Raw genomic sequence first — 111,478 nt, 5'->3', positions numbered from 1 at the left:
GCTTGGCGCCGCGGCGAGCTGCTCCAGCGCGTGATGGACCACTTGCGCCGTCGTCGCGTGATCGTCCGAGAGCGCTCCGGGGCGCATGAAGGGGATCTCGGCCCCGACCGAACGCGCCTGCGCGGCGATCTCCTCGTCGTCGGTGGAAACGATAATGCGCTCGAAACAGCCGGCTGCCCTCGCGGCGCGGATGGCCCAATGGATCATCGGACGACCCATGAAGGGCCTGACATTCTTGCGCGGGATGCGTTTCGAGCCGCCACGCGCCGGGATCAGGCAGACCGCCCTCACAGGATCGCCCGCAAGGCCGAGACCACCTCGTCCTGCTGCGCCTCGGTCATCGTGGCGAAGAGCGGGATCGAGATGGCGCCCGCGTAATAGGCTTCGGCTTTCGGGAAGTCGCCGGGCGCGAAACCATGCCGGCGCCAATAGGGCTGTGTGTGCACGGGAATATAGTGGACGTTGACCCCGATGCCGGCCCCGCGCAAGTGATCGAAGATCGCACGGCGCCGCGACGGGTCGACCTGGATGACATAAAGATGAAATGCCGAGAGCATGTCCGCACCCCGCTCGGGCCGGGAGAGCGGAAGATCGGCGAGAAGCCGGTCGTAGCGCTCGGCCAGGGCGTTGCGCCGGGCGACATAGGCCTCGAGCCGCTGCATCTGGCTGATGCCCAGGGCCGCCTGAAGCTCGGTCATGCGATAGTTCAGGCCAAGCTCGATCTGCTCATAGACCCAGGGGCCCGTATCGGGATGCGCCATCAATGCAGGATCACGCGTCACCCCATGGCTGCGCAGACGCTCCATCGCCGCGGCGAGGGTCGGGTCGTTGGTGACGGCCATGCCGCCCTCGGCGGTGGTGACGATCTTCACCGGATGGAAGCTGAAGACCGTGATGTCCGACCAGCGGCAGGCGCCGGTGGCGCCGGTGCCGTCGCGCGCGCCGATCGCATGGCTCGCATCCTCGACGACGCGCACCCCGTAGCGCCGTGCCAGCGCGCCGATCCGCTCCATCCGCGCGGGCTGGCCGCACATGTGGACCGGGATCAGCACCTTGGGCAAGCGCCCGGCCGCCCCAGCGCGCTCGAGCTTTGCCTCGAGGGCCTCGGGACACATGTTGAAACTGCCGGGCTCGATATCGACGAAATCAACCTCGGCGCCGCAAAGATGGCCGACATTGGCGCTCGCCACGAAGGTGATGGGCGAGGTCCACATCAGGTCCCCTCGCCCCAGCCCCAATGCAAGACAGGCGATGTGCAGCGCCGAGGTCGCCGAATTGACCGCCACGCCATGCGCCGCGCCGGTGGCCGCGCAAACCGCCGCCTCGAATGCCGGCACCTTCGGTCCCTGCGTCAGGAAATCGGAGGTCAGGACGTCGTGCACGGCGTCCAGGTCGCCCTGGGTGATGTCCTGCCGGCCATAGGGGATCATCTGCCGTCGTCCCCGATCATGGCGAGGAAATCCTCCCGGCCGAGCCAATCGTCGTTGTTGCCGGAATTGTATTCGAACCCCTGCGGCACGGGCTGGCCGGTCTCGCCGAGGCGGTTGCGCGTATAATCGTTCTCGAAGGCGAAGGTGATGGTCGGCTTGATCACGAAATGATCGTCGAATTCGAGCGTCAGGTGGCTGTCATCGGCGGGGCACATCACCTCGTGCAGCTTCTCGCCCGGCCGGATGCCGATATCCTTGATCGGCAGGTCGGGCGCGATCGCATGGGCGAGGTCGGTCATCCGCATCGAGGGGATCTTGGGCACGAAGATCTCGCCGCCCTGCATCCGCTCGAAATTCTTCAGTACGAATTGCACCCCCTGGTCGAGGGTGATCATGAAGCGGGTCATGTCGGGATGGGTGATGGGAAGCTCGCTCGCGCCCTGGTCGATCAGCTTGCGGAAGAAGGGCACAACCGAGCCGCGCGAGCCGACCACGTTGCCGTAGCGCACGGCGGCGAAGCGCGTGCGGCGTGCGCCTACCATGTTGTTGGCCGCCACGAAGAGCTTGTCGGAGGCGAGCTTGGTCGCGCCGTAGAGGTTCACCGGGTTGGCGGCCTTGTCGGTGGAGAGAGCGATCACCCTGTCGACCTCGGCGGCGAGCGCGGCCTGGATGACGTTCTGGGCACCGTGGATGTTGGTCTTGATGCATTCGAAGGGATTGTATTCGGCGGCCGGCACCTGCTTGAGGGCAGCGGCGTGGATGACGAAATCCACCCCTTCCATCGCCTCCATCAGGCGCGCGCCGTCGCGCACGTCGCCGATGAAATAGCGCATCTGCGGCGCGTTGTAGACCTGCTGCATCTCGAACTGCTTGAGCTCGTCGCGGCTGTAGATGATCACCTTGTTGGGCGTGTAGTCGCGCAGGATGTGCTCGACATATTTCTTGCCGAAACTGCCGGTCCCGCCGGTGATCAGGATATTCTTGCCGTTGAACATGGTCTCTCCGCGAGTGGATTTGCGCCGAAGGAATACGCGGTTGCGCGGCATGATGCCATGGCTAAGCGTATCGCGGCGCCGGCGGGATTGCCGCCCGATGTTGCCAAGCGATCACGCGGTGTTATCATGGATAGCCAATAATAAAGCCCGCGCGAAGCCGGTGAGAGGCGAATGGACATGACGATATCCCAGCTCAAGACGAGGCCCATGCGGCTGGCCTCGGCGCGCAAGCGTGACGTGCGGACCCAGTTCGGTGCGCTGTGCTGGCGCATTCGCAAGGACAAGGTGCAGGTGCTGCTGGTGACATCGCGCGGCACCGGGCGCTGGGTGGTGCCGAAGGGCTGGCCGATGGATGGCGAGACGCCGGCCGACACCGCCGCGATCGAGGCCTGGGAGGAAGCCGGGGTCGAGGGCGCGGTGCGCGACAGCTGCCTTGGCATTTTCACCTATCTCAAGGTGATGGACGGCGACGATCTGCCCTGCGTCGTCGCGGTCTTCCCGATCAAGGTGACGAAATCCCACGACACGTGGCCCGAATCCAAGCAGCGCCGCCGCCGGTGGACCTCGCCCAAGAAGGCCGCCCGCCTCGTGGCCGAGCCCGAGCTGGCTCGGCTCCTGCTCGATTTCGATCCCAGACGCCTGCGCCGCTGATCCCTTCGGCAAGGCGCTTGCCGGGCGGGCTGCCCGACCCCATCTTGGGCGCATCACCGCCGGCGCGATCCGGCCCCACATGGCCAGAAGCCGAACGAAGATGATCCGTTACACACTCAGATGCGAGCGCGACCACCGCTTCGAGAGCTGGTTCCAGTCCGCGCAGGCCTATGACGCGCTCGTGGAGGCGGGAAAGATCAGCTGTCCCGAATGTGCCAGCATCCGCATCGGCAAGGCACTGATGGCGCCCCCCGTCACGTCCGGCAAACCGCGCGGCGCGCTCCCGCCCGCGGTGGATCACGGCGCTGCGCAGGCGCCGGCGAAGGGTGCGACCCCGGAGGATCGCGGCGCGTCGGGCGAGCGAAGGGCGGCGGCCATCGCCGAGCTGCGCCGCCTGGTCGAGGCCAATTCGACCGATGTCGGAAAGGGCTTCGCCAAGGAGGCCCGCGCCATTCACGAGGGCCGCGCGGAGGCGCGTGCCATCCATGGCGAGGCCGCCCCTTCGGAGGCGCGCGCGTTGATCGAGGAGGGCGTCCCGCTCCTGCCCCTGCCCTTCAAGCCGCGGCGCAAGATGAACTGAAGCGCCCGGCCCGCGCGCCTGCGCTCTTGCCAGCACCGCATCGCGCTCGTAAAGACGGGCCCGACGCAACCGGGTCGGTATACGCATGTCTTTGCTCGTTATGAAATTCGGTGGCACTTCCGTGGCCACGCTCGACCGCATCCGCCGCGCCGCCAAGCGCGTCGGGCGCGAGGTGGCCAATGGCCATGACGTCATCGTCATCGTCAGCGCGATGGCCGGCAAGACCAACGAGCTTGTTGGCTGGGTCAACGAGACCTCGCCTTTCTACGATGCGCGCGAATACGATGCCGTCACCTCCTCGGGCGAGAACGTGACCGCCGGACTGATGGCGTTGACCTTGCAGGAAATGGACATCCCCGCCCGCAGCTGGCAGGGCTGGCAGGTGCCGCTGAAGACCAACGGCGCCCATGGCGCGGCGCGGATCGAGGAGATCCCGACCGGGAACATGCGCGCCAAGTTCGACGAGGGCATGCGCGTCGGCGTCGTCGCTGGTTTCCAGGGGATCAGCCCCGAGGGCCGCATCACCACGCTGGGACGCGGTGGATCGGACACAACCGCCGTCGCCTTCGCCGCCGCCTTCGACGCGGTGCGCTGCGACATCTATACCGATGTGGACGGGGTCTATACCACCGATCCGCGCATCACGTCCAAGGCGCGCAAGCTCGACCGAATCGCCTATGAGGAGATGCTGGAGCTGGCATCGCTGGGTGCCAAGGTCCTGCAGACCCGCTCGGTCGAGCTGGCCATGCGCTACGGTGTCAAGCTGCGCGTCCTGTCGAGCTTCGACGAATACGACGAAACCGCGGGCACGCTGGTCTGCGCCGAGGAGGAAATCATGGAAAGCAACGTTGTGGCCGGTGTCGCCTATTCGCGCGACGAGGCCAAGATGACCCTCCTGCGGGTCGCCGACCGTCCGGGCATCGCCGCCGCGATCTTCGGCCCGCTCTCGCAGGCCGGTGTGAATGTCGACATGATCGTGCAGAACATCTCCGAGGAGGGTCATACCGACATGACCTTCTCCTGCCCCGTGGCCGAGGTGCCGCGCGCGCGCAAGGCGCTCGATGCCGCGCGCGAGGCGAAGGAGATCGATTTCGCCGATCTCGTGGCCGATACCGAGGTGGCCAAGATCTCGGTCGTCGGCATCGGGATGCGCAGCCATGCGGGCGTGGCGGCCAAGATGTTCGAGGCGCTTAGCGACGACAACGTGAACATCAAGGTCATCACCACTTCCGAGATCAAGATCTCCGTCCTCGTCGATCGCAAGTACATGGAACTGGCCGTGCAGGCGCTGCACGACGCTTTCGAACTCGAGAAGGCCGGCTGAGGCCGCGCCGTGCCCCGTCTGCGGCCCGACCCTGTCCCGTGCAGGACGCCGGTACGGGGCGAATGGCACGCCGCCGGGCGCCTTGATGGGGCCTCCGCCATGGGTGCCATGTTTCCTTCGAGTTGTGGATGGCCGTTTCGTTCGCGTGCCGGGTATGGTCTAAGCTGACCTGATCAGGAGCGGAGCGACGGAGCCGATGCCGCAGAACAGCGAAAGTGAAAGCCGCAAGCTGCTGGGCCGCCTGCGCGATGCGCTGGCCGAGGAGAGCGCGGGCCAGCAAAGGCTCGACCGCATCACGCAGCTGATCGCGAGCTCGATGGAGACGGAAGTCTGCTCGATCTACCTCTTCCGCGATGCCGAGACGCTCGAGCTCTGCGCCACCGAGGGGTTGAAGGTGGAAGCCGTGCACCAGACGCGGCTGCGGCTCGGCGAAGGGCTCGTCGGCCGCGTCGCGCGTCTCGGCAGACCGGTGAACGCCGCCGACGCGCCGGCCGCGCCGGGCTTTCGCTACATGCCCGAAACCGGCGAGGAGGCCTACAGCTCCTTTCTCGGCATTCCCGTGCAGCGGCTGGGCGAGAAGCTCGGCGTCCTGGTGGTGCAGTCCAAGGATGCGCGCGCCTATACCGACGACGAGGTCTACGCGCTCGAGGTGGTCGCGATGGTCCTCGCCGAGATGACCGAACTCGGGGCCTTCACCGGCGAGGGCGCGGCGCTCGCGGTGCGCCACCAGCAGCAGGTCCTCTTCAAGGGCACGGTCGCGCAGGAGGGGATCGCTGTCGGGCAGGTCTACCTGCATGAGCCACGCGTCGTCGTCACCAACCCGATCGCCGATGATCCCGCCGCCGAACAGGACCGCCTCGATGCCGCCGTCGAGCAGCTGCGCCGCTCCGTGGACGGGCTGCTGGCGGGCACCGCAATGGCCGACAAGGATCAGCGCGAGGTTCTCGAGACCTACAGGATGTTCGCCAATTCGCGCAGCTGGCTGCGCCGCATGACAGAGGATATCGCCGCCGGCCTCTCTGCCGAGGCCGCCGTCGAGAAGGAGCAGTCCGCCGCGCGCACGCGCCTGCAATCGGTGCCCGACGCCTACATGCGCGACCGGATGCACGATCTGGACGATCTGTCGAACCGGCTCTTGCGCATCCTGACCGGACAGGGGCGCGAGACGGGCTGCGAGATGCCGCCGAACCCGATCCTCGTGGCGCGCAATATCGGCCCGGCCGAGCTGCTCGATTACGGTCGCGACCTGCGCGGCATCGTGCTCGAGCAGGGATCGGTCGGCAGCCATGCCGCGATCGTGGCCCGCGCCCTCGCGATCCCGCTGGTGATCCATGCCGACGGCATCGCCACGGAGGCGCTGAACGGCGATCCGATCCTGGTCGACGGCGAGCAGGGCTTCGTCCACCTGCGCCCCGAGGAGCGGATCATCGGATCGTTTCGCGACAAGCTGGCGATGCAGGCCAAGGCGCAGGAGCGGTATGCCGACCTGCGCGACAAGCCCGCCACGACGCGCTGCGGCACCACGGTCTCCTTGATGATGAATGCCGGGCTGATGGCGGATCTGCCCTCGCTGAAGGGCTCCGGCGCCGAAGGCGTTGGCCTCTTTCGCACCGAGCTGCAATTTCTCACTCGCAACAAGGTGCCGCGCCGGGGTGAACTCGCGGCGCTCTATGCGCGGGTTCTCGACGCCGCGACCGGCCGGCGCGTGATCTTCCGCACCCTCGACATCGGATCGGACAAGGTACTTCCCTACATGCGCCGGGTCGATGAGCCGAACCCCGCCCTTGGATGGCGGGCGATCCGGGTCGGCCTCGACAAGAAGGGTGTGATGCGGATGCAGCTGCAGGCGCTGATCCGCGCCGCAGCCGGTCGTCCCCTCTGGGTGATGTTTCCCTTCGTCGCCCAGTTCGAGGAGTTCCGCGAGGGACGCGCGCTTCTCCTGCGCGAGATCGAGGGAGAGCGGCGGCTCGGCCATGAACTCCCCAGCTCGGTGCGCATCGGCGCCATGCTCGAGACGCCGAGCCTTGCCTTCGCGCCCCGCCAATTCTTCGAGATGGCCGATTTCATTTCCATCGGGGGCAACGATCTCAAGCAGTTCTTCTTCGCCGCCGACCGTGAGAACGAGAAGGTGCGGCGCCGCTACGACACGCTCAATGTCAGCTTCCTGACCTTCATCGCGCAGATCGTCGCGCGGTGCGAGGAGACGGGAACGCCGCTGAGCTTCTGCGGCGAGGATGCCGGCCGCCCGATCGAGGCGGTCTGTCTGGCCGCGATGGGACTGCGCAGCCTGTCGATGCGGCCTGCCTCGATCGGTCCGGTCAAGCATTTGCTGTGCCGCGTCGATCTCGGCGCCGTTCGCGCCCGGATCGAGCGGGCGGGTGCGGAGGGCGAGCAATCGGTCCGCCCGGCGGTGATCGAACTTCTGCAAAACGACGGCTGGGCGATCTGAAGGCACGCGGCGGGCGATCCGCACGGGCTTGCTGGCGGGGCGGCGGGGGGCTATTGCATGGCCCCTTCCCCATCCCCGACTCCGACCCCGAGGCCGTGCCATGACCTGCGAAACCCTTGCCGTCGATTTCGGCACATCCAATTCCGCCGCCGCCTGGCATGACGGAACACGGACACGGCGCCTGCCGCTGGAGGCGGCCGGTGACACGCTGCCCACGGCGGTCTTCTTTCCCGCCGGCGGGGGCGCGATGCTGATCGGGGAGGCCGCCGGACGGGCACTCGTCACGGGGGCCGAGGGGCGCTACATGCGCGCGCTGAAATCGGTGCTGGGCGCGCCGCTCTTTCACGAGCCGCGGCTGCTGGGCGGACGCCGGCGCGATCTGGCCGAGGTCGTCACCGCCTTCCTGCGCGAGGTGAAGCTGCGTGCCGAGGCCGTGGCGGGTCGGCGTTTCGATCATGCCGTCTCGGGCCGTCCTGTGCGCTTTCATTCCGATCCCGCCCGCGATGCGCGCGCCGAGGAGGACCTGCGCGCCTGCTACCTCGGCGCGGGTTTCCAGACGGTGCGCTTCGTACACGAGCCCGAGGCCGCGGCGCGCGCCTATACGGCCGAGATGGACACCATCAAGGACGGCGCGCCGAAAGCGGCGGATGTTCTGGGGCTGGTCGTCGACATTGGCGGTGGCACGTCCGACTTCACCCTCTTTCGCGCAAGCGGCGGCGGCGCGGATGAAATCGAGATCCGGACGAGCCATGGCATTCGCCTGGGCGGCACGGATTTCGATCAATCGCTGTCGCTCGCCGAGGTGATGCCCCTTCTGGGACTGGGCGGAGAGTTGCGGCGCGGCATGGGCGACGGCACGCTGCCGGTGCCGAGGGCCGTTTATGCCGACCTGTCGAACTGGTCGCGCATCCCCTTTCTCTATACGCCCGAGACGCGCCGCGCGGTGCGTGACATGCGCCGCCATGCCGTCGATGCGGAGGCGTTGCAGCGGCTCGAGACGGCTCTGACCGACGAGCTCGGGCATGATCTCGCCTTCGCGGTCGAGGCCGGCAAGATCGCCGCGAATGCCGGCGATCCCGCGGCGGCCGTCGAATTGGGAGTGATCTCGCCGGGACTGCGCGCCGGATTGTCGGGCGCGGCCCTCGATGCGGCCCTGCTGCCGGCCCGCGAGGCGCTGCGCGGCGCGATGGAGCGGACCCTTCTGGACGCCGAGGTCGCGCCAACTGCACTCGATGCGGTGATCCTCGTGGGCGGCTCCAGCCTGATGTCGCTCACCCTCGAGGAGACGCGGCGCCTGGCACCCGGGGCGGCGGTGCACCGCGCCGACGCGTTCACCGCCGTGATCGACGGTCTGGCCCTGTGCTGCGCCGCGCGGCCTCCGGCCGCCTAGCCGATACGGCGCGGCGGCACCGCATGCAGGCGGAACTCGCGCATCAACGCCTCGAGATCGGCGCCGCTGTCGCGTGCAAGGCGCCGCAGGCCGAAATAGACCCGCGCCATCTCCTGGTAGTAGTTGGTGAAGGCGTAGTTCGTGGCCGCCCCCGCGACCGCGCCCAGGACCGGGACCGTCTGCGCCGCGAGCTTCTGACCAAGCACGGTCGCGAGGCGCGGGGCGATCCGGGCTATCAGCCCGTGAACCGCGGCCCCCGTCAGCGTGACGCGCGCCGAGAGGAAGGCCAGGTCGCTGCCGTCATCCCTGGCAAGTGGGCCGGCGGCGGCGAAGACCTGCAGGCACTGCATCCGCACTGCCGGCTGCGCAGGGTCGAACCCCTCATCCTGGGCGATGCCCTGGATCGCGCGCAGGAGTACGGTGGTCGTGACCGGCAACTCGGCCAGCGCGGTCGGCAGTCCGCCAAAACCCCCCGCTGCCCCCATCGCGGTCGTGACGGCGGTGTTCAGCCAGTCCGACTGGTCCGCGACACGCCCGCGCGAGGCGCTTGCCGCGTCGAAGGCGGTCTGCAGCGCCCGCCGGGTCGCCCCGTCGAGCTGTCCCCTGACCGCGCCGGGAAGGCGCTCGATCAGCGTCTCGGCCTGCCCGCCGACAAGGGCGAGCACCTGCATCCCGATCCCGTCCGCCGCGCGGAACCGCTTGGCCAGCGCCACGACCGCGCGCCGCGTCTCGGGATCGAGCGGGATGTCCGCCCTGCCGGGACGGCCCTCGTCACCGTCATGCCCGCCGGTGCGCAGCCCGGCATCCCCGCCAGTGCCGTTTCCGCCGGCATCTGCTTGCCCGTCCTGCTGACCGGCGCCGGCATCGCCAGCGCGGTCCGAAGATGATCTTTCCTGTGTCATGCCGTCATATCTGGGGCGCGGGGCGCCGATTGCCAAGATCGCGGTGGCCCGGAAACGCCGCGCCGGGCAAGGTTTTGCCACACGGCGGCCTTGCGCTCATGCCTGCCCCGGCCCCTGCCCGCACGCCCCCGCCGCGATCGAGGTGACGGCGCCGCCGACCGCGCGCCATGCCCCGTCCCCGAGATCGAGCCCCAGCACCCGTTCGGGATTGGTCGGGGGCGGCATGTGCACATGATCGAGGCGGGTGAAGCCGAAACGGCCGTAATAGGGCGCATCCCCCACGAGCAGGATGCGCGCATGGCCCAGCTCGCCGGCGCGCGCCAGGCTGGTCTGCATCAGGAAGGCACCGAGTCCCTCGCCCTGGCGCGTGGGATGCACGGCGACCGGGCCCAGCAGCAGCGCGGGGAAACTGCCCACGCAGACGGGCCAGTACCGGATCGCGGCGGCCAGCGTCCCGCCCTCGCCGCGCGCCGTCAGGCAGAGCGGCGCGATCGGCGCGACCCCTTCGCGCAGACGGTAGGAGGAGAGCGCCTCCCGCCCCGGAGCGAAGCACAGGTCGAACAGCTGCTCGACCTCCCACCAGTCCCCGGCGCCTTCCACGGCGATATCGATCAAGGCCTGTCCTCCAGGTTTCGTGAGGCGATGTGTGTGGTGGGCCTGTCCATTGCGCTGGATGTGCGCCTAGCATGAGCGTAAATGGATGATCAAACACGGATGCACAGGAGCCGACATGTTCTATCGCCCCGAGGATGGCCACGGCCTGCCCCACAATCCGTTCAACGCGATCGTCACGCCCCGCCCGATCGGGTGGATCTCGAGCCGCGGCGATGACGGCACCGACAATCTCGCCCCCTACTCCTTCTTCAACGCCGTCGCCTATGTCCCGCCGCAGGTGATGTTCGCCTCGACCGGGGCGAAGGCGGATCGCGACGGGACCAAGGACAGCGTGTCGAACATCCGCCAGAGCGGGGTCTTCTGCGTCAATATCGTGGAATACGCGATGCGCGACGCGATGAACCTCACGTCAGGGCCTTGGGAGCGTGGAGAGGACGAGTTCACCAAGGCCGGCCTCGCCCGCGCCGAATGCGAGACCATCGCCTGTAGCAGGGTCGCCGAGGCGCCGGCCAACCTGGAATGCCGGCTGACGCAAATCGTCGAGCTCGAGGGCGCGTCGAACTTTCTCGTGCTTGGCGAGGTGACGGGGGTGCACATGCGCGAGGACTGCATCAGGGACGGACAGTTCGACGTGAGCACGTTCAATCCCCTGAGCCGCCTGGGCTACAGGGACTATGCCTATGTCAGCGACGTTTTTTCACTCAAGCGGCCTGGTGAATGAACCCGCGCGGACGCTTTGGCGTTGTGATGCCACGAATACGTGACATCGGTCTGCATGCTCGTGTCCGACCGCAGGTGCCGGCCACAGGACTAGTCTTGACGGAATTTGAATTTGGCTGACCGATCTTCTCCGGACCTGCGCCATGGCGCCCGCGCCCATCTCGATCTCGCTCTCGCCTCATCCGAGATCGGCGTCTGGGAACTCGACCCGCATAACGACATCGCAATCTGTGACCTGCGCCACGATCAGATTTTCGGCTATCCCGAGGGGACCGAAAACTGGACCTTCGAGCGCTTCATCACCCATGTCGATCCGGAGGACCGGGACCGCGTCACCGAGCTGCAACGCGAGGCCGTCACGAATGCGCGGAGTTGGAAATTCACCACGCGGATCAACCGCGCGGACGGATCGGCCGGCTGGATCAACGCGAACGGAATGCCGCTGTGCGACGAGTTCGGCACCGTCGTCAAGCTGATCGGCCACATCATAGACGTGACCGAGATCAAGCGCGACGAGGAGCGTCTGCGTCTTTATACCGCCGAGCTCGGCCATCGCGTGGGCAACATGCTGGCGTTGATCTCGGCGATGATGCGGCTCTCCTCGCGCGGGGCGACATCGGTCGAGCAGTTTGCCGCCGCGAGCGAATCCCGGATCGCGTCCCTGTCGCGGATCAACCGCCTTCTCGTCGGACCCGACGCGGTGGCCGCGGCGCCGGCGCAGCTGCTGACCGCCGAGCTCGCACCGCTCGGCCCGCTGGCCGAGCGCGTCACGGCGCGCGGGCTCGAGACCATGCGCCTGCCCGGCAAACCCGCCGAGTCCCTCTCGCTGGTCTTCCATGAGCTGCTCGACAACGCGGTGCGTCACGGTGCGCTCTCGGTGCCGCAGGGGCGCGTCGAGATCATCGGCGCGACATCCGAGGATGGCGACGTCACGATCGACTGGCACGAGACCGGCGGCCCGCCACCAGCGCCCCGGGACGCATTGCGCCAGGGCTTCGGCACGATGGTCCTGTCGAGCGCCTTCCATCCTGGCGGCGACGTCACCTGGGATCTCGGCCCCGGCGGACTGCATGCCACCATCACGTTGCGCATGCAGCAAACGCGCATCACCGAGCCGTCCCGGACGGGCGGGACCGAAGCGTTTGAAACTGCATTGGGGTCCGCGTCCCGCGGCGACGCGATGGCTTCATCCGAAGGTCCCGCCGCACCCGAAGGGGCCAGGCCGCAAGCGCCGGACATCCCCACAATCTTGCTCGTCGAGGACGAGCCGCTGATCTCGATGGATATGAGCGAGATGATCGCCGATCACGGATGCCGCACCCTGGGGCCGGCCGCACGCGTCGGCGATGCGTTGGCATTGGCCGAAGAGCCGATCGATGCCGCCCTGCTCGATATCAACCTGATCGACGGCAATTCCTCGGAAGTGGCAAGGAGACTGCACGCGCGCGGTGTGCCCTTCGCGGTGATCAGCGGACGCGCCGCCGGTGCATCCCTGACCGGGCCCGGCACGCGTTACGGCGATGTCCCGCTCCTGATCAAGCCGGTCGCCGCGCATGAGGTGCATGCCATTCTCGACCAGCTTCTCGCCAAGGACTGATCCGGTACGCGGCCGCCTTGTCGCCTTGGCATACCCGTATCCGCATGCCATGGGCCGGATTTCGCCCCCGCACCCGATGCGTCGGGGGCGGGAGCGGTGCGCTCAATGGCCGGCGCCGAGCTGCCCGGTGCGCACGCCGTAATCCACGGCGACCTCGTAATCGGGATCGTCGTCGCTGTCGGTCACGAGCTGCCCGGCCTTCTTGAGCAAATGGTGGCAATCGCGGCTCAGGTGGCGCAGTTCGAGCTTCTTGCCGACCGCCTGGTATTTCGCGGCGATCGCTTCGATCGCGGTAAGCGCGGACTGGTCCGCCACGCGGCTGTCGGCGAAATCGACCACGACCGTGTCGGGGTCCCCGGCCACGTCGAATAGCTCCGAGAAGCCTTCCGCCGAGCCGAAGAAGAGCGGCCCCTGCACTTGGTACACCTTGGCCCCCGTTTCGGTCACGTAGGTCTTGGCATGGATGCGGCGCGCGTTCTGCCAGGCATAGGCGAGCGCGCTGACGATCACCCCGACAACCACGGCCGTCGCAAGGTCATAGGCCACTGTGACGCCGGTCACGAGCACGATGACGAAGGCATCGACGAGCGGCACCTTGGTCAGGATCTTCAGGCTCGACCAGGCGAAGGTGCCGATCACGACCATGAACATGACGCCCACGAGCGCGGCCAGGGGGATGAGCTCGATCACCGGGGCGGCCACGAGGATGAAGAGCAGCAGGAAAAGCGCCGCCGAGACCCCTGAAAGGCGCGTGCGCCCGCCCGATTTCACGTTGATCATCGACTGGCCGATCATCGCGCAGCCGCCCATGCCGCCGAAGAAGCCGGTGGCCACGTTCGCCGCGCCCTGCGCCAGGCATTCGCGCGAGGCACCGCCGCGCTCACCGGTGATCTCGCCCACGAGGTTCAGCGTCAGCAGCGATTCGATCAGCCCGATCGCCGCGAGGATCAGCGCGTAGGGCAGGATGATCCAGAAGGTCTCGAGGGTAAGCGGAACGGTGGGAATATGAAAGCTCGGCAGACCGCCCTGGATCGAGGCCAGATCGCCCACCCGCGGCACGTCGATGCCGAAGACGATGACGAGCAGCGCGACGATCCCGATCCCGGCCAGCGGCGCGGGGATCACGCTGGTCCATTTCGGCAGGGCCCAGATGATCGTCATCGTCAAGCCGACAAGCGCCAGCATCGCGTAGAGCACCGGACCGGACAGCCATTCACCACCGGACATGCCATGCGCCGAGACCTCCGCCGTGCCGGGCACCTGGAATTGCGACAGCTGCGCGAGGAAGATGACGATGGCCAGGCCGTTGACGAAGCCCAGCATCACCGGGTGGGGCACCAACCTGATGAACTTGCCCCAGCGCAGCGCCCCCGCGATCAGTTGCAAGATGCCCATCAGCACGACGGTCGCGAAGAGATATTCCACACCGTGCTGCGCGACGAGGCTGACCATCACCACCGCCAGCGCGCCGGTCGCCCCCGAGATCATCCCGGGGCGCCCCCCGAAGAGCGCCGTGATCAGCCCGACCATGAAGGCCGCGTAGAGGCCGACGAGCGGATGCACCCCTGCCACGAAGGCGAAGGCGACCGCCTCGGGGACGAGCGCGAGGGCGACCGTCAGGCCGGAGAGCAGTTCGGTCTTGGTCTGCCCGGCATTGAAGCCGGCCGTTGGGGTCTTCTTTTCGATGGCATCGGCGAAAGCCGCCAAAAGTGCTCGGGCCACGCGCGCACCTCTCTACGTTGCTGCAGGATTGATGACGCGCCTGTAGCGCAGGCGGCGGCGGAAGGCACGGTCTTTCTGGCCCGGTGCGGGGGCACGCATGGCCGACCGGTCCCTGCACGTGCCCGGGGCGCAGGGGCTGTCCGGCATGGGACGCCGCCTGAAAGCCAAGGGCAAGGAGGCGCAGGGGAAGCCGCGCGGGGCGCACCGCCCGGACGTTGCAAATGCGCGCTTCGGCACCGTAAGACGGCAGGCAGGATCCTTACACCAGGCACAACCGGGAGAGACGGCAATGGCGGATACGATGATCGGGATAATCGGCGGCTCCGGGCTCTATCAGGTCGACGGGCTCGAGAATGCGCGCTGGCAGGCGGTGGAGACCCCCTGGGGGGCGCCGTCGGACGAGATCCTGACCGGGCAGCTCGGCGGCCTGCCGATCGCCTTCCTGCCGCGCCACGGGCGCGGCCATGTCCACTCCCCCTCCTCCGTGCCCTACAGGGCCAATATCGACGCGCTCAAGCGTCTCGGGGTCACCGATCTGGTGAGCATCAGCGCCTGCGGCTCCTTCCGCGAGGAGATGGCGCCGGGTCATTTCGTGATCGTCGACCAGTTCATCGACCGCACCTTCGCGCGCGAGAAATCCTTCTTCGGCCCCGGCTGCGTGGCGCATGTGAGCGTCGCGCACCCGACCTGCGCGCGCCTGTCGGCGGCCTGCGCGGAGGCGGCGCGCGCGGCCGGTGTCACCGTGCATGACGGCGGCACCTATCTCGCGATGGAAGGACCGCAATTCTCCACGCTGGCCGAGTCGAAGATGTATCGCGAGGCGTGGGGCGCCGACGTGATCGGAATGACGGGCATGCCGGAGGCCAAGCTCGCGCGCGAGGCGGAGCTTTGCTACGCCTCGGTCGCCATGATCACCGATTACGACAGCTGGCATCCGGATCACGGAGAGGTCGATGTCACCGACATCATCCGCACCCTGACCGGCAATGCCGACAAGGGGCGCGCCCTGGTGCGCGGCCTGCCTGCCCGTCTGGGCGCGCCCCGCGCGCCTTGCGATCACGGTTGCGACCGGGCGCTCGAATACGCCGTTCTCACCGGCCCCGAGCATCGCGACCCCGAGGCCGTGGCCCGGCTCGGGACGGTTGCCGGCAGGGTGCTCTGAGCCCCGCCGCTCAACAGGGGGGCGGCAGCGCCGCCTCCGCCTCCACCAGCTTTCGCAGCAAGGGCGCGCCGATCTCGCCATTGACCGCCGTCCGGCCGACCACGAGGCCGGGCGTGCCGACGAAGCCGAACGCGCCGAAGAGCGCGGCGCTGCGCCCCAGCGCCGCGTCCACCTCGGGGGCGTCGCGATCGGCCAGCAAACGCTCCGCATCGAGGTCGAGCTCGGCGGCAAGCTCCCGCAGATAGGCCGCCGTGGGGATGAAGGGCGTCACCCGCAGACGCTCATGCGCCGCCCGCTGCGCGCCCTGCAGTCCCGCCGCGAGCGCCGCGCGGGCCGCCGCCTCGGATCCCGGCCCCAGGATCGGTGTCTCGTGCAGCGTCAGGCGGATGCGGGGATCCTCGCGCGCCATCGTCAGCAGCAGCTCTCCCAGAACCCGGCAGTAGGGGCAGAAATAGTCCGTGAAATATGCGATCGGCACCATGCCTGCCGCGACCGGCGCATCGCCGAAAAGCGCCGCGCAGATATCCTGCGGCGCGATGGCGGGCCGCGCCGGGCTCTGTGCATCCGTCAGTCCCCCGGTCAGCAGGTCGAAGCCGGCGGCGCTGGTCCCGCCCGCGCCGAGGCGCCTGAAATCCGGCAAGGTGGGATGCGGCGTGAATTCCAGATCCCCGACCGGCGCCAGCCGCGGCGCGAGCTGGAAGCCCGCCACCAGCGCCGCCGCACCGCCGAGGAAAACGACATGTCTGCGTCCGAAAGCCATTTGCTGCCCGCCCTGCCTGTGCTACCGGCTGCGCCGGCATTGTTCGGCCCCCTTACCAGCAGGAGAGCGCAGGGAAAATGAAGAAGACCGTCCAGGATTACATTCGCACGATCGTCGATTTCCCGCATGAGGGGATCCTGTTTCGCGACGTGACCACGCTCTTTGCCGACCCGCGCGGGTTCCGCATGTGCATCGACCAGCTCCTGCACCCTTATGCCGGGCTCGAGATCGACAAGGTCGTGGGGCTCGAGGCGCGCGGCTTCATCCTCGGCGGCGCGATCGCCCACCAGCTCTCGACCGGCTTCGTGCCGATCCGCAAGAAGGGCAAGCTTCCGGGCGCGGTGATCAGCCAGGATTACACGCTCGAATACGGCACCGCCGTGGTCGAGGTCCATGACGACGCGCTCGCGTCCGGCGAGAAGGTGCTCGTCGTGGATGACCTGCTGGCCACGGGCGGCACCGCCGAGGCAGGGATCAGGCTTGTCGAGAAGCTCGGGGCCGAGGTGGTCGGCTGCGCGTTTATCGTCGATCTGCCGGACCTCGGCGGCCGCCGCCGGATCGAGGCCCTCGGGCACGAGGTCCACGCCCTCTGCGCCTTCCACGGCGCCTGAGAGCCGGGGACGTTCCCGGGGGGCCCATGCCGCGCGCATCCCCCCTTGACCCCCGCACGCGCCGGGGCGCACTCTTCGGTACGGGCGCTGCGGCGCGAGATGGAGGCGGCATGCTGATCGGAATCCTGCAGACCGGGCACGCGCCCCGAAGCGTCACCGAAAAGAGCGGGGACTACCCGGCGATGTTCGAGCGGCTGCTGGAGGGGCATGGCTTCTCCTTTTGCACCTTCCCCGTCTGCGACGGCGTCTTTCCCGACGGGCCCGAGGCGGCCGATGCCTGGCTGATCACCGGGTCGCGCCATGGCGTCTACGAGGCGCATTCCTGGATACCCCCGCTCGAGGCATTGATCAGGCGTATCCATGCCAGCGACATGCCCCTCGTGGGGATCTGCTTCGGCCATCAGATCATCGCCCAGGCGCTGGGCGGCAAGGTCGAGAAATTCGCCGGAGGCTGGTCGGTCGGCCGCCGCGCCTATGACTGGCAAGGCCAGAGCGTGTTCCTCAACGCCTGGCACCAGGACCAGGTCGTGCGCCCGCCGGACGGGGCGCGCACCCTGGCAAGCGGCGCGATCTGCGCCCATGCCGCGCTTGCCTGTGGGCCGCATACCCTCACCATCCAGCCGCATCCCGAGTTCGACGACACGGTCACCGGCACGCTGATCGAGACGCGCGGCCCCGGCGTCGTTCCCGCCCCGTTGCTCGATGCCGCCAGCGCCGATCTCGGCCATGCCCTCGACCGCGCCCTGCTTGCCGAGCGGATCGCGGATGTCCTCAAGGGGCATCCCGCCGATGCCCCCCTGCCCCGCGCGTCCAGCCTCCAGCACGGCCCCGGCCCCGCGATGCGGCCAGTCGATGCCTGAGGCGCGGGAAAACCGGCCGTGATGGAATGGACCGCCGCGATCCCGCAGGCCGCGCGGTCCTACCTTCAGGGCGGCCGCCTCGACGAGGTCGAATGCATCGTGAGCGATCTGCCGGGGATCGCGCGCGGCAAGGCGATGCCGGGGACGAAATTCGCGGCTCAGACGCGGTTCTACCTGCCGAACTCGATCTTCTACCAGACCATCACCGGCGGCTGGGCCGAGGCCGCGGGCGCCGAGGGCTTCACCGAGCCCGACATGATCCTGACCCCCGATTACGCAACCGCAACCGCCGCGCCCTGGGCCAAGGACCGCACCTTGCAGGTGATCCATGACCTTTCGGCGCGCGACGGACGCCCGGTTCCGGTGGCGCCGCGCAACGTGCTCAAACGCGTCGTCGAGGCCTATGCCGCGCGCGGCCTGACCCCCATCGTGGCGCCCGAGATGGAGTTCTACCTCGTGGCGCCGAACACCGATCCGGCCAGCGCCATCCAACCCATGATCGGCCGGTCGGGCCGCCCGGCCGCCGCAAGGCAGGCCTATTCGCTGAGTGCGGTGGACGAATACGGGCCGGTGATCGACGACATCTATGACTTCGCCGAGACCATGGGGTTCGAGATCGACGCCATTACCCAGGAAGGGGGCGCGGGGCAGGTCGAGATCAACCTGCGCCGCGGCGATCCGGTCAAGCTCGCCGACGAGGTCTTCCATTTCAAGCGGCTGATCCGCGAGGCGGCGTTGCGGCACGATTGCTACGCCACCTTCATGGCCAAGCCGATCGAGGGGGAGCCGGGAAGCGCGATGCATATCCATCACTCGGTGCTCGATGAGGCCGGAGCCAACATCTTCTCGGCACGCGACGGCACCGAAACGGCCGAGTTCATGCATTTCATCGGCGGGCTGCAGGCGCATCTTCCCTCCGCGATCGCGGTGCTGGCCCCTTACGTCAACAGCTACAGGCGGTATGTCCGCGACCATGCCGCGCCGGTCAATCTCGAATGGGGTCGCGACAATCGCACCACCGGGCTGCGCATCCCGCTCTCCGATCCCGCCGCGCGGCGGGTCGAGAACCGTTTGGCGGGCATGGACTGCAATCCCTATCTCGGCATCGCCGCCTCGCTCGCCTGCGGGCTTCTCGGCCTGACCGAGCGGCGCGGCCCCGCGGCGGAATGCATCGGCGACGCCTATGCCGCCCCGGCGGCGACGCCCACCGGCCTGTCGGACGCGATCGGGCAATTCTCGCGCGCCACGGCGCTCCACGCGCTGCTCGGACCTGAATTCGCGCGGGTCTATGCCATCGTCAAGACGACCGAGTACGACGAGTTCCTGCATGTCATTTCCCCCTGGGAGCGGCAGCATCTCCTGTTGACGGTGTGAGGGAATGGACCTTCTGAGCCTGAACGAGGATGAGGGCGACGGGGCGCCGAGCCTCTATGCCGCGAGCGCGCCCCGCCCGGCGCCCCGCCCTGCCCTCGGCGGTGATGCGCAGGCCGATCTTTGCATCATCGGCGCGGGTTTCACGGGGCTTTCGGCCGCGCTTCATGCCGCGCGGCGCGGCGCGAAGGTGATCGTGCTCGAAGCCCGACATGCGGGGTTCGGCGCCTCGGGGCGCAATGGCGGACAGATCGGCAGCGGGCTTCGCGCAGGCCAGGAGCAGCTCGAGGCGACCTACGGCCCCGAGGTCGCGATGCGCCTGTGGCGGATGTCATGCGATGCGATCCACCTGACACGAGAGCTGGCGGCGCGCCACGCCCCCGATGCCGAGCAGGGCGGCGGCGTGGCGATGATGGCCACCAGCGCCAGGAGCCGGGACGCGGCCTGCCGGGCGGCGGAGCACCTCGCCCGGCATTACGGCCATGAGCAAATCGAGTGCCTCTCCAGGGACGCGGCGCGTGAACTGCTTGGCACCGATGCGGCCCATGGCGCGGTTCTCGATCACATGGCGGGGCATCTGCATCCCCTGCGCTTCGCGCGAGGGCTGGCGGCGGGGGCCGAGGCGGCCGGCGCGGTGCTGCATGAGGGCACCCGCGCGCTGAAGGTGCGTCCCGGCCCCCGTCCCGCCGTCGAAACCGCGCAAGGCACGGTGCAGGCGCGCATGGTGATCGTCGCGGCGAACGGCTATCTCGGCGATCTGGTGCCGGAGGCGGCGCGCCGCGTCATGCCGATCGTCAGCTACATGGGCGCCACGCCCCCGCTTGGCGCACGGTTGCCGCTCGCGCGGCCCATCGCGGTTCACGATGACCGCTTCGTGGTGAATTACTGGCGCGCGAATCCGCAAGGGCGCCTGATCTTCGGGGGTGGCGAGAGCTATGGCTACCGCCATGTTCGCGACATCGGGGCCAAGCTGCGCGCGCCGCTCGCAAGGCTTTATCCCGAACTGCGCGATGTGCCTTTCACCCATGTCTGGGGCGGCACCTTGGCGATCACCCGCAGCCGCCTGCCGCTGATCCTGCGCCCGGCGCAAGGGGTTCTGCACGCGGGCGGCTATTCGGGTCACGGGGTCGCGCTCTCGGTGCTTGCCGGGCGCATCCTCGCCAGAGAGGCGGACGCGCCCGATCCCGATTTCGAGCTGCTGTCCCGCCTCGGCGCGAAACCCTTTCCGGGTGGTCCAACCCTGCGCCAGCCGCTGCTCGCGCTGGCAATGGGCTGGCACGCGCTGCGCGACAGGGTCGGGGTCTGATCCGCAGGCGCCGCTCCATGGCGCCGGGGAGGCGCGGTGTCAGCCGTTCATCTTGGCAAGCTGTGCCTGCAACTCGGCAAGCTGCTTGCGAATATCCTCAAGATCGCGGTCCTTGGCGGCGTCACTGGCCGGCTCTTCCTGCGCGGGGTTCGTCCATTTGCCGGTCATCGCGCTGAGGAAGGCCTTTTGCTGCGCCTGCATCGCCTCGAAGCCGGGCATCCCGACCATCGGCGTCAGGGCCTTCTCCATCATCTTTGTCTGCCCGTTGCGCAGCATGTCGAAGCTCATGGCGAGGAATTGCGGAACGACCGACTGCGCCTGGGTGGTATAGCTGCGCACGAGATCGGTCAGCACGCCGAGCGGAAGCACCGACTCGCCCTTGCTCTCATGCTCGGCGACGATCTGGAGCAGGTATTGGCGGGTCAGGTCGTCGCCCGATTTCAGATCGACGATCTGGACCTCGCGGCCCTCCCGGATGAAACGAGCGATATCCTCGAGCGTCACGTAATCGCTGGTTTCGGTATTGTAGAGGCGCCGGCTGGCATAACGCTTGATCAGCAAAGGCTTGCTCGTGTCGGCCATCTTGCCCTCCGGGATATTTGGCGTTGCAGCGCCGATGCTATGGCAGTGCAGCACAAAAAGAAAGAGCGGGCCACAATGGGCCCGCTCCGGGTCGTCATGCCAGCGGGGAGGAAGCCGGCAATCGGGACAGGATCACTTCGCGGTCGCGGCGGTCTTGCGCACGTTCGCGGTCATCTCGTTGCCGGCCTTCTTGGCAGCGGCGGTCATGTCCTCGGACACGTCCTTGCCGGCGGCCAGCATCAGCTCGACGGTTTCCATCTGGACCTTCTTGGCGACTTCGGCGAAGGCGGCCATGGTCTCGGCGGTCATCTCGGCATGGGCCGAGGCGAACTCGGTCATTGCCTTGGTGTAGTCGGCCGGCTCCTGCTTGACGGTGGTGACGTCGCCGATCTTGGCGATGGTGTCACGGGTCCAGCGGTTGGAGATCTCGGTCGATTTCTCGGCAGCTTCGAGGGCCACTTTCGACATCTTCTCGCCGAAGGAGGCGTAGGAACGGAAGCTGTTCTGGAAGGCGGATGCGTCAACCGGGAAGGAGTTCATCATTTCCTGGAACATCTTGGTGTAGTCTTGGGTATTGGTCATTGCTTTATCTCCTGTCGGCGGGCGCCGCCCGCGGGATGGGTTGCCGCAGTGGCGTGGCTGACCCACGTTGCTGCGTCTGCCAACAATATGCCTTCTGCAGTGCAGCATTTCAAGGGTATTCTGCACTGCAGCAAAAAAACCTTGTCGTTTGAAATCAAGGCTTTGGTTTTTCCGTGACATAGATTCCGGGTGCGGGGCCGAGAATTTCCACCCCGTTGTCGCCCGGTTTGCGCGCCGTTACCTGCGCTCCCGACTTGCCCGCCAGCCACTTACCCCAGCGCGGCCACCACGACCCCTTGGTGAACTCCGCGGCCTTCTGCCAGTCGGCGGCGCTGCCCGACCAGTCGCCATTGGTGTAATGACCGTATTTGTCCCGGCTCGGCGGATTGACGATGCCGGCGATATGGCCGCTTTCGGACAGGATGAACATCTTGTCGTCGCCGCCCATCTTCTGCACGCCGGAATAGCTCGATTTCCATGCGGCGATGTGATCGGTCTCGCAAGCGATCGCGCAAAGTGGCACATCGACCTGCGAGATATGCAGCCGCTCGCCCAGGATCTCGAAGCCGTCGGATGCGAAGCGGTCCCCCTGGCACAGCCCGCGCAGATACTCGACCGCCATCTTCGCCGGCAGGTTCGTCCCGTCACCGTTCCAGTAGAGCAGGTCGAATGCCGGGGGCGCCTCGCCCATCATGTAGCTGCGGATCGCGGGCCCGTAAATCAGGTCGTTCGAGCGCAGGAAGCTGAAGGTGCGCGCCATGAAGAAGGAGCTGAGCACGCCGCGCTGCGCCACCTCGTGCTCGATCCCGTCGACGAAATCATTGTCGAGGAAGACCCCGACCTCGCCCTGGTCCGAGAAATCGGTCAGCGTGGTGAAGAGTGTCGCCGCGTTGATCGGGGCCTCCTCGCCGCGCGCCTTCTTGAGCGCCAGCGTCATCGACAGGGTGGTGCCCGCGATGCAGTAGCCGACGGCGTTCAAGGTCTTGGTGCCGCTGATCCGCTTGGCCTCCTCAAAGGCCGTCAGGTAGCCCTTCTCGATGTAATCGCCGAGACCGTAATCGGCATAGCTGGCATCGGGGTTCTTCCAACTGACGACGAAGAGGGTGAAGCCCTGATCGACGATCCAGCGCACGAGGCTGTTCTTTTCCTTCAGATCGAGGATGTAGAACTTGTTGATCCAGGGCGGAAAGATCACGAGCGGGGTCTCGTGGACCTTCTCGGTCGTGGGCGCGTACTGGATGAGTTCGAAAAGTTCGTTGCGAAAGACGACGCTGCCCTTCGCGGTGGCGATGTTCTCGCCGACCGAGAAGGCATTCTTGTCCGCCAGGGTCACCTGAAGCTCGCCCTCGCCCGATTCGATGTCCCGCACGAGATTCTCGAGCCCGTCGACGAGGCTCTGCCCCTCGGTCTCGACCGCGCGCGCCAGCGCCTCGGGATTGGTGCCGAGGAAGTTCGTCGGGCTGAACATGTCCACGATCTGGCGCGAGAAATACTCGATCCGCTTGCGGTCCTTGGCATCCAGCCCCTCGAGATCGGCGACGGCCTGCTCGACGGCCTGCGCGCTGAAGAGGTATTGCTGCTTGATGTAGTTGAAGTAGGGATGGGTGCTCCAGAGCGGGTTGGCGAAGCGTTTGTCGGCTGGGCTGTTATCCTCTGGCGGTGCGACCCGCCCCTGCATCAGCGATTGCTGCGCCTCGATGTAATGGCTGACCGATTTGCTCCAGTAGCTGATCTGGTTCTCGATGATCTTCGAGGGGTTGGTCATCATCTCGCTCATGTAGGCGGCCGCCGCCTTCATGTAGAGATCGTGACCGGGAGCCGACAGACCGCCGGAACTGGGGCGCTTTTGCGACAGAGCGTTGACCAGCCGCGATGATAATTCCTCGATTTTCCCAAGGTTCTGGGTCAGCAGCTCCGACCCGGTCACGGCGCCCTCGACCTTCGTCTCGGAATCATTTGTTGCCATGTTAACCTCTCCCCCCTACTTTTGCTGCAAGGCAGCATTACCATCTCTATACCACAGTAGCGACAGGCTGGCGGCCGGGATAGCGGCGAATTGCTCAGGCCACAGCGGAAAAGGGCTCGAAGATGCGACAGATGATGATCTACGACTTCATGGAAACCCTGCGGGTCACGAACCAGTGGCTTGGCGCATCGGCGCATGCCCTTGGTTCCTATCCCGCAACGGGGCTGGTGGCGAACCCGATGTTCCAGATGATCCAAGCCTGGGGCGACGTGACCGAGCGAAGCTTCGGCCGGATGATCACCAAGCCCGACTGGGGTATCGACACGATCGTGGGTGAGGATGGGCGCGATCACGTCGTCTCCGTCACCACCGAGATCGAGCGCCCCTTCGGTGATCTCGTCCACTTCTCGGTTTCCGGACGCAAGCCGCAGGCGCGCCGCATCCTGCTCATCGCGCCGATGTCCGGCCATTACGCGACCCTGCTGCGCTCGACCGTGGTCTCGCTCCTGCCCGATGCCGACGTGTGGATCACCGATTGGCACAACGCGCGTGACATTCCCGTCAGCGCCGGCAAGTTCGATGTCGACGACTACACGCTCTATGTCGCGGATTTCATGCGCCACCTGGGCTCCGACATCAACGTGATCGCGGTGTGCCAGCCCGCGCCGCTCGCCCTCGCGGCCACCGCCTATCTCGCCGAGACCGATCCCGCTGCGCAGCCCGCGACGCTCACCCTCATCGGCGGCCCGATCGACCCCGATGCCGCGGCGACGGACGTGACCGATTTCGGACGGCGGGTCACGATGGGCCAGCTCGAGGACATGATGATCCAGCGTGTCGGTTTCAAACATGCCGGCGTGGGCCGCAAGGTCTATCCCGGCCTGCTGCAGCTGACCTCGTTCATGTCGATGAATGCCGAGACCCATGCGCGCGCCTTCAGCGAGCAGATCCTGCGCACCGCCAAGGGCCAGGCCAGCGATCACGACAAGCACAACAAGTTCTACGACGAGTATCTCGCGGTCATGGACATGCCCGCCGAATTCTACCTGTCGACCGTGGACCGCGTCTTCAAGAGCCGCGACGTGGCGCGCAACGTCTTCACCATCAACGGCACGCCGGTCGATATCGGCAAGGTCAGCGACGTCGCCGTGAAGATCGTCGAGGGCGAGAATGACGACATCTCCGCGCCAGGCCAGTGCCTCGCCGCGCTCGACCTGCTGACCGGACTGCCCGATGCCAAGAAGGCGGCGCATCTGGAGCCGGGCGCCGGTCACTACGGCATCTTCGCCGGGCGCAGCTGGCGCAACAACATCCGCCCCCTCGTGCTCGATTTCATCGACGCCAATCGCCGGGATGCGGCCGACATGTCCGACGGCGCAGCGCAGGAGACTTCGGCAACGCAGGACACGGGCGCGTCCGATACCGGCATGTCGGATGCGGGTGCGACCGATACGAATGCTTCGGACGCGGCTACGGCCGATACGGGCAGCCAGAAAGCCGCCTCCGCCCAGGCGGCCTCCCCCGCTGTCTCCGACGGCAAAACGAGCGCCGCCCGCAAGGACAGCCGCAAGGGCGCTCGTCGCAGCGCGCGCGGCAAGGGACCCACGCCCGTCTGAAACGGCAAGGGGTGGCGCTTCGTGCAAGTGCCGCCCCCCTACCCTGCGCCGCAAGCCGCGTTGCTTCGCACGGCGACTGCGCTCCCGGTAGACAGGCGGCCCACACCCCAGGCATTGGCTGCTCTTTTCGTACCAAAGCCCCATGCCAAGGCCCCAAGGGAATCCTGCCGGGTGCCACTCCCCTTGCCGGTCACCGACACGTTTCGGCCGGACTATCCCTGACCGCGCGCCGCGTTGCCTCTCGCCCATTTCCGGAGCTGGTCACAGCTGGCCGCGATCGCTGCCCGTCCCGGGCCGAACTTTGGCCTCAGAGGCGCGGACGCCTGCGGTCCGGGCGCCCCAGCCATTCGCGCAGCGCGGCGTTGACCGCCGCCGGCTGCTCCAGCGTCGGGGCATGGCCGGCACCGGGCACGATGCACAACATGCCGTCATGCAGGAGTTCTGCCATGAATTCGTGGCGGCGCGGACGGTAGAGCGTGTCATCGGCACCGCACAGCACCAACGCCGGCAGACGCGCCTGCCTCAGCACACGTTGCAGGTCCGGGCGCTTGGTGATCGCCTTCGCCTGTCGCAGATAGGCCTCCGGCCCGAGGCGCAGGCCCATCTCGATTAGGAACTCGGCGATCGGCTGGCGCATCGGCCCTTCGGCCATCGCCTCGGGCGGGTATTCGGCCACAAGCGCCTCGGCGAGCCGGCCCGTCTTGGCATGCACGATGTTGATCTCGCGCGCCGCCGCGTTGGCCGGCGTCTCGGCCAGGCAGGCCGTGCCAAGGAGCGCGATGCGTGTCACCCGGTCCGGTGCCTGCGCGAGGATTTCCATGGCGATCATCGCCCCGAGAGAGATCCCGGCAAGGGCGAAACGCGGCGGCGCCTCGGACAGCACATGCGCCGCGATATCCCCGACGCTGTCCCCCGCACCCCAAGCGGGCAGGTAGAGGCCATGATCGACGCTCAACGTCTCGATCTGGGGGCCCCAGATGCGCACGTCGTTCATCAAGCCCGGCAGCAGGACGATGGGCTCGACACTCATCGCGCGCTTCTCTCGTCACGGGACAGGCGGGGGGCGCGGAGGACGCGTGCGATCATTTCCCAAACTCCTTGTGGCCTGCGCATGCCCTTGGGCGGCAGCGGGGGCTCGATGCTAAGGCCGCGCCGCGATGCTGTGCAAGCAGGCGCCGGCGCGCCGGCGGATTCACACCGGCGGGCCCGTCCTGTCCATCACGTCCTTCGGATCACGTCCTTTCGATCACTTCGCCGATCGCCGCCTCGATCAGCGAGAGGCAATCGGGATCGGAGAAACGGTGATCGGCCCCGCGCACGAGGGTCAGGCGCGCATCGGCGCAATCGGCATGCTCCAGAAGGCGCGTCGCCACGGATACGGGAACCTCGCGGTCGCCCGTTCCTTGCAGCAGGCGCAGCGGGCCGGGGATCGCCAGCGGGTCGCGCAGCACCAGGTTGCCCCGCCCCTCCTCGATCAGGCGCCGCGTGATCACGTAGGGCTCGCCATAGTCGGACGGCAGCTCCAGCCGCCCGTCACGCTCGATCGCCGCCCGCTGCGCCGGATCGAAGGATGCCCACATGCTGTCCTCGGTGAAATCGGGCGCGGCGGCGATGCCCACCATCCCGGCGATCCGCTCGGGCATCCGGCAGCATAGCAGAAGGGCGATCCAGCCACCCATGGACGATCCGACCAGAAGCTGCGGGCCCCTGGTCAGTGCGCCGATGATCTCGGCCGCATCCTGTGCCCAGTCCCCGATCGCCCCATCCTCGAACCGGCCGGAGGAGGCGCCGTGCCCGCTGTAATCGAAGCGCAGGAAGGGGCGCCCCTGCGCTTGCGCCCATTGTGCCAGGTGCTCGGCCTTGCTGCCATGCATGTCGGATTTGAACCCGCCGAGGAACACGATGCCGGGGCCCGGTATCCCCTCGCGTGCGGTGTTCGACATATAGGCCAGGCGCCGGCCCTGGGGCGTTTCGTGATAATCCGTCATGCGTCACTCCTGTGCTGCGCCGCCAAGGCCCTGCTCGACCTGGGCGAGACCGCGTCCGATCCAGGTCGCTGCCAAGCACATGATCGCGAAGAGCGCCAGTGTCGCCTGCGCGCCCGCAACGGCCGCAAGGGCGCCGAACACCCCGGCTCCCAGAAGCAGCACCCCGATCACCGTGTTCGAAACGGCGGTGTAGGCGGGCCGCATGTCCTTGGGCGCCATGTCCACGAGATAGGTGGATCGCCCTTGGCGCACCCCGTGATAGGCCACCATCAGCACGAAAAGCACGCCCGGAAGCGCCCAGGCATTCCCCGAAAGCCCGGCCGCGTCGAGGACGAGCGCCGCGCCGATGGCAAGCGCCCCCGCCAGGCCCGCCAGACGGAGCACCGCGCGGCTCGACCGGTCCGAGAGCCGCCCCCAGATGTAGGACGAGACGAAGGAGGCGGCGGAGGATGCCAACACCAGGGCGCCGAGACGCGTGAAGGCGCCGCCCCCGGCATCGCTGGCGAGCACCACGAGATAGGGCGGGGCGAGCGCCGTTCCGGTCAGCAGACCGCGCGTTGCGATGAACCGGGCCAGCTGCGGATCCTCGCCAAGAAGGGCAAGCTGTCCCAAGGCCGGCTTGCCGGGGCTGCGCGGTGTCGGCGGCTCGCGCAGCATCGAGAAGATCGCGCCGGCGCCGAGCCATGCGAGCGCGGCCAGCGTGATCGCGGCGATCACCAGTGTCCGCCGCTCGGCCAGCCCGCTCATCAAGGCCAGCGCGAAGAGGATTACCCCAACGGAGGCCAGCGAACTTGCGAAACCGGTCGCCGTTCCGCGCCTGGCGCGCCCCACGGTCTTGCCCAGAACGTCCTTGTAGCTCACCGAGCAGACGCTCCGCGCCAAGGCCAGCATCGCCAGCATCGCGCAGATCGCGCCGCCCGCAAGGGGGCCGCCCAGCGTCAGTCCGGCCAGGGCGATCCCCGCCGCGGCCGCGCCCTGCACCGCGCTGCCCGTGGCCCAGGCCCATTTGCGCCGGGCCATCGCATGGATGCGCGGCGCGGTGAAGAGCTGCGGCAGCAAGGCGCCCGCCTCGCGGATCGGCACCAGCAGACCGACCCAGAAGGCCCCGGCCCCGAGGCTGGTCAGAAGCCAGCTGAGCACCAGCTTGGGATCGAGCAGCCCGTCGGCGAGCTTGCTCAGCGAGAGGGCGCCAAGATGGCGCAGGAAATTGCCGGGCTCATGTTCGGCGGCGCGCGGATCGAGCTCCCCGTCGCCATCGGGGTCGTCGACAAGAGCCTCGAAAATCGTTTCCTCGAAGCTTCCTCCACCCCAGGCCATGCGCCCCTCCCCTTGCCACCGATCACGCGCATATAACGCGCCTTCCGCTCGGCGCCCATTATGCCCTTGCGTCGCTTGACACGGATGGGCGCCCTCGTCATCTAGGGCGCGACATACTTGCAACCGGGCGTTCCGTGGGCGCCAAACCGACGAGGAGGTGCCCTGATGGCCCAAATCTCCCTGACTTTTCCCGATGGCACCGCGCGCGAGTTTCCCGCCGGGACGACCGCAGCCGAGGTGGCCGAGGGCATTTCCAAATCGCTGGCCAAGAAGGCGATTTCCGCTTCTCTCGACGGGGTGCACTGGGATCTGCAATGGCCGATCGAGCATGACGGCGCGATCGCCATCAACACGATGCAGGACGACGCGCCCGCGCTCGAGCTGATCCGCCACGACCTCGCGCATATCATGGCACGCGCGGTGCAGGAGATCTGGCCCGACGTGAAGGTCACGATCGGCCCCGTGCGCGATTTCGGCTGGTTTTACGATTTCGACCGGGCAGAGCCCTTCACGCCCGAGGACCTGGGCCGGATCGAGACGCGGATGCGCGAGATCGTCAATGCCCGCGAGCCGGTGCGCACCGAGATCTGGGAGCGCGAGCGTGCCATCCGCCATTACGAGGAGACGGGCGAGCCCTACAAGATCGAGCTGATCCACCGCATTCCGGGCGACGAGCCGATCCGAATGTACTGGCATGGCGACTGGCAGGACATGTGCCGCGGTCCGCATCTTCTGCATACCGGGCAGGTTCCCGCGGATGCGTTCAAGCTGATGAACGTGGCCGGTGCCTTCTGGCTGGGCGACAACACGCGTCCGATGCTCCAGCGGATCTACGGCGTGGCCTTCCGCAACCGCAACGATCTCAAGGCGCATCTGACGATGCTCGAGGAGGCCGCCAAGCGCGACCACCGCCGGCTGGGGCGCGAGATGGACCTCTTTCATTTCCAGGAGGAGGCCCCCGGCCAGGTGTTCTGGCACCCCAATGGCTGGCGCATCTACACCACGCTGCAAGATTACATGCGGCGCCGGCAGGACCGCGGCGGTTATGTCGAGGTCAACACACCGCAAGTGGTCGATCGCAAGCTCTGGGAGGCCTCGGGCCACTGGGAGAAATACCAGGAACACATGTTCATCGTCGAGGTCGACGAGGAGCATGCGCGCGAGAAGGCGGTCAACGCGCTCAAGCCGATGAACTGCCCCTGCCACGTGCAGGTCTTCAACCAGGGTCTTAAATCCTACCGTGACCTGCCGCTGCGGATGGCCGAGTTCGGATCGTGCAACCGCTACGAGCCCTCCGGCGCGCTGCATGGGATCATGCGGGTGCGCGGCTTCACGCAGGACGATGCGCATATCTTCTGCGCCGAGGACGACATCGAGGTCGAAACCAAGCGCTTCATCGAATTCCTCTCGCAGGTCTATTCCGACCTGGGCTTCAGCGCGTTCAAGGTGAAGTTCTCCGATCGCCCGGAGATGCGGTCCGGCAGCGATGCGGTCTGGGACAAGGCCGAGGCCGCCTTGCGGCAAGCCACGCAGGCCGCCGGCGCCGAGTTCGAGTTGAACCCCGGTGAAGGAGCCTTCTACGGACCGAAACTCGAATTCGTCCTCACCGACGCGATCGGGCGCGATTGGCAATGCGGCACGCTGCAGGTGGATTTCGTACTGCCCGAGCGGCTCGATGCGAGCTATATCGGCAAGGACGGCGCCAAGCACCGTCCCGTCATGCTCCACCGCGCCGTCCTTGGCAGTTTCGAGCGGTTCATCGGCATCCTGATCGAGAGCCATGCCGGCAAGCTGCCCTTCTGGCTCGCGCCGCGCCAGGTCGTCGTGGCCTCCATCGTTTCGGATGCCGATGACTACGTGGCTGAGGTCACCGAAATGCTGCGCGCCGCCGGCATCCGCGCCGAGGCCGACACGCGCAACGAGAAGATCAACTACAAGGTCCGCGAGCACAGCCTTGGCAAGGTCCCGGTTATTCTCGCGATCGGTCAGAGAGAGGTCGCCGAGCGGACGGTGAGCCTGCGCCGCCTTGGTGAGAAACACACCCGCACCGAAACCCTCGATACGCTGGTCGACACGTTGACCCAAGAGGCCCGCGCGCCCGACATGCGCTAGCGTCCCGCAAGGCACCGGGCGGCGACGCGCTGCCCGGTGAGGGGAAATGCGGTTGAGGCCTCGCCCCGCCCGCGCCCCGCGCCCCCGCATGCATCACGAGGCGATTTTCGGTGGTGGCATTGCACCGCGCGAGGGTGCGGCGGCAAGCTCCCGCGCGGCGTCAGACTTTCCCTTGCAAATCCAGACAAGAGATCCAAATCTCTGGGCGTGACGACCGACTTTCCTCGGGCCGCGCCTCTCTATTTCGTGATGCGCCCGGCGTCCTGGAAGACGATGAGCACCACCCCGTCGCACTTCCGCGGGCGGGTTACGATGAAGGAGATCGGTATGCCCACTGGCACCGTGAAATGGTTCAACACCACCAAAGGCTACGGATTCATTGCGCCCGATGGCGGCGGTAAGGATATTTTCGTTCATATCTCGGCCGTTGAGCGCGCCGGAATGACCGGCCTCGCCGACAACCAAAAGATTCGCTACGAGTTGAGCGAAGGCCGCGACGGGCGCGAATCCGCATCCGACCTGCAGGCGGTCTGATCGGGTCCAACTGTCGCTGACCGTAAAACGGGCCGCATGCCTTGCCTGCGGGCCGTTTTCAGGAAAGCGAAGAGAATGCCGCTTCGCGCATGCCCGTGAGGGCGGATCAGCGCAGCGACACCGCACCCTCGGCATCATCGCTCAGATCGCGCTCGATGGATGGCCTGCCCATTACCGTGGCCCCGCTATCCGCCCGGCCCGACGCATGCCGGGTCGGCGCTTGGGGGACCGGGGCCATGCCGGACCGGCCTTGCGAATGCCGCGCGCTTTTTACCGGCATCAAGATGGCCGAGCGGCGGGGCGTCTCATGCGCCGACGGGGAGGCCTCGACGTAGGAGCCTTCGCTGTTCGGCACGCCGCAGGAGATCGTCCCGTCGATGGTCACCGGCGAGAGCCCGGCCGGGCAGTAGTTCGGCGCCGTGTCATAGAGATATATCCGCGCGGCAGCCGGCTCCGCGCCCGCGCCGCTTGCGCCGAGGCATGCCGTCAAAAACGCGATCGTCGCCCCTGTCATCCTGGTCATTGCCGGCCCTCCCCTTGATCCCCGGTTCGCATTAGAGACGCGGACCGGGCGGCAATCAAGCACGAAGGCCCGCTCAGACGAAAGCGCGCGTGATCATCACGCCCGCCCATGCCGACACGCCCGTCAGGATGGTGCCCCATGTCGCGTCGACGGCCACCTGCTGAAGCGACCAGTCACGCATGACCGAGTAGCTGGTGAACTCATAGGTGCCGTAGGCGATCGCCCCGAGGAACATCCCGTTCCACAGGGCTTGCAGCGGCGCACCCTCGCGCAGCGCGGGCAGGCTGACGAAATAGAGGAGGCCAACCACGTAAAAAAGGTAGAAGACAGTCGCCGCGACGAAGCGCGGGCTTTCGAGGATCTGATCGCCCAGATGCTTCTTGAAGAGCGGTTTCATCACCGTCTGCAGCATGATCGCGTCGAGGATCAGGAAGACGGCGGCGGTTGAGACGTAGAGTATGGCAAGTTGCATCGGTCGCGCTCCAGCTGTGACCCGCTGCGATATAGCGCAGACCGCTGGAACGTCCCCCTCCCCCGCGCGGCCGCGATCAGCTGCCGGCCTGCGCTCCGCCCAGAAGCGCCGTCTGTGTCGATTTTTCCCAGCCCATGTAGAGCTTTCCATCGCTATCGATCACGGGGCGCTTCATCAAGGTGGGATGCGCGGCGAGTTGTGCCTCGGCCTCGGATGCCTTCATCCAGTTGCTCAGGCCACGATAGGTCGTCGAGTTGGTGTTGACCAGCCGATCACCGAACTTGGCCAGAAGCCTGTCCCATTCGCTATCGCTCAGCGGCTCGGCGCGCACATCCCGGAACGTGATGTCATGGCCGGCGGCCTCGAGCGCCTTGATGGCTTTCTTGCAGGTATCGCAGGTGGGAATTCCGTAGATGATCATCGCGTCGGTTACCGGGTCTGTTTATGTGAGCGAAGCTGCGCTTCGGGGCCGGCTCCTGCGACCCGTGGAAACCATAGGCCCGCCAGCGGATCGCCGCAACGATCCGCGGGCGGTAAAACGCGTGCCTACCTGCGTGCGAGGATCGCCTCGAACTCGCGCCACTCACCCTTCGACATGCCGCTCGTCTCCTGCGTCACCGTCTCGCCGTCGAGCATCCGGCGCAAACAGCCCAGCGCGCCGGCCGAAAGCGTCGCCCCGCCCATCCGGTAATCCTCGAAAGCGGCGTAGGCCGCAGGAACCCAGTCCTTCACGCATTTGGCGATGGCCTCGGCATAGACGCGGATCTCCATCTGCGCGTGGCTGTCGGCACGCAGGCGCAGGAAATGCAGCAGATTGTGCAGGTCGGTCTTCCAGTACCACTGGGTATAGATGCTCGCCGGCAGGTTCATCCGCGCCAGCTCGCGCGCGAGACCCTGTTGTCCGTCGGTGCCCAGCATCTCCTCGTAATGGTCGTAGGCGCGGTTGGCATCGCGCTTGAGGATGTCGAGAACCCTTGCCGCCTCCTCCCCTTGCAGGACCGCGCCGCGCCCCTGGTTGTTGGTGCTGGACTGTGCGGCGAGCGCATCGGGCTCGGGGACATAGAACTCCCGGTCGAGGATCGAGTAGCGGGCCGAGTACTCGTTTACGTTGGCGGTCCTGTGACGGATCCACTGGCGCGCGACGAAGACCGGCAGTTTCACATGCAGCTTGATCTCGCACATCTCGAAAGGCGTCGAGTGCCAGTGCCGCATCAGGTAACGGATCAGCCCCTCGTCGTTCTGCACCGACTTGGTGCCCCGGCCGTAGCTTACCCGCGCCGCCTGGCAGATGGCCGCGTCGTCGCCCATGTAATCGATGACGCGGATGAAGCCGTGATCGAGCACCGGGTAGGCGGTGTAAAGATGCGCCTCCATTCCTTCGGAGACGGCACGGCGCGTGGGCCGCTGCGCCGCGCGCTCTTCCTCGATCTGGGCGAGTTGCTCGGGAGTGAGGGTCATGGCTGGGCTCCGCCGCTTGGTGGGGCGCCGCCGTCGGCGCGCGATCGCTTCACCTATCCCCAACGCAGCGGGCGGTGCAAGACATCGGCCCCCTGTTCCTTTCGTGCCGCAGCTCGGTCGATCCTCCGAAGGTGACCGCGCGGTCCGATTGACAGCCCGCATCCGATCGCGCTCTCATCATGGCATCCACCCAGCTCGAAGGATCCGCATGATGGCACCGCACGCGGCCCTGCCGCCACTCCTTGCCCTCGCGCTTGCCGGCTGCTCGGGCGGCAATCCCTTCGAGCAGCAGGGCGACCTGCCACAAACGCCCGACGAGGTCGTCACGACACTGGGCGGGCGCGCCCTGCCGCCGGGCACGCAGACCCCGAGCGCGGCGGGCGACATCGAGCGCTTCGAGGCGCGCGGCGAGGGCGGCGACGGCTTTGCCGAGAACCCCGTCTACGACGCACAAAGCGATACCTTCACCATCGACAACCTCGCCTTCGATGGGACCGGGCCCTATTCGCGCGATACCGTCATGAGAGAGCTGGGCGCCGCCGGGCGCAGCGGACCCTTCGCCGTCTACGAGAACTCGCGCAGCGTCGTCGATCCCCGGAACGGTCAGGTCATCACCCAGCTGCCGCACAAGCTCCTGTTCCAAAGATCGCGCAGCGGCGCGACCGAACTGGTGATCGTGCGCACCGGGGGCTACCTGGGCTTCGGGTTCGGCGGATGGGCCTATCAGCGCAATGGCGGCGTTTCCCTGCCGGCCGAGTTGCAGGCAAGCTTTACCGGGGATTACGCCGGCATCCGGGACTTCGATACGCGGTCGGGACTGGAATTCACGACCGGCCGGATCACGCTGGAGATCGATTTCGCGGATTTCAACGGCGGCGCGGCACAGGACGCGATCAAGGGCCGGATCACGGACCGGAAAGTCTTCACGACGCAGGGCGACGACATTACCCAAGATGCCATCGACGCCCTGCAACCCGGCGCCGCCGCGCTGCCGACGATCCTGCTCGATATCGGTCCGAACACGATTTCGGCGAGCGGCGAGTTCGCGGGAAGCTTTCAGTCGGGCTATCTCGATGCGAACAATCAGCTGACCGTCTACGAAACCGGCGTCTATAACGGCATACTCGCCGGCGACGATCCGTCCGAAGCGGTCGGCATCACCATCGGGACCGGCCCCGATCATGGCTCCGGCGGCACATTCCGCGAGACCGGCGGCTTCGTCGCGGTGCGCTGACATGGGCGGGCCGGAGCGGCGGGCAGCGCGGCGCGGGCTTCGGGGAGCTTGCCGGCTCGCCCTCGCCCTTCTTTGCCTTGCCGCGCCGCGGGGCATGGCCGCGCCCGTCATCGTCAGCCCCGCGGAGCTTCGCGGCACGGCCATCGCCGCGCTCGAACATGGCCGCGCCGATCTGGCGCTCGCCATGGCACGGGCCCTCTTGGCGCGCGCGCCTTCCGATCTCCTGGCCGCCCTGCTCGAGGCGCGGGCGCTTTCCGACCTGGGCCGCGGCGCCGAGGCGATCACCGCGGCGCGCTCCGCCTGGGAAATGGCCCGCGCGAAGGGCGAAAGATACGATGCGGCGCGTATCATGGCCGGTGCCCATGCGGCGGTCGGGCACGATCTGCGCACCGCCTTCTGGCTGCGCCGCGCGCTCGATCATGCCCCCTCTCCCGGGGCGCGGGCGGAAGTCCTGCGCGCGCTGCGCCGGCTGAGGGACCGCGCGCCGCTTGCCCTCTCCCTCGGTGTCGATATCGCCCCCAGCTCGAACATCAACGGCGGCAGTTCCGCACGCGAGACGGTCCTCTTCGGCCTGCCCTTCACGCTGCAAGGCGCAAGCCGGGCCTTGCCGGGCACGCGGATTGGCCTGGATGGCCGGCTGTCCTACCGACTTCCGGGCGCGACTGCGACGGCCGCGAACGTGATCGTGGTCGAGCTTGCCGCACATACGCATCTTCTGTCGCGCGCCGCGCGTCTCAAGGCACCCGATGCAAGGGCCACGGATTTCGATCAGATCGCGGGCTATCTCGCCCTGCGGCGCGACTGGGCAAACGGCGCGGAGCTGGAGGCCGGGATCGGCCAGTCCTTTTACGGCGGCACGCCCGCCGCGCGCTTTGCGCGGCTGGGAGCGGGCCGGGAACTGGCCGCTGATGCGCAGCGCGTGATCACCGCCGGCGGGGCGCTCAGGATCGATGAAGGCCTCGGGGGACGGGAGGAGGTATTGCGGCTCGATGCGTATCTGCGGCGTACGGCCGGCATCGGCGCGGGGGGCCTGTGGAGTGCGGAGCTTCGTGCCGCGCGGTCGATTTCCGATGCCCCGGCCCAGGATCACGCCGAGGTCGCGGTCTCGCTTCGGCGGCGCTTCGCTCCGTTGACCGATGGCGTTTTCGCGGCCATGCGCCCGCAGGTCGGCATCGGCGGCAGCCTGCGATATCGCCGACAGGCGCGCAGCCTCTTCGTTCAGGGCGGCCGCGACGAGATCGGGGCGGCCCTTTCCGGCGAGCTCGTGCTCGGCGGGCTCGAACGGCTCGGCTTCGTTCCGGCGATCACCTTCGATGGCACGCTTCGCCGCTCGCGCGTCGATCTCTACGACAGCGAGACCTACGGCATCGGCCTCAGCCTGCGCTCGGTCTTCTGACCCGACTTCGCCTTTGCATCCCGCCGCCCGGGACCTAGGTCCTTGCCCAAGCCAATGCGCAAAGGAGCAGCTCCGATGTCGATCACCTATCTGCACACGATGGTCCGCGTGAAGAATCTCGACGCCTCGCGGCGCTTCTTCGAGCTTCTCGGCCTCGAGGAGACCCGCCGCATGGACAATGAGAAAGGCCGCTTCACGCTGCTTTTCATGGCACCGCCGGGACAACAGAATGCCGCGGTCGAGATGACCCATAACTGGGACGGCGACGAGGGCCTGCCTTCGGACAGCCGCCATTTCGGACATCTCGCCTACCGGGTCGACGACATCTACGCGATGTGCCGGCACCTGATGGAGAACGGCGTCACCATCAACCGTCCTCCGCGCGACGGGCATATGGCCTTCGTGCGCTCGCCGGACAACGTATCCATCGAACTGCTGCAAGCGGGCGATGCCCTGCCGCCCGAAGAGCCCTGGGCGAGCATGGAGAATACCGGGCACTGGTAAGGGCGGCACATGGTCCGGCGCGGCGCGCGGCCGCTTGGCAAGGGTTCACGCGGCGCGCGGGCGAGGTCGACGATCGGCTCGGCGCCGGGCCGGAGCCCTCCGGCCCCGGAATGGCGGGGCAGATGGAGTGTCAGTAGATGTAGCGGATCTGATCCGTCCAGTAACGCTCGATGCGCCGCAACTGGGAATTGATCTGCTCGATGCCTTCCAGTCCGAGGACGCCGCGCGTCTGCATGCCATCGGCATGGCGCTCGAAGAGGTTGCTGACCATCTGGTGGATGTTGCGCCCCTTGGGCGTGAGCTTGACGCGCACCGCCCGCCGGTCGATCTCGCAGCGCTGGTGATGCATGTAGCCCATGTCCACGAGCTTCTTGAGATTGTAGGACACGTTCGAGCCCTGGTAATAGCCGCGCGATTTTAGCTCGCCCGCCGTCACCTCGTTATCGCCGACATTGAAGAGCAGCAGCGCCTGCACGGAATTGATTTCCAGCACGCCGAGCCGCTCGAACTCGTCCTTCAGCACGTCAAGGAGCAGCCTGTGCAGCCGTTCCACCAATGACAAGCTGTCGAGATACTCGTCCATGAAACCCCGCCGGGTCCCGGGTTGCCACCGCTCGATCGCGCTCATCATGCCCTCCATGCTTTCTGTCATGGAGCAGTTTGCGAGGGAAAATGCTAATTTTTCGTCAAAGGTAGAGGATACATCCCGGCGAAAGGCCCGCCCGCCCCGCGCGCCGATACGAAAGGCCCGCGCGCGCCGGCCCGGCTACCTTTCGGGCGGCGGCTCGGAGGCCGGCTAGGCGATCCTGTCGGAGGCGGCCGCGGTGATCCGCGCCAGCATCGGTGCGATCGCATCCGGGGGCGTCTCGAGCCCGCTCACCCAGCGATAGAGATCCTGGTCATGCTGCTCGAGCACCAGTTCGAAGAGATCGAGCTCCCCCGCGTCGAGCCCCTCGAGGCGCGTATCGGCGAAATGTCCCAGCAGAAGGTCCATTTCCTTGATCCCGCGCCGCCAGCTTCTCAGCCGGAGGCGCTTGATCCTGATCTCGTGCGTCTCGCTCATGTGCCGGTCTCCGTGATCGACGTCTTCAACTGCTTCTCGATGTGCCCCAGCCGGTCGGTCAGGCGCAACATGTCGCTGCGCAATTGCCGCAGATCGGCAAGGAGCGCGTGGGATTGCGCGCTCACGCCGCCCGGCTCAGGCGGCGTGAGCCCCTCACCCTCGCCCGTCAGCAGCCAGCGGAACGAGACGTTGAGCAATCCCGACAGCATGCTCAGCCGGTTCGCGCGCGGCTCCGAAAGGTCGTTCTCCCAGTTGTCGAGCGTCCGGAGCTTCACGCCGAGACGCCGCGCAAGCTCCTCCTGGGACATCCCGACGGCCGCGCGCGCATCGGCGAGGCGATCGCCGAAGGTCGCGGTCTCGTTCGAATACCACCGCGCATCGGCATCGCCCTGCGCGTCCGATCGGGTCCCGGTCTGCTGCTCGTCGCTCATCATCGCATCTCCCCGCCGGGTGCACATGGACCCGGCTCTTGATTGGCCACCGGCGGAAATCTATGACGAAACCCAGCGACATTCCATCGAGAGGCGACCATGGACCTTCTTTCCGCGACCCTCGCACGGGTCAGACCGTCGCCCACGGTGACGATCACCAACCGCGCGGCCGAGCTTGCAGCCGGCGGCGCGGACATCATCGCGCTAAGCGCGGGCGAGCCCGATTTCGACACCCCGCCCCATATCCGCGAGGCCGGCAAGAAAGCCATCGACGAGGGCAAGACACGCTACACCGCCGTGGACGGCATCGCCGAGTTGAAGCGGGCGATCTGCGCCAAGCTGTCGCGCGAGAATGCGCTGCATTACGAACCCGCCCAGATCTCCGTCTCCTCGGGCGGCAAACAGGTGCTCTACAATGCCCTGATGGCCAGCCTCGATCCCGGGGACGAGGTGCTGATCCCCGCGCCCTACTGGGTGAGCTATCCCGACATGACCCGGCTTGCCGGCGGCACGCCCGTCATCCTGCCCTGCGCGCCGGAGGCCGGGTTCAAGCTGACACCCCGGCAACTGGCCGAGGCGATAACCCCGCGCAGCAAGTGGTTGATCCTGAACGCACCCTCGAACCCGACAGGGGCGGCCTATACGCGCGAGGAACTCGCCGCGCTCGGCGAGGTGGTCGCGGCGCATCCTTGGCTCCACGTCATGAGCGACGAGATCTACGAGCATCTCGTCTTCGATGGCTTCAAGGCCCATTCCATCGCCGCCGCAGCCCCCCGCATCGCGGAGCGCGTCCTTCTGTGCAACGGCATGTCCAAGGCCTTCGCGATGACCGGCTGGCGGATCGGCTACGGGGCCGGTCCCGCCCCCCTCATCGCGGCAATGCGCAAGATCCAGTCGCAATCGACGAACAATCCCTGCTCGGTCAGCCAGTGGGCCGCCGTCGCGGCGCTGGAGGGTCCGCAGGCGTTCCTCGACGAATGGCGCACGGTCTTCGCCCGCCGGCGCGATCTCGTGGTGCGGGCCCTGAACGGCTGCGAGGGCATCGAATGCCCGACGCCCCAGGGCGCCTTCTACGTCTATCCCTCGATCGCCGGCTGCATCGGCAAGCGCAGCGCCGGGGGGGCGATGCTCGGGAGCGACGAGGATTTCGCGGCCGCGCTGCTCGAGGAGCAGGGCGTGGCCGTGGTCTTCGGGGCGGCCTTCGGAATGTCCCCGGCCTTCCGCGTCAGCTACGCGGCATCGGACCACGTCCTGGAAGAAGCCTGCGGCAGGATCGCGCGCTTCTGCGCGGGATTGCAGGCGGAGGAGACGATATGAGCGCCGATCTTCCCGACTACTACTTCAGGGTGCGAGAGAACGGCGCACAGGTCTTCGCGGTCAATTCCGACAACCGGCAGAACCGGATCGAGATGGACCAGATCGCTGTGGTCAACATCCGCAAGGGCGAGGTGAAACCGCATGGCGACAGGGTGCTGGGGGCCCGCGACCGCGAGGAGATCGCCCGCTGGATCGAGGCCCGCCGGGAGCTGCTCGCGCGGCGCGAGACCGATGACATCCTGCGCGCGGTCGATCACCTGAACCAGACGGCGCAATGGGTGCAGTCGCGTGCCAGCGACGATCAGCTCGACGCGGTGACGGACGATCTGCTGCTGGCGATGCACGATCTGCGCAGCACCCTCGTGCGGCGCCGCGCCGAGAGAATGATGAGATCGCGCAAACCGTAGCGGCGCCGGGGCGCCGGGTTCACTCGGCCGGCACGCCGAAGACGAGACTTGCCCAGAGGCTTTCCCACACGGCGCCCGTGGCCTTCGCGATATCGGGCGCGGGAACGCGCAGGACGACCGAATCGAGCAGGTATTGCGTTCCGGGCGTGACGGGGATCACCGCGCGCCCGTCCTCGTCGGTGCGCACCGTCACCGGCGCAAGCACTTCGCCGTCGCGGCGCGCGAAGATCTCGACCTGCGCCTGCTTGCGTGGCTCGCCCTGGTAGAAGACCCGCACCGGCATTCCTTCGGACAGATCGTCCAGATAGGGGTTCTTGAGCGCGACGATCTCGGTGAGCAGGCCGCGGGCGGCATCCTGTCCCGCCCCCTCTCCCACCGCGATGAGCGCCTTCGCATGTCGCGAATAGATCTCGGTGAACCCGGCCTCCGGAAGGCCGCGCCGGGCGTGCTCCTCGAGAACCCATTCGGCATCCTTGTGGGTCGTGAAGCTCACGAACTTGTCGGGATCGTCATAGGTGACGGTCGAGTCGGTGCTGACATAAAGGACCGTCAGCAGCCCCTCCTCGTTGATGCGCATGTTCAGCGCCGGACGATCACCGATCCGGGCCTGGACCGGCCCGCGCATATCGCCCTGGATCAGGTCGAAAAGCTGGAAGCGCGCCGGCACGAAGGCATAGGACGATCCCTTGTAGAGCTCGCCGACGCGGATCGCGGCGACGACATTTCCGCCCTTTTCGATCTCGAATTGCTCAGGATCGATCCAGAACTCGTGGCCGTGGGCCGCAACTGTGCTAATCCCAAGAAAAATTGCGCCGATCATCTGCCCGAGGTAGCCCATGTCACCATCCAAACCTGTCATTTCCAGCCAGAAAGTGCGTGTTCGCGGCATGGTGTCAAGGCTCGCCGCGGCGCTGTTCGTGATCGTGATGTCCGCCGCCTCGCCCGCCACCGCCCACGAGGTGCAACCGGCCATCGGCGATCTCGTGCTCGGCCCGCAGGAGCTCTCGCTCGAGCTGGAGGCGACGGTTGAGCCTTTCATCGCGGGGGCCGACCTTGACGGGCTGCTCGACACGGACGCCTCCGGACAGGCCGCAGAGGTGGACCGGCTCCGCGCTCTGCCCCCCGCCGAGCTGGAAGCGGCGTTCCGTACGTTCTGGCCGGAGATGCGGGAGGAGATCTCGATCCTTTCCGGCGGGCAGACCGTCCGCCCCGAGCTCGTGGGCATCACCGTCCCCGAGGTGGGCGACCCCTCCCTGCCGCGGCTCTCCCGCCTGACCCTGCGCGCCGATCTGCCGTCCGGCGACGCCCCGGTGCAGATCGGGTGGGACAGCCGGCTCGGTGCCCTGGTGATCCGCCAGATGGAGGCAGGTCCCGACGCCTATACCGCCTATCTCACCGCGGGACGCAGCAGCGATCCGATCTCGCGCAGCGGCCCAACCGTGCAGAGCGCCGGCGCGGTCTTTCTCGATTACATCGTGATCGGCTTCCAGCACATCATTCCCAAGGGTCTCGACCATATCCTTTTCGTGCTCGGCCTGTTCTTCCTCTCGGCGCGGCTCGGGCCGCTTTTGTGGCAGGTCAGCGCCTTCACCCTCGCCCACACGATCACGCTGGCGCTCGGAATTCTCGGCTACGTCACCGTGCCGGCGGCGATCGTCGAGCCGTTGATCGCCGTCTCCATCGTCTATGTCGGGGTCGAGAACATCCTCTCGCGCGGCCTGTCGCCCTGGCGCCCTGTGGTGGTCTTCGTCTTCGGTCTGCTGCACGGGCTCGGCTTCGCCTCGGTGCTGGGCGAGATCGGTCTTGCCCCGGCGCAATTCGTCACCGGCCTCATCGGCTTCAATGTCGGGGTGGAGATCGGCCAGCTCGCCGTCATCGCGGCCGCCTTCCTCGCCGTGGGGCTGTGGTTCCGCAACAAGGACTGGTATCGCCCGGTGATCGCGGTGCCCGCTTCGGTCTTCATCGCACTGATCGGGGCCTATTGGGCCATAGAGCGCACTTTCCTCTAGCCCGGAATGACGGGGCGCATGCGCGTCCCGCCGCCCTTTCGCGCAGAGGCGAGGGTGCCGAAACGAGACAGGCCCCGCACGATCGGCGGGGCCTTGGCTATCGGGCTGTGATCCCAGATGGGCTCCGGGCGCTGCCGGCTGGCCGGCTCAGGCGACGGAGCGCAGGTCGGCCTTCGTCGCCTTCTTTCCCTCGAGCGCGGCATGACCTGCGAGCACTTCGGAGAAATCGGGATCGCCGCTCGCCCTGTGCAGCGTCGCGGCCAGCATTCCCTGCTTGGAGCCGCAATCGAAGCGCAGGCCGCTGAAGGCGAAGCCGACGAGGCCGACACGCTCGATCCCGGCCGCGATCGCATCGGTCAGCTGGATCTCGCCGCCGGCACCGGCATCGAGGCCGTCAAGATCGTCGAAGATCGAGCCATCGAGAACGTAGCGGCCGACAACGGCCTTGTTCGACGGCGCGGTTTCGGGATCGGGTTTCTCGACCATCCCGCGCGCCTTGATCAGCGCGCCGTTGACCTCGGTGACATCGAGAATGCCGTAGGACGAGACCGCCTCGCGCGCGACATCCATCGCGGCGACCATATGGCCGGCATCGCTGCGCTCATAGGCGGCGATCATCTCGCTCAGGCAACCCTCGCCGCCAAGGATGAGGTCGTCGGGCAGGATCACCGCGACGGCGCCCGGCAGGACATGATCGCGCGCGCAGTTGACCGCGTGGCCGAGGCCGAGCGGCTCTTCCTGCATCACGAAGATCACGTCGCATTCGTCATCGCTGAGCGCCGCCGCGTCGAGGCGGTTGGCGATGCGGTTCTTGCCGCGGGCGCGTAGCGTCGCCGCCAGGTCCGCATCCTGCTTCACGTGCCGCTCGATCGCCGATTTGGAAGGGTGGCTCACGAAGATCATCCGCTCGACACCGGCCGCGCGGGCCTCGTCGATCGCGAACTGGATCAGGGGGGTGTCGATGACGGGGAGAAGTTCCTTGGGGGTCGCCTTCGTGGCGGGAAGAAAACGGGTGCCCAATCCCGCGACGGGGAAGATTGCGGTCCTCACGGCTGATCCTGGCATCGGTTTCTCCTTCACTACTGATATGGACGACTGGTATGACTGGCTTGGGCCGAGGCCCGGAACATCCCGACAACGCCGCATCGACGCGATCCGTTCCCACCCTTTCGCCCGCCCGCGCGGCAGGCGGGCCCGCGAGCGGGATGCGCAGCGGGCCGCGCAGGACCGCCCGCCGGCGGCCAGGGCACGTCCGACTGCCGGCACCCCGGCCCGTCCGGGCATTGTGCGTGCATGACAAGGGGTGGAAATCGCGCGCCTTTCGTTGCAAACCCACGGGACCAAGGAACATTACGATGAAGTCGGGCTTTCCAACCGTGACGGTCTCCGCCGGTGGAGAGGCCAAATCCAAGAGGTGGTTGAATGGCTCTCTCGAGCGCCAAGTCACAGCGGGCCCCGGCCCATGCACGGCCCTATGACAAGATCGCGGTGATCGGTGCGGGATCGTGGGGCACGGCGCTCGCGACGGTCGCCCGCCGCGCCGGGCGGCAGGTCTCGCTCTGGGGACGCGACAGCGCGGTGACAGAGGCGATCAACACCCGCCGCGAAAACCCCCGCTATCTCGAGGGCGTCGTCCTGCCCGAGGGGATCGAGGCCACGACCGACATGCGCGCGGCGCTTGCGGGCGCCGGCGCGGTGATGATCGTCACCCCCTCCAAGACCCTGCGCGAGATCTGCGCGCAGATGCGTCCCGCCCTGCCGAAGGGCATTCCCATCGCGCTCTGCGCCAAGGGCATCGAGGCGCAGACCGGCCTGCTGCTGGGCGAGGTGGCCGGATCCGAGCTTCCCGGCCATCCCATCGGCGCCATCTCCGGGCCGACCTTCGCCAAGGAGACGGTGCTCGGCCATCCCACCGCCGCCACCGTCGCCTTCGATTTTCGCTACATCGACCGGCTCGAGCCGCAGGACAGCCCCGCCGCGCGCTTCGCCATCTCGCTCAGCAGCGCCGCCTTCCGCCCCTATATCTCCGACGACCTCGTCGGGGTCGAGATCGGGGGCGCGGTCAAGAACGTCATAGCCATCGCCTGCGGGATGATGAGCGGCGCGGGCTTTGCCGAGAACACGCGCGCGGCCCTCATCACCCGCGGCATGGACGAGATGAAGACGCTGGCCGAAGTGCTCGGCGGGCGGCGCGAGACGGTGACCGGCCTTTCCGGCGCCGGCGATCTGACGCTGACCTGCTCCTCGACCACGTCGCGCAACATGTCCCTCGGCACGCAGCTTGGCCGGGGGCTGAAACGCGAGGAGTGCTTCGATGGCGCGCCCGTGGTGGTCGAGGGCGAGGTCAACGCGATCTCTGTCGCCGACCTTGCCGCCAAGATCGGCGTGACCCTGCCCATCTGCGACGCGGTGCACGCGGTCCTGCATCGCGGCGCCGATCTCGAGCAGACCTTCCGCGATCTGTGGTCGCGTCCCATCGAGGCCGAGCCCAACGCGCTCGGCCTCTTCTTCCAGCACCCATTCGGAGCCAGCGCATGACGTCCCCCACGAGCAGCCCCTCGCCCGCCCGCACCGCAAGCGATCTGCCGCCGTCGATGGCCGAGAAGAGCTTCGTGCTCGCCACCGATCTCGACGGCACGTTCCTTGGCGGGAGCGAGACCCACCGGCGCCGGCTCTATGACTGGATCGAGGAGAACCGTGCCAGTGTCGGGCTGATCTTCGTGACCGGGCGCGATCCCAAGTTCATCGCCGAACTCTGCGAGGGGGGTGTGCCGTGGCCCGAATACGTGGTGGGCGATGTGGGCACCACCATCGCGAGCCTGACGAACCGGACCGTCAAACCGATCCCCGAGCTCGAGGAGGAGATCGCGAGGGTCTGGGACGATTCGGGCGACAAGGTGAAGGAAGCGCTCGCCGATCAGCCGGGCATCACCCTGCAGCCGACCGATTTCCGCTATCGTGTCAGCTATGACATGGACCCCTCCGCCTTCACCCGCGAGACGATCGACCTTGTGCGCGAGATGGGCTTCGATCACATCGTCTCGGACAATCGCTATTTCGACGTCCTGCCGCATGGCGTCAGCAAGGGACCGTCGCTCAAGCGTCTCGTCGGGCATCTGGGCGTCTCGCCCGACAGGGTGCTTTGCGCGGGCGACACGCTCAACGATCTGTCGATGCTCGAAAGCGGGCTGCCGGCGGTGGCGGTCGGCGGCTCCGAGACGGCCCTCATCGAGCGGATCGAACAGATGAACCAGGTCTATATCGCGCGCGAGAAGGGCGCCGGCGGCATCCTCGAGGCGATCGCGGCGCTCGATCTGCACAGCTCCGTCCCCGCGCCCTGAGCCCCGCGTGGGCGCCAAACCGAACCCCAGGAGACATCCCATGCCAAGCGATCTCGTCATCGTTTATCATCGTCAGCCCTATGAGGAAGTCGAGGAGGACGGCAAGATCGTCTTTCGCGAGAACAAGAGCCCCAACGGCATCGTGCCGACGCTCAAGGGGTTCTTCGGCCGCGTCGATAAGGGGGCATGGGTCGCCTGGAAGCTTGCCGAGGACCCGGCCAATCCGGGCTTCGAGAAGGTCGTGGAGATCGAGGACAGCTACGGCGCCTATTCGGTCAGCCGCCTGCCGCTCACCGAGGCGCAGGTCAAGAGCTTCTACCATGTGACCTCCAAGGAGGCCTTCTGGCCGATCCTCCACTCCTTCAAGGAAAAATACAATTACGACCCCGTGGACTGGCCCACCTTCCGCGAGGTGAACTGGGCCTTCGCCGAGGCCGCCGCCGCCGAGGCCAGGGAGGGTGCGGTCGTCTGGGTGCATGATTACAACCTGTGGCTGGTGCCCGGCTACCTGCGCAAGCTGCGCCCGGACCTGCGCATCAGCTTCTTCCATCACACCCCCTTCCCCGCCGCCGACATGTTCAACGTCCTGCCCTGGCGCAAGGAGATCGTCTCGAGCCTGCTCGCCTGCGATGTCGTGGGCTTCCATATTCCGCGCTACGGCGCCAATTTCATCGGCGTGGCGGAGAGCCTCTTCGATGTGGAGGTCGCCAAGCGCGAGCTGGTCAACACGGATTTCGTCGTCGAGGGGATTGCCCTGTCCGAGCGCCGGATGGCCCGCTCGCTCACCTATCAGGGCCACGAGGTCATGATCAGCGCGGCGCCCGTCGGCGTGGATGTCGACTACATCGCCTCCAAGGCCGAGACCGCCGAGACCACCGCGAAGGTCGAGGAGATCCGGGCGGAGCTCGGCGAGACCAAGATGATCCTGTCGGTCGGGCGGACGGATTACACCAAGGGCGGCACCGATCAGCTCATGAGCTTCGAGCGACTGCTCGATGAGCATCCCGAGCTGCATGGCAAGGTTCGCCTGATGCATGTCTCGGTCAGCGCCAATCGCAACATGACCGTCTATGAGGGCATCCAGAACGAGATCGAACAGACCGCGGGCCGCATCAACGGCCGCTTCGGCAGCTTCGAGTGGCACCCTGTCGCGCTGATCAGCCGGGCGATCCCCTTCGACGAGCTCGTCGCCTATTACCGCGCCGCCGACGTGGCATGGATCACGCCGCTGGCCGACGGAATGAACCTCGTGGCCAAGGAGTTCGTGGCCTGCCGCAGCGATGGCGACGGTGTGCTGGTGCTTTCCGAATTCGCGGGCGCGGCGGTGGAGCTGAAGGCGGCGATCCTCGCCAATCCCTTCTCGCACCGCTCCATGGACCGTGCCATCCTGCAAGCGCTCGACATGGGCGAGGAGGAGCGGCGCGACCGGATGGAATCAATGCGCGGCACCATCAACAAGTACGACATCAAGGCCTGGGCCGAGACGCAGATGGCGGGATTCGCCGGCAAGGACGGCCGCCTCGACGGGTGAGACCGGCCCCGCCTTCCCTGCCCCGCCTCCTCTGCCATGACCGGCGGGGGAGGCAGGGTTCTCAGAGGCTCGAGAGGCTGCGGAAGACCGAGAAGGAGCTGCCGACGAGACCCAAGGCGATCTGCAGGCTGCTGACCGGGCTCTCGGTGGCCAGAACCACGTCGCCGGGAAAGATTTGCATCGATTTCGCGCTGAAGAGCCCGTCGGCCGTCGTCAGGTCGATCGAGAAGACGACCCGCTGCTCGCGCGGGCCGGCGTGACCTGGCGCCAGCGCCGAGCGGGGATATTCGCGCAGCACCAGCACCCCTTCGGGATCGGCGCGCGTGTCGGTCAGCCCACCGATCATCGAGATCGCCTCGAGCGCGGTCACGTAGTCACGGGTGAAGGGGATGATGGCCTCCTTGCCAGCCGCGCCGAGCGACAGGAAATAGCGCGCATCCTCCTCCACGATGAGCTTGTCGCCCCCCGTTAGCACGGCGTCGAGCCGCGGATTGGCGAAAAGCCTTTCGACCGAGGTGACATAGAGCTTGCCGCCGCGCTGCAGCTTGACGCGCGGGTTGCGCAGGTTCGGCGGCACACCGCCCCCGAGGCTTATCATTCCCAGGACGGACTGCCCGCGATCGGTCAGCGGATAGCTGCCGGGATTGGCGACGCCGCTCACGAGATCGACCGAATTGGCCCGCCCCGTCTTCAGCGAAATCTGCACCTGCGCGGAAGGCGCGATCGCGCTGAGCTGGTTCTGGATCGCGAGCCTGGCGCGCTGCGGGGTCATCCCGGCCACGCGCACCTCGCCGACATAGGGCACGAAGATCCGCCCGTTGGGCGCGACCTCCAGATCGGTGAGCGGCGCCGCGCGCTCGTTGAGCGATGTCAGGAGCGAGTTTTCGGAACTGTCCCAGATCAGCGCCCTGAGCGTGTCACCCGCCGCGATGAGCTGCCCGGAGGGGCCCTGTCCGCCCGGTGCGTCGGGCCAGCCGTGGGAGGTCTCGGAATTGACCGCAGGCCAGGCGTCGATCGCCGGGAGCAGCGCCCGGGTGACCGGATAGAAGGCGAACCCGGATGTGGCGGGAGCGGCCTCCCTCGCGATCTCGCCCTCGATGGCGGCACCGCGCGGCAGTGCCGAGCAGGCCGCGAGCACGGATCCGGCGAGAAGGGCGAGAAGGGCTGGACGGGCGTTGAGCATGTATCCCCCTTGGGAGCGAGGCGAGGTCGGATAAGAGCGCCGCATCCGTTGCGGCGCTTGGCGCTTCGGTGTTGAATACGCGCAAACGCGCCGCGAGAACAGGGGCGGTGCGGCATCTCGGGGGAATGATGGGCAAGGTGATCTTTCTGGGCGCCACGGGGCGCGTGGGGCGCATGGTCGGCGCGGCGTGGCCCGCCGGCGGGCCGCCCCTCGATCCGCGTGCCCGCGGGCAGTGGGAGGAAGGCCAGGCGGGTCCCGATGAGTGTGTCCTGTGCCTTGCCGGCGTGACACCGCGCAGCGGCGCACCGCTCGAAGACAACACCCGGATCGCGCTCGCGGCCCTGCGCATGGCCCGGCGGCGCGGCGCGCGGCACCTGTTCGTCGCCTCCTCCTCCGCTGTGCTCGGCGATACCGGCACGAAGGCTGCGAGCGAGAGCTTCGGCGCGCGGCCCGCCGGCGCCTATGGCCGCGAGAAACTCTCGATGGAGGAGGCACTTCTCGCCGATGCGGCGACCGATGGGACCAGCGTGACGGTGTTGCGGATCGGGAATGTGGCTGGCGCGGGCGAGCCTTTCGACACCATCGGCGCGGGCGGCGCGCCCCGGCTTGACCGCTTCGCCGATGGCGCGGGCCCGAGCCGCAGCTATATCGGACCGGTCAGCCTCGCGCGCGTCCTGTCGCGGCTTTGCCAGATGGCGCTGGAGGGCGCGCGGCTGCCCGACCGGCTCAACGTGGCGGCGCCCGGTGCGACCGCGATGGCCGACATTTTCGCGGCGCTGGGGCAACCGCCGGAATGGCGCCCGGCGCCGAGCGGCGCGATCCAGCGCGTGCACATGGATTGCAGCGCCCTGATGGCCCTGTGCCCCCTGCCCCGCGATGCCCATCATGCCGACCGGCTTCTGGACGAGATCCGCGCGGCGACATGACCCTGTCCAAACGCCTCTTCGATATCGCCCTCGCGCTGCTACTGGTGGCCGTGCTCTCGCCCCTGATCGTATTGCTGTCGCTCGCCTTGCTGATCCTGTCGGGACGCCCGCTGCTCTACCGGGCCGAGAGGATGCGCAGCCCACAGGAGGGATTCGTGCTGTGGAAGTTCCGCACGATGACGCTGGACGATGCGGATGCCGGGGTGACGGGGGGCGACAAGAGCGTCCGGATCACCAAGCCGGGCCGCTTCCTCCGGCGCAGCCGGCTCGACGAGCTGCCGCAGCTGTGGAACGTCCTGCGCGGCGATATCAGCTTCGTCGGCCCGCGTCCGCCCCTGCGGCGCTATGTCGAGCAGTTTCCCGCCCTCTATGCCGAGGTCCTGCGCTCGCGCCCCGGCATCACCGGGCTCGCCACCCTGCGATACCACGCCCACGAGGAGCGCCTGCTCTCGGCCTGCCGCACGCCGGCGCAGACCGAGGCCGCCTACAGGCGGCGCTGCGTGCCCCGGAAGGCCGCGCTCGATCTCATCTATGCCCGCAATCGCTCGCTGTGTTTCGACATCCGCCTCATCGCGCAAACAGCGCTGCGCGGCCTTCCGGGCGGGCGCCGCGGCGTGCGGCGCGACGCGGCCCGCAAGGCGCGGCGTGGCCTCAGCCGTTGATCCGCGTGATCGTCAGGTAACCCAGCTCGCGCGTCAGGAACTGGCGCGAGCGGATCACCGCGCCGCCCTGCGTGATCCAGTAGCGGTTCTCGAAGGCTTGCCCATCCGCCGCCGCCGCCCCGGAAGGCACGCAGCTTTCGGTGACGCGGCGCAGGCTGCGCGGCAATCCCGCGATCGACAACGTTTCGCCACCGGACTGCGACAGCGTGCAATCGAAGCGGCGGCGCACCACGCGCTCATCGCCGCCGAGCCTGTAGCGCACGCGCGAGACGGTGCCGCGGCCGGGGCGGATGTCGGGACTATCCACCGACATCAGATCGTTGCCAAGACCGCGCGAGGAAACCAGCTGCCCTTGCCGGAAGGAGAGGGTGACACCGTCCTGCGAGGCCCATGTCTGCGTGTCGCGGTTGGTTCCTTGCAGCAGGAAGCCGGTGCGCCTGCCGGTCGCTTCCGTCTCCACCACCATGAGCGGATCGGGAAAGGCCCGCATCTGTTCATCGGTCGCCTCGAACCCGCCCGCCGCCGGCGCCGCGCCGCCAAACGCACCCGTCACGGTCGCGAGCACCGGACCGAGCAGCTCGTAGGAGGACGAGGTGCTGTTGCTGCATCCCGCCAGAACGGCGAGGCCGAGCGCCCCGAGGGCCCTCTTGATCATCGGCGTCATCTCCAGACCCTTCCCCATTGATCGGCAAGCTCGCCCTCGTGGTAGTCGCGGATACCCTCGTAGAGGCGTCCCGGCACGCTCAGCCGGGCGCCGCCGTCGCGGGTGATGGGACGGATCGTGCGCCCGATGCTGCCGCGTGTCGGCGTTCCGGTGAAATAGCTCAGCGGGATCGAGATCCGGATCCCCTTGTCGAAGGAGCCCTCGCCGAACTCCTCGGCGGAGACATCCGTGAGGGTCGCGAAGGCCCCGACGGACCAGCCATTGCGGAACTCGCGGTCCAGCGACAGGGTCGCACCGACATCCCCCGCCAGGTAGCGCCCGACATCGAGCTGTCCGTGAAAGCCGTTGTCGAAGTCGTAATAGGCCGAGACGTGGCCGGTCAGAACGTCGTAATCCTGGAACCCGAAGCCGCCGTCGAAATCCCGCTTCGCGGCGTAGTTCAGCTCAAGGCCGAGGCCGAGCGGGCTGCTTACGGGCTTGTAGAGAAGCTCGCCCGAGACGCCGCCGAACATCCGCTCGAGATAACCCGCCGTCACCCGGCCATAAAGATCGTCCGAGGGACGGAAGTAATAGGCGCCGAAGAGGTTTCGCAGCGCCGGGTCGCCCTCCCGCTCGTAGCGGACCACGTCGGTGCGCACATGCGGCAGCACCGAGTTCGACGGACGCCCCTCGTCGAGATTGCCGAGCAGCTTCTTCTCCACGGCCCCCGAGAAGACCAGTCCCGGCCTCGGGGTGTAACTTGCCCCCAGCGACAGGCCGAAGGCCGCGCGTACCGGGCTGCTGGGGTCGAAGAAGCTGCTGCGAACGAAGGGACCGATGCTGTAGGTCAGCTTGGGAAAGGCCCCCTCCGGCCGGTCGGCGGGCCCCGGACGCGGCCCGGCGGCGCCGAGCCCGGCCACCGCGAAGAGCTGCGCCTCGGCATCGGGCGCCTCGACCAGCCGCTCGAGATCGCTGCGCCGCAGGGTCACGGCCGACGCGCCGATGTCGAAGACCGTCGGCACCAAGACGAATGTCTCCACCGATGGCGGCATGACCCGGCTCAGCACCCGCGCCGCGCGGCCGATGGCCTGCGCCTCCGCGTCGTAGCGCAGGTTGCGGAACCGAAGCTCGGCACGGCCTTCGGTGATGCTCAGCGCGGTCACCTCGATCCCCTCGGCCAGCAGCTGCGCGTGCGCATCGCGGCGCAGGGTCTTGAGCACGCCCGGCCGCGCGGCCCAGGCGGTGAAATAGGCATCGGGATCGCGGGCGGGGTCCGGCCGCTCCGCCAGCGCGCCCGGCGCCGCCGCCACGCTGCCCCTGACCGCGGGCCGGGCCGGGTTGAGCGCGAGGCTGAACCGCAGGCCGATTTCCGAGCCGTAGAGATAGTAGCCGCCGACGGTCAGCGTGTCGTTGACCGCGTAATCGACACCGAAGTTGAAGGGCGACTCATGCGCGAAGAGCCGGCTCGCCGAACGCCCGTTCGTCTCGAGCCTGTAGGCATCGGAGGAATACTCGGCCAGCAGCGTCAGCGCCTCGCTCGGCTTGTAGGACAGGCCGGCGAAGGGCGCGGCGGGGCCCTTGAACCACTCGCCCGTGTTGGGCTTGCCGCCCCGGCCGAAATCGCGCGCCGGCCGGGCGCCGAAGGGACTGCCGATGTCGCCCTCGCTCCCCAACCGCCCCCAGCCGAGGCCGGCGGTGACCGCGATCTTCGGGCCGAGGTGCTTGGTGGCGACGATATACTCGCCGCTCGAGATGCCGGTGCCGACGAAATCCTGAAGCCCGATCTTCATCGCCGGCAGGTAGCGGCTCTCATCGAAGAACTGGAAGGAAAGATCGAAGCTCCGATCGTAGTAGTCCTCGAATCCCGCGTAATTGAACTCGTGATAGCCCGAATAGCGGAAGCTGCCCTGCACGCGCGGCAGGATCTGAAAGCTCAGCGTGTTGCGGTTGATCCCGGCGAAATACGAGCTGGTGAAGGTCAGCTCGCCATCGGGCTGGCTCAGCGCGCTCGGCATGTCGACAAGCCCGGTCGTCCCGTAGAGCCCGAGCGTCGGGCGGGGTTCGGCGCCGGCACCGTTCGACCAAGATGCGAGCGCCGTCCCCGACAGGAGGACCGCGCCCATGGCGATCGCGGCCGGCGAGCGGAAATTGCGTGTCATCGCGAGAACCTCTTTGACGGGACGGGTGTGTTGGCTTCACCGCGGCTTGACCGCGTCCGCAGCGCACAGGGTAGCGATCGGCGCGGCGAACGCCACGGGCGAGCCTGCCGGAGCGCCGATCGCGGTGTCACCTGTGACCGAATGTCCATGTTCCGGATCAGGGCGCGGCCTTACGGCGCTCCGCGTCGGGCACGTAGCCCTCAACCCAGCGCGTCACCACCGCGAGGGCGGCGGCATCGTTGCCCGTGGCCATGGCCTCGCGCAGGGAACGGATCGCGGAGGCGACCTCGATCTCCGACAGGTGCGCCTCGCGCGCGGCGAAGATCTTCTCATGCGCGGTGGTCAGGTGCCCCTCGCCGATCAGAAGCTCCTCGTGCAGCTTCTCGCCCGGACGCAGGCCGATTTCCTTGATCTCGATGTCGCCGCCCGGATTGGCGGCCGATTTTACCGTGTATCCCGAATCCACGATGATCTGCTTGGCGATGTCCATGATCCGCATCGGCTTGCCCATGTCGAGGACGAAGACCTCGCCGCCACTGGCATAGGAGCCGGCCACGAGCACGAGGCTGACCGCCTCCTCGATCGTCATGAAGTAGCGCGTCACCTCGCTATGGGTCACGGTCACCGGGCCGCCCTGCTCGATCTGCTCCTCGAAGAGGGGAACCACGGAACCGGAGGAGCCCACCACGTTGCCGAAGCGCACCATCGCGAAGATCGTGTCCGGCGAGCGCGCGGCGAGGTCCTGCACCACCAGTTCGGCGAGGCGCTTGGAGGCGCCCATCACGTTGGTCGGCCGCACCGCCTTGTCGGAGGAGATCAGGATGAAGCGCTCGATCCCCAGGTCACGCGCCGCCGTCGCCAGCGTCGAGGTTCCAAGGACGTTGTTGGCCAGGCCGACGAGCGGGTTGGCCTCGACGATCGGGACATGCTTGTAGGCGGCGGCGTGCAGGACGACGTTCACGTCATGCACCGACAAGGTGCGCCGCACCAGGCGCGCCTCCGTGACCGATCCCAGCACCACGACGAGCTCGGTGCCGGTCTCGTCGGCAAGGGGACGCAGCGCCTTCTCGGCCTCGTAGAGGGCAAGCTCGCTGATCTCCATGATCACGAGCCGGCGCGGCTTGCAGGTGAGGACCTGCCGGCAGAGCTCGGAGCCGATGGAGCCCCCGCCGCCGCTCACCAGGACCGAGCGCCCCTCGATATGGGTGCAGCCCAGCGCGCCGGAGCGATCGAAGGTCTTGCGCCCGATGATCTGAGCAGGGGCGACCGGCACGAGCTTGTCGAGCAGCGCTTCCTGCCCGATCAGCTGCGCGAAGGAGGGCAGCGCCTGCACCTCGAGCCCGATCCGCTCGAGGCGGCGTGCGATCTGCAGCAGCTTGGGCTGCGAGACGGACGGCATCGCCAGCAGGACGCGGTCCACCCTGCGCCGATCGACGATGCGCTCGATATCCATGGGACGCAGGACCGGCAGTCCGGCGATGGTGAGCGATTGCAGGGCGGTGTTGTCGTCGACGAAGGCGACCGCCTCGATCGCGTCATGGCGCGTCAGCGCGCGGGCCAGCTGCATCCCGGTATTGCCGGCGCCGTAGATCAGCACGCGGCAGCGTTTCCCCTGGCTGCGATAGGCGGCGAGAACCGTCTCGAGCATGAGCACGCGGCTGGCAGCCGCGAACAGGAAGAAGACGATGCCGAAAACCACCAGCGCGCCGCTCGGCAGGTCCGGCTGCCCGATCCGGTGCAGCGCGGCATTGGCGAGCCCCACGAGGAGCGACATCGCCCCTACCCGCAGCATCCCTTGCGTGTCGTAGGAGTTGAGCCGGATCTTGGGAATGCCGAGCGCGCTCGAGATACCGGCCGTCAGGGCGACCAGGAGCACCAGCAGCAGCCAGGCCTGCGACAGGGCCGTCCAGAGCGGCGGGCCGCCTGGCTGCACCGCCAGCGTGAAGAGATAGGCCAGGGGGACGAGCGCGAGATCGGCGCACAGGAACATCAGGCGCTTGTGCCGCCGGTCCAGCCGCTTGAGGACGTTTTCGAGGAAGAGCTTCTTCATTCCGTATCACCGCCGGCCAAGGTATCATGGCAATACCCGGCTGCATCGGGCAGCCTGCGAGCCGGACGGACAGCGATCTTGGAAATTGCGGACAACATTGCGTTTCTCTGAGACAGCGCCACTATACCAATCCAGCAAAGCCGTGCACAAGAAGATTTCCCGTCCCTTGCGGAATGATGCCGATATGCCCTTGCGAACGGCCAGGACCGATCCTCGAAACCGGCGCCCGGCGGGCTGGCGCTCGTCCGTGCGCGCGGCGCTCTGCGCGCTCGCCGCCCTGCTCGCGGCCGGCGCCCTGCGTGCCGCGCCGCAGCCGGACGGCATCCCCCTGCCCGCGCCGCCCTCGGCCGTGGATTTCCGTCCGGTCGACATGGACCGCGCGCGGCTGGGGCAGCTGCTCTTCTGGGATCCGATCCTGTCGGGGAACCGCAACATCAGTTGCGGCACCTGCCACCATCCCCGCTTCGGCACGTCGGACGGGCTCGCGCTGGGCGTGGGGGAAGGCGGCATCGGCCTTGGCCCCGAACGCCGGGTCGATCCGGACAATCCGCCGGAGGAACGGGTGCCGCGCAACTCCCCGGCCCTCTTCAACCTCGGCGCACGCGAATTCGCGACCCTGTTCCATGACGGGCGGATCGAGACCGATCCCGCCCGCGCCTCCGGTCTGCGCACCCCTCTCGAGGATGAGATGACGCTCGGCTTCGACAACGTCCTCTCCGCGCAGACCATGTTTCCCGTGCTCAGCCAGGACGAGATGGCCGGGCATTACTCCGAGAACGACGTCTCGCGGGCGGTGCGGATGGGCCGGCTGACCGGCCCGGACGGGGCCTGGGACCTGCTGGCGCGGCGTGTCGACGCCATTCCGGACTATCGCCGCCGCTTCGCCGAAGCCTTCCCCGAGATCGCGGCGGGCGCGCCCATCGCCTTCACCGATATCTCCAATGCCATCGCCGAGTTCATCGCTTTCGAATGGCGCAGCACCGATTCCCCATTCGATGCCCATCTGAGCGGTGCGGCGCCGCTGCGGGGTGCCGCCCTCGAGGGAATGGCGCTCTTTTACGGCGCGGCCGGCTGCGCCGTTTGCCATTCGGGTCCGTTCCTGACCGATCAGGGCTTCCACGCGATGGGCGAGGTGCAGATCGGCCCCGGCAAGCGCGCCCGTTTCGAGAGCCACCGGCGCGATGACGGGCGGATACGCGTCACCGGCCGGGCGGAGGATGCCTTCCGCTTCCGCACCCCGTCCTTGCGCAACGTGACGCGCACCGGGCCCTATGGTCACGCGGGCGCCACCGCGGAGCTGCGCGCCTATCTGCGCCGCCATGCCGATCCGGCGGCGAGCGCGGCGATCGACGGGCCGCTGCCGGCGGGGGTCGGCGCGGGCGAGGATCACGCCCTGTGGGAGACCCGGTCCGAGCGCGACGCGGTGCTCGGGGCCCGCGGGGACGACATACGGCCCCTCGCGGAGCCGCAGATCGACCTGCTCCTGGCCTTTCTCGAGAGCCTGAGCGATCCGCTCGCCCTGTCGGGGCGTCTCGGCATCCCGCATAGCGTCCCGAGCGGGCTTCCCGTCGATCGCTGAAAACCGCGCGGCGGCTCAGCGCTTCTCCAGACGCGCCTCGGCGCCGCCGATGTCCAGGAGGTAGTCGCCCCCCGCCGCGACCGGCATCCACGGACCCGCGGACCCGCCGGGACGGGTGACGCGCAGCATGGCGCCAGGCGCGCTGCCAAGCCCGAAATGCTGTGGCCCCCATTGGCCGCCGCCATGGCCGCCGCCCACCGTGATCTCGCGCAGGGCGATCCGCCCGTCCGGCATCAGCAGCTCGATGCGCGCGCCGACCGCGCCGCGATTGCCCGAAGGCCCGCGCAGGGTCACGAAGAGATGCCCCCCCGCCCGCGTCACGTTGCGCCAGAGCTGCATCGGCGCCCGCCGGTTCACCACCACCAGGTCGAGCCGCCCGTCCCGGTCGAGATCGGCGAGCGCCGCGCCGCGCCCGCGCGCCGTGCTCGCCACCCCCGCCGCCGCCGCCGTTTCGGTGAATTGGCCGGCGGGACGCTGCATCAGGAGATTGTTGGGATCATGCGCCGCGTTCGAGGGCATCTGGTCGACATTGCCCTTCGCGATGAAGAGATCGTCGAGGCCGTCATTGTCGACATCGGCGAACTCGGGATGCCACCCGGTCGAGGGGCGCCCGTCATCGCCGATGAAGGGACGCTGCGCCGCGGCCCCGGCGGCGTAGGGCGCGGCCTCCCACCCCTGCGGGCGGCCGAACATCAGAAGCTGATCGCCCATGGATGTCAGCATCACGTCCTGCATCCCGTCGCCGTCGATGTCGCGCTGGGCGATGCCCATGCCCCAGATCGAAAGGTCGGGCCAGCCGTCGTCGCCGCGCCGCTCGCGCAGGGGATCGAGCTCCCACATCTGCTCGCGGCCGCCGCGCACGTAGTAATGCCGGTCATTCGAGATGCGCAGCTGCGCCTGTCCCGTGCCGCCCGGATCGGAGAAGAGCATCGACAGCGCACAAAAACCCGGCGCGAGCGGCTCGGCGACGTAGCCCGACGCATGCGGTCGGTGCAGCATGTTGGGTGCGCAGGTGCCGAACGGACCCTCGGGATCGTCCCGGTCGACATAGTTGCCGAAGGCGAGAACGGGGCGCGTCGCCCCGGCCATCCATGTCGCCGAGAAGGCCGTGCTCCATGCCGAGCCGCCCTCGAACCCCCAGAGCGCGTTGGCACGCTCGAAACCGCAATTCCCGGTCCCGCGCAAAAGCAGGTTCTCACCCACCCGCGTCACCGCGAGATCCACCCTCTCGTCACCGTCCATGTCGAACGGCCACAGCCCCGTGACCCCTTCCCCGGCGGCAAAGGCCGCGCGCTCGAAGCGCAAGGCGACGTCCGGCATTCCCGGCTCCGGCCTGTCGCCGCTGCGATTGACGAAGAGGACGGCGGGCGCCGTGCCGCCGGCGGCTGCGATCTCCGGATAGCCGTCGCCATTGCAGTCGAAAACCGCGACACCGCCGCCCACGAAATGCTCCCATCCGCCCTCGTAGGAATGTCCCCCCGGCAGCGCCTCGTCCATCTGCGCGAAACGCGGCGGGGCGGCGAGGGCCGGCGCCGCCGCCACGGCGAGCAGTGCGAGCGCTGCGGGAAGGGGCGCGCGCCTCATTGCGCCGCCCTCGCGCCGGCGGCGCCGAAACGCGCTCCGGTGACATCCGTGAGCGCCAGCGCGGCGGCGCCGCGTGCCCAGACCAGGTCCCCCCAGACATGGGTCTCGAGCCGGGGCGCCGGACCGTCCACCACGATCGCGGCACGGGCCATCTCGGCCATCAGCTCGTCCGCGTGGAGGTAATCCCAGCGCATCCGCGCGCCCGACAGGACGATCAGCTCGGGATCGAAGAGGTTGACGATATTGCCAAGGCCCGCGGCGAGGAAACGGCCCGCGCGCCGGAAGATCGAACGGGCCGCCGCGTTCCCGGCCTTCGCCTCGTCGTAGAGCCGCTCGAGGATCTCGCCATCGGTCAAACTACGCGGCGGCCAGCCAAGGGCCGTGGGCGCCTCGCGCAGCAGCGCGTAATCGCTGACATAGGCCTCGAGGCAGCCGCGCTGACCGCATTGGCACAGGGCGCCGTCGAGCTGCACCTTGGTATGGCCGAGCTCGGTGCCGAGCCCCCGCACCCCGCGATAGAGCCGGTTGTCGAGCACGAGACCCATGCCCACACCATGCTCGATGGTCACGACGGCGAAATGCCTGACCCCCCGCCCCTGCCCGAACCACAGCTCGGCGAGGGCGATGAGATGCGCGTCGTTGTCGATCACGACCTCGCAGCCGAGAGCGCCGGAGAGCTCGGCTGCCAGATCGATGTTCCGCCCGGCAACGAGGGGCGACCACAGGACCCGCCCCGCGGCGCTGTCGACGAAGCCCGGAACGCCGGCCCCGATGCGGATCACGGCATCCGCGGGAAGCTCGGCCGCGGCCAGCGCCGCCGCCATCAGGCGGGCCGCGCGCTCCTTGAGCGTATCCAGCGAAAGCCGCGCGCCGTCGCCGGGCAGGATGGCCGAGGCGATCTGCGTTCCGGCGAGGTCGTGGATCACCGCGCTGTGCCGTCCGGGTGCGAATTGCAATCCCGCGACGAAGCCCGCACCGGGGCGCACCGCGAGCGCGACCGCCGGCCGGCCGCGACCGCCCTCCGCACCAGGCGGCGCCGATCGCTCGTCGAGATAGCCCGCGTTGATCAACTCCGTGACCGCCGCCGTGACGGAGGCGGGACTGACCCCGAGCGCACGCGCCACGTCTCGCCGGGCGATCGTTCCGGCGGCCCGGACCGTCTCGAAGACGGTCTGACGCAGGGGTTGCAGGCCCGGAGCCGCGCTGGCGAGGAGCGGGCCGCACCCCGGCGGCACCGGCGGCTCGGGCAAGGCGTCCCTCGAGGTCTGGATCGTCATGCTCTGGGCACTCCGGCTGGACGCGGCCGCCGGCGCCGGCCCGCGGCAGCGGAGATCGGCGGGGGCCTCGGAGATCAGGTTACGCTGGCCAGAGGGCATTTGGAAACATTTATTTTGACAACCGAATTAATTGCGATCATCCTGTCGCGACTACAAGCACCGATCGCCGCGCGACAAGGATCGCGGCGACATTCCTGGGAGGAAGAACCATGCGTCTTGCAATATGGACGGCCGCCGCGCTGTCGACCGGACTGATGTCCACCACCGTTCTGGCACAGGACGGCCCGACCGTCGGCGTGAGCTGGTCCAACTTCCAGGAAGAGCGCTGGAAGACCGACGAGGCGGCGATCAAGTCGGCCCTCGAGGAAGCCGGTGCGACCTATATCAGCGCCGATGCGCAGAGCTCCTCCTCCAAGCAGATCTCCGACATCGAATCGCTGATCGCCCAGGGCGCCGATGCGCTCATCATCCTGGCGCAGGATTCGCAGGCCATCGGCCCCGCGATCACCGCCGCCGATAACGAGGGCATTCCGGTCGTCGGCTATGACCGCCTGATCGAGGATCCGCGCGCCTTCTACCTGACCTTCGACAATATCGAGGTTGGCCGGATGCAGGCCCGCGCCGTGCTCGAAGCCGCACCCGAAGGCAACTACGTGATGATCAAGGGCTCGCCCACCGATCCCAATGCCGACTTCCTGCGCGGCGGCCAGCAGGAGGTCCTGCAGGAAGCGATCGACGCCGGCAAGATCACGATCGTCGGCGAGGCCTATACCGATCAGTGGCTTCCCGCCAACGCCCAGCGCAACATGGAGCAGATCCTGACCGCGCAGAACAACGAGGTCGACGCGGTCGTCGCCTCCAACGACGGCACCGCCGGCGGCGCCGTGGCGGCGCTGACCGCGCAGGGCATGGACGGCATCCCCGTCTCTGGCCAGGACGGCGATCATGCCGGCCTGAACCGCGTTGCCAAGGGCACCCAGACCGTCAGCGTCTGGAAGGACGCGCGCGAGCTGGGCCGCACGGCCGGCGAGATCGCGGTGAAGATGGCCGAGGGCACCGAGATGTCCGAGATCGAGGGCGCCGAGATGTGGACCTCCCCGGGCGGCACCGAGCTGACCGCGAAGTTCCTCGACCCGATCCCGGTCACGCAGGACAATCTCGAGATGGTCGTCGATGCCGGCTGGATCGAGAAGGAAGCCCTGTGCCAGGGTGTCACGGACGGTCCGGCTCCCTGCAACTGAGCCGCTTGCCCGAACCCCGGCGCCTCGCGCGCCGGGGTCTTTGCCACATTCGCGCCGCCGCGCACCTTCGCTCCTGAATGAAGAGCCCCATCCATGTCAGACACCGTCAGCCAGACCCAGCGGGTCGAGAAGCGCAAGCTGCTCGATACGCTCGAAGTCGATACCCGCCTTCTCGGGATGATCGGCGCCTTCATCGCCGTATGCATCGTGTTCAACGTGCTGACACAGGGCCAATTCCTGACGGCGCGCAACATCTTCAACCTGACGATCCAGACGGTCTCCGTCGCGATCATGGCCACGGGCATGGTCTTCGTGATCGTCACCCGCCATATCGACCTGAGCGTGGGCTCGCTGCTGGCCACCTGCTCGGCGATGATGGCCATCACCCAGACATGGCTTCTGCCGCAGGTGCTCGGTCTCGGACTCGGCAGCCCGCTGATCGCCCCGCTCGCGATCCTCGTCGGCCTGCTGACCGGCATCGCGATCGGCGCCTTTCACGGCTGGCTCGTGGGTTATCTCGCGATCCCCGCCTTCATCGTGACGCTCGGCGGTCTCCTGGTGTGGCGCAACGTGGCCTGGTACATCACCAACGGCCAGACGATCGGCCCGCTCGACGAGAACTTTCAGGTGTTCGGCGGCATCAACGGCACCATGGGCGAGACGATGTCCTGGGTCGTCGGCATCCTCGCAGTGCTCGCCGCGCTCTACGGACTGGTGCAGGCGCGCCGCTCCAAGCTGGCACATGACTTCCCCGTCAAGCCGGTCTGGGCCGAGGCGGTCCTCGGCCTTCTCGTGGCCGCCGCGATCCTCGGCCTCGTCTGGATCCTCAACAGCTACACCATTCCCGAACGCGTCCTCGAGCGGCAGTTCGAGGCCCGCGGCGAGACCATGCCCGAGGGCTTCACCGCCGGCTACGGCATGCCCGTCTCGGTGCTTCTGCTGATCGCCATCGCGATCGTCATGACCCTCGTGGCGCGGCGCACCCGTCTTGGCCGCTACATCTTCGCCACCGGCGGCAATCCCGACGCGGCCGAGCTTTCGGGCATCAACACCCGCATGCTGACGGTCAAGGTCTTCGCGATCATGGGCGCCCTCGCCGCGCTCTCGGCGGTCGTGGCTTCCGCCCGCCTGACCTTCCATTCCAATGACATCGGCACACTCGACGAGCTGCGCGTCATCGCCGCGGCGGTGATCGGCGGCACGGCGCTCGCGGGGGGGCTCGGCACCATCTACGGCGCCATCCTCGGCGCGCTGATCATGCAGAGCCTCCAGTCGGGCATGGCCATGGTCGGGGTCGACGCGCCGCTGCAGAATATCGTGGTCGGCTCGGTCCTCGTCCTCGCCGTCCTCATCGACATCATCTACCGCAAGCGCACCGGAGCGAAATGATGGACAGCACCACAACCTCCCTGCCCCGCGGCGCGGCCAAGGTGCCCGCCGGAACCGTCCCGCTCGTCGAGATGCGCAACATCTCGATCGCTTTCGGCGGCGTGCGCGCGGTCGACGACGTGAGCGTCGATCTCTTTCCCGGCGAGGTCGTCGGCCTGCTGGGTCACAACGGCGCCGGCAAGTCGACGCTGATCAAGATCCTCTCGGGCGCCTACGCGGCCGATAGCGGCGAGATCTACGTCAACGGCGAGAAGGCCACGATCAACAATCCCCGCGATGCGCGCAGCTACAACATCGAGACGATCTACCAGACGCTGGCGCTGGCGGACAATCTCGACGCGGCGAGCAACCTCTTTCTGGGCCGCGAGCTGACGACCGGGCTGGGCTTCGTGAACGACGCGGCAATGGAGGCGGAGACACGGCGCATCATGGCCCGGCTGAACCCGAACTTCTCGAAGTTCGGCGATCCGGTCAGCGCCCTGTCGGGCGGCCAGCGCCAATCGGTGGCCATCGCCCGAGCGGTCTATTTCGACGCACGCATCCTGATCATGGACGAGCCGACCGCCGCGCTTGGCCCGCAAGAGACGCAGATGGTCTCCGAACTGGTGCAGGAGCTGAAGAAACAGGGGATCGGCATCTTCCTCATCAGCCACGACATCCATGACGTGATGGCCCTGTGCGACCGCGTCAGCGTGATGAAGAACGGCCAGCTCGTGGGTACGGAACGTGTCGAGGACGTCACCGACGACGACATCCTCGGGATGATCATCCTGGGCAAGAAACCGGGGCAGCCGGGCTGATGTTCCTCGGACTCGATCTGGGGACCTCGGGGCTGAAGGCTCTTCTGATCGATGCCGATCAGAAGACCTGCGCCGAGGCAAGCGCCCCCCTGACGGTCTCGCGGCCGCATCCCAACTGGTCCGAGCAGGACCCGGCTGACTGGATCGCGGCGGCAAGAAGCGCGATCGGCCGGATCGCCGCCCATACCGATCTGTCGCAGCTCGTGGGCATCGGCCTTTCGGGCCATATGCATGGCGCCACGCTGCTGGGCGCCAATGACGAGGTCCTGCGTCCCTGCATCTTGTGGAACGACACACGCGCGCATGCGCAGGCTGCCCGCCTCGACGCGGACCCGGCCTTCCGCGAGATCACCGGCAATATCGTCTTTCCGGGCTTCACCGCGCCGAAACTGGCCTGGGTTGCCGAGAACGAGCCCGAGATCTTTGCCCGCATCAGCCGGGTCCTGTTGCCCAAGGACTACCTGCGCCTGTGGCTCACCGGAGAGCATGTCACCGACATGTCGGACGCCGCGGGCACGTCCTGGCTCGACACGCGCGAGCGCGACTGGTCGGGAGACCTGCTCGAGGCGACGGGACTTAGCCGTGCCCAGATGCCCGCCCTCGTCGAAGGGTCGGCCCCCGCGGGGCGCCTGCGCGTTTCCGCGGCCGAGGCTTGCGGCCTGCCGGCCGGCATCATCGTTGCGGGCGGCGGCAGCGACAACGCGGCCTCCGGCGTCGGTGCGGGCACGGTCGCGGATGGGAGCGCCTTTCTCAGTCTCGGCACCTCCGGCGTCCTCTTTGCCGCCAATGACGGCTACCGCCCCGACCCCCAGACGGCGATCCATACCTTCTGCCATGCCCTGCCGGGCCGCTGGCACCAGATGGGGGTGATCCTTGCCGCCACGGACGCGCTTGAATGGCTTGCACGGTTCACTGCCTCCAGCGCGCATGAGCTGACCGCCGCCCTCGGACCGCTGCAGGCGCCCGGCTCAGCGCTTTTCCTGCCCTATCTCGGTGGCGAGCGCACACCGCATAACGATGCCGCCATAAGAGGCGCGTTCCTCGGGCTCGAACATGCGACCGACAGGGCCGCCGGCACGCGCGCCCTGCTCGAGGGCGTCGCCTTCGCCTTCCGCGATTGCCGCGATGCGCTTGCCGAGACCGAAACGCGGATCGAACGGGTGATCGCCCTTGGAGGCGGAAGCCGCTCGGACTACTGGCTTGCCGCCATAGCGACCGCGCTCGATCTGCCGGTGGATGTGCCGGCCTCGGGTGATCACGGCGCCGCGCTGGGCGCGGCCAGGCTCGCGATGATGGCCGCCGCGGGGGCCGGCCCCGAGATCTGCACTGCGCCGCCGATCGCCCGGACGGTCAAACCCGAAACCGCGTTGCGGCAGGCCTTCGACGATGCCCATACCCGCTACGCGCAAGCATATGCCATCCTCAAGGAGACCTGACGTGAGCAGCTATTTCGACGGGATCGCCCCGATCACCTACGAAGGCACCGACAGTGGCAGCGATCTCGCGTTCCGCCACTACAACCCCGACGAGATGCTCGGCACGAAACGCATGGAGGATCACCTGCGCTTCTCGGTCGCCTGGTGGCACAGCTTCGCCTGGCCCGGGGGAGACCCTTTCGGCGGCCAGACATTCGAGCGCCCCTGGTTCGGTAACGACATGGCCGCGGCCCGCGCGAAGGCCGACGCCGCCTTCGATCTCTTCGCGATCCTCGGGCAGCCTTTCTTCTGCTGGCACGATGCCGATATCCGGCCCGAGGGCGCGACCTTCGCCGAGAGCCGCCGGAACTTCCTCGAGATCATCGACCACATCGGCGAGAAGATGGAGACGGGCGGCCAGCGCCTGCTCTGGGGCACGGCGAACCTCTTCTCGCATCGCCGCTTCATGGCCGGCGCCGCCACGAATCCCGATCCCGAGATCTTCGCCTGGGCGGCCGCCACCGTGAAGGACTGCCTGGAGGCGACACACAGGCTCGGCGGCGAGAACTACGTCCTTTGGGGCGGGCGCGAGGGCTACGAGACGCTGCTGAACACCGATCTGGGGCGGGAAGCCGAACAGATGGGCGCCTTCCTGCACAAGGTCGTGGAGCACAAACACAAAATCGGCTTCAAGGGCGCGATCCTCGTCGAGCCAAAGCCGCAGGAGCCGACGAAGCACCAATACGATTACGACGTGGCGACCGTCTACGGCTTCCTCAAGAGGTTCGGCCTCGAGAACGAGATCAAGATGAATCTCGAGCAGGGCCACGCGATCCTCGCCGGTCACAGCTTCGAGCACGAGTTGGCAACCGCCGCCTCGCTCGGCTTGCTGGGCTCGATCGACATGAACCGCAACGATTATCAATCGGGATGGGATACGGATCAGTTTCCCGACAATCCGCGCGAAGTGGCCCTGGCCTATTACGAAGTGCTGAAGACGGGCGGCTTCACGACGGGCGGGACCAATTTCGATGCGCGCCTGCGGCGGCAATCCCTCGATCCGGTCGATCTCGTGGCGGCGCATGTCGGGGCGATGGATGTCTGCGCGCGCGGCTTCAAGGCAGCAGCGGCAATGCTCGAAGATGGCTCACTCGAGGCTGCGCGGCGCGCGCGCTACGAAGGCTGGGAGAGTGACGCGGCGAAGACGATGCGCGATTCGGAAAGCCTCGACGACATCCATGCGCGGGTTCTGGATACGGGGGCGGGCCCCTCTCCCGTCTCGGGCCGACAGGAAATCCTGGAAAACCTCGTGTCGCGCTTCGTCTGAGCCGGCCGGAAATGCCGGCGACCCCCCGGGGGGTCGTGCCCCCGGACCCCCGAGGTATTTGAGCGAAGATGAAAAGACGACGCCTCGTCGACCCACTCCTCAGCTTCGTGAAAATACCTCCGCCGGAGGCTCCCCCGCCCCGAAAAGGCGACGCAAGTGCTCAGTGATCGGTATCGCCATGAATGGCGAATTGCTCGAGCCCTGCAGGATCGGCCGCGATGACCCGGAAGCCTTCGCGCAAACCGGTCTCCGACAGCTCGCGCGCGACTGTCAGCAGCGTGTTGGGATCGTGTCCGGCGCATAGTTCAGCCATATGCTCCAGTTCGTCCCGCGCGACCGGAAGCGCCTCTTCGAGCGAAGGCGCGCCGTAGAGGTCCACGAAATGTTGCGCAAGGCCCGCCTCGAGCTGGGCAAGCTCCGCGGGTTCGATCTTTGTCACGGCTACGAAAGTGACCCGGCCGAAGGTCTCGATCCCGAGCCATCCATTGGCGAAGGCCTGACGCGCCTTGCCCACAAGATCGGCTTCTCCCCAGTTCGAGAACTCGAAGCCGCCCGAGATGCACCATTCTCCGGTGCGTGCGGGATTGTTGAAGACGTTCCGGTCGCTTTCGTCGAAATGGATGGCACGGGCGAGATTCATCGTGTTGGGTCCTCGAGCAGCGTCGTCAGGGGGATGAGATGTGTGGTCGCGCTGTCGCGCAGGAGCATGCCGAACGCCTCGTCCGTTCCAAGGAAGACGCCTTCATGTCCCCCCCTGCTGGCCGATGCGCCGATCCCGTGCACAAGGCCGCTCCATTCGCGGTGCAGGGGTGCCACGCCCTCGTCGCTCCAGCGGTTGAGCCAGACAAGGCTGTGTCGCACCCAGGCCTCGAGCAGGAGGACCGGCTCCACCTCTCCGCAGCCTTCCTCGACCAGTGTCGTCTTCTCGGGTTCGTGGCCGGGCATGTCGCCCATCGCGAGAAGCGGCAGCGACAGGCCGACCACAAGCCAGTCCGGCACCTGCGCGGGATCGTCCGTCGACGCCGCGACCGAAAGGTGGCCGCAGGCGGCGCCGTTCACGACGATACCGCCCTCCCAGGTCAGCTGCACCGCAAGCTCCGGCGGAGCGAGGGCGCCCAGCGCGTTCTGGAAACCGATGCCGCAGAGAGGCTGCATCACCATCGCCTCGCCGAGCGGAACCTCCGGTGCGAAGACGATAGCCGCGCGCAGGCGGTCGGCCTGCACGTTGTGCATGACCAGTCCCGCATCGCATCCGAGCGCGGCCTTGGCGCAGGCTGCGTCGAACGGGTCCGCCTGCCCCGACATGGCATATCCCTCGAAGAGCGGCGGGAAGACGGGCTCGGTGATCGCCGGATCGTCCGGCGCGGTTCCGCTCATGCGTTGCCGTCCTCGATCATCCGGCGGGCGAGCGCCCGGAAGCTCTGCGCCTGCGTGCTTTGCGGCTTGCTGACGACGATGGGCGCGCCGCTGTCGGCGGCCGTGCGGATATCGAGATGCAGGGGGATCTCGGCCAGCAGCGGCACGCCCATCTTCTCGGCCTCGGCCGCGACGCCGCCATGCCCGAAGATATGCTCCTCATGCCCGCAATTGGAGCAGATATGCGTGCTCATGTTCTCGATCATGCCGAGGATCGGCACATGCAGCTGGTTGAACATGTCGATGCCCTTGCGCGCATCGATCAGGGCCACGTCCTGCGGGGTGCTGACGATGACCGCGCCGGTCACCTCGGATTTCTGCGCCAGCGTCATCTGCACGTCGCCCGTGCCGGGCGGCAGGTCGATCAGGAGAATGTCGAGCGCCCCCCACTGCACCTGACCCAGCATCTGCTGAAGCGCGCCCATGAGCATCGGGCCGCGCCAGACGACGGCCTGACCCTCGTTGGTCATCAGGCCGAGGGACATCATGGTCACGCCGTGATTGCGCATCGGCAGGATGGTCTTGCCATCCGGAGAGGCCGGCCGGCCGCTGACGCCCAGCATCCGCGGCTGCGAAGGGCCGTAGACATCCGCATCGAGCAGGCCGACTCGGCGCCCTTCGGCGGCGAGGGCCACCGCGAGATTGGCCGATACCGTCGACTTGCCGACGCCGCCCTTGCCCGAGGCGATCGCCACGATCCGGTCCACGCCGGGCAGCTTCTGGGGACCTTGCGGCTGCGCGGGCTTGCGCGAGGAGGACAGATCGGGCGGGGCCGCGGGCTTGCTGTGGGCGGTCATCACCGCCGAGACGGTGGTCACGCCCGAGAGCGCCTTCACCGCCGCCTCGGCCGCGTCGCGGACCGGGCTCCAGGCCGTCGATTGCTTGGGGTCGATCTCAAGCACGAAGCGCACGGCCCCGTCCTCGACCGAAAGCGCGCGCACCACGCCAGTCGATATTAGATCTTCGCCGGAGGGGGCACGCACGCTCTTCAGCGCACCCAGAACGTCGTCTCGTGTCGCGCTCACGTCAGCCCTGCCCTTCGATCTTGCCGGTCACTTCATGCGTCAGGTCGAGACCGTCCACGGTCAGAACGACCTTTGCCGTATAGGTCTTGCCGCTCGTGTCCCGGTCACGCATCGCTTCCTCGATCGCCTGCTGCGAGGTCACCCCTACCTGCTTGAGGAACTTGCGCATCGACATGTTGAATTTCTCGTCCATCGGTCGGCCTTTCATGGCTGTGAGGTCAGTGTTGACGGGCCCGCCCGCCGGCTCCTAAGCTTCGCGGCACATCCATCCGCCCCGCATCTGGAGAGATGACATGATCCGCCGGATCGCCGTGATCATAGGGATTGTCGCGCCGGTGCCAATGCTTGCCGGCGAAGCCGATCGAAGCTTCGTGCTCGCCGCCCCGCCCGAGCTTCTGCAATCCGGCGTGATCGACCATCTCAAACCGCGCTTCTCGCTCAAGACCGGCATCGCCGTGACGCTCAAGGAAGCCGTGTCCCCGGAGGGGCAGCGTCCTGCGAAGGCCGATCTCTGGTTCACGACCGCGCCGCTCGGCGAGGCGGTGCTGAGCAGGGGCGCGCAGACCTGGCACCTGGGCGCGAATGACGATCCCGACGCCGGCCGGTTCCTCAACTGGCTGTCCTCCACCGCCGGCCGCGCCGCCATCGACGGCTTCGCCCCGCCAGAAGGGCCGCCCTACCGTCCCGCCGCCGCACGGCGCAGCGCGCGCGCCGCGCCGCCGCCCGAGGGCGATGCGGAGGCCGGCGCGACACTGGCGCTCGATCTGTGCGGGCGCTGCCATGTCGTGGGCCGGGTGAACAGGATGAAGGGCATCGGCTCGACCCCCTCCTTCGCGCTGCTGCGGGGCTTCGCGGACTGGCAAACCCGCTTTGCCGCCTTCCATGCGCTCAACCCGCACCCCTCCTTCACCCAGGTCGAGGATGTCACGCCGCCCTTCGATCCGCGCCGTCCCTCCCCGATCGCGCCGATGCGGCTCGATCTGGAAGAGCTGGAAGCGATCATTGCCTATGTCGCCGGGCTCGCACCGGCCGATCTGGGGGCACCGCTCGATGCGAAATGAGCGCATTCAGTGGTCCTTGCGCTCGGAGTAGTAGTCGTCGGTCGTCCGGGTGCGCGGCCGCTCGGCGGCGGCGAAGGGGTTGTTCTGCATGTGATACTGGGCGTTGACCCTGCAATCGTCGCACATGCGGATCATCCGGGCCTGCGGACCCGAGGCGAACATGGGATGCTTTCCCGCCAGCTGGGCGGAGATACGCTCGATGGTGGATTTCACCCCGAAGGCCGCGCCGCATTCAACGCATTCGGCCGGCTCTTCCTCGTTCAGCACCTTCTGGGACAGCGCGGCATCGCTCAGATCGAGCTGCGGGCGCAGGGCGATCGCATCCTCGGGGCAGATATTGGCGCAGAGCCCACATTGCAGGCAAGCATCTTCCTGGAACAGGAGCTGCGGCTTGTCCTCGTTGTCCATCAGCGCGCCGGACGGGCAGAGAGACACGCAGGACAGGCACAGCGTGCAGGCGTCGGTATCGACGAGCACCGCGCCGTAGGGTGCCCCCTCGGGCAAGGCGAGCGGCGCGGCGCTGCCCGCATCCTCGTGCAGCGCGCGCGCCGCGAGGCGGGTCACCTGGCGCCGGCTGCCCATCGGCAGGACGGGCTCGGCGACGGGGGCCGGGGCCTCCGCCAGGAGCGCGTCGGTGAGGCGCTCGGGATCGGCGACATCGTCGATGATGGCGATGCGCCCGGGGCTGGCGATCGCCGCGGCGAGACGGGCCTCGCGGTCGAGCGCCTCGCGCTCCGTCGTCGGCGACAGGAGCACCTCCACCCGCGAGAAACCCAAGGCGAGCGCGCCGAGCATCTCCGCGTGGCCGAAGCCCGCGATCGTGTCGAGCGCGAAGGGGATCGTGGCCGCCGGCAGGCCACGGTCGAACCGCGCCGAGAGCGAGATCATTTCGGCGCCGTGATTCATGTCATGCACCAGAAGGCGCGGTGCCTGGCCGCCGGCCTTCGTGAAGGCCTGCATCATCGTCTCCATCCGGCGGAAGAGATGCGAGACCGGCGGCGCGTCATAGGTGATCGCGCCCGACGGGCAGAGCGCCGAGCACGACCCGCAGCCCGCGCAGATCATCGGATCGATCGCGACATGCTCTCCGGCCGGGCTGATGGCGCCGGTGGGGCAGATGTCGAGGCAGCGGGTGCAGCCGACCTGCTCGGCACGGCTATGGGCGCAGAGCGGCTCGCTCAGCCTGACATAGAGCGGCTTCTCGAAGGTGCCGACGAGCTGGCTCGCGGCGAAGGCGGCGGCGACGACGGCGCGCTGGTCGCCCGGATCGGCCCGCAGGTAGCCCTCGCGCTTGCCCGGCGCCGTGACGAAGGGCGTGCCGCCCGTCAGGTCCATCAGGATGTCGCATTGCGTCTCGCCGCCATCGCGCGGCGGGGTGAAATCGAAAAAGCCGCGGCCGGCCGGGTCGACCTGCTGCAACGCGTCGATGCGCAGGCGGAAGCCACCAAGCGCGCCCTCCACTCGTGCCAGGCGTCCTCGGATGACATCGAAACGCCGATCCAGCGGCGGCTCGTCGTCATCGGTCAGGAGCACTGTCACGGAGAGCAGCTCGCACAGTTGCACGGCGGCCGGCAGCGCCACCGCGGAGCTGCCGACGATGAGGCACATTCCCTCGGATGTCACGTCGAGCGCGCGCATCGCCGGATCGGGCAGCTGCGCCTCTGCGACCAGCGCGGCCTGCTTGGGGCCGGCATCCGCGCCCTCTTCGGACCAGCCGGCGCGATCACGGATATCCACGAAACCGGGCACCGGCGCGTCGATCTCCTGGGCGAGCTCCTCGAAGCGCGCGACCTCCTGCCCGCAGGCGATGACAATCTCGCCACCGGCCATCGCCTCGGCGGCCACCTGCAGCTCGGATGTGCAAAGGGCGCTGTGCACGCGCGAGCAGGGCAGACCGCCGGCACGACCGATGGCATCGGCATCGACCGACTGGGACCGGGCGCAATCGCACAGGAGCAGTTGCTTGACCATGAACGTTCCTTTCACTTGCCGCGGCGCGGCTGCGCGCGGCCCATGCGGCAGCGGGCATGGCGGCTCCGTGCCGCCGCGTGGCCGTGGGCTTCGGATCGCGATTGCTAAACCCATATCACTGTGCGGTAAAGGGGGCGGAGCCTGTGTCGCGATAACCAAAATATGATCGCGGGCCACAATTGTATACAAGAAAACCCTTGGAACCGCGCGCAGTTCCCGTCAGACTGGAACAAATCCTAACGCTCGGCCGAAACCTGCCAGGAGACCCCCGAACCGCCCATGCGCCCCGCCACGACCTCCCTTCCTCTCGGCGTCGTCATCCGGCGCACTCCCGGCGTCACGCGCTGGGCGGCCTGGCATTGGCGCGCGGTCGGCGTGCTTCCGGGCGCGGGACCGGCGGACTGGACCGAGATGCGGCGCGAGGGGGACGCGGTCGAGTATCATGCGGCGACCCTCCCGCTCGAGCTGTGGCGCACGGATACCGAGGCCTATCTGACGGGATTGTCCGCGAAAGTCCCCTCGATCGGGGTGGTGATGCGCGAGACGCCCGGTCGCGAGCATCCGATGGAGGTCACGCTCGTCACCGCCTCCCCCTACGAGGCGCAGGACTATCTCGACAGCGGTGAGGAACTGGTGGAACTCGTGCCGATGCCCGAGGGGCTGGTCGCGCTGATCCGGGACTTCATCAACGAGCATCACGAGGAAGAGGTCTTCGTCAAACGCCGCCGGGACCGCAAGCGCGTCGACCTGGTCGAGGATGGCAAGGGCGATTCGCGAATCCGCCAGACGGCCGACGTCTTCCGCGCGCCGCGCAAGGCAAAGGCGAATATCCAATGAGCCGCGAGGATTTCTGGTCGCGCCGCAAGGCGCGCGTCGAGGCCGAGCGGGCCGCCGAGCAGGAGCGCGCGGCCGCCATCGCGGCGGCGCGCGAGGATGCCGCGCTTGCCGCCGAGCAGGAAGAAAAGACCGACGAGGAGATTCTCGCCGAACTCAACCTGCCGCTTCCCGAAGAGATCCGGCCCGGCCAGGACGTGACGGCCTTCATGTCGAAGGCTGTCCCGCAGCGGCTGCGCCAGAGGGCGCTGCGGCAGCTCTGGCGGGTCAACCCGGCGCTCGCCAATCTCGACAACCTGCTCGAATATGGCGAGGATTACACGGACGCCGCCACGGTGGTCGAGAACCTGCAGACCGCCTATCAGGTCGGCAAGGGCATGCTGCGCCATGTCGAAAAGATGGCCGCCGAAGCGGAGGCCGAAGCCGCGGCCCGGGAGCGGCTCGCCGCTGGCGAGGATGGCGATGGCGCCCTCGACACCGCCGCGCAGGATACGGCCGAAGACGAGGGCACGCCCCCAGCGGTCATGGGCCATAACAGCGCCGGCGAGGAAATCGCGCTCGAAGAGCCCCAATCCCGCGAACCGCACGAGGACGACGCCGAGAACACGGCGCAGGTTGAGACACCGCCCGCCGCCCGGGCCGCCCTCTCCGCGCAGGACGACGACGCCGAGCCGCCGCGCGCGCCCCGCCGCAGGATGCGCTTCGCGCATGCCCAGGAATGATCAGGACCGACAATGACCCAGAGTGACACGCTCCCCCAGATCGCCGACGAGGACGCGCTGCGCGCTGACCTCTACGACTTCCTCGGCCTTCTGCTGGCCTCGCCGCCGCGCAAGCCGCTTCTGGCGCAGGCCGCGGCGCTCGGCGGCGATGACAGCGATCTCGGCCAGGCGATGCAGTCGCTCGCCCGCGTCGCGAAGGTGAGCACGGAGCGCGGCGTGGAGGCGGAGTTCAACGCCCTTTTCATCGGTCTCGGCCGCGGCGAGCTGCTGCCCTATGCCAGCTACTACCTGACGGGGTTCCTCAACGAGAAGCCCCTCGCCCAGCTGCGTTCCGACATGAACGCGCGCCGGATCACCCGCGCGCCCAACGTCTACGAGCCCGAGGACAACATCGCCTCGCTCATGGAGATGATGGGCGGCATGATCCGCGGCCGCTTCGGCGCCCCGGCCAGCCTGCAGAGCCAGCAGGAGTTCTGGGCAAGGCATGTCGCCCCATGGGCGGGACATTTCTATTCGGATTTGGAAGCTGCGAAGAACTCGGTCTTCTACGCCTCCGTCGGCGCTGCCGGCAGGGTGTTCATGGAGATCGAGCGCGAGGGTTTCCGGATGAGTGCGGCCTGAAACGGCCAGGACGACGCGCTCGGGGGACGGGCGTTTTCAAGGAGGGAGAGGATATGACCAACAAGAAGGAAGAAGGCGCCAGCCGCCGCAGTTTCCTGATGCTCGCGGCGACGGCGGCACCTGCCGCGCTCGCCGTGACCGCGATCGGCGCACCCGCCGAGGCGGCCGTCGAGCTTGATGCCGGAGAGGCCCGGCTGCAGGATACCGCGCATACGCGCGCTTATTTCGACAGCGCCCGGTTCTAGGACCGGCCGTATTTCCCTGGACCTTTCCGACCAATGGTTGCGTGACGCCCGCCGGTCGGATCTGCCGCGTCGTCCCAAGGACGATCCGCGGCGCCAGCAAGGAGAAGATCAATGCTGAGGAAAAAGACCAACGGGGTTGCGCGACGCCCCCAGCGGACGAACCTCGTCGATACCATCGCCAACGGCGCGATGGACCGCCGCGCCTTCCTGCGCGGCTCCGGCCTCGCGATCGGCGGTCTTGCCGCGATCGGCGCGACCGGCGGCACTGTGGCCCGTGCCGAATCCGTTCAGGCGGTCGACGGCGCGGTGCGCACCGTCAAATCCGTCTGCACCCACTGCTCGGTCGGCTGCACGGTCGTTGCCGAGACGAGCAACGGCGTGTGGATCGGCCAGGAGCCCGGCTGGGACAGCCCCTTCAACCTCGGCGCCCATTGCGCCAAGGGCGCATCGGTGCGCGAGCACGCCCATGGCGAGCGCCGCTTGAAATATCCGATGAAGAAGGAAGGCGGCGAGTGGAAGCGCATCAGCTGGGAGCAGGCGATCGACGAGATCGGCGGCGGCATGATGCAGATCCGCGAAGAGTCGGGACCTGACAGCGTCTACTGGCTCGGTTCGGCCAAGCATTCCAACGAGCAGGCCTACCTCTTCCGCAAGTTCGCCGCCTACTGGGGCACGAACAACGTCGACCACCAGGCCCGTATCTGTCACTCGACGACCGTTGCCGGTGTTGCGAACACGTGGGGCTACGGCGCCATGACCAACAGCTACAACGACATCGCCAACTCCAAGGCGATCTTCATCATCGGCGGCAACCCCGCCGAGGCGCATCCCGTTTCGCTCCTGCACCTGCTGAAGGCCAAGGAGCAGAACAACGCGCCGCTCATCGTCTGCGATCCGCGCTTCACCCGCACCGCGGCCCATGCCGACGAATACGTGCGCATGCGCCCCGGCTCGGACGTGGCGCTGGTCTGGGGCATCCTCTACCACATCTTCGAAAACGGTTGGGAGGACAGGGAGTTCATCCGCACCCGTGTTTGGGGCATGGACCAGATCCGCACCGAGGTCGCAAAGTGGACCCCCGAGGAGGTCGAGCGCGTCTCCGGCGTTCCGGGCAGCCAGGTCAAGCGCGTGGCCCGCACCCTCGCCAACAACCGTCCCGGCACCGTGATCTGGTGCATGGGCGGCACGCAGCACACCACGGGCAACAACAACACCCGTGCCTACTGCATCCTGCAGCTCGCTCTTGGCAACATGGGCGTCGCGGGCGGCGGCACCAACATCTTCCGCGGCCATGACAACGTGCAGGGCGCGACCGATCTGGGCGTGCTGTCGCACACCCTGCCCGGCTATTACGGCCTCTCCTCGGGCGCATGGTCCCACTGGGCCCGCGTCTGGCAGGAGGACCCCGAATGGCTCAAGGGCCAGTTCGAGGTCGTCAAGGACGCCGAGGGCAAGGACAAGAACCTGATGAACCTGACGGGGATTCCGGTGTCTCGCTGGATCGACGGCGTTCTCGAGGACAAGGAGAACATGGACCAGCCGAACAACGTTCGCGCCATGGTTCTCTGGGGTCACGCTCCGAACTCGCAAACGCGGATGAAGGAGATGAAGACGGCGATGGAGAAGCTCGACATGCTCGTCGTGGTCGATCCCTATCCCACCGTCTCGGCCGTGCTGCATGACCGCACCGATGGCGTCTACCTGCTGCCGGCGGCCACGCAGTTCGAGACCCGCGGCTCGGTCACCGCATCGAACCGCTCCTTCCAGTGGCGCGAGCAGGTCGTCGCACCGCTCTTCGAGAGCCAGCCCGATCACGTGATCATGGCCATGTTCGCCAAGAAGTTCGGCTTCCACGACCGTCTCTTCCGCAATATCGAGATGGAAGACGAGTTCACGCCGAACATCGAAAGCATCACCCGCGAGTTCAACAAGGGCATGTGGACCATCGGCTATACCGGGCAGACGCCCGAGCGGCTGAAGATGCACATGGAGAACCAGCACACCTTTGACCGTGTCACGCTGCGCGCCAATGGCGGACCGGCCGATGGCGACTATTACGGCCTGCCATGGCCGTGCTGGGGCACCCCCGAGATGAACCATCCCGGCACGCCCAACCTCTACGACCTGTCGCTTCCGGTCTCCGAGGGCGGCCTGACCTTCCGCGCCCGTTTCGGTGTGGAGCGCAACGGCGAGAACCTGTTGGCCGAGGGCGTCTACAGCGCCAATTCGGACATCCAGGACGGCTACCCCGAGTTCACCTACCAGATGCTGGTGGACCTTGGCTGGGACAGCGAGCTGACCGAGGCCGAGAAGCGCATCATGGGCCAGATCGTGGGCATGGAGGGCATGCAGCCCCAGGATGGCGAGGAAGTCGGCGAAAGCTCGATGTCCCCGTTCCCGTCCGACTTCAACGAGCGGGTCTCCACCCTCAACTGGAAGACCGACCTGTCGGGCGGCATCCAGCGGGTGGCCATCGCGCATGAATGCGCGCCCTTCGGCAACGCCAAGGCGCGCGCCGTGGTCTGGACCTTCCCCGATCCGGTCCCGCTGCACCGCGAGCCGCTCTACACCAACCGCCGCGATCTGGTCGAAGACTACCCGACCTACGACGATCGCAAGTTCTACCGTCTGCCGACCATGTACGCGTCGATCCAGAAGCAGGACTTCTCCAATGATTACCCGATGATCCTGACCTCCGGGCGGCTCGTCGAGTATGAAGGTGGCGGCGACGAGACCCGATCGAACCCCTGGCTGGCCGAATTGCAGCAGGAAATGTTCGTCGAGATCAATCCGCGCGATGCCAACGACATGGGCGTGCGTGACGGATCGCAGGTCTGGGTCGAGGGCCCGGAAGGCGGCAAGGTCCTGGTCAAGGCAATGATCACCGAGCGGGTCGGCGGAGGCGTCGCCTTCATGCCCTTCCACTTCGGCGGCCATTTCGAAGGCAAGGACCTGCGGGACAAGTATCCCGACGGCGCCGATCCCTACGTCCTGGGTGAATCGACCAACACCGCCCAGACCTACGGCTATGACAGCGTGACCCAGATGCAGGAGACCAAGGTCACCCTGTGCAAGATCACCGCAGCATAAGGAGCTCTGAACAATGGCAAGAGCAAAGTTTCTCGTCGACGCCGAACGCTGCATCGAATGCAACGCTTGCGTCACCGCCTGCAAGAACGAGCACGAGGTGCCCTGGGGCATCAACCGGCGCAAGGTGGTCACCATCAACGACGGCAAGCCCGGCGAGCGGTCGATCTCGGTCGCCTGCATGCACTGCTCGGACGCGCCCTGCATGGCCGTCTGCCCGGTGGATTGCTTCTACCAGACCGATGACGGCATCGTGCTGCATTCCAAGGACCTGTGCATCGGCTGCGGCTACTGTTTCTACGCCTGCCCCTTCGGTGCGCCGCAATACCCGCAAGCCGGCAATTTCGGCAGCCGCGGCAAGATGGACAAGTGCACCTTCTGCGCCGGTGGTCCGGAAGAGAACAACAGCCAGGCCGAGTTCCAGAAATACGGTCGCAACCGGATCGCGGAAGGCAAGCTGCCGCTCTGCGCCGAGATGTGCTCCACCAAGGCCCTGCTCGCCGGTGATGGCGACGTGGTCTCGGCGATCTACCGCGAGCGCGTCGTGGCTCGTGGCTTCGGCTCCGGCGCCTGGGGCTGGGGCACCGCCTACGATCAGAAGGGCGGCTGAACCGGCCGCCCCCGCGCCGCGCGCCCGATCTCGCGCGCGGCCCATGTGATGCAAGCGCCCCGGCCCGTCCGGGGCGTTTCGCGTTCGGGGGTGGCACACGCCCGGTTCCGGTATTTGCCCCCGCATCAGGCTCACTCATCCAGCCTGCTCGTCCCGGCCCGTGCGCTGTCTTCCGGACAATGCGGCAGGAATGCGGCGATTGTCTGGACCCCATGGCCGCTTCCCGAAATCGGCGCCCGGATAACCCCTTTATTTCCGTGATGTTACACACATGGAACGTCAGATGTCCCCGCCGCACGGCTTGACCCGCCCGGCCGCCTGTCCGTAGATGGATACGGCGTCCGGACAGGCTTGTGCGCGCGCTCAACGCCTCATCAACCCGGAGCTCCCATGACCCAGAAGCCCAAATCGGCCGAAATGATCCCGGGGCCGGGATTCATGATCAGAACGGGCATCGAGCGACCGGCGCCAGAACTCATCGAACGGTTCAGGCAGTTTGAATCGACCGACGTGTCCGACATGCTGAACCGCATGTACACGATGGGCGGGCGCATCCATAACCTCGTCAACGACATGCCGCTCATCGGCCCGGTCTGCACCGTGAAGGTCTATCCCGGTGACAACCTGATGGTGCACAAGGCCCTCGATGTCGCCAGGCCCGGCGACGTGGTCGCGGTCGATTGCAGCGGCTCGATGACCGCCGCGGTGCTTGGCGATCTGGTGGCCAACAAGGCCAGGCACAGGGGCATCGCCGGCTTCATCATCGACGGGTTGATCCGCGATCTGCCGGGGGTCCGCGAATGCGGCCTGCCGATCTATGCGCGGGGCGTGACGCCGTTCGGCCCGCTGCACCGCGGCCCCGGCGAGATCAACTATCCGATCAGTTGCGGCGGGATCGTGGTTCAGCCCGGCGACATCGTCACCGCCGACAAGAGCGGCGTGACCGTCGTGCCGCACGGCGCCGCGGAGACGATCCTCGAGCGTCTCGAGGAGGCGCGGCAGCGGATGGCGGCCTATGTCGAGAACGTCAAGAAGGGCGTGTTCAACAACGACTGGGTCGATGCCCAGCTCGCGGCGGACGGCTGCCTGATCAATGAGTGACGCCGCGCGGCCCGGCGGGGGCGCCATCCGTGCCCCGGCCGCCCGCCCCGGCTGGGTGCGGCGGGGCCAGAGGCTCGCGCTGAAGCTGGCGGACCTGCGCGCCGTGCGCGCGCGGCGCGGCTTCGACGGGCTGCGCGGCCGATATTACGACACGCTCTGGACCGAGGCGGCCCGCGATGTCGGCGCCAGTGTGACCGCCCTTCCCGGCGGCATCCACGAGATCCGGCGCGGCGCGCTGCGCACCTTCGTTCGGCGCTCGGAATTGATGCTGGATTCGGCCCTTGCCGAACGGCTGATGGCCGACAAGACCCTGACCTACAGGCTTTTCGCGGAGATGGGGCTGAACCTGCCCGAGCACCAAGACTTCTCTTTGAGCGACATGCGTCCGGCGGCCGAGCTGCTCTCGCGGCATCCGGCCGGCATCGTGGTCAAGCCTGCCACCGGGACGGGTGGCGGGCGCGGCGTGACCACCGGCATCCGCGACACCGTCTCCCTCGGACGCGCCGCGCGCTATGCCGCGAGCTTCAACGCCCGCCTTCTGGCAGAGCCGCAGATCACCGGGCACAATTACCGCCTGCTTTATCTCGATGGGCAGCTGATCGACGCCGTCCGCCGCGACCCGCCCATGGTCACCGGCGATGGACGCACCGATATCGCCGGGCTCATCCGGGCCGAGAATGCCCGCCGCAAGGCCGGCGCCCCGGTGCTTGCCTTGAGCCCGCTCATCATCGACCGCGATTGCCTCAACACGCTCGCCGCCGCCGGGCATACGCCGCGCTCCGTGCCGCGCGGGGGCGAGCGTCTCGATGTAAAAACCGCGATCAACGAGAACGCGGCCCCGCAGAACCACCACGTGACGGGTGAGGTGCATCCCGACATCGCGGCGCAGGGGGCGCGGATCGCGCGCGGGCTCGGCATCCGTCTGGCCGGTCTCGATCTCTTCTCGGCGGACATAGCAGCCGATCCCGCGACTGCCGCGCCGGTCTTCGGCGAGATCAACGTCGCGCCCGGCCTGCACCACCACCATCTGACAGCCGCCCCGCCCGAGGGACCGGCCACGGCAAGCTGTGTCCTTGCATATCTTCTGGACCGGAAGGAAGGCGTGATGACGCTATGAATATCGAGCAGAACAAACCGGCCGGGAGCGACAGGCTCGACCGGCTCTTTCCCGAGGCGGCGCGGGTGGCAAGCCTGCCCCCGCTGGAGACGGAGGTGCCCGTTCTCCTGCTCGGCGGCGGCAGCAATGCGGTGGCCGCGGCGCGGAGCCTCGCGGGTGCCGGCATCCGCGTCAGCATCGCCGGGCGGCCGGGCAACTGGGGGATGGCTTCGCGCCATTGCGCCAGCACGCATCTCGCCCCTGACGGCATGGGCCTTTCCGAATTCTGGGGCGCGCTCCTGCTGGGAGAGGATCGCGCGCTCGACGGGCATGTCATCTTCGCGCTGTGCGACGAATCCATCGAGTTCCTCTCGACGCATTACGCCGCGCTCAGCCGGCGCTATCTCACCGAGGACAGCGATCCCGAACTGCGCCTGGCGATGCTGGATAAGATGGACACGCTCGAGCGTGCCCGCGCTGTCGGAGTGCCGGTGCCGGATTTCTGGCCCGTTGCCGCGATCGAGGAAGTGGAGGCGCTGCGCGACCGCATCCGTTTCCCCGTGATGGTCAAGCCCATTCATTCGCATCTCTTCGTGCCCGTCTTCGGCGCCAAGCTCTTCATCGTGGAGGACAGCTTCGAGGCCCTCCTGGCGGCGGCGCGGCGCGCCATGGATGCCGGGCTCGAAATCATGATCGTCGAGATGGTGCCCGGTCCCGACGATCTGCTCTCGAGCTATTACACCTATATCGACAAGGGCGGTCAGAGCCTCTTTCACTACACCAAGAGGATCATCAGGCGCTTTCCGGTCAATCGCGGCGGCGCCTGCTACCACCAATCGGAATGGCTGCCGGAGACCGCGGCCATGGGACGGCGCTTCTTCGAGGGGATCGGCTGGCGCGGCATGGGCAATATCGAGTTCAAGCGTGATCCGCGCGATGGAAAGCTGAAGGTGATCGAGTGCAATCCGCGCTTCACCGCCGCGCACAGGCTCGTCGTTGCGGCCGGCCTGCCCATCGATCTGATGATCTACCGTAGCCTGACCGGGCAGCCGGTCCCGGTGATCGAGCAGGGTCAGACGATCATGCGGCTCTGGAACCCGATCCGTGACTTCTTCGCCTTCGCCGAGCTGCGCCGGCGCGGCGAGCTGGGCATGGCGGGGTATCTGCGCAGCCTCGGCGGCGGCGGACAGCGGGTGCTTCCCGTGTTCAGCTTGAGCGATCCCGCGCCATCGCTGATGCGTCTGCGCGAGGAAGGCCGGCGCGCCCTTGGTCGGCTGCTGAGGCGCTGAAATGGAGCGGCGCGTTCCCCATACCCAGCTTGCCGAGTTCGCCCGCAGGGTGCTCAAGGCCTCCGGCGTCGACGCGACACAGACCGAAACCGTGTCCGAGAACCTGATCTGGAACGATCTGGCAGGGCGGACGAATCACGGTGTCGAACGCCTCGACATCCTCGCGGAGCGGGCCAAGGCCGGCCTGATCCGCTGTCCCGCACGCATGCGCTTCACCCGCCTCGCCCCCGCGATCCACAGGCTCGACGCCGATGACGGGTTCGGACAGCATGCCGGGCGCCTTGCGAGCGAACACGCGATTACCTGCGCCCGGCGCGAGGGGATCGGGGTGGTCGGCGTGCGCGACAGCAACTTCTTCGGCACGGGCGCACGTTTCGCCGCGATGATTTCCGAGGCGGGAATGATCGGCGTGGTGCTGAGCAATTCCTTCCCCAAGGTGGCGCCGCATGGCGGTATCGCCCCCGTGCTCGGAACCAACCCGCTGGCCTTCGCCGCGCCGCGCGCCGGGGGTGATCTGATCCTCGACATGTCGACGGCGGCGCTCGCCGGCTCGACGCTGCGGGCGCATCAGGATAGCGGCCACACCCTTCCCGAGGGGTTGGTGATCGACCGCGAGGGCGCGCCGGTCACCGATCCCTTCAGGGCGCAGGCCGGCACACTCCTGCCGGCGGCCGGTCCCAAGGGGTTCGGTCTCGCGCTGATGGTCGAGATCCTAGCCGGCGTGCTGACCGGCGCCGGGGTCGGCGACGGTGTCGGCTCGATCTACAAGGATTTCGAGCGAAGCGGGAAAAGCGGCCATTTCATCGTGGCGATCGACATCGCGCGCTGGATGAGCCGCGAGCATTTCGAGGGGCGGCTATCGGCGCTCTGCACGCAAATTCTCGCAGCAGGGACCGAGGGCGCCGTGCGGCTGCCCGGAGAGCTGCGTTGGCACCACCGCGCCGAGAACCTGCAGGGCGGCATCCCGATCTCGGGCGAGGTTCTGCGCAAACTCGAGCAGCTCGGGGACGCGTTGCAGATCACGCCGCCGTGGAAGGCCCCGGCCTCAGCCCCATCCGGCCCATCTGCCGCGGGCTCCGAAACAGGAGACCCCGGGTCAGGAACAACGGACCCGAAAGCGCAGTAGCCCGGCCGCCATGCGTGCCGCGCCGGGGCGAATACGCCGCGCCTGCCGACGCGTCGGGGCGCGCCCGTCGATTGCAGCGTCCCCCCGGCGGGGGGCGAGCCCAGGGGCGTGGTCTCGGAGATGGCACGGCGCAGGCTCGAGGGGACAGGTGGCGCTGCCCTGACGTTCATTGTTGATGCTGCTGTATCACTCGCCTCATCGCGCATCGGTCTGACGCTCCACTCCTCGCGGGCTTGCGCAAGGAGGGCGCGGCTGGGCTGTCACAAATGGCGCTGGTCGTCGTCCCGTGCGGGTCTTCCATGGGTCAACCCTGCCTGCGGCTTCATGGGCTGACGCGCCATGGGCACGCGTGGCAGCACGAGCGGGTACAGGGAGATGCGATGACCGCTTGGCGGGCTTAACCCATTGTAAACATGCCCAGCTTTATACCTCATCTATGCTCGTCTTATCGCCCGGACTGCCGGCTCCGCTTGTCCTCGCCATCGTCTCCACACTTGCGATCCTGACGTTCGTCTCGCCGCGATCTTCCCATGCGCAGGATTGCGGCGCCGCCTGCGTTCTGGCCGGGCCGCGGCTGGCCAGCGTGGACAGCACCCGTTCGGCGCTGCTCGACCCCGTGCTTTCGGGACTGCTCGGAAGCGATGTCGCGCTTGATGTGCTCGACTGGAACGGGCTCGCCGAGGGCGATGTGAACCTTCTGGACCTCCTGGGCGAGAGCGGCGCCCGGATCGGCGTCTCCGAGCCGTCGCAGGTGCTGTCGGCGCAGATGACGCTTCTGAGCCTCGTCTCGGCGGCGGGCGCCGTGGCCGCAGCCGACGGTGATACCGCGCTCGTCTCGGCTCTCGATGCGCTCGAGCTGCCTCTGGCCGGGCTTGCCGGGACGATCCGGCTGGGCGATCTGCTGAGCATCGAACTGCCCGAAGGATCGCTGGCCGATATCGAGCTCAACGCGCTCGACCTCGTGACCGGGGCGGTGCAACTCTACAACCACCGAAACGTCCTGACAACGACCAGTCCGATAGCGCTCGACAACGCGCTGCTCCGCACGCTGGGGATCGGCGGCGGCGAGATCCTGTTGCAGGTGGTCGAGCCGCCGGTGCTGCGCTGCGGGCCGACGGGCACGCAGTTTCACAGCGCTGCCATCCGGGCGCATGTGGCGCTCGACCTGGCCGACCTGGCAGTCGACGCAGGCCCGCTGACCGCGGCGCTGACCCCGCTTCTGGGCGCGGCGAGCGCGGGGATCGAACTGGCCCGGCTCGATCTCTACCTCGAGGTCGCGCGGGCGGAGGGCGCGATCCGCGGCATCGACCTGGGCGCGCGCGCCGTCGACCTCGAGCTGTCGCCGGCCATCGGCGATCTCTATCTCGGCGCCATCGACCCGGCCGTCTTCTTCAACCGCGACCGCGCGCTGGGCGCAAGCGATCTGACACATGGGCAGCTCGGCGCGCTCGAGATCGCGTTGTCGGGCGGGCTGCTGCGGGAGCGGGCCCGAATTCATGCCCGTGCGTTGGCGCGGGGATCGCCCGCCGCGCGGCAGCTGCTGCGCCTGCTGGCACCGTTTCCCGCGCGCGGTTCGGTGGCGCAGGGGACGGCGTCGCTGGGCCATCTCGCCACTTCGCTGGCCACGTCGCTCGATATCGAGGTCGAGGAGACACTCGGGCTGGCGCTGGACCCGCTGGTCGACACGGTGATCGAGCCAGCGGTGAACGATGTCGTCGGCGGCGTTCTGGGCGGAACGGTCACACCCGCACTGGCGCAGACGGTGGACCCGCTGCTCGAACTGCTCGGCGTGCGCGTTGGCGAGGCGGTGGCCGAGGTGCGTGCCATCACCTCACGCTGCCGCGATACCGGCGATTGCCCGATCACCGGCCCGGCACCGGACGGGGTGAACACGGCACGCTACGGGGTGGCCACGCACGGGATTTTCGCCGGTATGGGCATCGGCGCGCTGGACCCCGATGACGACCGCACCCGCACCGGTGCAGGCGATGCAGAAGCGCAGGCGGACGATCTGGCCGGCACCGACGACGAGGACGGGCTGAGCGGCGCGGTCTGGCATCGCGGCGGCCGCGTCGAGCTGCCGCTTGCCTTGCGCGGCGGCGCGCCCGGTCACCTGCAGGGCTGGGTTGACTGGCAGGGCAATGGCGTTTTCGACCCCGGCGACCGGATCGCGCTGGATGTGACACCGGATGCGGAGGGCTTCGCCACCCTGACGGTGGATGTCCCTGCGGATGCGCGCGAGGGAACGACCTTTGCCCGCCTGCGCTGGTCGAGCCAGCAGGCTCTCGGCCCCGCAGGCCCCGCGCCCGATGGCGAGGTCGAGGATCACGCCATCACCATCGCGGCCCCGGCACAGATTCGCCTGTCGGGCCGGGTCTTTGCCGATGACGGAGCCGGCGCGGACGCCGTCGCCCATGACGGGATCCGCCAGCCAGGAGAACTGGCCCTGAACGGGGTGGAGCTGCGCGCCCTGACGCCCGATGGAACCGAGCTGGCGCGCGGCCCCAGCGACGCTGCCGGCAGGTGGCAGCTGATCGTACCGGCCGAAGCGGAGAGAGAGCTGGTTATGCAGGCCCTCGCGCCGCGGGGGTGGCGGTCGATCTCCGAAGTGCCGGACCTGCCGCCACAGGTTCTCGTCGGCCCCGTGGATGACGGTTTGATGGTCCTCGCCGTCGCGCCCGGCGACAGCCTGACGGGCCTCGACCTCGGGTTCGTGCCCCGTGCCGTGCTGTCCGCGGTCAACCGGGACGTGCTGGTGGATCCGGGGCAAAGACGCGATCTGCCCTACCGCCTGAGGGCCGGAAGCCCCGTGAGCAGCGAGCTGGCGCTTCTGAGCCCGGCCGCGACGCCCGACGGGGCACTGTCGGTGACACTGATGCGCGATGCCGATTGCGACGGCACGGGCGACGACGCCCTCGATGCGCCGATTCTCTTGAGCGCGGGCGAGACGGGCTGCGCGGTGGCTCGGGTCGCGGCACTTTCGGGTGCGCCGGTGGGCTCCGTGCTGCGCTACGATCTGGTGGCGACCAGCCTCTACGCCGGCACCTCCACCTCGGAGTCGATCCGGGTTCCGACCACGGTGACGATCGGAAGCGCACTGGCCATCCGCGAGACGGTTGAGAACCTGAGCCGCAAGACCGCCGAGGGCATATCGAACAGGGCCGGGCCGGGCGACCTGCTGATCTACCGGCTGAAACTCGAGAACACCTCGTCCGAGCCGCTCGACGATGTCGGTATTCTGGTGGCTACGCCGGTGTTCACGGCGCTTACCACGCCGCTTCCAGACGACGCCACAAGAGCTGCTGCTCCCGCTTGCGAACTCATCGCGCCACGCGCGCCGCGGACGGGCTTCAGGGGGTTGCTGCGCTGGCGCTGTCCCGGCAGCATGATGCCCGGGGAGAGGATCGATTTGAGTTACGTCGTGCGGGTGCTGGAGTGACCTCGCCGTCGAGCCGTTCCGGTCGCCTGTCTCATCATTGCGGGTCCGTGCCGGCGGACCCGGTGCGCAAGACCCGTGCCAGAACGGGCAAGCCCGCCGTGCGGGGTCCCCGGGGGCATTGCTGCGAGGGGGCCTTGAAGAGGTCCATTGGCAGCCGGGGCGAGAGTCCAGTTCGTCGAAAGGCACGGGCACGAGGGCGGCGCGACGAAGCTTTGGGAACAGTGTGCGCATTGCGATCTTCGAGCAAGGACATCGCAGAACGATCTCGGACCCGCGAGGGACCTTCCCCTGATCCGTCGCCTGTAGGGCTGAACGGGAAAGGGGGGCTCCGCCTGGCGTTGATTGCAAAAAATCCCACTCCATTCGAACAGCGGTGTGCTGACTTCCCATTCCGCTTGGCAGCGATGCGAGGGCGGGCCGGGTTCCTGCCCCGGCCGCTTCGGCTCAGGCTTCCGCGGCCTCGCGGAAGGCTGCGAAGAGGTTCTCTCCGAGAGGGTCCACGCCGGCGCCGTTCACCTTGACGTAGAGGACCGACGTTCCAGCCGCGTTGACCCGTTCGTGGTAGAGCTCGGACCCGAGGAAGACGACGATATCGCCGACCTGTTCGTTCAGCATGACCGCGTCCGGCCCGCCATAGAGGGCGGCCATGTCCGTGCCCGGCTCGGGTGCGAGGAACGTGGCGCGCTCGGCGGTATTGGCGCCGCGCTCGAACTGGGGAAAGACGCAGACGGACGAGCCGGCCCCCAGCGCGATCGGCAGGCCGATCGAGTAATGCGAGGCGGACCGGTCCTTGTGCGGCGCGGGCCAGGGATCGGCCGCGCCGTCGTAGATTTTCAGATGACGCTCCGAGATGGTGAAATCGTCGATCCCGATCCCGGTGAGGCCGGCCATTCCCGCACGAAACTCCCGCATGGCCGCGACATCGGGGAAATCGAAGACGAACTGACGTTTCTTGCCCGTCACCTTCCAATCGGCGGCCTCGTTGGACGCTTGGTCGAGCGCGCTCTGGTGGAAACCGTGAAGGTAATCCTTGAAGCCTTCCGACAGGATGTCCTTCAGATGAACGTAGCCGTCACGCATGAGCGCGGCGTGCAACGCGGCCGGATCGTATTTGAAAATCATGATGATGCCCCTTCTACAAGTTGCCCCTGGCCCCCGCCATCACCAAAGGATGGAGCTATCGCCGGCGCAGCATCAACGCATTTAGGATTCCAGGCCGCCATTCCACGTGGCTGCAGAAACAATTTGAGTACTGACGGCAGATCGGCCACGATCACGAAATAGCAAACAAACGATTACTTTTAGGCAGGTCTGTCGATTCCGTTGGGAAACTTATTCGAAGATCGGTTGATTTATTCAGCTAATTACCGCTAAACACTACGCATTGCAGTATACAGGTCTACATAGTCGCACATGTGATGACCCTAGTTCCGATGAGCGGAACTCCTTGAAACATACTGTTTCCAGTAACGAGTTCGCTAAAAATGGCGCGGATATGGCAAGAGGTTGTCAAGATCATCGCAGAACTCCAAGCAAGGGAGACCGGATTCTCGGTCTTTAGGGCATGACGATACAAACGAATGGCACGCTCCTTCTCTCTTCCAGCCAATCGCGTCATTGCGTGATGCAGCCGCACGCGGCGCGCGTTCCGCTGAGCAAACGCCTTCTCGACAAGGCCGTGGCGGGGTTCGCGCTCCTGATGCTGCTGCCCTTGATGCTGATCGTTGCGGTTTTGGTCCTGCTGGTCGATGGCGGCCCGGCGATCTTCGGGCATGAGCGTGTCGGCATCAACGGCCGCCGCTTCCGCTGCTACAAGTTCCGCTCGATGGTGCGCGACGCCGATGCGCAGCTTGCCCGCATCCTGGCCAGCGATCCCGCCGCGCGCGCCGAATGGGAGACCACCCGCAAGCTGACGGTCGACCCGCGTGTCAGCAGGCTTGGCCTGTTCCTGCGCCGGACCAGCCTCGACGAGCTGCCGCAGCTGTGGAACGTGCTCAGGGGTGACATGTCCCTCGTGGGCCCGCGCCCGGTCACGGCGGACGAGGCGGTGCGTTACGGCGATCACTTCGCCACCTACAGCGCCGTGCGTCCCGGCATCACCGGCGCTTGGCAGGTCAGCGGCCGTAACGAGATTTCCTATCCCGAGCGTGTCGATCTCGACGTTCACTACGTCACCAATTGGAGCCTTGCCTGCGATCTCGGCATCCTGTTGAAGACGGTGAACGTGGTGCTGACCGGACGCGGCGCATCCTGATTGAACGCGGCCTCTGCCGCCCGCCCGCCGACGCGGCGGTGTGACGGGAAGTTCCGATGGCGCAACCCAGCCTACCTTCGACCCCTCCCCGCCCCGCGGGCAAAGGCACCGCCCCCGGTCCGGCGGAGGCCGCCCAAAGGGTGATCGTGGCCATTCCCAGTGTCGGACGTGCGCCCATCCTGCGCCGCACCGTCGCGGCACTCGCCGAACAGACCCGGCGCCCGGACGCGGTGTGGATCGCGGTGCCCGACCCGGAGGACGCCGTTGGTCTCGATCCGGCCGCCTGCCCGTTCGATCTTGCCATCATGCAATCGCCGCGCGGCCTGACGGCACAGCGCAACACGATGATCGACGCCGCCGCCCCGGGCGATCTGCTGCTGATGCTGGATGACGATTTCCTGCTCGCGCCCGATTTCCTCCAGGTAATGGAGAATATCTTCGACGCCCGCCCCGAGACGGTCATGCTGACCGGTCACGTTCTGGCCGATGGCATCATCGGGCCCGGCTTCGAGCATGACGAGGGACGCGAGAAACTGCGCTCCGGCCTCGCGGCGGCGCCGGCGGGCCACGCGCTCACGGCGGTGCATACGGGCTATGGCTGCAACATGGCCTTCAGGGCGGGTGTCGCCCTGTCCCACGATATCCGGTTCGACGAGGCCTTGCCCCTTTATGGCTGGCTCGAGGATGTCGACTTCTCCGCCCGCCTTGCCCCGCATGGCGAGATCCTGCGCGCCGAGGCGTTGCGCGGGGTCCATCTGGGAACCAAGACAGGGCGCACGCCGGGCGTCTATCTGGGCTACTCGCAGATGGTGAACCCGGTCTACATGGTCCGCAAGGGCACACTTCGCACGCGCCTCGCGGCGGTGATGATGGCCCGGAACATGGCCTCCAACACGCTGCGCGGGGCGGCGAACCGGGGCTGGGCGGATTATCGCGGGCGGTTGCGGGGAAATCTCCTGGCCTGGGCGGACATCCTGCGCGGACGCGACCGGCCCGACCGGATCCTGGAGCTCAAGCGCTGAGGCGCGCGGCCTGCCTGCACAGCGCGTCGTAGAGCTCCGTCAGCGCCGCCGTCCAGCCCTCCTCGCTCAGCGCGAGCGGTGCCGTGCGCGCATGGCCGCGCCGGCTGATCCGCGCCACCTCCTCGTCCGGCATCTGGACAATGCCCGACAGGGCCGCGTCGAGCCCGCCCCGCGCCGCCATGTCGAAGGCAAGGCCAAGCCCTGCCTTGGCGATCTCCGGCGCCATGAGCGCCGTCCGGGAGACCAGCAGCGGAAGACCGCTCCCGCTTGCCTCCGGCAGCACGAGGGCGAAGGGTTCGGGATGATGGGACGGCATGACCAGGGCCCGCGCATCCGACACATGCGCCGCGATCTCGGCGCGTGCCGTCCAGCCGGTGATCCGCGCCTCGGGGTTCGCCTGTTCGATCTCGGCGCGCAGGCTCCCCTCGCCGACAAGCGTGAGCGGCACGTCCGCGCGGCGTGCGGCAAGGGCGAGATCGAGCGCCCCCTTGTCACGCTCGAGCCGCCCGACATAGACGATGGCGCGGTTCTCCTCGGCACGGATGCGCTGCGTGCTGTAGGGCGTGGCCGGATTGCGGATGACATGCATCAGGGTCTCCGGATATCCCGCCCGCGTGAGCCCCGGAATCATGCCGGGATGGATCGGCACCACCGCCCCCCAGGGATGCCCCGCCGGGAACCTGCGGCGCAGGTTGACCTGCCTGAGCACCCGCCAGCCCTTCTGCAGGCGGCTGCGCTTGTCGCAGTTCGTGGCGAGGCAGTCGCGGCCGAGGGGCACGCGCAGGCACCGCTCGGCGCGCGGATAATCCATGTAGACCCCGTTGGGACAGGCCAGGAACATGTCATGTGCATGGATGACGGTGCGCGCGGCGACCGGGGCGAGCGCCGAGAAGATCGACGGCGAGAGGATCTGTGCCCAGCCATGGAGGTGATAGACGGTGCCCGGCGTATCGAGCCGCGCGATCGCGTCCCGCAGCATCGCGCGGCTCGCCGGATTGTGCAATCCGCGCAGCATCGCGTCCGCCCGCCCGCGCCGCAGCAGGCCGGCCCCGCCCCCGGCGATCACTTCGACCCCGAGCTCGCGCAGCTCGTCATTCGCGCCCGCGTCGCCGCAGACATAGCTCACGCGCAGTCCCCGCGCCCGCAACAGCCGTACCGACAGCAACGCAAGCCCGGTCGCCCCGCCCCGCGCCTGGGCGGCGTCGTTGATGACGACGACATGATCTGCCTGCATATGCCCGTTTCCCTCTGCCCGTCCGCGCAGGCCGCGGCGCGGCCCCGATCGGTGATCGCCCGCCGATGCCCTTCGAGTAAAGCCCGAATCTCGTGGCGAAGCCGCGGCCACGGGTCTAGGAGGGACCAGATACGCGGCAGATGGGAGCACAGGGATGAAGATCGTCCAGTTCGGGCTGCATCACAGCCCAAATACCGGTGACGGGATCATCGCGGAATGCATGGTTCACGGGATCCGCTCGATCCTGCCGGAGGCGCAGGTCGTGACCGTCGACATCTCCGGACGCAGCGCCGCCGGCGACGTGACGGTGCAAAACCGCGGCAGGGCCCTGCGCCTGCTGGCCGCGATGCCGCGCCCCATGCGCCATGCGGCCGTCAGGGTGAAGCTCGGCCGGATGCTCGGCCGTGCAGAGCCCGCCTGGCGCACCGCGCTGGAGAACGCCGATCTCGCGCTGATCGGGGGCGGCCAGATCTTCTCGGATGCCGATCTCAACTTTCCCCTGAAACTGGGGCGTCTCGGCCGCCTTCTCGCGCGGGCCAAGGTGCCGGCCGCCATCCACGGGGCCGGTGTCTCGGCGAACTGGTCGCGCCCCGGCACAGCCCTCTTCAAACGGCTGCTCGAATGCGACCTGCGGCGCGTGGGGCTTCGCGATGCGCCCTCCATCGCCGCCTGGACGGCGCAGATGGGCGGCGCCAGCCCGGTGCCGGTCGACACCCCCGATCCCGGCCTGCTGGCCGCCGAGTGCTACGGCGCCGGCACGGCCGGCGAGACGATCGGGCTGTGCGTCACGGCGCCCCAGATCCTGGGCTACCATGCCGATGGCGCTGTCACGGGCACGGCGGGAGGCGGCGGCGCGGAGGCGTTCTTCGGGCGGCTTGCGCTCACCCTCATCGCGCGCGGCCACCCGGTCCGCATGTTCTGCAACGGGGCGGAGGAGGACCGCGCCGCGCTCGCCGCGCTCAAGGCCGCCCCCACGCTCGCCGCGGCGCGCCGTGCCGGCACGCTGAGCTTTGCATCGCCGCCGGCCCTGCCCTCGGAGCTTGCAGCCATCGTCAGGGGCTGCCGCGCGATCATCGCGCACCGGCTGCATGCCTGCATCATTGGCTATTCCTACGAACGCTGCGTGATCGGGCTTGGCTGGGATCGCAAGGTCGAAAGCTTTTTCGAGGCGGCCGGGCTCACCCACGCCTTCGTCGGCCGCGCCGATGCCGCGCCGGCGGACGTGGCCGCGGTTCTCGAGACCGCCCTTGCGAGCGGTATCGACGGCGCGCGGCACGCGCAGATGCTGCGCGGCGCCCGCGAGGCGCTGGCCGCCGCCCTCTCGGAGGTCGCGCCGCTCACTCCTCCGCGCCAGAGCCCGCCCGCCGGAGCGTCGCCCGCAAAGACGTGACATCGCCCGAGGCCGACCCTCCCGGTCCCGTCGTGATATCAAGAAGCCGCCCCGGTCCGAGCGGCAGATCGCGCAGGATGATGCGCTCGGGCTCGGCGATCATGCGCTTGGCGATCACCTCCCCCCCGAGGGACACGGTCAGGGACACGCCATCCGTGCTCCTGGCACGCGGCGCGAGCCGCAGTTCCAGATCGGCGCGGATGGGGGCCTGCGCCTCGTGCCGCAGGATCACGGATAGCGGTCGATCGCCCCAGGCCGAGGGCAGAACCCAGTCCGGTCCGGCCCGCAGCATGCCGTCGCGCGCGCTTCCAAGATAGGGATACCAGGGCGCCCCGCTCTTCTCCTGTCCCGGACGCAGCTCCAGCGGCGCGGTCTCGCCGTCGATCAGCGACAGGTAGCGGAACCCTCCTTTTGGCGCGGTCTCCGTCGCGGCTCGCGTCGCAACCCCTGTGCCCCCGCCCACTGCGGCCTGCCGCGGATAGGCGAACTCGTCGAAACTGTCGGCGATGAGCCCCGTGGGGCCGAGCGCGATGCGCGATGCGCCCGCCGCGTTCCGCGCCTCGCCGAAGATCACAAGCGGCGCGGTGCGCGACAGCCGCAGCCCCTCCGCCGGCAGGGGCGTGCCCGTCGGTGTCGCCGCGCGCATCCCCTCGCCCAGCGCCAGGGTGCGCGGCGCGCCCCAAAGGACACTTACATCCGCGCCGAATGTGCAGCCATAGGTGAAGGGATCAGGCCTGATCGCGCGCGCGGGCCGCCCTGCCATTTGCGCCGAGATCAGGGCGAATGTCCGGCCGGCTGGCGTCGCTTCGCCCTCCTCGCCGATTAGGGGCGCGAAGCCGTCGCCCCGCGCACCCAGCGGATACCACGCCGCGCGCCGCACGCCCGCGAGAGCCATCTGGCAATAGCTGCGCAGCATGTGCCCCGGCGCGTCCGCGATGCGTTTCGTGCCGAACTCGGTGATCTCGATCGGCATCCGCGACAGGCCCGGCAGGGCCCGCAGCAGGGCCACCTGCCGTACGAGCTGTTCGGGGGCGGTGGTGTAGGGATGCAGGGCGAGCGCATCCATCGCGCCGGCTCCTTGCGTGCCGAGCATCGCCGAGAGCCAGGTGAGCGGGACCGAATGGGCAGCGCCCCCGATCACCCGCACGGGCCGTCCCTCGCTGCGCAAGCGGCGTGACACCGCGCCCAGAAGCTTGCCGTAGAGCGCGGCGCGCGGGCGCGTGTCGGCCTCGCGCCAGGGGCCGGAGACGAAGGTGTCGCTGTTCATTTCGTTGCCCACCTCGATGGCGGTTATCGCCGGGAAGCGGTCGCGCGCGGCGGCGGCGAACCGGGCAAAGGCCGCGCGGCCCGCATCGCTATGGGGCGTGGTGCCGCCATCATGGGCAGGGTGGCTGTTATTGACCGTGAGGCTCATCGTCGCCCCCGCCTCCGCGAGCAGGTCAGGCCAGGCATGGCGGCCCTCGAAGACCAGGCTGCCATCTTCCTGCTCGACATCGCGCCAATAGACCGCGTCGCGGAAGTCTCGCAGCCCGAGCGCAAGCGCCGCGTCGAGTTTGGCCCTGTCGAGGCCTTGCCCGAAATTGCTCGCCGCCGCGAGGGACGGCCCGGCGGGATCGGGCCCGGTCTGCGCCGCGAGGGGACTGGCCGCGATCATCGGCAGTATGCCGAGGAGAAACGCCGCCGCGCGCGCCCGGCGCCGCGCCGCCCCTTCGCCGCGCGGCCAGAGGAAGTCGCGGCAGCGCGTCAAAGCGCCCTTGCCATGCGGGGTCCGGGGGGCGACACTGGCCTGGTAATCTTTCATCGTTCCGTCCGGTCCTCGCTGATCTGCGGCATTGCCGGACCGGACTATCACGACGGGTGCAGCATTGGCACCACGATGCGGGCGGCCGGCGCGACGTTCCGGCCCGCCCGCCGCCGCATCACGCCGGGAGGGCGTCCATGTCCGCGAAGAAACAGTCCCCGCTCTACGAGGCACCGGGCCGATCGGGCATGCGTCTGGTGTCGGAGTTTTCCCTGCCTCTCGAGCGGCGCCTGCTGGGCTTCGTGGTCGCTGTGGACCTGTTCCTGATCGCCCTGCACATCGTCACCGGCGCGACCCTTCCCGCGATCCCGCGCCTGTTGAACATCTCGTTCGATTTCAGCCTTGCCGAGACCTTCGGCTACGGCAAGTGGATCGCCATCATCGTCCTGCTCCTTGCGGCCTACCGGCACAGGCGCCTCGCGATCCTGCCGAGCATGGCCGCCGTCTTCACGCTCATGCTGCTCGACGATTCCCTGCAGATCCACGAGCGGCTGGGCGCCGAGCGTGTCGAGGTGCTGAACCTCGGCGCGACCAGCTGGGCCAAGGCGCAGGATATCGGCGAGATCCTTGTCTGGGGCCTTATGGCGGCGCTGGTTCTGCCGATCATCGCGATCGGCTTTGTCCGCAGCAACGCGCAAGGCAGGCGAATCGGCGTGGTCCTGGTGGCACTGATCGGTCTTTACGCGGTCTTTGGCGGTATCATCGATGTCCTGCATCAACCGTTCACGGCCCTGCCCTACGGCATACAGATCGCCGACCTGCTCGAGGATGGCGGCGAGATGATCGTGGGCTCGCTCATCCTCGCGCATGTCGCGGCACTATCGCGCCACCTGCGGCGGGCGCCGCCGCGCTGAACCCGACGGCCGCGGCGCCGCGCGACAGCCCCGCCGCGAGCCCGGCCAGGGCAAAGAAGAAGACCCCCAGATTGGGACTGGCAGCCGTGAGCAGCGCGTTAAGGAACATCGCCACGCAGGCCGCCTTGAGGCCCGAAAGCACCGCCGCGCCTTGCCCGTCCCCGCGCGGCGCCGGGGCGCGCAGGACCAGCACGAGGAACCACAGGTAGAGCGCGGTCCCGATCAGCCCCAGGCAGGCGAGTGACGCCAGGAGCCAGTTCGAGGCGCGCACGCTGCCCATGCCCGCGCCCAGCAGGGAGGTGTCGAGGAAATTGCGGAAAGCCTGCGCGTTCCAGCTCATCCGCTCGACGCCCGACTGGGTGCCCAGCTTGTCGAAGATCGCCCTGTCGAAGAAAGCCGTGACCGGGTCGACGAGCTCGTAACTGGCGAAAAGCGCCAATGCGGCGAGCCAGCCCGCGACCAGCACCGCGAAGACGATGCTCGCCGCATGCCTTGCCACGTGCCGGCGCGTGCCCGACAGGACCATCGGCGCGCCATAGGCCAGGAGGAACAGCACCAGGGAGACATAGGCCCCCGAGGACGTGGAGCGCAGCAGGACGATCATGCTGAGCAACAGCATCACGCCCGCCAGCCGGCCCCGCGGCCCCGCGATCCAGAACTGCAGCCAGAAGGCGAAGAGCCCCAGGGAGTAGTCGCCGAAACTCGACGCTTCGGGAAAGCCCCCGATCATCCGCTTCAGGCCGACCATCCGGTGATCGATCAGCATCGCGTAATTGGCGGTGCGTATGGGCTCCATTAGCGCCTCGAGCCCGGCCGCGAAGCTCAGCACATCGAGCCAGCCGAGCGCGAAGTTCACTGCGGTCGCGACCGCCATCCCCAGCACCACGGCCCCCGCATCGGGACCGACGCGAAAGACGGCCGCCAGGGCGAAGAAGCCAAGGGCCGCCAGAACCATGTAGAAAAGCTGCGTTATGTTGCCGGTCCCGGGACGCAGCGGGATCGACACGATGCCGCTCTCATTGGCCGAGCGCGAGATGCTGAAGACCTCCGTCTCGCCCCTGAATACGGTCGGCGCGAACATGGTGACGAGCACCGCGTAGAGCAGCAGGGCCGCCAGGGCAAAGCCCGGACCGCCGGGGCGCATCGAGCCGGCAAGACGGTTCGGCCCGCCGGGGGTGAGGGCCACCAGCGCGAAGATGGCGACCACCGCCAGCTCCTTGAGCCCGATGGAGGCTCCACCAACCGCCGGCAGGTTGAAAGCCGCGGCCGCGCCGAAGGGCGTGAGCGCCATGAAGGCCCATAGCCCCCGCCGCGGCCCGCGCAGGGCGAGGATGACGATGGCGATTACCGCGAGGACCGTGCTGGGTAGAAGCTGCATGGTCCCTCGTCCGTCCCCATGTCCGAATGCCGCCCCGTGGCGACCCGCGGGGCGGCGCCCGCGTTTCGACAGTCGCATGAGCCGCGCCGGCAAGGCAAGACCGCCGCGATATTGCCAATCGCCGGGCCGCTGCCTATCCCCGATAAGGCATGACCCCCTACCCAAACGGAACAGCAGCATGACCGCCACGCCCCCGACCGCCCAGGATGACGGCGATCCCGTCGACCGGCTTCTGTCGCTTCTGAGCATCGAGCGGCTCGACCGTGACCTTTTCCGCGCACGGAGCGGCATCGCCTCGCCCCGCCGGCGCATCTTCGGCGGCCAGGTGATCGCCCAGGCACTGATGGCCGCCTGCCGCACCGTCGAGGGGCGCCGTTGCCACTCGCTGCATGCCTATTTCCTGCGGCCGGGCGATCCGTCGATCCCCGTGATCTACGAGGTCGACAGGGTCCGCGACGGCGGCAGCTTTACCACGCGCCAGGTCAGCGCGGTGCAGAACGGCGCGCAGATATTCAACCTCGCAGCCTCCTTTCAGGCCGACGAGGAGAGCCCCGTCGTTCACCATCCCCTTCCCTTCGCGCCGCCCGATCCCGACACGATGCCGGATCGGGACACCGCGCGGCGCGCGGCGGCGGCGGGCTTGCCGCCCGAATGGGCGGAGGATTACGCACGCCCCTCCGCCATCGAGCTGCGCGAAATTGATCCGATCGATCCGGCCGATCCCTCCCCTGCATCCGATCGAAACGCCGCTTGGTTCAGGGTGAGCCGGCCCGCCGGCGGAGACGATCACCTGCAGCAATGCCTGATGGCCTATGCGACGGACATGAAGTTGCTCGCCTCGGCCCTGCGTCCGCTGGGACGCTCCATCCTGTCGCCCGAGGTGATGCCGGCGAGCCTCGACCACGCGATCTGGTTTCACCAGAAAATCGATTTCGACCACTGGCACCTTTACGTGATGGACAGCCCGTTCACCGGAGGCGCACGCGGTTTTAACCGCGGTTCGATCTTCCGGCAGGACGGCGCGTTGGTCGCCTCTGTCGCACAGGAAGGGCTCCTCCGTCCCATCGTCCCACGCGGCTGACCGGGGCGCGGCAACGTTCGCTTCGGGCGCTCGGTGGTCAGCGCGGCGAACGTAAAACGCCCGCCGGTCGAGCCGGCGGGCGCTTGTCAGGGTCGCATCTGGATCGCTCCGGCGATCAGTGCAGCTTCGTCTCGACGGCCTGGATGGCCTCGTCGAAGAGGACGGAGTTGCGGTTGGCATCCATCTGCCGCGCCAGGGCATCGCCGGCAGCAGCCACGGCGATCTGAACGGCACGGTCGCGGATTTCCCTCACCGCAGCCGCCTCGGCGGAGGCGATCTGGTCATGCGCGCCCTGGATACGGCGCTCGATCGACTCGTCGAGATCGGCCTGCGCCTTGGCGCCAGCGGCCTGAGCCTCCTCGCGCGCGGAGGCGACGATCCGGTCGGCCTGGTCCTGCACATCCTTGTGCTTGCGCTCATAGGCCGCCAGAACGCCCTGCGCTTCTTCGCGAAGGCTGCGCGCCTCGCTCAGGTCCGTCTCGATCCCGTGCGCCCGCTTGTCGAGCATTTCGGTGATCTTCGAGGGCACCTTCAGGGCAACCAGGACCGCGATGAAGATCACGAAAGCGATCAACACCACGAAATCGGTGTTGCCGAGCGAGAAGAACGGCCCCGAGGCTGCGGCAGCCGGCGTTGCGGCGAGCGCCGCGACAATGCTCAGACGCTTCATGCCCGGCCTCCTTTCAGACGTGCATCCACCGCGCTGACAACGGCGGGATCATCGCCATTGCCGCCCAGGGCCGCGACGATCGCCTGCGCGGTGTCCCTGGCGACGATCTCGACATCTGCGATGGCACCTTGCCGGATTTCGGCGATGCGGCGATCGGACTCGGCGGTGCGCTCCGCGATCTCGGCATCGGCGCGTTCGATTGCGGCGTCGAGCTGCGTCTGCATCTCGGTCTTGTTCTGGGCGATGATCTGCGCCGCGTCATTGCGCGCGTCGGCCAGCGCCTTGTCATAGGCGGCCTCGGCCTCGTTCGCCTTGAGCTTCAGCTCTTCCGCGGAGGCGAGATCATTCGTGATGGTTCCCTGGCGCTCGGCGAGGATCGCCCCGATCCGGGGCAGCGCGATACGCGAGAGAACGTAATAGATTGCGATCAGGGCGACCAGGAGCCAGAAGATCTGGTTCGGGAAGGTCGCGAAATCGAGCTGGGGCATCGTGGGCCCCGTATCTGCCGGCACGATATCCACCGGCACGACGGGCGCGGCGGTGACGGTGACGCCATCGATCTGGGTTGCCATCTTGGTCTCCTGACACCACGTGGAAACGCCGGAGGGCTCTTTCGAACCCCCCGGCCGTAAGGACGTTCAGGCAGTCTTCAGACAGCGAACATCAGCAGCAGAGCGACGAGGAACGAGAAGATCCCCAGCGCTTCGGCGAATGCGATGCCGATGAAGAGAGTGGCGGTCTGTGCGGCGGCAGCCGACGGGTTGCGCAGTGCACCCGACAGGAAGTTTGCGGCCACGTTGCCCACACCGAGGGCCGCGACACCGGCACCGAGGCCTGCGATCCCGGCACCGATGAACTGGCCCATGCTTGCGATATCGCCTTCCATGATCGTATCTCCTTGAATTGGAATGAGGCTGTGAGTGTTGGATTGAGTCGGGTTGACCGAGCGCCGTCAGTGCGACGGGTGCAGCGCGTCCTTGAGGTAGACGCAGGTCAGGATCGTGAAGACGTAGGCCTGGATGAAGGCCACGAGCAGCTCCAATGCGTAGATCGCGGTGATCGCGAGGATCGAGACGGGCGCGATCCACAGCACGGTGGCGAAGCCGGCGAAGACCTTGATCACGGCGTGACCGGCCATGACGTTGCCAGCAAGACGGATGGAATGGCTGACAGGACGCACGAAGTAGGAGATCAGCTCGATCACGGCGAGGATCGGACGCAGCAGCAGCGGTGCCGAGGTGACCCAGAAGAGACCGAGAAACGCGGTGCCGTTCTTGACGAAGCCCAGCACCGTCACGCCGATGAAGACGGCCATGGCCAGCACGGCGGTCACGGCGATGTGGCTGGTCGACGTGAAGGCGGTGGGCAGCAGGCCAAGCAGGTTGGCGAAGACGATGAACATGAACAGCGTCATGATATAGGGGAAATACTTGAGCCCCTCCTTGCCGGCGATATCCTCGATCATCTTGTGGATGAAACCATAGGCAAGCTCGGCGACGGACTGCACGCGGGTCGGGACGATCTTGCGGCGACGGGTGCCCAGAACCAGCAGGCCGATGACGCAGAGCACGGCAAGTGCCATCCACAGCGCGGCGTTGGTCACGGTGAACAACCCGACATCACCATCGCCGAAGATCGGCGTGATGCGGAACTGCTCCATCGGGTGGATGTTGAAGCCCCCGGCGGCCTCGCCTTCGGCTATCACGGTCTCGGTTGCCACGCTCAGTCCCTCTCATGTCCAGCCGATGCCTTATCGGCATCGAGTTGAACCTCTTTCGCGGTCCGCATCATCGTCTTGACGCCGGCCGCGAGGCCCAGAAATACGAACAGCACCAGAAAGAGGGGCAAGGTGCCGAAAAGCACGTCCAACCCGTATCCGATGCCGAAGCCGATCGCGAGACCGGCCACCAGCTCGATCACCATCCGCCACGCCATGTTGGCCATCGAATAGTGCTCATCCGCGCGAGGGGCCGGCTCCTGCGTCTTGCGCAGGGCGGCGATCCGATCCTCCAGCGCGCGCAGTCGCGCCTGATCCGGATCTTCACTCATCCCGCATCCCCTCGTCTTTCGGAGCGGAACCTATGCCAGAGGTCACGAACAAGTCAAGCGGTGGCAGCAAAGGAAACATGTCACCTAACTAGCTGCTATTGCTCGTTTTTATTCGACGTGCGCCAAGGCCTTTCCGATGAAGGCGTGATCGTGCGCAGGAGGGGTCGTTCAACCAGCCGGTTGACCAAGCGCCGGGGCTCTGCGATCCGGGGACATGACCGAGCTCGATGCCATTTTCGCGGCCCTCGCCGATCCGACCCGGCGGATGATCCTGGCGATGCTGCTCGAGGATGACATGGCCGTGACCGACGTGGCCGCTCCTTTCGAGATGTCCCTGGCGGCGATCTCGAAGCATCTCGCGGTCCTCGCCCGTGCCGGCCTCATCACCCAGGAGCAGCGCGGCAGGCTGCGATGGTGCAAGCTGGAGCCCGATGCCCTGCGCGGCGCGTCCGTCTGGATGCAGGGCTTCGGTCAGTTCGAGCCGGTCCACCTCGAGGCGTTCGAACGCTTCCTCGCCAGCGAGCTAAGCTCCGCTGACACGTCCGGCTGATCCCCGCACGGAGCGCCACGAAAGTTCACGCGGGCCGCCCTCTCCCCCCACATATCGCGCGGACACGAAAAAGGGCCGGTGCCTGAGCACCGACCCTTTCCGTTCATCCGGTCCGCCGAAGCGGAGGGGTGATCAGTTGTCGCTGTCACCGCCATCGGTGAGATCGGTCGTCGTGGTGGTGCCGGCAGCATCGTCGTCATCGGCGATGATCGCGGCGAGAACAACGAGACCGGCAACCGCGCCACCGGCGATGGCGACATTGCGCATGTTGCCCATTTCCATGCCGGTAGTGACGGTGCCGCCGGAGGTGGTGCGGGCGACGCCGGCGAAATCGGCCGGGTTGCAGTTCGGCACGGTGACGTTGGTCGAGGCTCCGCCCATCGACGGCGCGTCGACTTCCACGGGGTAGTTCGCGGTGATGCGAGCGGCCAGAGCGGCGTTGGCAGCGGCCTGGGCTTCGCTGGTCGGAGCAGGCAGGCTGATCTCGCAGGTCGTGGCCGAAGCGGCGGTCGCGCCGGCCAGCATCAGAGCGGCGGCGGCAGCGGCGGAGATGGTCTTGAACGTCATAGTTATTCCCTCATGAAGAATTCGCAGTTGCCGCAGCAATAAAACAATGGCCCTGACCTAGCAATCACCAAATCGTTGAACCGGCGTCCGGGAGGCGCAATAAGACGTGATTGCGCGACTTCGGTGCAACTGTTGCGGCTTTGCCAGGCAGGGAGGGCGGCACTTTTGGGCGAAATACCGCCGGCGCGCGAATCGTTAGCGATGAAGCGGGCGCCTGCCCCCGGCTTTCGCGCCGGGTGCGAGGGCCCCGCGCCGCCCTACCCTGCCGCGGCTCCGCTCAGTGCTCGGAGTACCAGCGCGCCGCTGCCCGCTTTATGTGATCGAGGAACGCCTGGACCTTGGTCGTGCGGTGCAAATCGACATGCGTGACCAGCCAGAGCGGCACCGACCATTCCTCGCGCGCGCTGCGCACCTGCACCAGGTCGGGATAGTCTCGCGCCTTGATCTCGGAGAGGAAACCAAGCCCGGCACCGGCGACGAGCGCATCGCGCAGCACCCTGTCATCATTGGCCCGGAACAGGATGCGATCCGCAGGAATGGTCGCGTTCATCCAGCGGTAGAAGGGCGCCTTGCCAACGCTGCTGTCCACCCCGATGAAATCATGGCTCATAAGCGCCTCGTCGGTCTGCGGCATGCCGCGCCGCTCGATGTAACCGGGGCTGGCATAGAGCGCGTAATTCTCGTTCAGGAAGGGTTGGACGACGTTGTCGGGCTCATCGGGCGCTGCGCCGGCGCGGATCGCGACATGCGCCTCGCCATATTCCAGCCTGTAGACGCGCATGTCGCTCAGCAGCCTGACATGCAGCCCCGGATGCTGAGCCTGGAAGGCGACGAGTTCGGGGGTGAGCAGCTTGGAAAAATGCGACAGCGCCGTGACCACAAGCTCGCCCGAAACGGTATCGCCCTGCCCCTTCAGCCGCCCGGCGAGCTGCGCGAACTGGTCTTCCGTGGCCTGCGCGACGACCAGCAGATCGGCGCCCGCCTCGGTGGCCGTATAACCGCGCGCGTGCCTTTGGAAGAGCTTGACGCCGAGCCGCCCCTCGAGCGCATCGACATGCCGGATCACCGTCGCATGATGCACCCCGAGCGCCTCCGCCGCACCGCTGACCGTGCCCATGCGGGCCACGTGGTAGGCTGTCCTGATCTCGTCCCAGGCATTGATCGACATCTGGTCATTCCATTCATTACGCGGCGGGGGCGCCATGAGGCTGGCGGTCTTGCCGGCGCGCCCCGGCGGCACGAGTATATGACCTCGGGGGGCGGCGGCAAGGCGGCGGCGAAGCCGGGGAGGCGGTACGGGTCCCCCGAGCCCTCCATAAACGCACCCTCCACCCTCCGCACGCGGCTCATGCTGCAGTGCCGCGCGGGTTGTCGCTGCACCTGCAAAAAGACGCGTCCGGTGCGGAACAGTCGGGGCGCTTTGCGGTTGATCGGATGACGGGCGCCGCAGCCCGCCCTTTTTCCGAAATCGGAGATACCGTCATGACCCCCACCTTCAACGATTACGCCGAACTGGCCTATGCCCCGATGCAGGCGGCGATGGCTTACTCCACCGCCTTTGCCGCGGCCCTCCCCCGCGCCCTTTCCCGCACGTCCGAGAACTGGGCCGAAGCCACGCGCAACGCCGTCGACGATGCCGCCCAGATCGGCCGCGACGTCGCTCAGAACGGCACCGAGGCGACCACCGAGATCCTCACCGGCGACGCCAGTGGCGCGCGCCGTCCCGATCCGGCCGTGACCGCGACCGCGGCGGCCATCAGCTCGCATCTCGAGAAGCAGCGCGATGACGCGGTGAAGACCATCCTCGGGGCCGCCTCCGGGGCCGCCGACAAGCGCAACGCCTGAACGGCGGCGGCGCGGCGCGGCCCGCCCTCCCCCGGGGGGCGGCCATCCCGCCGCGCCCTCGGCCCGGCACCGCGCTCGCCGGGGCGGGGTTGACTTTTCGCGCCCCGGCCTCTAGCTCCCGCTCCAGTTCCCGGAAGTTTCATGGCTTCCGGTCCCCGCGCCTTTGCGGGGATCGCCCCCCACCAGCGCGTTGCGCCCGTGGGGGCGATTGGCATTTGCCGGATCCGTCCCCATCCGCGGATCCTCACGTGTAACGGGCGAAGGAGCCGCGCGATGTTCGAGAACCTGTCAGACCGCCTGTCCGGTGTCTTCGACCGCCTTACCAAGCAGGGGGCGCTGTCGGACGAGGACGTGAAGACGGCACTGCGCGAGGTGCGTGTCGCCCTTCTGGAAGCGGACGTGTCGCTGCCGGTCGCGCGCGATTTCGTCAAGGCGGTGCAGGACAAGGCCACCGGCCAGGCCGTCACCCGCTCCGTCACCCCCGGCCAGCAGGTCGTCAAGATCGTCCATGACGAGCTGGTCCACGTGCTTGCCGGCGAGGATGCCGAACCGGGCAAGCTGCGTATCGACAATGCTCCCGCGCCGATCCTGATGGTCGGCCTCCAGGGGTCCGGCAAGACGACGACGACGGCCAAGCTCGCCCGCCGCCTGAGCCAGCGCGACAAGAAGCGCGTCCTGATGGCCTCGCTGGATACCAACCGCCCCGCCGCGATGGAGCAGCTCGCGATCCTGGGCCAGCAGATTGGCGTCGACACCCTGCCCATCATTGCCGGCGAGACCCCGGTGCAGATCGCCAAGCGCGCGAAGCAACAGGCAACGCTCGGCGGCTATGACGTCTACATGCTCGATACCGCCGGCCGGCTGCATATCGACGAGGAGCTGATCGCGCAGGCCGCCGAGGTGCGCGATGTCACCAACCCGCGCGAGACGCTGCTGGTCGTCGATGGCCTGACCGGTCAGGACGCGGTGAACGTCGCCACGAATTTCGACGAGAAAATCGGCGTCAGCGGCGTCGTCCTCACCCGGATGGATGGCGACGGGCGCGGCGGCGCGGCGCTCTCGATGCGCGCGGTGACGGGCAAGCCGATCAAGTTCGTGGGCCTTGGCGAGAAGATGGACGCGCTCGAGACCTTCGAGCCCGAGCGCATCGCCGGCCGGATCCTCGGCATGGGCGACATCGTGGCCCTCGTCGAGAAGGCGCAGGAGACGATCGAGGCCGAGCAGGCCGAGCGCATGATGAAGCGCTTCCAGAAGGGTCAGTTCAACATGAACGATCTGAAGATGCAGCTCGAGCAGATGCTCAAGATGGGCGGCATGGAAGGGCTGATGGGCATGATGCCCGGCATGGGCAAGATGGCCAAGCAGGTGCAGGATTCGGGCTTCGACGATTCGATCCTGAAGCGTCAGATCGCCCTGATCCAGTCGATGACCAAGAAGGAGCGCGCCAACCCCGCCCTGCTGCAGGCAAGCCGCAAGAAGCGGATCGCCAAGGGTGCCGGGATGGAAGTCGCCGAGCTCAACAAGCTCCTCAAGATGCACCGCCAGATGGCGGACATGATGAAGAAGATGGGCAAGGGCGGAATGCTCAAGAAGGCCATGGCCGGCATGTTCGGCAAGGGTGGACCGAGCCCCGAACAGATCGAGCAGGCCAAGGCGCAGATGGCTGGCGGGAAGATGCCCGCGGGCCTCGGCGACCTGGGCGGCTTCGGCGGCAAGGGCGGGCTTCCGGGACTTGGCGGCGGCGCCCTGCCGCCCGGCCTGTCGGGCTTCGGCAAGAAGAAATGACGACCAGGCTGCAGATACCGACGGTGACGACCGACCGGTTGCGGCTCGTGCCGCCCTCGGAGGTTCATATTCCGGGCGAGACCGCCTTCTGGGGCGATGCGGAGCGATCGCGCTTCGCGGGGGGACCCATTCCGGCGCATCGGATCTGGCGTCATGTCGCCACCAACCTGGGTCACTGGGCGCTGCGGGGCTACGGGTTCTGGGCGCTGGAGCTGCATGATGGCACCCATGTGGGGATGGCCGGATTGTGGCATCCCGGCGAATGGCCCGAGGCCGAGATCGGCTACAATCTTTATGACGGGTTCGGCGGCAAGGGCTACGCCACCGAAGCCGCCGTCGCCGCGCGCGCCCATGCCTTCGACAAGCTCGGTTTCGAGCGGATCGCGAGCTTCATCCACCCCGACAACATCGCCAGCCAGGCGGTTGCGCGCAGGATCGGCGGAACACGCAGCGGCCGGACATTCCGCCCCAACCCCGACGACACGCCGGTCGAGATCTGGCATTATGAACGGAGCCGGCCATGAGCGACATCTCCGACAAGACGGACGCCTCCCGCGCGGCCGACATCCTGGCGGGACACCGCGCGAGCATCGACAGGCTCGATGCGATCCTCATCTACACGCTGGGCGAGCGGTTCAAGCACACCCAGCAGGTCGGCCGTCTCAAGGCCGAGCACGACCTTCCACCGAGCGATCCGGCACGCGAAGCGCAGCAGATCGCCCGGCTCGAAGCTTTGGCGGGCGAGGCCGATCTCGACCCCGAATTCGCCAAGAAATTCCTGACCTTCATCATCTCGGAGGTCATCCAGCACCACAAGAAAATCTCAGGAGAACAATGATATGGCTATGAAAATCCGTCTCGCCCGCGGCGGCAGCAAGAAGCGCCCCCATTACGCGATCGTCGCCGCCGACAGCCGCATGGCCCGCGATGGCCGCTTCATCGAGAAGCTCGGCACCTACAACCCGCTCCTGCCCAAGGACAGCGAAGAGCGCGTGAAGATGGATGTCGAGCGGGTTCAGCACTGGATCTCGCAAGGCGCGCAGCCGACCGACCGCGTCGCCCGCTTCCTCGAGGCCGCCGGCCTGCGCGAGAAGACCGAGCGCAACAATCCCAACAAGGCGAAGCCCGGCAAGAAGGCCGAAGAGCGCGCCAAGGAAAAGGCCGAGAAGGCCGCCGCCCCCGCCGAGGAGTGATCTCCTCCGACGATCCGCACCGCGCGCGGTGCCGCAACCGGTCCCCCTCGGGGCCGGTCCGCCAATAACAGGAAGGTCGCCCCTGTGAGCGAGGAACTGATCTGCGTCGGCAGCCTTGCCGGTGCCTTCGGCGTGAACGGAGAGGTGCGGCTCAAGAGCTTCTGCGCCGAGCCTTCCGATATCGCGAATTACGGCCCCTTCACTTCCGAGGATGGAAGCGCGCGCATCGACTTGCGCCTGGTCAGGCCGATCAAGTCCGGCTTCGCCGTGCGCATCACCGGCATCGACACGCGCGAGCAGGCCGATGGCCTTGCCGGGACGCGGCTCTTCGCGCCGCGCGGCCGCTTGCCGGAGCTGCCGGATGACGAATTCTACCATGCCGACCTGATCGGGCTCGCGGTCGTCGATACTGGCGGCGCCGCCGTCGGGACGGTCCATGCCGTGCAGAACCACGGCGCCGGGGACCTGCTTGAAATCCGCCGCCCCGAGGGGGCGGATACCGTGCTCCTGCCCTTTACCCGCGCCGTCGTCCCCACGGTCGATATCGGTTCCGGCCGGATCGTGGTCGACCCGCCCGAGGGCGCGCTCGGCTGACCCGTATGGCGGCGCGCCGCCGCGCCGCCACGAGGGCCGGTTCCCCGCGCCATCGCCCCACCGCCGCACGCGGACGGGCGCATCCATGGAGGGCGGCCCGCCCTGCCCCAGTCGAGGAGACACAATGCTCAAACTCATCCTGCTCCTGCTCGTCGTCGCGGCGATCGCGGCCCTTCTGGGCTTCGGCCGGGTTTCCGGCGCGGCCCTGACCGGCGCGAAGATCCTGGTCGGCATCGCCTTGGCCTTCTTCGCCCTGGTGCTTCTGGGCATCGTCGCCCTCACCTGACACGGCCCGCCGCCCCCCCTTGCATGGCGGCGGCTCCCAGCCCCGATCGGACATGTGCCATGACCACCCCCCCTTCGCGCTCCCATGGCCGGCTGAGCATGAACGCCGCCGCGGCGCCGCGCGAGCTGATGACCGATCGCCCGCGCCTTGCTTCGGCGTGGGAGGCCCGCGTCATCACGCTGTTCCCCGAGACGTTTCCCGGCATTCTGGGGGCGTCCCTGACCGGGCGGGCGCTCGATGCCGGGCTCTGGCGGCTCGAGACGATCGACCTGCGCGGCTTCGGCGAGGGGCGCCACCGCAACGTCGATGACACGCCCGCGGGGGGCGGTGCGGGGATGGTGCTGCGTGCGGACGTGGTCGGGCGCGCGCTCGATCATGCCGCGCGGGGCACGCCGCGCAGCCGGGGCGACTGGCCCGTCGTCTATCTTTCGCCGCGCGGCCGGCGCTTCGACCAGGGCATGGCCGAGCGCTTCTCCGCCGCACGGGGGATCACGCTTCTCTGCGGGCGGTTCGAGGGTGTCGATCAGCGTGTTCTCGACGCCTACGAGGTCGAGGAGGTCTCCCTGGGGGATTTCGTGCTGACGGGGGGAGAGATCGCTGCACAGGCCTTGCTCGACGCGACGGTTCGCCTTATACCGCGCGTGCTCGGGAATGAGGCCAGTGCGCAGGAGGAGTCGTTCTCCGATCACCTGCTGGAGCATTCCCAGTATACCCGACCCGCTTTGTGGGAGGGCCGCGAGATCCCCGAGATTCTTCTCTCGGGACATCACGGCCGGATCGACGCATGGCGCCGGGACATGGCCGAAAGGCTGACGAAGGAACGCAGGCCTGATCTCTGGCGGGCTTACTGTGCGGCGCATGGTAGGGACCCGGACGAAGACCGAGAGCTCTGAGGCGGCATCAAACTTCACGGGGCAAACCGTGAGCACAAGAAGGAGCGAATCGGATGAACCTGATCGCAGAACTCGAAGCCGAGCAAGTCGCCGAACTTGCCAAGGACATTCCGGATTTCAAGGCCGGTGACACCATCCGCGTTGGCTACAAGGTCACCGAGGGCACCCGTACCCGCGTGCAGAACTACGAAGGCGTCTGCATCAGCCGCAAGAACGGCGCCGGCATCGCCGGAACCTTCACGGTGCGCAAGATCAGCTTCGGCGAGGGCGTCGAGCGGATCTTCCCGCTGCACTCGACCAATATCGACAGTATCACCGTCATCCGCCGCGGCCGTGTGCGCCGGGCGAAGCTCTATTACCTGCGCGCGCGTCGCGGCAAATCGGCCCGTATCGCCGAGGTCACGAATTACAAGCCCCGCAAAACCGGCGCCGGCGCCTGAAGGAGATCGTCGACATGAAAAAAGATACCCATCCCGAATATCACCTGATCGACGTCAAGATGACCAATGGCGACGTGCTTCAGATGAAATCGACCTGGGGCGCCGAAGGCGACCAGCTCGCGCTCGACATCGACCCCACCGTGCACCCCGCCTGGACCGGCGGAAGCACCCGCCTGCTCGATACCGGCGGCCGCGTGTCGAAGTTCAAGAAGAAATACGAAGGTCTCGGCTTCTGAACGCCGGACATCTCGTTCATTTCGCGAAAGGCGGTCCACCGGGGGCCGCCTTTTTCATGCGTAGGGCGCGCTGGACGGGGGGTGCTGGTGCGGATGGCGGGACTCGAACCCGCACGGCACTGGGCCAGCAAATTTTAAGTTTGCAGTGTCTACCATTTCACCACATCCGCCTGTCATCGACTGATACCGCCGGCGATGGCGCATGCCCACAGAAAATCGGACCGAATGATCGCGCGCGCCCTGAAAGACCGTGTTTGGCGCGAATCCGAACAACATTTCAGCCACGCGGCGCCGCCGTGCCGCCTTGCGGCCGCGAGCCGTCTTTCCATGCCGGCACCCGCTTTCTATAGTCCGCGAAAGCTAGTCGGCGACAGAACCGGGAGACAGGCATGGCGCATATCATCGTTGTGGGAAACGAAAAGGGCGGCAGCGGAAAGTCCACCACCTCCATGCATGTCGCGACCGCGCTCGTGCGTCTTGGGCACCGGGTGGGGGGCATCGATCTCGATTTGCGGCAAAAGAGCTTCGGGCGCTATGTCGAGAACCGGGAAGCCTTCTTGAAGAATTCCCGCCTGGACCTGCCCTCGCCCGAATATCGCGACCTGCCCGAGATCGACCAATCGACGCTCGAGCCGGGCGAGAACCTCAATGACCGGCGCCTGTCGGCCGCCGTCTCCGGCATCGAGCGGGAGGTCGATTTCATCCTGATCGACTGTCCCGGATCGCATACGCGGCTGAGCCAAGTGGCGCATTCACTGGCCGATACGCTGATCACGCCGCTCAATGACAGTTTCGTCGATTTCGACCTCCTGGCCCGGATCGACGGTGAGACGAACCGCATCCTGGGTCCGTCCGTCTATTCGGAAATGGTGTGGAACGCGCGTCAGCTGCGCGCCCAGGCCGGGCTCAAGCCCATTGACTGGATCGTGGTGCGCAACCGTCTCGGCGCCCAGCAAATGCACAACAAGAAGAAGATGGGCGACGCGCTCGAGAACCTCGCCAAGCGGATCGGCTTCCGCGTCGCGCCGGGCTTCTCGGAACGGGTGATCTTCCGCGAGCTGTTTCCGCGTGGCCTGACCCTTCTCGATCTCAAGGATATCGGCGTCGGCGGTCTGAACCTGAGCAATGTCGCGGCGCGGCAGGAGCTGCGCGATCTGATCGGCGCGTTGCAGCTTCCGGGGGTCGAACCCGACTTCTGATCCGCTCGGGCTCCGTCCGTCGCCCGCGTCCGCCGCCCCAGTCCGTCGCCCAAAGCCGCCCTGGCCGTGGCTCGTTCGGTGCGCCGGGTCAGCCGGACTTGCGAACCGGGCGGGGGGTGCTCGTTTCGACCTTGGCGACCGGGGCCGGCTTGATCCGGGAGGCGATTTTCTCGACCGAGCTTTGCGGCCCATAGCGCTGCGGCTTTTGCAACGGATGGATCAGCTCGTTCTGCGCGGCGAGCGGTGCGAAGCGCTTTTGCGCCTTTGCCGAAAGCGGCCTGCGGCTGCGCATGGCCCGCAAGGGCTCGGCATCCTGGCTGCGCGGTGCTCTCTTGCGCCGCTCGATCGCCTGCAAGGCGAGCCCCGCCAAGGCAGCCAGGGCGGCGGCCCAGAAAAGCGGCACGGCTAGGCTGCTTCGATCGGGCCGAAGGAATGCCGCGGCACGTCCCTCAATGAAGGGGCGGATGATCGGTGATCCCGGAAGGATCTCGACCCCGGCCGCGCGCATCTCCGCCCCGATCGTCCGGCGCAGCGTCCAGTCGCGGACGACGCGGCCCCCGAAGCGCACGAGCGGCCCGCCGGGTCGATCCTCCAGCACATCCATGTAGCGCCCTGGCATCTGCGCGAAGGCCGCGGCCGCCTCCTCGGGGATCAGTACGTATCCCCGAGCCACCTTGCGCTCCGGGCGCGGGCGCACCGCGAGAAGCGGCAGCAGCAGGGCGTTGCGCGGCTCGAGCAGGCCGCGATAGGCGATCGGCACCGCGCTCGAAAGGTCGAGCTGCGCGACCATCGCCACCTCGTCCGCCGGCGCGAGATCGAGCTTGGGATGATAGCTCTCCACGTGCACGGCTTGAGGCGGCGCCGCCCGAAGCGCGAGGCGCCGCATCGCGTCCCCTTGGGCGCTGGCATAAAGCGCAAGGACGGCCCCGATCGCGAACAGGAGCGCCATCGCGAACGCCCATCCGGGCGCCGTTATGCATTCCAGCCTTTGGCGAAAGCCCATATCGTGCAAGCTCCGAAAACAATTCCCATAAAATATCGCCATTCATCACGGCAGCAGTATGGCACTGATCGGGAGAGTCTACGTTTGCCCAAAGGCGTTCAGCCCAGGTCCCAATGATCCCAGTCGTCATCCGGCAGGTCGCCGATCGCGAGCCAACTGGCCCGCACACGCGCAATCCGCGTGTCGCCCCATGTGCGAAAGACAATGACGAAGCCCGTGGCGGTGACATCTTCCGCCGCGATATCGGCCCTGGCATTGGTCTGCTGATCGAGATCCCACATCGACATTCCGACCTGGATCGACGGCGGTGATGCGAAGCCTTCGGAAAAGCGCACATGGCGGCGCACCTGGCGTGGCCCCTGCCCGGCCCACATGGGGCCCCCTTCCTCGAAGTCCGAAAAAAGGATGTCGGCTCCCTGGTCGATCCCGATACTGTTGCGATTGAGCCGCTTCATGTCGTTCCGTGCCACCGCGATCCTCTGCATATCGGACATAGAGCACGGGCGACCGTTATGAAAGTGCAGGCATGCGCGAGTGAAATTCTTCCAACTCGCGCAACCAGATAGCAAGAGGCCGCGTTAGTCATTGATAATGCAGGATACGACAGCATATGACGCGCTGATCAACCGTCTGTTCGAGACCACGTTGGACACCGCCGCTTGGGAGGATATTCCCAGGCTGCTCGAGGCACTGGCGCCGGGCGTGCGCACACAGGTCTTCGGCATCGATTCGCAGGATCGCGGCGTAAATATCGCAACCGGCGCTTGGGGTTACGATCCCTATTACGCCGATGCCTTCACTACCCATTATTCGCACCAGAACCCGTGGGCGAAATCCTTCACCACGGCCGAAATCGGCAAGCCAATCAGTGCGGGGGAGATGTATCCCGAGGCGGACCTGCTGCGGACGGAGTTCTATCACGATTGGGTCAGGCCGCAGGAGGACATCCGGGGCGGCGGTGGCATCATCCTCGATCGGACGAAGCGTACCAATCTGTTGATCGGAGGCAACATCCGCCAACGCGACCGCGACAGGATCGAAGCGGACTGGCTCGCCCTGCTGGCGCGGCTCGCGCCTCTCATGCGCCATGCCTGGACCCTCGGGCGGACACTTGCCACGGCGCGGCTGGAGCGTGACCTGCTCGCGGCGCAGCCGGCGGTCGATCCGACGCTGATCCTGCTCGACATCGAGAGGCGCCCGGGCTTCACGAACATGCGCGGCGCGCGAATGCTCGAGGCCGGCGACATCCTGCGCCATGCTCCGGATGGCAGGGTCAGCTTTCGCGACGATCAGGCGCAAAGGCGTCTGGCTGCGCTCAGCCGGTCGCGCCCAACCCCTTACCGTGCCGCCGATTTCCTCCTGCCCGGTGGCCGCGGGCAGCGTGTCAGGATGAGCCATTTCGATCCCGCCGGCATCTCCTCCCCGGCCCTTGCCCTGATGCTGGACATCTCGCGTCCCGGTGTTCTGGTCGTGCTCTCGGATGATCGGAACGACCTGTCGCCTCGGGATGTCGCCGTGACGCTGGGACTGACAGGCGCCGAAGGGGAAGTGGCCTTCGCACTTTACTCGGGGCGCGGCACCGATGAGATCGCACAGGCCCGCGGGGTTGGCCCCGGAACCGTGCGCAACCAGCTCAAGTCGATCTTCGTCAAGACGGGGACCGGCCGGCAAAGCGAGTTGGTCAGCCTGATCGCGGCACTGGCACGCTGATCCCGTTCAGCCTTGGGCGGGTATACGGGGGGCATCTGTAATGCCCCCCGCGCGGCATTCCTGCGCGGTCGATGGCAGGATCTCCCGCACCGACGCCGGGCCGTCAATCATCGACCAGCAGGTTCGCGTTCTTTCAAATGACTGCTCGGATTTCGTGGTCTGTTACATGCCGAAAATGCGGCGGAACTCGTACGGATGCGAAACCTGGCTTCTCTCAAATCCATGACAAAGGGACATATGCAGGACTGCGATACACCTCGGTCACACTGATGTTCTCTCACCCCGCGCTTGCGCAGGCATGTCCCAAATGGGCCATGAGGCACAAAAACCTTAACTTTTAGCTATGTGCCTGAACACGAAAGGGCGGCTCCGAAGAGCCGCCCTTTCACGTCTTGCTGAATGCCGTGGATCAGAGATTGGACTGCTTCGTGGAGAGCCCGATTTCCGTTCCCATCGCGACCATGTCAGCGAGCAGCTTGGCCGCATCATCGACGGGGCCGGGCTCGTTCTTGAAGGTCTCGCGCGCCTTGTCATGTGCCGCGGCCGCATCGGCGACCATGCGGTCGATATGCTCTTGCGTCATGTTCTCGCGGCTGATGCTTTCCTCCGCCAGCACCGTGACCCCTTCGGATCCGATTTCGGCAAAGCCGCCGGTCACGACGAATTCGCGGAGCCCGTCGGGACCCTCGACCCGCAGGACGCCCGGACGCAGGGTGGTGATGGTGGGGGCATGATCGG

Annotated in this window: 108 protein-coding genes, 1 tRNA gene and 1 pseudogene (2 of these 110 only partly in view); 62 read left to right on the top strand and 48 right to left on the bottom strand. The window is 67.6% G+C overall.

Annotated features, from left to right (window positions below; genetic code table 11):
- The 3 genes in view from pseF to pseB are tightly spaced (each overlapping or abutting the next) and all read right to left on the bottom strand, a layout consistent with a single transcriptional unit that may run on beyond the window.
- Positions 1-291 carry the beginning of a pseudaminic acid cytidylyltransferase gene (gene pseF / locus PMES_RS04030; protein ID WP_159964227.1) on the bottom strand. The gene continues 420 nt to the left of window position 1, outside the view, so only the first 291 of its 711 coding nucleotides appear in the window; its start codon is at positions 289-291; the stop codon falls past the left edge of the window.
- On the bottom strand, positions 288-1,430 hold the full coding sequence (gene pseC / locus PMES_RS04025) for a UDP-4-amino-4,6-dideoxy-N-acetyl-beta-L-altrosamine transaminase (protein WP_159964226.1): 1,143 nt from the start codon (positions 1,428-1,430) through the stop codon (positions 288-290). The genes pseF and pseC overlap by 4 nt, the downstream gene beginning before the upstream one ends.
- Positions 1,427-2,425 (bottom strand): UDP-N-acetylglucosamine 4,6-dehydratase (inverting), encoded by a 999-nt coding sequence (pseB, locus tag PMES_RS04020; protein ID WP_159964225.1) that lies wholly within the window; start codon positions 2,423-2,425, stop codon positions 1,427-1,429. Before pseB ends, pseC begins: the two co-directional genes overlap by 4 nt.
- 177 nt (positions 2,426-2,602) lie before the next feature.
- On the opposite strand from pseB, the gene PMES_RS04015 reads away from it, so the two are divergent.
- The 5 genes from PMES_RS04015 to PMES_RS03995 all read left to right on the top strand — a co-directional run bounded on the left by PMES_RS04015 (position 2,603) and on the right by PMES_RS03995 (position 8,819).
- The gene (locus tag PMES_RS04015) at positions 2,603-3,076 is read left to right on the top strand and encodes an NUDIX hydrolase (RefSeq protein ID WP_159964224.1); all 474 of its coding nucleotides are present in this window, start codon (positions 2,603-2,605) and stop codon (positions 3,074-3,076) included.
- A gap of 100 nt (positions 3,077-3,176) precedes the next feature.
- A complete protein-coding gene (locus tag PMES_RS04010; protein WP_159964223.1) occupies positions 3,177-3,656 on the top strand; it encodes a DUF1178 family protein in 480 nt (159 codons plus the stop codon).
- A gap of 85 nt (positions 3,657-3,741) precedes the next feature.
- On the top strand, positions 3,742-4,980 hold the full coding sequence (locus tag PMES_RS04005; protein WP_159964222.1) for an aspartate kinase: 1,239 nt from the start codon (positions 3,742-3,744) through the stop codon (positions 4,978-4,980).
- Positions 4,981-5,176: 196 nt separating this feature from the next.
- Positions 5,177-7,429 (top strand): phosphoenolpyruvate--protein phosphotransferase, encoded by a 2,253-nt coding sequence (gene ptsP, locus PMES_RS04000; protein WP_159964221.1) that lies wholly within the window; start codon positions 5,177-5,179, stop codon positions 7,427-7,429.
- A 100-nt stretch (positions 7,430-7,529) separates the two neighbouring features.
- Positions 7,530-8,819, top strand: coding sequence for an Hsp70 family protein (locus PMES_RS03995; RefSeq protein WP_159964220.1), 1,290 nt, complete (start codon positions 7,530-7,532; stop codon positions 8,817-8,819).
- On the opposite strand, the gene PMES_RS03990 is transcribed toward PMES_RS03995, so the two are convergent.
- Together PMES_RS03990 and PMES_RS03985 are read right to left on the bottom strand one after the other, a co-directional pair.
- Positions 8,816-9,721 (bottom strand): EcsC family protein, encoded by a 906-nt coding sequence (locus tag PMES_RS03990; RefSeq protein ID WP_159964219.1) that lies wholly within the window; start codon positions 9,719-9,721, stop codon positions 8,816-8,818. The two genes, PMES_RS03995 and PMES_RS03990, sit on opposite strands and share 4 nt — an antisense overlap.
- A gap of 96 nt (positions 9,722-9,817) precedes the next feature.
- A complete protein-coding gene (locus PMES_RS03985; RefSeq protein ID WP_159964218.1) occupies positions 9,818-10,336 on the bottom strand; it encodes a GNAT family N-acetyltransferase in 519 nt (172 codons plus the stop codon).
- Positions 10,337-10,451: 115 nt separating this feature from the next.
- Here PMES_RS03985 and PMES_RS03980 point away from each other — a divergent pair, with 115 nt between their 5' ends.
- On the top strand, positions 10,452-11,057 hold the full coding sequence (locus PMES_RS03980) for a flavin reductase family protein (RefSeq protein WP_159964217.1): 606 nt from the start codon (positions 10,452-10,454) through the stop codon (positions 11,055-11,057).
- A 111-nt stretch (positions 11,058-11,168) separates the two neighbouring features.
- Positions 11,169-12,653: an HWE histidine kinase domain-containing protein gene (locus tag PMES_RS03975; RefSeq protein WP_159964216.1), complete on the top strand. Its 1,485-nt coding sequence runs from the start codon at positions 11,169-11,171 to the stop codon at positions 12,651-12,653.
- A 102-nt stretch (positions 12,654-12,755) separates the two neighbouring features.
- Here the strand turns inward: PMES_RS03975 and PMES_RS03970 are convergent, their stop codons facing one another.
- Entirely contained in the window at positions 12,756-14,375 is a 1,620-nt protein-coding gene (locus PMES_RS03970; protein ID WP_159964215.1) for a SulP family inorganic anion transporter, read from the bottom strand.
- Positions 14,376-14,664: 289 nt separating this feature from the next.
- On the opposite strand from PMES_RS03970, the gene PMES_RS03965 reads away from it, so the two are divergent.
- Positions 14,665-15,537, top strand: coding sequence for an S-methyl-5'-thioadenosine phosphorylase (locus PMES_RS03965; protein WP_159964214.1), 873 nt, complete (start codon positions 14,665-14,667; stop codon positions 15,535-15,537).
- Between the two features lie 10 nt (positions 15,538-15,547).
- Here the strand turns inward: PMES_RS03965 and PMES_RS03960 are convergent, their stop codons facing one another.
- Entirely contained in the window at positions 15,548-16,297 is a 750-nt protein-coding gene (locus PMES_RS03960; protein ID WP_159964213.1) for a DsbA family protein, read from the bottom strand.
- A 77-nt stretch (positions 16,298-16,374) separates the two neighbouring features.
- Here PMES_RS03960 and PMES_RS03955 point away from each other — a divergent pair, with 77 nt between their 5' ends.
- From PMES_RS03955 to PMES_RS03940, 4 genes are all read left to right on the top strand, one after another.
- A complete protein-coding gene (locus tag PMES_RS03955; protein WP_159964212.1) occupies positions 16,375-16,908 on the top strand; it encodes an adenine phosphoribosyltransferase in 534 nt (177 codons plus the stop codon).
- Positions 16,909-17,018: 110 nt separating this feature from the next.
- The gene (locus PMES_RS03950) at positions 17,019-17,768 is read left to right on the top strand and encodes a type 1 glutamine amidotransferase (protein ID WP_159964211.1); all 750 of its coding nucleotides are present in this window, start codon (positions 17,019-17,021) and stop codon (positions 17,766-17,768) included.
- A 21-nt stretch (positions 17,769-17,789) separates the two neighbouring features.
- Entirely contained in the window at positions 17,790-19,142 is a 1,353-nt protein-coding gene (locus PMES_RS03945) for a glutamine synthetase family protein (protein WP_159964260.1), read from the top strand.
- A 4-nt stretch (positions 19,143-19,146) separates the two neighbouring features.
- Positions 19,147-20,445, top strand: coding sequence for an NAD(P)/FAD-dependent oxidoreductase (locus PMES_RS03940; protein ID WP_159964210.1), 1,299 nt, complete (start codon positions 19,147-19,149; stop codon positions 20,443-20,445).
- A 39-nt stretch (positions 20,446-20,484) separates the two neighbouring features.
- Here the strand turns inward: PMES_RS03940 and phaR are convergent, their stop codons facing one another.
- The 3 genes from phaR to phaC form a co-directional block, all read right to left on the bottom strand.
- Positions 20,485-21,027, bottom strand: coding sequence for a polyhydroxyalkanoate synthesis repressor PhaR (gene phaR, locus PMES_RS03935; RefSeq protein ID WP_159964209.1), 543 nt, complete (start codon positions 21,025-21,027; stop codon positions 20,485-20,487).
- A gap of 132 nt (positions 21,028-21,159) precedes the next feature.
- On the bottom strand, positions 21,160-21,609 hold the full coding sequence (locus PMES_RS03930) for a Phasin (RefSeq protein ID WP_159964208.1): 450 nt from the start codon (positions 21,607-21,609) through the stop codon (positions 21,160-21,162).
- Positions 21,610-21,763: 154 nt separating this feature from the next.
- Positions 21,764-23,575 (bottom strand): class I poly(R)-hydroxyalkanoic acid synthase, encoded by a 1,812-nt coding sequence (phaC, locus tag PMES_RS03925; protein ID WP_159964207.1) that lies wholly within the window; start codon positions 23,573-23,575, stop codon positions 21,764-21,766.
- Positions 23,576-23,697: 122 nt separating this feature from the next.
- On the opposite strand from phaC, the pseudogene phaZ reads away from it, so the two are divergent.
- Positions 23,698-24,921, top strand: a pseudogene (phaZ, locus tag PMES_RS03920) (polyhydroxyalkanoate depolymerase); the annotation flags it as partial.
- Positions 24,922-25,498: 577 nt separating this feature from the next.
- Here phaZ and PMES_RS03915 read toward each other — a convergent pair.
- From PMES_RS03915 to PMES_RS03905, 3 genes are all read right to left on the bottom strand, one after another.
- Entirely contained in the window at positions 25,499-26,221 is a 723-nt protein-coding gene (locus PMES_RS03915) for an alpha/beta fold hydrolase (RefSeq protein ID WP_159964205.1), read from the bottom strand.
- Between the two features lie 202 nt (positions 26,222-26,423).
- Positions 26,424-27,179 (bottom strand): alpha/beta hydrolase, encoded by a 756-nt coding sequence (locus PMES_RS03910; RefSeq protein WP_159964204.1) that lies wholly within the window; start codon positions 27,177-27,179, stop codon positions 26,424-26,426.
- A 3-nt stretch (positions 27,180-27,182) separates the two neighbouring features.
- Positions 27,183-28,496: an MFS transporter gene (locus PMES_RS03905; RefSeq protein WP_159964203.1), complete on the bottom strand. Its 1,314-nt coding sequence runs from the start codon at positions 28,494-28,496 to the stop codon at positions 27,183-27,185.
- Positions 28,497-28,661: 165 nt separating this feature from the next.
- On the opposite strand from PMES_RS03905, the gene thrS reads away from it, so the two are divergent.
- Entirely contained in the window at positions 28,662-30,608 is a 1,947-nt protein-coding gene (gene thrS / locus PMES_RS03900) for a threonine--tRNA ligase (protein ID WP_159964202.1), read from the top strand.
- A gap of 327 nt (positions 30,609-30,935) precedes the next feature.
- Positions 30,936-31,142, top strand: a complete 207-nt coding sequence (locus tag PMES_RS03895) for a cold-shock protein (RefSeq protein WP_159964259.1) — start codon at positions 30,936-30,938, stop codon at positions 31,140-31,142.
- A 106-nt stretch (positions 31,143-31,248) separates the two neighbouring features.
- On the opposite strand, the gene PMES_RS03890 is transcribed toward PMES_RS03895, so the two are convergent.
- The 4 genes from PMES_RS03890 to thyX form a co-directional block, all read right to left on the bottom strand.
- Positions 31,249-31,665 carry a hypothetical protein gene (locus PMES_RS03890; RefSeq protein WP_159964201.1) on the bottom strand — a complete coding sequence of 139 codons (417 nt, stop codon included), beginning with the start codon at positions 31,663-31,665 and terminating at the stop codon, positions 31,249-31,251.
- A 73-nt stretch (positions 31,666-31,738) separates the two neighbouring features.
- Positions 31,739-32,137 carry a DUF2177 family protein gene (locus tag PMES_RS03885; RefSeq protein WP_159964200.1) on the bottom strand — a complete coding sequence of 133 codons (399 nt, stop codon included), beginning with the start codon at positions 32,135-32,137 and terminating at the stop codon, positions 31,739-31,741.
- 76 nt (positions 32,138-32,213) lie between these two features.
- Entirely contained in the window at positions 32,214-32,558 is a 345-nt protein-coding gene (locus tag PMES_RS03880; protein ID WP_159964199.1) for an arsenate reductase family protein, read from the bottom strand.
- A 125-nt stretch (positions 32,559-32,683) separates the two neighbouring features.
- Positions 32,684-33,595 (bottom strand): FAD-dependent thymidylate synthase, encoded by a 912-nt coding sequence (gene thyX / locus PMES_RS03875; RefSeq protein WP_159964198.1) that lies wholly within the window; start codon positions 33,593-33,595, stop codon positions 32,684-32,686.
- Positions 33,596-33,803: 208 nt separating this feature from the next.
- On the opposite strand from thyX, the gene PMES_RS03870 reads away from it, so the two are divergent.
- The 3 genes from PMES_RS03870 to PMES_RS03860 all read left to right on the top strand — a co-directional run bounded on the left by PMES_RS03870 (position 33,804) and on the right by PMES_RS03860 (position 36,729).
- Positions 33,804-34,829: a hypothetical protein gene (locus tag PMES_RS03870; protein ID WP_159964197.1), complete on the top strand. Its 1,026-nt coding sequence runs from the start codon at positions 33,804-33,806 to the stop codon at positions 34,827-34,829.
- A gap of 94 nt (positions 34,830-34,923) precedes the next feature.
- Positions 34,924-36,225 carry a hypothetical protein gene (locus PMES_RS03865; protein ID WP_159964196.1) on the top strand — a complete coding sequence of 434 codons (1,302 nt, stop codon included), beginning with the start codon at positions 34,924-34,926 and terminating at the stop codon, positions 36,223-36,225.
- A gap of 75 nt (positions 36,226-36,300) precedes the next feature.
- Positions 36,301-36,729, top strand: coding sequence for a VOC family protein (locus PMES_RS03860; RefSeq protein WP_159964195.1), 429 nt, complete (start codon positions 36,301-36,303; stop codon positions 36,727-36,729).
- Positions 36,730-36,859: 130 nt separating this feature from the next.
- Here PMES_RS03860 and PMES_RS03855 read toward each other — a convergent pair whose 3' ends face one another.
- From PMES_RS03855 to PMES_RS03845, 3 genes are all read right to left on the bottom strand, one after another.
- Positions 36,860-37,357 (bottom strand): MarR family winged helix-turn-helix transcriptional regulator, encoded by a 498-nt coding sequence (locus PMES_RS03855; RefSeq protein ID WP_438943224.1) that lies wholly within the window; start codon positions 37,355-37,357, stop codon positions 36,860-36,862.
- Between the two features lie 168 nt (positions 37,358-37,525).
- Positions 37,526-37,792 (bottom strand): succinate dehydrogenase assembly factor 2, encoded by a 267-nt coding sequence (locus PMES_RS03850; RefSeq protein WP_159964194.1) that lies wholly within the window; start codon positions 37,790-37,792, stop codon positions 37,526-37,528.
- Positions 37,789-38,223, bottom strand: a complete 435-nt coding sequence (locus PMES_RS03845; protein WP_159964193.1) for a helix-turn-helix domain-containing protein — start codon at positions 38,221-38,223, stop codon at positions 37,789-37,791. Before PMES_RS03845 ends, PMES_RS03850 begins: the two co-directional genes overlap by 4 nt.
- A gap of 99 nt (positions 38,224-38,322) precedes the next feature.
- Here PMES_RS03845 and PMES_RS03840 point away from each other — a divergent pair, with 99 nt between their 5' ends.
- Both PMES_RS03840 and PMES_RS03835 read left to right on the top strand, forming a co-directional pair.
- Positions 38,323-39,540 (top strand): pyridoxal phosphate-dependent aminotransferase, encoded by a 1,218-nt coding sequence (locus tag PMES_RS03840; RefSeq protein ID WP_159964192.1) that lies wholly within the window; start codon positions 38,323-38,325, stop codon positions 39,538-39,540.
- Positions 39,537-39,947 (top strand): hypothetical protein, encoded by a 411-nt coding sequence (locus PMES_RS03835; RefSeq protein WP_159964191.1) that lies wholly within the window; start codon positions 39,537-39,539, stop codon positions 39,945-39,947. Before PMES_RS03840 ends, PMES_RS03835 begins: the two co-directional genes overlap by 4 nt.
- A 19-nt stretch (positions 39,948-39,966) precedes the next feature.
- Here PMES_RS03835 and PMES_RS03830 read toward each other — a convergent pair whose 3' ends face one another.
- The gene (locus PMES_RS03830; protein WP_236549683.1) at positions 39,967-40,785 is read right to left on the bottom strand and encodes a DUF4198 domain-containing protein; all 819 of its coding nucleotides are present in this window, start codon (positions 40,783-40,785) and stop codon (positions 39,967-39,969) included.
- A gap of 49 nt (positions 40,786-40,834) precedes the next feature.
- Here PMES_RS03830 and PMES_RS03825 point away from each other — a divergent pair, with 49 nt between their 5' ends.
- Positions 40,835-41,956, top strand: coding sequence for a HupE/UreJ family protein (locus PMES_RS03825; RefSeq protein WP_159964190.1), 1,122 nt, complete (start codon positions 40,835-40,837; stop codon positions 41,954-41,956).
- 147 nt (positions 41,957-42,103) lie between these two features.
- Here the strand turns inward: PMES_RS03825 and PMES_RS03820 are convergent, their stop codons facing one another.
- Positions 42,104-43,021, bottom strand: a complete 918-nt coding sequence (locus PMES_RS03820) for a UTP--glucose-1-phosphate uridylyltransferase (protein WP_159964189.1) — start codon at positions 43,019-43,021, stop codon at positions 42,104-42,106.
- Positions 43,022-43,378: 357 nt separating this feature from the next.
- Here PMES_RS03820 and PMES_RS03815 point away from each other — a divergent pair, with 357 nt between their 5' ends.
- The 3 genes from PMES_RS03815 to ggpS are packed head-to-tail and all read left to right on the top strand — an operon-like array spanning position 43,379 to position 46,828.
- Entirely contained in the window at positions 43,379-44,494 is a 1,116-nt protein-coding gene (locus tag PMES_RS03815; protein ID WP_159964188.1) for an NAD(P)H-dependent glycerol-3-phosphate dehydrogenase, read from the top strand.
- Positions 44,491-45,297: an HAD-IIB family hydrolase gene (locus PMES_RS03810; protein WP_438943223.1), complete on the top strand. Its 807-nt coding sequence runs from the start codon at positions 44,491-44,493 to the stop codon at positions 45,295-45,297. The genes PMES_RS03815 and PMES_RS03810 overlap by 4 nt, the downstream gene beginning before the upstream one ends.
- Before the next feature lie 40 nt (positions 45,298-45,337).
- The gene (gene ggpS, locus PMES_RS03805; RefSeq protein WP_159964187.1) at positions 45,338-46,828 is read left to right on the top strand and encodes a glucosylglycerol-phosphate synthase; all 1,491 of its coding nucleotides are present in this window, start codon (positions 45,338-45,340) and stop codon (positions 46,826-46,828) included.
- A 61-nt stretch (positions 46,829-46,889) separates the two neighbouring features.
- Here ggpS and PMES_RS03800 read toward each other — a convergent pair whose 3' ends face one another.
- Complete coding sequence (locus PMES_RS03800; RefSeq protein ID WP_159964186.1) at positions 46,890-48,011, bottom strand: polysaccharide biosynthesis/export family protein; 1,122 nt, start codon at positions 48,009-48,011, stop codon at positions 46,890-46,892.
- A gap of 107 nt (positions 48,012-48,118) precedes the next feature.
- Here PMES_RS03800 and PMES_RS03795 point away from each other — a divergent pair, with 107 nt between their 5' ends.
- Both PMES_RS03795 and PMES_RS03790 read left to right on the top strand, forming a co-directional pair.
- Positions 48,119-48,937, top strand: a complete 819-nt coding sequence (locus tag PMES_RS03795; protein WP_159964185.1) for an NAD-dependent epimerase/dehydratase family protein — start codon at positions 48,119-48,121, stop codon at positions 48,935-48,937.
- Positions 48,934-49,599: a sugar transferase gene (locus tag PMES_RS03790; RefSeq protein WP_159964184.1), complete on the top strand. Its 666-nt coding sequence runs from the start codon at positions 48,934-48,936 to the stop codon at positions 49,597-49,599. Before PMES_RS03795 ends, PMES_RS03790 begins: the two co-directional genes overlap by 4 nt.
- Here PMES_RS03790 and PMES_RS03785 read toward each other — a convergent pair.
- The 3 genes from PMES_RS03785 to PMES_RS03775 form a co-directional block, all read right to left on the bottom strand.
- The gene (locus PMES_RS03785) at positions 49,589-50,254 is read right to left on the bottom strand and encodes a YjbF family lipoprotein (RefSeq protein ID WP_159964183.1); all 666 of its coding nucleotides are present in this window, start codon (positions 50,252-50,254) and stop codon (positions 49,589-49,591) included. The two genes, PMES_RS03790 and PMES_RS03785, sit on opposite strands and share 11 nt — an antisense overlap.
- A gap of 5 nt (positions 50,255-50,259) precedes the next feature.
- On the bottom strand, positions 50,260-52,401 hold the full coding sequence (locus PMES_RS03780) for a YjbH domain-containing protein (protein WP_159964182.1): 2,142 nt from the start codon (positions 52,399-52,401) through the stop codon (positions 50,260-50,262).
- Between the two features lie 157 nt (positions 52,402-52,558).
- Positions 52,559-54,451, bottom strand: a complete 1,893-nt coding sequence (locus PMES_RS03775; protein ID WP_159964181.1) for a polysaccharide biosynthesis protein — start codon at positions 54,449-54,451, stop codon at positions 52,559-52,561.
- Between the two features lie 184 nt (positions 54,452-54,635).
- Between PMES_RS03775 and PMES_RS03770 the strand changes: the two genes are divergently transcribed.
- Positions 54,636-56,030: a cytochrome-c peroxidase gene (locus PMES_RS03770; protein WP_159964180.1), complete on the top strand. Its 1,395-nt coding sequence runs from the start codon at positions 54,636-54,638 to the stop codon at positions 56,028-56,030.
- Between the two features lie 15 nt (positions 56,031-56,045).
- Here PMES_RS03770 and PMES_RS03765 read toward each other — a convergent pair whose 3' ends face one another.
- Together PMES_RS03765 and PMES_RS03760 are read right to left on the bottom strand one after the other, a co-directional pair.
- Positions 56,046-57,614, bottom strand: coding sequence for an FG-GAP repeat domain-containing protein (locus PMES_RS03765; protein WP_159964179.1), 1,569 nt, complete (start codon positions 57,612-57,614; stop codon positions 56,046-56,048).
- Positions 57,611-58,891, bottom strand: coding sequence for an ROK family transcriptional regulator (locus PMES_RS03760; protein ID WP_159964178.1), 1,281 nt, complete (start codon positions 58,889-58,891; stop codon positions 57,611-57,613). Before PMES_RS03760 ends, PMES_RS03765 begins: the two co-directional genes overlap by 4 nt.
- A gap of 209 nt (positions 58,892-59,100) precedes the next feature.
- Here PMES_RS03760 and xylF point away from each other — a divergent pair, with 209 nt between their 5' ends.
- The 5 genes from xylF to xylA all read left to right on the top strand — a co-directional run bounded on the left by xylF (position 59,101) and on the right by xylA (position 65,063).
- Positions 59,101-60,132 (top strand): D-xylose ABC transporter substrate-binding protein, encoded by a 1,032-nt coding sequence (gene xylF / locus PMES_RS03755; RefSeq protein WP_159964177.1) that lies wholly within the window; start codon positions 59,101-59,103, stop codon positions 60,130-60,132.
- A gap of 93 nt (positions 60,133-60,225) precedes the next feature.
- Positions 60,226-61,521, top strand: a complete 1,296-nt coding sequence (locus tag PMES_RS03750; RefSeq protein ID WP_159964176.1) for a sugar ABC transporter permease — start codon at positions 60,226-60,228, stop codon at positions 61,519-61,521.
- The gene (locus PMES_RS03745) at positions 61,521-62,321 is read left to right on the top strand and encodes an ATP-binding cassette domain-containing protein (protein ID WP_159964175.1); all 801 of its coding nucleotides are present in this window, start codon (positions 61,521-61,523) and stop codon (positions 62,319-62,321) included. The genes PMES_RS03750 and PMES_RS03745 overlap by 1 nt, the downstream gene beginning before the upstream one ends.
- Positions 62,321-63,757, top strand: a complete 1,437-nt coding sequence (xylB, locus tag PMES_RS03740; RefSeq protein WP_159964174.1) for a xylulokinase — start codon at positions 62,321-62,323, stop codon at positions 63,755-63,757. The genes PMES_RS03745 and xylB overlap by 1 nt, the downstream gene beginning before the upstream one ends.
- 1 nt (position 63,758) lies before the next feature.
- Positions 63,759-65,063: a xylose isomerase gene (gene xylA, locus PMES_RS03735; protein ID WP_159964173.1), complete on the top strand. Its 1,305-nt coding sequence runs from the start codon at positions 63,759-63,761 to the stop codon at positions 65,061-65,063.
- A gap of 160 nt (positions 65,064-65,223) precedes the next feature.
- Here the strand turns inward: xylA and PMES_RS03730 are convergent, their stop codons facing one another.
- The 4 genes from PMES_RS03730 to PMES_RS03715 are packed head-to-tail and all read right to left on the bottom strand — an operon-like array spanning position 65,224 to position 67,697.
- Positions 65,224-65,703 (bottom strand): DUF6505 family protein, encoded by a 480-nt coding sequence (locus tag PMES_RS03730; RefSeq protein ID WP_159964172.1) that lies wholly within the window; start codon positions 65,701-65,703, stop codon positions 65,224-65,226.
- Positions 65,700-66,440, bottom strand: coding sequence for a biotin/lipoate--protein ligase family protein (locus PMES_RS03725; RefSeq protein ID WP_236549681.1), 741 nt, complete (start codon positions 66,438-66,440; stop codon positions 65,700-65,702). The genes PMES_RS03730 and PMES_RS03725 overlap by 4 nt, the downstream gene beginning before the upstream one ends.
- Complete coding sequence (gene apbC / locus PMES_RS03720; protein ID WP_159964171.1) at positions 66,437-67,504, bottom strand: iron-sulfur cluster carrier protein ApbC; 1,068 nt, start codon at positions 67,502-67,504, stop codon at positions 66,437-66,439. The genes PMES_RS03725 and apbC overlap by 4 nt, the downstream gene beginning before the upstream one ends.
- A gap of 1 nt (position 67,505) precedes the next feature.
- The gene (locus PMES_RS03715; protein ID WP_159964170.1) at positions 67,506-67,697 is read right to left on the bottom strand and encodes a DUF6494 family protein; all 192 of its coding nucleotides are present in this window, start codon (positions 67,695-67,697) and stop codon (positions 67,506-67,508) included.
- A gap of 100 nt (positions 67,698-67,797) precedes the next feature.
- Between PMES_RS03715 and PMES_RS03710 the strand changes: the two genes are divergently transcribed.
- Positions 67,798-68,565 carry a cytochrome c family protein gene (locus PMES_RS03710; protein WP_159964169.1) on the top strand — a complete coding sequence of 256 codons (768 nt, stop codon included), beginning with the start codon at positions 67,798-67,800 and terminating at the stop codon, positions 68,563-68,565.
- Between the two features lie 6 nt (positions 68,566-68,571).
- On the opposite strand, the gene PMES_RS03705 is transcribed toward PMES_RS03710, so the two are convergent.
- Entirely contained in the window at positions 68,572-70,536 is a 1,965-nt protein-coding gene (locus PMES_RS03705) for a 4Fe-4S binding protein (protein ID WP_159964168.1), read from the bottom strand.
- Positions 70,537-70,815: 279 nt separating this feature from the next.
- Here PMES_RS03705 and PMES_RS03700 point away from each other — a divergent pair, with 279 nt between their 5' ends.
- The 11 genes from PMES_RS03700 (at position 70,816) to PMES_RS03650 (ending at position 84,706) form a co-directional block, all read left to right on the top strand.
- The gene (locus tag PMES_RS03700; protein WP_159964167.1) at positions 70,816-71,373 is read left to right on the top strand and encodes a DUF3305 domain-containing protein; all 558 of its coding nucleotides are present in this window, start codon (positions 70,816-70,818) and stop codon (positions 71,371-71,373) included.
- Positions 71,370-72,092: a DUF3306 domain-containing protein gene (locus PMES_RS03695; protein WP_159964166.1), complete on the top strand. Its 723-nt coding sequence runs from the start codon at positions 71,370-71,372 to the stop codon at positions 72,090-72,092. Before PMES_RS03700 ends, PMES_RS03695 begins: the two co-directional genes overlap by 4 nt.
- Positions 72,093-72,104: 12 nt before the next feature.
- The gene (locus tag PMES_RS03690; protein WP_159964165.1) at positions 72,105-72,713 is read left to right on the top strand and encodes a TorD/DmsD family molecular chaperone; all 609 of its coding nucleotides are present in this window, start codon (positions 72,105-72,107) and stop codon (positions 72,711-72,713) included.
- A gap of 53 nt (positions 72,714-72,766) precedes the next feature.
- Positions 72,767-72,958, top strand: a complete 192-nt coding sequence (locus PMES_RS03685; protein ID WP_159964164.1) for a twin-arginine translocation pathway signal protein — start codon at positions 72,767-72,769, stop codon at positions 72,956-72,958.
- 111 nt (positions 72,959-73,069) lie between these two features.
- Positions 73,070-76,048, top strand: a complete 2,979-nt coding sequence (locus PMES_RS03680; protein WP_159964163.1) for a formate dehydrogenase subunit alpha — start codon at positions 73,070-73,072, stop codon at positions 76,046-76,048.
- Positions 76,049-76,061: 13 nt separating this feature from the next.
- Positions 76,062-76,655 (top strand): formate dehydrogenase FDH3 subunit beta, encoded by a 594-nt coding sequence (gene fdh3B / locus PMES_RS03675; RefSeq protein WP_159964162.1) that lies wholly within the window; start codon positions 76,062-76,064, stop codon positions 76,653-76,655.
- Positions 76,656-77,045: 390 nt separating this feature from the next.
- Positions 77,046-77,756, top strand: coding sequence for an RraA family protein (locus tag PMES_RS03670; protein ID WP_159964161.1), 711 nt, complete (start codon positions 77,046-77,048; stop codon positions 77,754-77,756).
- Positions 77,749-78,873, top strand: coding sequence for a cyanophycin synthetase (locus PMES_RS03665; protein ID WP_159964160.1), 1,125 nt, complete (start codon positions 77,749-77,751; stop codon positions 78,871-78,873). The genes PMES_RS03670 and PMES_RS03665 overlap by 8 nt, the downstream gene beginning before the upstream one ends.
- Entirely contained in the window at positions 78,870-80,141 is a 1,272-nt protein-coding gene (locus PMES_RS03660; protein WP_159964159.1) for a carboxylate--amine ligase, read from the top strand. Before PMES_RS03665 ends, PMES_RS03660 begins: the two co-directional genes overlap by 4 nt.
- A 1-nt stretch (position 80,142) precedes the next feature.
- Complete coding sequence (locus PMES_RS03655; protein WP_159964158.1) at positions 80,143-81,267, top strand: Ldh family oxidoreductase; 1,125 nt, start codon at positions 80,143-80,145, stop codon at positions 81,265-81,267.
- A 436-nt stretch (positions 81,268-81,703) separates the two neighbouring features.
- Positions 81,704-84,706 carry a GEVED domain-containing protein gene (locus PMES_RS03650; protein WP_159964157.1) on the top strand — a complete coding sequence of 1,001 codons (3,003 nt, stop codon included), beginning with the start codon at positions 81,704-81,706 and terminating at the stop codon, positions 84,704-84,706.
- Positions 84,707-85,150: 444 nt separating this feature from the next.
- Here PMES_RS03650 and PMES_RS03645 read toward each other — a convergent pair whose 3' ends face one another.
- Positions 85,151-85,828, bottom strand: a complete 678-nt coding sequence (locus tag PMES_RS03645) for a hypothetical protein (protein ID WP_159964156.1) — start codon at positions 85,826-85,828, stop codon at positions 85,151-85,153.
- Positions 85,829-86,270: 442 nt separating this feature from the next.
- On the opposite strand from PMES_RS03645, the gene PMES_RS03640 reads away from it, so the two are divergent.
- Both PMES_RS03640 and PMES_RS03635 read left to right on the top strand, forming a co-directional pair.
- A complete protein-coding gene (locus tag PMES_RS03640; RefSeq protein WP_159964155.1) occupies positions 86,271-86,960 on the top strand; it encodes a sugar transferase in 690 nt (229 codons plus the stop codon).
- Positions 86,961-87,016: 56 nt separating this feature from the next.
- The gene (locus PMES_RS03635) at positions 87,017-87,982 is read left to right on the top strand and encodes a glycosyltransferase family 2 protein (RefSeq protein ID WP_159964154.1); all 966 of its coding nucleotides are present in this window, start codon (positions 87,017-87,019) and stop codon (positions 87,980-87,982) included.
- On the opposite strand, the gene PMES_RS03630 is transcribed toward PMES_RS03635, so the two are convergent.
- Positions 87,972-89,216, bottom strand: coding sequence for a glycosyltransferase (locus tag PMES_RS03630; RefSeq protein WP_159964153.1), 1,245 nt, complete (start codon positions 89,214-89,216; stop codon positions 87,972-87,974). The genes PMES_RS03635 and PMES_RS03630 overlap by 11 nt on opposite strands.
- A gap of 154 nt (positions 89,217-89,370) precedes the next feature.
- Here PMES_RS03630 and PMES_RS03625 point away from each other — a divergent pair, with 154 nt between their 5' ends.
- A complete protein-coding gene (locus PMES_RS03625) occupies positions 89,371-90,606 on the top strand; it encodes a polysaccharide pyruvyl transferase family protein (protein WP_159964152.1) in 1,236 nt (411 codons plus the stop codon).
- On the opposite strand, the gene PMES_RS03620 is transcribed toward PMES_RS03625, so the two are convergent.
- Positions 90,554-92,407, bottom strand: coding sequence for a hypothetical protein (locus tag PMES_RS03620; RefSeq protein ID WP_159964151.1), 1,854 nt, complete (start codon positions 92,405-92,407; stop codon positions 90,554-90,556). The genes PMES_RS03625 and PMES_RS03620 overlap by 53 nt on opposite strands.
- Positions 92,408-92,544: 137 nt before the next feature.
- On the opposite strand from PMES_RS03620, the gene PMES_RS03615 reads away from it, so the two are divergent.
- Positions 92,545-93,261 carry a DUF8692 domain-containing protein gene (locus PMES_RS03615; RefSeq protein ID WP_159964150.1) on the top strand — a complete coding sequence of 239 codons (717 nt, stop codon included), beginning with the start codon at positions 92,545-92,547 and terminating at the stop codon, positions 93,259-93,261.
- Here the strand turns inward: PMES_RS03615 and PMES_RS03610 are convergent.
- Positions 93,203-94,639 carry an O-antigen ligase family protein gene (locus PMES_RS03610; RefSeq protein WP_159964149.1) on the bottom strand — a complete coding sequence of 479 codons (1,437 nt, stop codon included), beginning with the start codon at positions 94,637-94,639 and terminating at the stop codon, positions 93,203-93,205. The genes PMES_RS03615 and PMES_RS03610 overlap by 59 nt on opposite strands.
- Positions 94,640-94,817: 178 nt before the next feature.
- On the opposite strand from PMES_RS03610, the gene PMES_RS03605 reads away from it, so the two are divergent.
- Positions 94,818-95,720 carry an acyl-CoA thioesterase gene (locus PMES_RS03605; RefSeq protein WP_159964148.1) on the top strand — a complete coding sequence of 301 codons (903 nt, stop codon included), beginning with the start codon at positions 94,818-94,820 and terminating at the stop codon, positions 95,718-95,720.
- Positions 95,721-95,835: 115 nt separating this feature from the next.
- On the opposite strand, the gene PMES_RS03600 is transcribed toward PMES_RS03605, so the two are convergent.
- The 5 genes from PMES_RS03600 to PMES_RS03580 form a co-directional block, all read right to left on the bottom strand.
- Positions 95,836-96,390 carry a F0F1 ATP synthase subunit B gene (locus PMES_RS03600; protein ID WP_159964147.1) on the bottom strand — a complete coding sequence of 185 codons (555 nt, stop codon included), beginning with the start codon at positions 96,388-96,390 and terminating at the stop codon, positions 95,836-95,838.
- Positions 96,387-96,962 carry a F0F1 ATP synthase subunit B' gene (locus PMES_RS03595; protein WP_159964146.1) on the bottom strand — a complete coding sequence of 192 codons (576 nt, stop codon included), beginning with the start codon at positions 96,960-96,962 and terminating at the stop codon, positions 96,387-96,389. Before PMES_RS03595 ends, PMES_RS03600 begins: the two co-directional genes overlap by 4 nt.
- 77 nt (positions 96,963-97,039) lie before the next feature.
- Positions 97,040-97,276 carry a F0F1 ATP synthase subunit C gene (locus PMES_RS03590; protein WP_159964145.1) on the bottom strand — a complete coding sequence of 79 codons (237 nt, stop codon included), beginning with the start codon at positions 97,274-97,276 and terminating at the stop codon, positions 97,040-97,042.
- A gap of 66 nt (positions 97,277-97,342) precedes the next feature.
- Positions 97,343-98,050: a F0F1 ATP synthase subunit A gene (locus PMES_RS03585; protein ID WP_201288949.1), complete on the bottom strand. Its 708-nt coding sequence runs from the start codon at positions 98,048-98,050 to the stop codon at positions 97,343-97,345.
- Between the two features lie 62 nt (positions 98,051-98,112).
- Entirely contained in the window at positions 98,113-98,439 is a 327-nt protein-coding gene (locus tag PMES_RS03580; protein WP_159964143.1) for an AtpZ/AtpI family protein, read from the bottom strand.
- Positions 98,440-98,653: 214 nt separating this feature from the next.
- Here PMES_RS03580 and PMES_RS03575 point away from each other — a divergent pair, with 214 nt between their 5' ends.
- Positions 98,654-98,989 carry an ArsR/SmtB family transcription factor gene (locus PMES_RS03575; RefSeq protein WP_159964142.1) on the top strand — a complete coding sequence of 112 codons (336 nt, stop codon included), beginning with the start codon at positions 98,654-98,656 and terminating at the stop codon, positions 98,987-98,989.
- A 132-nt stretch (positions 98,990-99,121) separates the two neighbouring features.
- On the opposite strand, the gene PMES_RS03570 is transcribed toward PMES_RS03575, so the two are convergent.
- Complete coding sequence (locus PMES_RS03570) at positions 99,122-99,556, bottom strand: hypothetical protein (RefSeq protein ID WP_159964141.1); 435 nt, start codon at positions 99,554-99,556, stop codon at positions 99,122-99,124.
- Between the two features lie 277 nt (positions 99,557-99,833).
- Positions 99,834-100,724 carry a LysR family transcriptional regulator gene (locus PMES_RS03565; protein WP_438943222.1) on the bottom strand — a complete coding sequence of 297 codons (891 nt, stop codon included), beginning with the start codon at positions 100,722-100,724 and terminating at the stop codon, positions 99,834-99,836.
- 314 nt (positions 100,725-101,038) lie between these two features.
- Between PMES_RS03565 and PMES_RS03560 the strand changes: the two genes are divergently transcribed.
- From PMES_RS03560 to rpmE, 10 genes are all read left to right on the top strand, one after another.
- Positions 101,039-101,401 carry a hypothetical protein gene (locus PMES_RS03560; RefSeq protein WP_159964140.1) on the top strand — a complete coding sequence of 121 codons (363 nt, stop codon included), beginning with the start codon at positions 101,039-101,041 and terminating at the stop codon, positions 101,399-101,401.
- A 273-nt stretch (positions 101,402-101,674) separates the two neighbouring features.
- On the top strand, positions 101,675-103,186 hold the full coding sequence (ffh, locus tag PMES_RS03555) for a signal recognition particle protein (RefSeq protein WP_159964139.1): 1,512 nt from the start codon (positions 101,675-101,677) through the stop codon (positions 103,184-103,186).
- Complete coding sequence (locus tag PMES_RS03550) at positions 103,183-103,710, top strand: GNAT family N-acetyltransferase (RefSeq protein ID WP_159964138.1); 528 nt, start codon at positions 103,183-103,185, stop codon at positions 103,708-103,710. The genes ffh and PMES_RS03550 overlap by 4 nt, the downstream gene beginning before the upstream one ends.
- Positions 103,707-104,024, top strand: coding sequence for a chorismate mutase (locus PMES_RS03545; RefSeq protein ID WP_159964137.1), 318 nt, complete (start codon positions 103,707-103,709; stop codon positions 104,022-104,024). The genes PMES_RS03550 and PMES_RS03545 overlap by 4 nt, the downstream gene beginning before the upstream one ends.
- 1 nt (position 104,025) lies before the next feature.
- Complete coding sequence (gene rpsP, locus PMES_RS03540; protein ID WP_159964136.1) at positions 104,026-104,379, top strand: 30S ribosomal protein S16; 354 nt, start codon at positions 104,026-104,028, stop codon at positions 104,377-104,379.
- Between the two features lie 84 nt (positions 104,380-104,463).
- The gene (rimM, locus tag PMES_RS03535) at positions 104,464-104,973 is read left to right on the top strand and encodes a ribosome maturation factor RimM (RefSeq protein WP_159964135.1); all 510 of its coding nucleotides are present in this window, start codon (positions 104,464-104,466) and stop codon (positions 104,971-104,973) included.
- Between the two features lie 124 nt (positions 104,974-105,097).
- Positions 105,098-105,259: a DUF1328 family protein gene (locus PMES_RS03530; protein ID WP_159964134.1), complete on the top strand. Its 162-nt coding sequence runs from the start codon at positions 105,098-105,100 to the stop codon at positions 105,257-105,259.
- A 59-nt stretch (positions 105,260-105,318) separates the two neighbouring features.
- Positions 105,319-106,152: a tRNA (guanosine(37)-N1)-methyltransferase TrmD gene (gene trmD / locus PMES_RS03525; RefSeq protein WP_159964133.1), complete on the top strand. Its 834-nt coding sequence runs from the start codon at positions 105,319-105,321 to the stop codon at positions 106,150-106,152.
- 53 nt (positions 106,153-106,205) lie between these two features.
- Positions 106,206-106,592, top strand: coding sequence for a 50S ribosomal protein L19 (rplS, locus tag PMES_RS03520; RefSeq protein ID WP_159964132.1), 387 nt, complete (start codon positions 106,206-106,208; stop codon positions 106,590-106,592).
- Between the two features lie 14 nt (positions 106,593-106,606).
- The gene (gene rpmE / locus PMES_RS03515) at positions 106,607-106,828 is read left to right on the top strand and encodes a 50S ribosomal protein L31 (RefSeq protein ID WP_159964131.1); all 222 of its coding nucleotides are present in this window, start codon (positions 106,607-106,609) and stop codon (positions 106,826-106,828) included.
- Positions 106,829-106,913: 85 nt separating this feature from the next.
- On the opposite strand, the gene PMES_RS03510 is transcribed toward rpmE, so the two are convergent.
- Positions 106,914-106,998: transfer RNA gene (locus PMES_RS03510), tRNA-Leu, on the bottom strand.
- Between the two features lie 219 nt (positions 106,999-107,217).
- On the opposite strand from PMES_RS03510, the gene PMES_RS03505 reads away from it, so the two are divergent.
- Positions 107,218-108,027 carry a division plane positioning ATPase MipZ gene (locus tag PMES_RS03505; protein ID WP_159964130.1) on the top strand — a complete coding sequence of 270 codons (810 nt, stop codon included), beginning with the start codon at positions 107,218-107,220 and terminating at the stop codon, positions 108,025-108,027.
- 88 nt (positions 108,028-108,115) lie between these two features.
- On the opposite strand, the gene PMES_RS03500 is transcribed toward PMES_RS03505, so the two are convergent.
- Entirely contained in the window at positions 108,116-108,976 is an 861-nt protein-coding gene (locus PMES_RS03500) for a hypothetical protein (RefSeq protein ID WP_159964129.1), read from the bottom strand.
- Positions 108,977-109,128: 152 nt separating this feature from the next.
- A complete protein-coding gene (locus PMES_RS03495; RefSeq protein WP_159964253.1) occupies positions 109,129-109,485 on the bottom strand; it encodes an H-type lectin domain-containing protein in 357 nt (118 codons plus the stop codon).
- Between the two features lie 136 nt (positions 109,486-109,621).
- Here PMES_RS03495 and PMES_RS03490 point away from each other — a divergent pair, with 136 nt between their 5' ends.
- A complete protein-coding gene (locus PMES_RS03490; RefSeq protein WP_159964128.1) occupies positions 109,622-110,740 on the top strand; it encodes a helix-turn-helix transcriptional regulator in 1,119 nt (372 codons plus the stop codon).
- A gap of 409 nt (positions 110,741-111,149) precedes the next feature.
- On the opposite strand, the gene PMES_RS03485 is transcribed toward PMES_RS03490, so the two are convergent.
- A protein-coding gene (locus tag PMES_RS03485) for a F0F1 ATP synthase subunit epsilon (protein WP_159964127.1) crosses the window boundary here: on the bottom strand, positions 111,150-111,478 show its 3' portion. It continues 109 nt past the right edge of the window; 329 of the gene's 438 nt are visible here — the last part of the coding sequence; its start codon lies beyond the right edge, outside the window — the gene reads right to left on this strand; the stop codon is at positions 111,150-111,152.

The sequence above is a fragment of the Profundibacterium mesophilum KAUST100406-0324 genome (genome assembly GCF_009835145.1).
Taxonomy (GTDB): domain Bacteria; phylum Pseudomonadota; class Alphaproteobacteria; order Rhodobacterales; family Rhodobacteraceae; genus Profundibacterium; species Profundibacterium mesophilum.
This window is presented reverse-complemented; position numbering and strand designations above follow the sequence as displayed.

Coding starts and splice junctions, on each gene's coding strand:
- PMES_RS03695 (WP_159964166.1), top strand. CDS start 71,370: ATGAGCCGCGAGGATTTCTGGTCGCGCCGCAAGGCGCGCGTCGAGGCC.
- PMES_RS03760 (WP_159964178.1), bottom strand. CDS start 58,891: ATGACGATCCAGACCTCGAGGGACGCCTTGCCCGAGCCGCCGGTGCCG.
- PMES_RS03940 (WP_159964210.1), top strand. CDS start 19,147: ATGGACCTTCTGAGCCTGAACGAGGATGAGGGCGACGGGGCGCCGAGC.
- PMES_RS03575 (WP_159964142.1), top strand. CDS start 98,654: ATGACCGAGCTCGATGCCATTTTCGCGGCCCTCGCCGATCCGACCCGG.
- PMES_RS03565 (WP_438943222.1), bottom strand. CDS start 100,724: ATGTCGATCAATGCCTGGGACGAGATCAGGACAGCCTACCACGTGGCC.
- PMES_RS03590 (WP_159964145.1), bottom strand. CDS start 97,276: ATGGAAGGCGATATCGCAAGCATGGGCCAGTTCATCGGTGCCGGGATC.
- PMES_RS03585 (WP_201288949.1), bottom strand. CDS start 98,050: ATGGAGCAGTTCCGCATCACGCCGATCTTCGGCGATGGTGATGTCGGG.
- xylB (WP_159964174.1), top strand. CDS start 62,321: ATGTTCCTCGGACTCGATCTGGGGACCTCGGGGCTGAAGGCTCTTCTG.
- PMES_RS03715 (WP_159964170.1), bottom strand. CDS start 67,697: ATGGACGAGAAATTCAACATGTCGATGCGCAAGTTCCTCAAGCAGGTA.
- xylF (WP_159964177.1), top strand. CDS start 59,101: ATGCGTCTTGCAATATGGACGGCCGCCGCGCTGTCGACCGGACTGATG.
- PMES_RS03820 (WP_159964189.1), bottom strand. CDS start 43,021: ATGCCAGGATCAGCCGTGAGGACCGCAATCTTCCCCGTCGCGGGATTG.
- PMES_RS04010 (WP_159964223.1), top strand. CDS start 3,177: ATGATCCGTTACACACTCAGATGCGAGCGCGACCACCGCTTCGAGAGC.
- PMES_RS03905 (WP_159964203.1), bottom strand. CDS start 28,496: ATGGCCTGGGGTGGAGGAAGCTTCGAGGAAACGATTTTCGAGGCTCTT.
- fdh3B (WP_159964162.1), top strand. CDS start 76,062: ATGGCAAGAGCAAAGTTTCTCGTCGACGCCGAACGCTGCATCGAATGC.
- PMES_RS03870 (WP_159964197.1), top strand. CDS start 33,804: ATGATGGCACCGCACGCGGCCCTGCCGCCACTCCTTGCCCTCGCGCTT.
- PMES_RS03910 (WP_159964204.1), bottom strand. CDS start 27,179: ATGACGGATTATCACGAAACGCCCCAGGGCCGGCGCCTGGCCTATATG.
- PMES_RS03885 (WP_159964200.1), bottom strand. CDS start 32,137: ATGCAACTTGCCATACTCTACGTCTCAACCGCCGCCGTCTTCCTGATC.
- PMES_RS03550 (WP_159964138.1), top strand. CDS start 103,183: ATGACGACCAGGCTGCAGATACCGACGGTGACGACCGACCGGTTGCGG.
- PMES_RS03780 (WP_159964182.1), bottom strand. CDS start 52,401: ATGACACGCAATTTCCGCTCGCCGGCCGCGATCGCCATGGGCGCGGTC.
- pseC (WP_159964226.1), bottom strand. CDS start 1,430: ATGATCCCCTATGGCCGGCAGGACATCACCCAGGGCGACCTGGACGCC.
- thrS (WP_159964202.1), top strand. CDS start 28,662: ATGGCCCAAATCTCCCTGACTTTTCCCGATGGCACCGCGCGCGAGTTT.
- PMES_RS03505 (WP_159964130.1), top strand. CDS start 107,218: ATGGCGCATATCATCGTTGTGGGAAACGAAAAGGGCGGCAGCGGAAAG.
- PMES_RS03595 (WP_159964146.1), bottom strand. CDS start 96,962: ATGGCAACCCAGATCGATGGCGTCACCGTCACCGCCGCGCCCGTCGTG.
- PMES_RS03775 (WP_159964181.1), bottom strand. CDS start 54,451: ATGAAGAAGCTCTTCCTCGAAAACGTCCTCAAGCGGCTGGACCGGCGG.
- PMES_RS03635 (WP_159964154.1), top strand. CDS start 87,017: ATGGCGCAACCCAGCCTACCTTCGACCCCTCCCCGCCCCGCGGGCAAA.
- PMES_RS03705 (WP_159964168.1), bottom strand. CDS start 70,536: ATGGTCAAGCAACTGCTCCTGTGCGATTGCGCCCGGTCCCAGTCGGTC.
- PMES_RS03710 (WP_159964169.1), top strand. CDS start 67,798: ATGATCCGCCGGATCGCCGTGATCATAGGGATTGTCGCGCCGGTGCCA.
- PMES_RS03965 (WP_159964214.1), top strand. CDS start 14,665: ATGGCGGATACGATGATCGGGATAATCGGCGGCTCCGGGCTCTATCAG.
- PMES_RS03545 (WP_159964137.1), top strand. CDS start 103,707: ATGAGCGACATCTCCGACAAGACGGACGCCTCCCGCGCGGCCGACATC.
- PMES_RS03980 (WP_159964217.1), top strand. CDS start 10,452: ATGTTCTATCGCCCCGAGGATGGCCACGGCCTGCCCCACAATCCGTTC.
- PMES_RS03600 (WP_159964147.1), bottom strand. CDS start 96,390: ATGAAGCGTCTGAGCATTGTCGCGGCGCTCGCCGCAACGCCGGCTGCC.
- PMES_RS04015 (WP_159964224.1), top strand. CDS start 2,603: ATGACGATATCCCAGCTCAAGACGAGGCCCATGCGGCTGGCCTCGGCG.
- PMES_RS03690 (WP_159964165.1), top strand. CDS start 72,105: ATGACCCAGAGTGACACGCTCCCCCAGATCGCCGACGAGGACGCGCTG.
- PMES_RS03930 (WP_159964208.1), bottom strand. CDS start 21,609: ATGACCAATACCCAAGACTACACCAAGATGTTCCAGGAAATGATGAAC.
- PMES_RS03770 (WP_159964180.1), top strand. CDS start 54,636: ATGCCCTTGCGAACGGCCAGGACCGATCCTCGAAACCGGCGCCCGGCG.
- PMES_RS03850 (WP_159964194.1), bottom strand. CDS start 37,792: ATGAGCGAGACGCACGAGATCAGGATCAAGCGCCTCCGGCTGAGAAGC.
- PMES_RS03830 (WP_236549683.1), bottom strand. CDS start 40,785: ATGGGCTACCTCGGGCAGATGATCGGCGCAATTTTTCTTGGGATTAGC.
- PMES_RS03680 (WP_159964163.1), top strand. CDS start 73,070: ATGCTGAGGAAAAAGACCAACGGGGTTGCGCGACGCCCCCAGCGGACG.
- PMES_RS03810 (WP_438943223.1), top strand. CDS start 44,491: ATGACGTCCCCCACGAGCAGCCCCTCGCCCGCCCGCACCGCAAGCGAT.
- PMES_RS03945 (WP_159964260.1), top strand. CDS start 17,790: ATGGAATGGACCGCCGCGATCCCGCAGGCCGCGCGGTCCTACCTTCAG.
- PMES_RS03750 (WP_159964176.1), top strand. CDS start 60,226: ATGTCAGACACCGTCAGCCAGACCCAGCGGGTCGAGAAGCGCAAGCTG.
- PMES_RS03815 (WP_159964188.1), top strand. CDS start 43,379: ATGGCTCTCTCGAGCGCCAAGTCACAGCGGGCCCCGGCCCATGCACGG.
- ptsP (WP_159964221.1), top strand. CDS start 5,177: ATGCCGCAGAACAGCGAAAGTGAAAGCCGCAAGCTGCTGGGCCGCCTG.
- PMES_RS03560 (WP_159964140.1), top strand. CDS start 101,039: ATGACCCCCACCTTCAACGATTACGCCGAACTGGCCTATGCCCCGATG.
- PMES_RS03960 (WP_159964213.1), bottom strand. CDS start 16,297: ATGGCTTTCGGACGCAGACATGTCGTTTTCCTCGGCGGTGCGGCGGCG.
- rplS (WP_159964132.1), top strand. CDS start 106,206: ATGAACCTGATCGCAGAACTCGAAGCCGAGCAAGTCGCCGAACTTGCC.
- PMES_RS03860 (WP_159964195.1), top strand. CDS start 36,301: ATGTCGATCACCTATCTGCACACGATGGTCCGCGTGAAGAATCTCGAC.
- PMES_RS03865 (WP_159964196.1), top strand. CDS start 34,924: ATGGCCGCGCCCGTCATCGTCAGCCCCGCGGAGCTTCGCGGCACGGCC.
- PMES_RS03845 (WP_159964193.1), bottom strand. CDS start 38,223: ATGAGCGACGAGCAGCAGACCGGGACCCGATCGGACGCGCAGGGCGAT.
- rpmE (WP_159964131.1), top strand. CDS start 106,607: ATGAAAAAAGATACCCATCCCGAATATCACCTGATCGACGTCAAGATG.
- PMES_RS03790 (WP_159964184.1), top strand. CDS start 48,934: ATGACCCTGTCCAAACGCCTCTTCGATATCGCCCTCGCGCTGCTACTG.
- PMES_RS03495 (WP_159964253.1), bottom strand. CDS start 109,485: ATGAAGCGGCTCAATCGCAACAGTATCGGGATCGACCAGGGAGCCGAC.
- PMES_RS03745 (WP_159964175.1), top strand. CDS start 61,521: ATGGACAGCACCACAACCTCCCTGCCCCGCGGCGCGGCCAAGGTGCCC.
- PMES_RS03610 (WP_159964149.1), bottom strand. CDS start 94,639: ATGCAGCTTCTACCCAGCACGGTCCTCGCGGTAATCGCCATCGTCATC.
- PMES_RS03800 (WP_159964186.1), bottom strand. CDS start 48,011: ATGCTCAACGCCCGTCCAGCCCTTCTCGCCCTTCTCGCCGGATCCGTG.
- PMES_RS03630 (WP_159964153.1), bottom strand. CDS start 89,216: ATGCAGGCAGATCATGTCGTCGTCATCAACGACGCCGCCCAGGCGCGG.
- PMES_RS03490 (WP_159964128.1), top strand. CDS start 109,622: ATGCAGGATACGACAGCATATGACGCGCTGATCAACCGTCTGTTCGAG.
- PMES_RS03950 (WP_159964211.1), top strand. CDS start 17,019: ATGCTGATCGGAATCCTGCAGACCGGGCACGCGCCCCGAAGCGTCACC.
- thyX (WP_159964198.1), bottom strand. CDS start 33,595: ATGACCCTCACTCCCGAGCAACTCGCCCAGATCGAGGAAGAGCGCGCG.
- PMES_RS03685 (WP_159964164.1), top strand. CDS start 72,767: ATGACCAACAAGAAGGAAGAAGGCGCCAGCCGCCGCAGTTTCCTGATG.
- PMES_RS03880 (WP_159964199.1), bottom strand. CDS start 32,558: ATGATCATCTACGGAATTCCCACCTGCGATACCTGCAAGAAAGCCATC.
- ffh (WP_159964139.1), top strand. CDS start 101,675: ATGTTCGAGAACCTGTCAGACCGCCTGTCCGGTGTCTTCGACCGCCTT.
- PMES_RS03530 (WP_159964134.1), top strand. CDS start 105,098: ATGCTCAAACTCATCCTGCTCCTGCTCGTCGTCGCGGCGATCGCGGCC.
- PMES_RS03650 (WP_159964157.1), top strand. CDS start 81,704: ATGCTCGTCTTATCGCCCGGACTGCCGGCTCCGCTTGTCCTCGCCATC.
- PMES_RS03990 (WP_159964219.1), bottom strand. CDS start 9,721: ATGACACAGGAAAGATCATCTTCGGACCGCGCTGGCGATGCCGGCGCC.
- PMES_RS03580 (WP_159964143.1), bottom strand. CDS start 98,439: ATGAGTGAAGATCCGGATCAGGCGCGACTGCGCGCGCTGGAGGATCGG.
- PMES_RS03700 (WP_159964167.1), top strand. CDS start 70,816: ATGCGCCCCGCCACGACCTCCCTTCCTCTCGGCGTCGTCATCCGGCGC.
- PMES_RS03890 (WP_159964201.1), bottom strand. CDS start 31,665: ATGACCAGGATGACAGGGGCGACGATCGCGTTTTTGACGGCATGCCTC.
- PMES_RS04005 (WP_159964222.1), top strand. CDS start 3,742: ATGTCTTTGCTCGTTATGAAATTCGGTGGCACTTCCGTGGCCACGCTC.
- PMES_RS03500 (WP_159964129.1), bottom strand. CDS start 108,976: ATGGCGCTCCTGTTCGCGATCGGGGCCGTCCTTGCGCTTTATGCCAGC.
- PMES_RS03645 (WP_159964156.1), bottom strand. CDS start 85,828: ATGATTTTCAAATACGATCCGGCCGCGTTGCACGCCGCGCTCATGCGT.
- PMES_RS03570 (WP_159964141.1), bottom strand. CDS start 99,556: ATGACGTTCAAGACCATCTCCGCCGCTGCCGCCGCCGCTCTGATGCTG.
- PMES_RS03840 (WP_159964192.1), top strand. CDS start 38,323: ATGGACCTTCTTTCCGCGACCCTCGCACGGGTCAGACCGTCGCCCACG.
- PMES_RS03725 (WP_236549681.1), bottom strand. CDS start 66,440: ATGAGCGGAACCGCGCCGGACGATCCGGCGATCACCGAGCCCGTCTTC.
- phaC (WP_159964207.1), bottom strand. CDS start 23,575: ATGGCAACAAATGATTCCGAGACGAAGGTCGAGGGCGCCGTGACCGGG.
- PMES_RS03620 (WP_159964151.1), bottom strand. CDS start 92,407: ATGAAAGATTACCAGGCCAGTGTCGCCCCCCGGACCCCGCATGGCAAG.
- PMES_RS03730 (WP_159964172.1), bottom strand. CDS start 65,703: ATGAATCTCGCCCGTGCCATCCATTTCGACGAAAGCGACCGGAACGTC.
- rpsP (WP_159964136.1), top strand. CDS start 104,026: ATGGCTATGAAAATCCGTCTCGCCCGCGGCGGCAGCAAGAAGCGCCCC.
- PMES_RS03835 (WP_159964191.1), top strand. CDS start 39,537: ATGAGCGCCGATCTTCCCGACTACTACTTCAGGGTGCGAGAGAACGGC.
- ggpS (WP_159964187.1), top strand. CDS start 45,338: ATGCCAAGCGATCTCGTCATCGTTTATCATCGTCAGCCCTATGAGGAA.
- PMES_RS03855 (WP_438943224.1), bottom strand. CDS start 37,357: ATGAGCGCGATCGAGCGGTGGCAACCCGGGACCCGGCGGGGTTTCATG.
- PMES_RS03955 (WP_159964212.1), top strand. CDS start 16,375: ATGAAGAAGACCGTCCAGGATTACATTCGCACGATCGTCGATTTCCCG.
- PMES_RS03785 (WP_159964183.1), bottom strand. CDS start 50,254: ATGATCAAGAGGGCCCTCGGGGCGCTCGGCCTCGCCGTTCTGGCGGGA.
- PMES_RS03665 (WP_159964160.1), top strand. CDS start 77,749: ATGAGTGACGCCGCGCGGCCCGGCGGGGGCGCCATCCGTGCCCCGGCC.
- PMES_RS03660 (WP_159964159.1), top strand. CDS start 78,870: ATGAATATCGAGCAGAACAAACCGGCCGGGAGCGACAGGCTCGACCGG.
- PMES_RS03765 (WP_159964179.1), bottom strand. CDS start 57,614: ATGAGGCGCGCGCCCCTTCCCGCAGCGCTCGCACTGCTCGCCGTGGCG.
- PMES_RS03605 (WP_159964148.1), top strand. CDS start 94,818: ATGACCGCCACGCCCCCGACCGCCCAGGATGACGGCGATCCCGTCGAC.
- PMES_RS03670 (WP_159964161.1), top strand. CDS start 77,046: ATGACCCAGAAGCCCAAATCGGCCGAAATGATCCCGGGGCCGGGATTC.
- PMES_RS03915 (WP_159964205.1), bottom strand. CDS start 26,221: ATGAGTGTCGAGCCCATCGTCCTGCTGCCGGGCTTGATGAACGACGTG.
- PMES_RS03625 (WP_159964152.1), top strand. CDS start 89,371: ATGAAGATCGTCCAGTTCGGGCTGCATCACAGCCCAAATACCGGTGAC.
- PMES_RS03825 (WP_159964190.1), top strand. CDS start 40,835: ATGGTGTCAAGGCTCGCCGCGGCGCTGTTCGTGATCGTGATGTCCGCC.
- PMES_RS03640 (WP_159964155.1), top strand. CDS start 86,271: ATGACGATACAAACGAATGGCACGCTCCTTCTCTCTTCCAGCCAATCG.
- phaR (WP_159964209.1), bottom strand. CDS start 21,027: ATGGCCGACACGAGCAAGCCTTTGCTGATCAAGCGTTATGCCAGCCGG.
- PMES_RS03895 (WP_159964259.1), top strand. CDS start 30,936: ATGCCCACTGGCACCGTGAAATGGTTCAACACCACCAAAGGCTACGGA.
- PMES_RS03615 (WP_159964150.1), top strand. CDS start 92,545: ATGTCCGCGAAGAAACAGTCCCCGCTCTACGAGGCACCGGGCCGATCG.
- PMES_RS03655 (WP_159964158.1), top strand. CDS start 80,143: ATGGAGCGGCGCGTTCCCCATACCCAGCTTGCCGAGTTCGCCCGCAGG.
- pseB (WP_159964225.1), bottom strand. CDS start 2,425: ATGTTCAACGGCAAGAATATCCTGATCACCGGCGGGACCGGCAGTTTC.
- trmD (WP_159964133.1), top strand. CDS start 105,319: ATGACCACCCCCCCTTCGCGCTCCCATGGCCGGCTGAGCATGAACGCC.
- PMES_RS03995 (WP_159964220.1), top strand. CDS start 7,530: ATGACCTGCGAAACCCTTGCCGTCGATTTCGGCACATCCAATTCCGCC.